We start from the raw sequence: 115,343 nt of genomic DNA, 5'->3' as shown, positions 1-115,343 counted from the left end.
AAAAGTACTCGCATATTCCACCGTTTCCCAATTGGGCTTGATGTTTCTGGCTTTGGGCTGTGGTGCTTATCAAGTAGCGGTTTTCCATGTCATCACGCACGCTTTCTTTAAAGCTTGTTTGTTCCTGGGTTCGGGCTCGGTGATCCACGCTTTGCACGGCGAGCAAGACATGCGCAGAATGGGCGGGCTCAAAAAAGTGATGCCGATTACTTATATCACAATGTTAATTTCAAGTTTAGCGATTTCAGGGATTTTCCCGCTGGCCGGTTTCTGGTCCAAAGATGAAATCCTGATGACGGCTTTCCACCACAATATTGCACTTTGGGTGATTGGTTCGATAGCTTCGATCATGACAGCTTTCTATATGTTCCGTTTGATGTTCCTTACTTTCTGGAAAGATTTCCGCGGCACGGAAGAGCAGAAACACCATTTGCACGAGAGCCCAAAACTCATTACCATTCCGTTGATTATTTTGGCGATTCTGGCTGCTATCGGTGGCGCAATCAATTTGCCTGGAAACGCTTGGCTCAACCATTATTTGGCGCCTTTATTTTCAGTGGCACACCAAGAACATGTGTTGGGCACGACTGAATACATGCTCATGGGAATTGCTTTAGCTGGTGGAATCATCGGTATTGCCATAGCTTATATGAAATACGCCAAACAAGGACAATTGCCTGAAGAAGACGCACAGATTACTGGCTTTTCAAAAGTGCTTTACGATAAATATTACGTCGATGAAGTTTACGAATTTCTATTTGTAAAGCCCATCAACGCCCTATCACGCTTTTTCCGTGATTATATCGAAACCGCGGTTTCAGGTTTTGTTTTCGGACTGGGCAAAGCCACTATGGTGCTCGGTGCACAAGGCCGCAAAGTGCAGAACGGAAACATCGGTTTGTATTTGTTCTTCTTTGTTTTGGGAGTTATCGCGATCATTTCCTATTTATTCTTAGCTCAATAATTTATACTGATGGATGTCATTTACTTATTAGTTCTTCTTTTAGTCGGCGCACTGGCCACTTACCTTTCGGGAGACAAACTCGCTTCTAAAGTAGCTTTGCTGTTTTCCCTTGGTGCTTTTGGCTACAGCCTCTATCTATTGAACCTACTGGAAGCCGGAGTGAACCTGGATTACACCGCCGCCTGGATTACCAAGCCTAATATCGCGTTCGCTTTAAAGACCGACGGTTTGGCGATGGCAATGTTGTTGCTGACCACGGCACTGACTCCGATGATCGTCTTTTCAGGTTTCGGAAATGATTACAAGAATGCGCGTTCGATTTATGCTTTGATTCTTTTCATGTCGTTTGCGATGGCTGGAACTTTCTTAGCGGCCGATGGATTGTTGTATTACATCTTCTGGGAATTGGCGCTGATTCCAATCTATTTCATTGCGCTGCTTTGGGGCAATGGCGATGCGGAAGAGCGCAAAAAGGCGGTACTGAAATTCTTTATCTACACCTTGGGCGGTTCGCTGTTTATGCTGACCGGTTTTGTGTATCTATACTTACAGGCCGGTAGTTTCTTACTGACCGATTTGTACCAATTGCGTTTGTCTTGCGCACAGCAGTTCTGGATTTTCATGGCATTCTTCTTAGCTTATGCAATCAAAATCCCGATTATTCCTTTCCATACTTGGCAGGCGAAAGTCTATCAAAAAGCACCAACCGTGGGCACGATGTTGCTTTCAGGAATCATGCTCAAAATGGGATTGTACAGCGTTTTGCGTTGGCAATTGCCGATTGCGCCACTCGCTGCTAAAGGGCATCAATATGTATTGATTGGATTAAGTGTCGCCGGGGTCATCTACGGATCAATTGTCGCTTTAAGACAAAAAGATTTAAAGAAATTATTGGCTTATTCTTCACTGGCTCACGTAGGGTTAATCGCTGCCGGAGCTTACACACTTACTTTAGATGGGTTGCGCGGTGCAGTTTTGCAAATGATTGCACACGGTTTTACAGTCGTTGGCTTGTTCTTCGTCGCGGAGATTATTTTCAGACGATATGAAACCCGTTTGATTGCTGAAATGGGCGGTATCCGTCAGCAAACTCCTAAATTCACCTCAATGTTTTTATTGTTGGTTTTGGCTTCTGTAGCCTTGCCTTCGACTTTTAATTTCGTGGGAGAATTTACGGTGCTCTACAGTTTGTTCCAAGTGAATTTGGGCTTTGCCATTTTGGGCGGATTGACTATTATCCTCGGCGCTTATTATATGCTTAAAATGTTCCAACACGCGATGCTCGGCGAGGTGAATGCGAAACCTTTTGCCGATGTTACTTTCAACGAAGGTCTATTGCTAGTGCTCATCGTAGCGGTTTTGTTCTTCTTTGGGTTGTACTCTAAACCGATTACCGATTTGATTTCGCCCAGTATCGAAAATATCTTAATTCACATCAACCGATAACTGTCAAATAAAAAAATGAATACATTAATAGCTTTAGTAGGATTAGGTGTTTTATGCCTTTTATTTGAGATTATCAATCTGCGCAAACTGCTCGTTCCGGCTACTATTCTTGGGCTTTTAGGCGTTTTGGCCTTAACGGTTTCCGAGTATAATATGCCCGGAAGTTACTACGGGAATATGATTGCCGTGAATGCGTTTTCGGTTTCGTTTTCAAGTTTGTTCATCGTCCTGACGATTTTCTTAATCGCGCTAAGCCACAACTTTTACGAAAGCCACCAAAGCAAACTATCGGATTTTATTGCTATCAAAATATTCTTGCTTTCAGGAGCCGTTGCGATGGTATCGTTCGGAAATTTAGCGATGTTCTTTTTAGGGATTGAAGTATTGTCTATTTCGCTCTACATCTTGGCTGCCAGCAGCCGTTTGAACTTGAAAAGCAACGAAGCTGGAATGAAATATTTCTTATTGGGTTCATTCGCATCGGGAATTATTTTGTTCGGGATTTGTATGATTTACGGCGCGATGGGCACTTTTGACACTACAGAAATTGCCGAACTCTCGCGCTCTGCCGAATTGCCTATTTGGTTCCCTATCGGAATAGCACTAGTGACCATAGGAATGTTCTTCAAAATTGCGGCAGTGCCGTTCCATTTTTGGGCGCCGGATGTTTATGAAGGTTCACCAGCGCTGACTACCGCTACGATGAGTACTTTGGCGAAAGTGACCGCGATGGCTACTTTATTTAAACTGCTCACTGCCATGAATGCCGAGATTTCTTATCAATATCAAATCGTTGTGGTTATCGTTTCAATGGCTTCGATGACTGTCGGAAATATCATGGCCCTCAAGCAAGCAAATGTCAAAAGAATGTTGGCTTTCTCGGGAATTTCTCACGCGGGTTACATGCTCATGACGTTGCTCAGTACAAATAATTCTGCCGGCAATTTGTTGTATTATGCTGCGGCCTATTCGCTCTCGGGAATTGCTGCTTTTGCCGTGATTCTGTATGTTTGTAAAAACCGCGACAACGAAGATATCGTGAACTTTCATGGCCTTGGAAAAACCAATCCTTTGTTGGCGGCCATCCTTACTGGTGCTTTACTGTCGATGGCGGGAATTCCAATTTTTGCTGGTTTCTTTGCCAAATTGACTCTGTTTAGCCAAACCATTCAGGCCGGTTATCTGGTGTTGGTGATTGTTGCCGTAGTCAATTCGATTATTAGCGTGGGCTATTATTTCAAACTGATTTTGGCCATGTACACCAAAGAAGCTGATAAAGCCAGAACCGGAACACCAGTATTGATATACGGAGTAGCCATCGTGTCAATTCTTTTGAACTTGGCCCTCGGATTATTCCCTTCTTTGGTAATGGATTTGCTAGGATAAACCTAACACAATCAAATATAAAAATGACCATCAGAATTCCTGATGGTTTTTTTATGCAAATAACTGCCGAGTCAAGATATAGCCCTAGCCCCGATTGCAGCAAAGTGCCGTGCACTGCGAAAAGCGGGAAACAGCTCCAAAACTTAACGATACCGCTGATATGATAAAAAATTATCAACAGCCAAAAAATTAACTTTCGGAAGCCGTAAATTTACCTCATGTATGCACTGGTAGACTGCAATAATTTTTACGCTTCCTGCGAGCGGCTGTTTCAACCCGGATTGGTCGGGAAGCCTATTGCCGTGCTCTCGAACAACGACGGTTGCATTATTTCTAGAAGCGATGAGGCCAAAGTGCTCGGTATTCCGATGGGCGCTCCAGAATTTCAGGTGCGTGAGCAGTTGCGTCAAAGTAAAGTGCATGTTTTTTCTTCGAATTATGCTTTGTATGGCGATTTGAGCCAACGTGTTTTTGATATCCTGCGGCAGTTTACCCCGAATGTGGAGGAATATAGTATCGATGAGGCTTTCTTGAATTTTGACGGATTGGATGAAAATCTTGATTACCACGATTATGGCCTGCAGATGAGAAATAGAATTCTGAAATGGCTGAGTATTCCGGTTTGTGTAGGCGTGGCTCCAACGAAGGCTTTATCGAAAGTAGCCAACAAAATTGCACGCAAATTTCCGAAGCAAACCTCAGGCGTACACGTTATAGACACCGATAAGAAGCGTATCAAGGCGCTCAAATGGACGAAAATTGAAGATGTTTGGGGCATTGGATTTCGGCTAAGTAAAAAAATGAAAGACCGAAACATTTATACCGCTTATGATTTTGTCGATCCGAGACATCGCGCTTGGATCAAACTGCAAATGGGTGTAGTGGGTTTGCGCTTGGTGAATGAGCTCGAAGGCCAATCGGTCTTAGAACTCGAAGCGCCGCTGACTGAAAAAAAGACCATTGCTGTGACCCGAAGTTTTCCGAAGGCACTGAATGATTTCGATGCGCTACGCGAACGCGTTTCGACTTTTGCTTCAGTATGTGCCGAGAAATTGCGCGCGCAAAAATCATGTTGCCAAACAGTCTATGTGTTTTTAAAAACGGTCGATTACCCCGACGGAAAAAGAAAAAGCCGCGGTTATCAGCAACTCATGACGCTGCCATTTGCGACTCAATCTACCTTGACGCTCGTGCAAACTGCTGTTCATTTATTGACTGAGATATATCGTAGAAATCCTGATTTAATTTTTGCTAAAGCCGGCGTGATTGTGAGCCAGTTGTGCCCTGAAAATGAAAAACAGTTCGATTTGTTTGCCGATGAAAACCCGAAACACCTCAAACTCATGCAGGCCATGGATCACTTGAACCAAAAAATCGGAGAACGCAAAGTAAAAATCGGCACCCAAGGCGAGAAAACCTGGAACATGAAGCAAGAGAAACTTTCCCCGAAATACACCACTCGTTTTGATGAAATCCTGACCATAACATGCCGGTAAAACTCACTTTTATACAACCTGATTTGCAGAGCGAAATAGAAATTCCGTATTTCGACTACGGCGTTTCAGCAGGATTTCCCTCTCCAGCTTTGGATTTCATGGAAAACAAAATCGACCTCAACAAGGCTTTGTCTGAAAATCCGCTGGCTACTTTCTATATTCGTGTGGAAGGCCATTCGATGAGCGGTGCCGGTATTGACGACAAAGATGTGCTCGTGGTAGACCGCAGTTTGGAACCCGCCGATAAGAAAATAGCAGTGTGTTTTATCGATGGCGAATTTACCGTCAAACGACTATCAAAGAAAAAAGAGGGCTTGTGGCTGCTGCCGGAAAATCCGAAATACGAGCCGATCAAAGTGAGCGACGAAAGCACACTCATTATTTGGGGTATCGTGACTTATGTAATTAAAAAGGTTTGAATTTTACCAAAAAACCGTGTAAAGCACCGCTAGAATCGATAAGATAACGAGCATGCCCACCACAAAAGAAGGCGACATCTTAAACATTTTCTGATCTACTTCAAGCCCATTCGGGGTGAGGCCTTGACGGTTTTCGTACTGACTGATGAAATACATCCCGACGACACAAATTCCGAACACAAAACCCATACGGTCAATAAATGGAATCTCATAAATACCGTCTGCATTAGGCACCGAAAACCCATACGGATTTAAAAAGGACAAGTCTGTAAATATTGGCATGAACTTGAAAACAATCGACAATACAAATCCGCCAATAGTAGCAAACAGAGCCGCATTGGAAGTGGTTTTTTTCCAGAAGAACCCTAAAAGAAACATGGCAAAAACACCCGGACTGACAAAACCAGTGTATTCCTGAATGTATTGAAAACCGCCTTTTTTGTCAATCCCTAAAAATGGGGCTACCAGCACCGCGATGAGCATGGCAAAAAGAATGGTAAGCTTTCCGATGCTGACCAACTTCTTTTCATCGGCCGTTACATTGATCTTGGTTTTATAGATATCTAAAGTAAAAATCGTAGCGATACTGTTGGCTTTTCCTGCCAATGAAGCCACAATAGCAGCAGTCAAAGCAGCAAACGAAAGTCCTTTGAGCCCTACCGGAAGCAAATTCAGCAAGATGGGATAAGCACGGTCAGGATTCACGCTACCTTCTTGTAAAAGTTCGGTCTGAAAATGACCGTTCTGGTACAATACATACGCCGCAATTCCGGGTAAAACAACAATGACCGGCATGAGCAATTTCAAAAAGGCTGCAAACAAAATTCCGCTTCGGGCAGTTTTTAAATCTGCTCCAAGAGCGCGTTGGGTAATATATTGGTTGCATCCCCAATAATTCAGATTGATGATTAGCATTCCGCCAATGAGTACCGAAAGCCCTGGCAAATCGATATAATTCGGATTCGACTGCTCAAAAATCATATGGAAATGGTCGCTGGCATGTTGGGTCATCAGGCTAAAACCACTAATGACACCCGACGATCCAAATTCTTCCGCAACCAAATTAAGGGCTAAATAAGTGGTCACCAATCCGCCTAAAATCAGGAAGAACACCTGAATCACATCGGTGTAACCAATCACTTTCATTCCGCCAAGGGTAATCATTACCGCGAAAAAAGCCAGAAAAACCATGCATAAGGAAATATCTAAACCTGAAATACTACTGATGGCGAGCGCACCCAAATACAGAATTGACGTTAGGTTCACCAAGACATACAGCAACAGCCAAAACACCGCCATGATCATAGCCACATTGCTATTGTAGCGTTTGTTCAAGTATTGCGGCATGGTGAAAATTTTGTTCTTCAGATAAACCGGCATGAAAAACACCGCAACGATGATCAGTGTAGCGGCCGCCATCCATTCATAAGTGGCAATGGCCAAACCCATTTTGAATCCGCTGCCACTCATTCCTATGAATTGCTCAGCACTAATGTTACTGGCAATCAACGAAGCGCCAATGGCCCACCATGTGAGCGAACCTTCGGCTAAAAAATAGTCATTGCTGGTGGTTTGTACTTGTTTTTTTCGGCGATAAATCCAGAGGGCATAAGCCACAATAATCACAAAATACAATAAGAAAACTATATAGTCCTGAAGCGCTAAAGTGTTCATGTCAAAGGTTTTTAGTTTTATAGTGAATGGTTGGAAGTTCCCTTAAAATTTGAGCACTTTGCTCTGGCGAGAGATCACGCTGCGCCTCGCCTAACATTTCATAGCCAACCATGAATTTCTTAATGCTCGCACTGCGCAATAATGGCGGATAAAAATGCATGTGGAAATGCCATTCAGGATGAGCAATTCTATCAGTCGGTGCTTGGTGAATACCTGAAGAATACGGAAATGACGTTTCAAAAAGATTGTCGTATTTGGTGGTCAGGCTCTTGATGATTTCGGCAAATGCAGTGGTCTCTTCAGCAGTCATCGCGATGATACTGCCAAAATGCCTCTTACTGATAATAAGTGTTTCATAAGGCCAAATGGCCCAGAATGGAACTAGCGCTACAAAATGTGTGTTCTCTATAACAATGCGTTGCTGTTGCTTGAGTTCTTCTTTGAGATAATCTGCAAGCAAACTGGTTTTGTGTTTTTGATAATAGATTGATAGGTTTTTCTGCGTTTTTTCTATTTGTGTCGGCAAAGAAGACTGCGCCCAAATTTGTCCGTGCGGATGTGGATTACTGCAGCCCATGATACTGCCTTTATTCTCGAAAATCTGAACATAATTGATATAATCAAGACTGCCGAGTTCGAGGTATTGCGCTTTCCAAACTTGCACCACTTTTTCAATTTCATCTACTGCCATTTCCGGCAGGGTAAGATGGTGCTTCGGTGAAAAACAAATTACTTTATTGATGCCGCGCTCGGGTTTGAGTTGAAACAATTCTGATGGTGCCTTATCAAAAGTTACTTCATCTTTGAGTAAAGCAGAAAAATCATTCTCGAAAACGAAACAATCTGTATAGTGTTCGTTTTGGATGCCATTGGCGCGAATATTTCCGGCACAGAGATAACAATTCGGGTCGTATTCCGGCTTGGTCTCTTCGAGTAGCGTTTCGTTTTGCCCTTGCCATGGCCGTTTGGCGCGGTGCGGAGAAACCAAAATCCATTCCCCGAGCAAAGGATTGTATCGGCGGTGCGGATGTTCATTGGCGTGGAAATGCTGCATAATTTATTTTTTATAGCGTGAGGTTCCTTTGGCAATCTTGACTTTGTATGGCTGTAAAGCAATCCCAAAATGTTGAAGGTATTCTTTAGATATGGTATCAATCACTTGGTCTTCATGCCCTTTAGTCACCAAATTGATGGAGCAGCCACCGAAACCACCGCCCATCATTCGTGCGCCAAGAACTGACGGATGCTTGAGTGCCTGATGCACTAAAAAATCAATTTCTGGACAACTCACTTCATATTCCTCAGCCAGCCCTTGGTGGGTTTCAGACATCCATTTTCCCAAAGCATTAAAATCTGAAACCGCTACAGCTTGCACTGCTTTTTTTACACGCTGAATTTCTTTCACCACAAAATGGCAACGATTGAAAATAGTTTCCCCGAGCGTTTCCTTGAGCGAGAATACCATTTGCGAGGTACAATCTCTGAAAGTGCTGACTTGCGGATAATGACTGCGAATGATTGCCAAACCTTTCTCTACTTCTTCTCTTCTGGTATTATAGCCCGAAGTCAGGTGGGCATGCTTGACACGGCTGTCTAATAAAAGTAAGGAGTGATTACTAAAATCCGCTTTGTGGTATTGGTGTTCTAAAGTATTGCAATCCAACTCGATGACCTGATTTTTCTTTCCAAAAACTGAAGCAAACTGATCCATGATTCCACAATTCACTCCTGCAAAAGTGTGCTCGGCTTTTTGGCCTATCAACGCAATGGATTCTTTGCTCAGCCCTAAAGTATATATTTCATTCAAAGCATACCCAACTCCACATTCTAATGCAGCAGAGGAAGAAAGTCCGGCTCCTATAGGAATCGTACTGCTGAAAACCATATCAAATCCATTTAGTGGCAAGCCTTTTTCCTTAAGTTGATGCAAAACACCGAGGATATAGTTTGCCCACATTTTTTCGATGGGCTCAAGTGTGTCATTCAAATCCAATTGATGGGATTGTTTTAAATCGAGGGCTTGTATGCGGCATTGCGTTCCTTGATTTTTCGCAAAGGCAAAACAAATGTACTTGTTGATGGCGGCAGGCAATACAAAACCATCATTGTAATCTATATGCTCTCCGATGATATTAATTCGCCCCGGAGAAAGAAAGATGGCCTGAGGCTGCTTGCCAAAACAAGTTTCAAAATGGCTGATGGTGCGCTGAATTAGTTTTTTCTTCATTATTGGACGGACAAAATAGCTGTTGGTAGATTGGCAACGCTCGCGGTAATGCGTATAGGCTTTTCAAACTTAGTGGTTTTGAGCAGGATTGTCGATATTCCGGCTTCGGCTGGCATTGGATTTTGACCAATGAATTCTGCATCCGCTCCTTCTAAAGCAAAGGTTACTAAATCAGTAGCATTAGGAATTAGGGTTCCGTTGGCATCAGTGATTTTGGCATATACAAAGATGACATCTGAACCTTCTTTGCTTATTGGTACGCCAGACAAATCATAAGACAATTCAATCTTGGCAGCAGCTTGCGGAGATTTTACAAGATGTTCGGCTACTTTTTTACCATCAATAAACCCTTCGGCGCGAAGGGTTCCGGCTTGGTATTTTGGTAAAGAAAACACAAAAGGTGGATGTTGTAATCGGTCGCTATCGGGATGGGTTTGCGGAGATTTCTTTTCCAGAAGCACCTCGTTTATATACAACGCTACCTGGTCGCAATTGCTAAACACCCGAACTTCTTGTGGTGAATTTTCCGTCCAGTAGTTGGCGATGTAAACCATCGGGCCGGAAACCAAATTGGGGCTTAACACCACGTCGGCATCGCGTTGGCTCTGATAAAAATAGTACGAGAACTTCGGTATTCGGAAAATATCGCTGATGCCCGAACTCTCAATATCTGGGCTATAGCCACGGTTATAATCGAACATGAGCCAATTGGCCTCACCAATAGTCTGGACGCCTTTGCGGTTCGAATTGGAAGCTTGTTGGAAATTATAAGCTTGTTGCAGCAATCGTTTCTCGCCAAAACCACGCAATTGTCTAGAAGTGCGTTCTTCTTCTTTAAGATTGGCAAAATCCTTCTGGTTGAAACCGGCATTTTGAGCATAATATTCCCAATCGCCATATTCGGCAATAAAAATTTTGCGGTTGTTGTTCTTATAATTGTTCCAGTAATCGGGTGCTTTGGCATGTTGCCGCGCTGGAATAAACAAATCGTAGTGCGCATTATCAATCCAACTGGCGCTGATTCGGTTCGCATACGGAAATTCTTCTCTGAGGATTTTGTCGGCTTTTTCCATAAAACGCTCAGGCATATCGGTTTCATTGAGCGAATTCTCCCAGAAAACAATACTCGGATGGTTGCGGTCGCGACGCACCATATCTCTCAAGTTTTGTAAAGCGTTTTCCTCAAATGCAGCATTGCCAAAAAACTGCCAGCCCGGCAAACTGTTCATCACCAAAATGCCCAATTCATCACAAGCTTTGAGAAATGCTTCGGCTTGCGGATAATGCGAAAGTCGCACAAAATCAAATCCGGCATTCTTGATTTTTACGGCATCGCGATACTGCGCCTGATCGGAAATGGCATAACCCAAATACGGATATTCCTGATGCCTGTTGGTGCCGTTAATGTATATTTTTTCACCGTTGAGAAAATAACCATTCTCACGGATTTCTGATTGGCGAATACCGATTTTCTCGCTGTAACTGTCGATGATTTTATCTTTAGCCACTACTTCGATATCGAGTTGGTACAAAGCCGGATCATTAACCGACCAAAGTTGTGGATTGACTATGCTTGTATGTTGAGTAACCTCAAAATCACCACCCGCTTTAACTGAGAATTTCTGTGATTGCAACTCGAACTTGCGCCCGGATTTTGAAGTCAATCTGTATTTTAGATATACTTTTTGTGGTTCTGAAAAATCATTTTTCAAGTGCACTTTGATGGTGCCTTCGGCTTTGGCACTGGAAACATTTTCAAAATTAATAAACACACCACCGCTGGCTTTTTTATTGGCGTGAACCGGATCTGTTATGTATAATTGGTTGGTAATAATTTGGTAAACATTGCGATAAATGCCTCCGTAATAATTGAAATCTAGGTCTTTCAAAGGTTTCCCGGGCGGAATATCTAAATTGTCTGTGTTGGTAACCTTTACCGTAATCAGATTTTCTGAGCCTAGATTCAGATACGGTGTGGCATCAACAGTAAATGGCAAGTAGCCGCCTTGGTGCACCAGTACTTTTTTGTTGTTGATGAAGACTTCACCTTGAGCCATTACTCCTTCAAAATAAAAAAACATTTTCTGCCTATCGGAAATTTCAGCTTTGAATTTTTTCTGATAATAACAAACGCCTTGAAATTGGTTCACAACCACTAGATTTTCGATGTGCGCCGTGTGCGGAATTGAAATAGGTTGCCAGAGCGTTTCGCCTTCCTTTTTGAATTCCCAACCTGTGCCAAAATTGAGTTTACTGCGCGATTGCGATTGGCCTTGGGTAAAATGCATCAAGGAAATCAATAACAGTAGTTTAATGAATATAGTCCGTTTCATTTGGATTAGTTTTTAAAAGCATCCAAAGCAGGTGAAGGTTTGCCATCGGCTTGCCAAGCACTCAAATTGTAGCGGCTCCAGCTTCTGGCTCCTTGTGGTTCCCAGTAAATTACACCTAAACCTTTTTGGTCAGGAACATTTCTGACTGCTTGAATTGTGGCTGTTAAAAGTTCGTAGGTATTCTGTACTTTGTCATCTTCACCGCCTACTTCAACGACCATGACTTCTTTTTTGTATCGCTGGGCCATATCAATCAGGTTGAATTGCAAATCAGCGATGGTTTCCGTGTAATCTTTTTTAATCCAGAACGGATAGTACGACAGTCCAATCACATCGTATTTGACTTTCTGTGCCGTAGCATTATCGAAAAACTCACGAAATTTAGCGTTGTTGTTTCCTTCATCTACATGAACGATTACTTTGATTTTGGGGTTGACTGCCTTAGTAGCCTCGTAACCTTTGTTGAGTAATTGCCCAAGTTGTTTCCAGTTGGCTGTACTGCCATCAGGCCAAAGCATACCGCCGGGAATTTCATTTCCGATTTGCACCCATTCAGGAGAAACTCCTGCTTTTTTCAAGGCATTCAAAACATCAAATGTATGCGCATACAAATCATTAAGCAATGCGGTAAAATTGTGATTGACCCAAGCTGCTGGCTTGAATTGCTTGGCGGGATCGGCCCAAGAATCGCTGTAATGGAAATCAATCATTAAACGCATTCCCATTCTTTGCGCACGTAAAGCCATGGCTACGGTTTCTTCTTTGCCGCAATGACCACTAGCTGGGTCGTCTGAAGGATTTACAAAAACCCTTAACCGAATGGTATTAATCCCTCGATCTTTGAGCAGTTGCAGGCAGTCTTTTTCTTGCCCGTCAGTATCATAAAACCGGTAACCGGTAGCTTCCATCTGTGGCAACCAACCCACATCGGCACCTTTAACAAAGGCTGGCTCTTGGGCCAATTGTAGTTTAGGGAAGAACATTATGATCCCGATCAATAGGCTGACTATTTTCATATCATTTTTAATTAAAAGCGTCCATGACTGGTAAAGCGTTGAGATTAAAATCCCAAAGGGCCTGATTTTCAAAGGTCGAACCATTGGTGGCTTGAGGCCCTCTGAAAGCTACCCATTCGCTACCCCAATAGGAAAAACCTATTCCGTTGGTAGAATTCAACAATAGGTTTCGAATTGCAATCATGAAATTTTTCTGCCCGGTTGGAGTGGCTGCATAAGCTGGAACAAGCTGATTACTGAGCCCCACGATATTATTGGTCCAGTCATTCCAGCCCAATGTAAACGGATAGGCGGTTTCTGCAATCAATATTTTCTTTTGGTAGGTTTGGCTCAAACTGTTGATGGTTGTAGCTAGTAAATTCATATCCTGTCCGTGCCATACCGGATAGTAAGACAGTCCGATATAGTCATAGTCGATATTCTGAACTTTATTAAAGTACCAGCTTGCGCCACTAACACCTGCATAGTGCAACATAATTTTGGTAGTAGAAGATTGTGCTCTGATGACAGTAACAGCAGATTGTACGAGTTGTAAATACTGTCCTTCATTGACTGAGAGTTTACCTTGGGGAAATAAAAATCCGTCATTGGTTTCGTTACCCACTTGATAGATCTCGGGGCGAATTTCGCTCATCACTGTGGTCGTGTAAGAAGCCACTGCCGCTTTTAACTGCTCGAAATTGAGGTTGGCCCATTCTTGGGGTTTGGTTTGACTTCCTGGATCGGCCCAAGTATCTGAATAATGCACAGAAAGCCATATTTTGAAGCCCATCGCCCGAGCGCGCAATGCCAGCGTTTTTACCTCCGCTAATCCCGAATGCCCATCAGATGGGTTTTTCCAAAGTCGGATACGAATGGTATTGCAGCCCGCTCTTTTCAATGTCAGCAAAGCATCTTGAGGTTGGTTATTGTTTTTGTATATCGTTCCTTCACTTTCAATCAATGGCAAGTAGGAAACATCCGCAGACTTGATGAGGCTTTTTACCAAAATCGGACGGGTCATCTTGGCACTTGCCGCTGGAGTTGAAACTTCATTTTCAGCACAAGAGCACAAAAGCATTGAAGCCAAAATGTTGAAACTAAAAAAAATCTTTTTCATCTGCTAAGTTTTCAAATTTATAGATGGTTTGTTGGGTATAACGTTCGCCTTTTTTTAGGGTAGCCGAAGGAAAATGCTCGTGATTAGGAGCGTCAGGAAAATGCTGTGCCTCGAAGCAAATACCGCTGAGCTCATGATAATTCGCGTCTTGCTTGCCTTTAATTTGGTTAAAACAATTGCCTCCTACATAAATATGTATTCCGGGTTGATCGGTAAAAACCTGCATTCTAAGTTGGTTCTTAGTGCTCGATAAAGCGGCCACTGGCTTAGAAGATTTGCGCACTAGAAAAGTGTTATCAATAGCACTGGGACATTTCTGTTCCGGATTGAAACTCATTCCATAAGCATTCAAATCTAGAAACTGGCCATTGGGAATATTTTCCAAATCTGTTTGTAATGCAAAACCGGCATCAACAAATAAATGCTGATTCAAAATATCTGCCTGATGACCCTCTAGATTAAAATAGCTATGGTGTGTGAGATTGACTATAGTGTCTGCATCTGAGACCGCGTTGTATTTGAGAATCATTTCATTGGATGCAGTCAACGTATAAGTGACTTGAACCTGAAGGTTTCCTGGGAAATGTTCTTCACTGTGCGCACTGGTATATTTGAAAGTTACCGAAACACCTTCAGTGCTTTGATGGGCTTCGGCCTCCCAAACGACTTGACTGAAGCCCTGAACTCCGCCGTGTAAAGCATGCCCATTATTGTTCTGATTCAGTTGGTATTCCGTTCCATTGAGTGTAAAACGACCTGCGCTAATTCTTCCGGCATACCTTCCGATGGTGGCTCCAAAATAAGGTGGCGAAGGCAAAGAGAATGACGCTATGTATGACTCCAGTGAATCAAAACCCAAAACCACATCAGCTAATTTTCCGTTCTTAAGCGGCACCTTTAAAGCCATCAATGTTGCACCGTAATTAGTGAGTTGCAATTCCATCCCATTTTTATTGCCCAACCGGTAGGTAAAAACCTCTTTCCCATCGGGCATGAATCCAAAGAATTCCTGAATTATTAAGGGCTGTATTTGCAGATTGTTTGAGATTTCCATGGGAATTTTACGAATGTTCAATTCAAATATAAAATTTAGTTTTAAAAAAACATACCAGTACCTACCGGTTTTGTATTTTCGCGAAAACGTTTTCTATGACATTTATTTCTATTCAGAAAAACCTTGGCATCCCGAAGTACAAACAAATTATTGCTTGTATTGAAAAAGCCATTGCCACAAAACAGCTCAAAAAAGACGATCGCTTACCTTCAATTAATAAAGTTTGTATGGCGTTTTCTCTCTCACGTGACACTGTTCTTTTGGCATATGATGAACTCAAAAAAAGAGGAATTATCTACGCTATTCTCGGTAAAGGATATTATGTAAAAAGTACCGAAATAGCCATGAAACATCGCGTGTTCTTACTGTTTGACGAACTCAATATTTTTAAGGAAGATCTTTATAATTCTATATTAAAGCATTTGGGCGACTCGGTTCAAGTTGATATTTTCTTTCATCATTTCAACCCCAATGTATTTCGAAAACTCATTGAAGACGGCCATGGAAATTATACGCGCTACATTATCATGCCCACAAACTTAGCTGAGGCACCAGCAATCATTAAAACCTTACCCGCGGACGAAGTTTTTATTCTAGACCAGACCAATTCCGAGCTACAAGCCTATCCAGCGGTCTATCAAAATTTTGTCAGAGATATGTTTGATGCTCTAGTAGCGGCCAAGGTAAAACTGAGCCAATATGAAAAATTAGTATTGATTTTCCCCGGATTTCGTGAACCACTCGGCATGAAAGAAGGTTTTATTCGTTTCTGCTTGGATTTTAATTTCAAGTATGAAATCATTGCCGAATTCAACGGGCGCGACATCCTCCATAAAGAAGTTTTTATCATTCCCAATGACCGCGATTTGGTGAGTGTGATTGAGAAAAGTAAAACCCAAAACTTGAAACTTGGGCTTGATTTCGGAGTCATTTCCTATAATGACACTCCGTTGAAAAAAGTAGTAGAAAACGGCATCACCACCATATCAACCAGGTTTGAAAAAATGGGCGAAATCATTGCAAAAATGTTGTTAGAAAATCGCAAAGAACAAATTGAAAACCCTAGCCAGTTAATTTGGAGGAACTCATTATAAAAAAAAACCTCCCTTGACGAAGGAGGCTCTTTTATTGAGTTAACCAATTATGTTAAAATAAAACTATGCAATGTTTGAAGCGTATTGTGACGCTTTTTTCAAAAACGTTTTGATAAGCAATCTGTTCGGTGCGATACCAGAAGTCATCATTTGCTTTTTTGAAGAAGTTTCTTTGGTGATGTTCTCGTTGGTAGTTTGTTTTGTACCCATGAACCAAGAAATCGTGTTGATTGAAGCATTTGACTCTACTGTAGTTGATGTAGCTGCTACTGGAGTTTCAATCGCTGTTTGGGCAAAGCTCACCGAAGACAACATCATCATTACCAAAACAACCATCATTTTGATTGTGTTTGAAGTAGTGTTTGCTGTTGTGTTCATATCGTGTGTGTTACTTTGTTTGTACATGACAAATCTAGGGCAACACCCACGCCTACTGAAATTGCTTCGGTAACTAACACCAAAACTCGTTGAACTTACACTTTTTTCAAATCTGAAGTATTTCGGCTAAAAAAAGTGCATTTCGTGGATAAAACACGAACTTTAGAAGTAGTTAACAGGTAACGCTTCTATAATAATATTAGTCAAACTGCTTAACCCACCAACTCGGGTTGCAATATTTGAGTCAGACCTACATCTCTGCAACTGTCACATTCTCGGATATGCTGCACTAATTCACAAGCGTTCGGTTGCTTTTCCTGGTTCTGTCGGTACAAGGTATCAAGTGGGCTATAAGGGCGATAGCGGTCGTATTGCGCCACGTGCAAATAAACCATAGTGGTTTCGATCCTAGCATGACCGAGAAGTTCTTTGATACTTACGATATCCAGTCCTTCTTCGAGCAAATGTGTGGCAAACGTATGGCGTAGTGTATGCGAAGTAGTCCGCTTGGTAATTTTAGCTTTCTGGGATACTTGTGCGACGACCCAATAAAAACCTCTGGGTGAATACACCTTTTTAGCAGGGTTTTGTCTGTTTTGTCCGCCGTAGAGCAAAAGGTCTTGAGGATGGTATACTTTAATGTACTCTTTGATCCAACCCAACAACACAATACTGATGGGAACATAGCGATCTTTATTGCCTTTGCCGTGGCGTACGTGAAGCATCCTGCGATCAAAGTCGATATCACACAATTCGACATGCCGCGCTTCGGTGGCGCGCAATCCACAGCCGTAAAGCAATCCGATAAGCACTTTGTGTTTGATGGATCGGGTAGCGTCGAGCAGTCGTTTGACTTCATTACGACTCAGTACCACTGGCAGTTTTTTGTTGCGTTTGATCGAGGGAAGTTGGTGGTAACGGTGCAGCAATCCTTCCATTTTATAAGCAAACCGAAGACCGTAAACGGCAAACTTAAAAAACGAATGGGAAGAATCGGGCGCGCTTTCGTATAGGTGAAATAAGTACTGCTCGACCTGCGCATGCTTGGCTTTAGTGGGAACACATTTCAGGTATATCGCCGCCTTGGCCAAATGATGCCCATAATTGTTTAAGGTGCTTTGGCTTTTGCCTTCAATGGCAGTCTTGATTTTTAATTGTTGGTAGAACGCGGTAAAACCTTTAACAGAATGTAAGGCGGTTTGCAGGGTGTTTTTTTTGCATGATATAATTTTTTAGGTGGCCGAAAGTACGAAATAGTTGGTGGTTATCAGTTGTTGGTTGATGGCTCGTTTTCGAAAAGTTAGACTTGCTAATCCCCGTAAACGAAAAACCCCTGATTTCTCAGAGGCTTCCAGTACCCGGAGCCAGGAAACTATAGATAGTTTGACTCCTAATCTATTTCTTATCAAGAAATTCCCATAAATGAAAAAAGCCCTTCCGAAGAAGAGCTTTCCAGTACCCGGAGCCGGAGTCGAACCGGCACGGTTTCCCACAGGTGTTTGAGACCAGCGCGTCTACCAATTCCGCCATCCGGGCGTAGCAGACAGACCTGAAGATTCAGATCCGGCGCAATAAAAAGCTAATGCTTTTCCTTTAACACGGTGCAAATGTAAAAAATAATATTACACATTCTAAAAAAATACTCTAAATTTTCCTTTCCCGCTTAGATTTAATTCCTAAATTTGCACCGCTGTTCGCGCAGCCACAACTAACTAACTACATCCTAGGGATTTACAAGCGCGGCCCTAATAGGCTCAGGCTTCTAGGCCCGAAGATAAAACAACTACAACTTACAATGCCGCACCAAGAACCAGAAGCAAAGATATTTGCATGTTCACAAAGTGTATATCTGGCGGAAAAAATCGCTACACATTATGGCGTTCCGCTGGGAAAAGTAACGTTCTCTAAATATAGTGATGGCGAATTCCAGCCTTCGTATGAAGAATCGATTCGCGGACTGAGGGTTTTCATCGTGTGTTCAACATTCCCGAGCGCCGACAACCTGATGGAGTTGCTGCTGATGATTGATGCTGCCAAACGCGCATCGGCTAGGCACGTGACCGCGGTGATTCCGTATTTCGGATGGGCCAGACAGGACAGAAAAGACAAACCACGGGTTCCGATCGGAGCCAAATTGGTGGCCAATCTGCTCGACGCTGCCGGAGCGACTAGAATCATGACGATGGATTTGCACGCCGATCAGATTCAAGGATTCTTTGAAAAACCGGTAGACCATCTTTTTGCATCGACGATTTTTTTGCCGTATGTAAGAAGCCTGAACTTGGAAAACCTCACAATCGCATCGCCGGACATGGGCGGATCGAAAAGGGCTTACGCCTATTCTAAATATTTAGAATCGGATGTCGTGATTTGTTACAAGCAAAGACGCGCCGCCAACGTGATTGACACAATGGAACTCATCGGGGAAGTGAAAGGCAGAAACGTGGTTTTGGTGGATGACATGATCGACACCGGAGGCACATTGGCCAAAGCAGCCGATTTGATGATTGAAAAAGGAGCACTGAGTGTGCGCGCTATCTGTACGCACGCTATACTATCGGGCGAGGCGTATGAAAAAATAGAAAATTCCAAATTGCTGGAATTGATAGTAACCGATTCAATCCCGTTAAAGAAAGAATCGAAAAAAATAAGGGTCGTGAGTTGCGCACCGCTGTTTGCCGATGTGATGAAGATGGTGCAACACAACAACTCGATCAGCGGGAAGTTTTTGATGTAGAGCTGTCAGCGGTTAGCTGTCAGCTATCAGAACGACCGGTTGGAAGCTAGGGTTGAAAATGGAGATGAAGCCCGCGTTAGCGATAGAAGCGGCAGCCCGGAGCTTTGCGAGGACTATAGCGGATAGCGCGGCCGAAGGCAACGCCCAAAAGCTAAAAGCTGTTAGCTGACCGCTGAAAGCCAAAAGAAAGAATTTTATTTATTAACTATATTTTTTTACAATGAAATCGATTACGATTAAAGGACAAGAAAGAGAAAGCGTAGGCAAGAAAGCGACGAAAGCCTTACGCGATGCTGGAATGGTCCCTTGCGTTATTTACGGAGGAGGTCAACCAATTCACTTTTCAGCAGAAGACAAAGCTTTTAAAAATTTGGTTTACACCCCGAACGCACACACGGTAATCGTGGACTTGAACGGAAAACAAACCAATGTGATTTTGCAAGACATCCAGACGCACCCGGTGTCTGACAAAATCTTGCACATCGACTTCTTCCAACTCAACGAGAACAAAGAGATCATGATGGAAGTGCCGGTGAAAGTAGTAGGAACTTCTCCAGGTGTTTTGCTTGGTGGTGACTTGCGTTTGAACTTGCGCCGTTTGAAAGTGAAAGCTTTGCCGAAAAACCTTCCTGATTATGTGGAGGCCAACATTTCTGAATTGCAAATGGGTAACAAATTATACGTTACGAAAATCGAGACCAACAACTTCAAATTGATGCACCCAGACAACACGGTGGTGGCTCAAGTGAAGATCTCACGTGCTGCGATGAAAGCCGCTCAGGAAGCTGCCAAAGCAGAGAAATCAGCAAAAGGAGGAAAGAAAAAGTAATTTTTCCGGAATTCAAAATACGAAAAGCATCAATCGAAAGGTTGGTGCTTTTTTTATTTTAGCGCACAGCGGTCAGCTATTAGCTTTTAGCTTTCGGGCGTTGCCTTCGGCCGGGCTTTCGCACTCGCTTTGTTACTCCGTTTCTCTGCGTAAAAAGAGCTCAAACAATTGCTCAATCCCTAACGCGGTTTTTTGTTCAACTTCAACATTTACTTTTTATCGAAGTTTTTATACCTGAAGCCCACTGGGCTTCCTCCTCTTAATATAAAATGCAGTATTGTACTTGCTGCAAACGCGCAGCATTCACCGAATACCTATGAAAATATTATCCTGTGAGGTATTTCCTAACGCGGAAATCATCTCCATTTTCAACTCTAGATTCTAACCAGGCTTTCTGATGGCTGACCGCTGACTGCTGAACGCTTCCCTACAAAATCTTAATTGGACAAAACGATACGACAACTTTCCGTAAACCAACCGACAACCAGCAACCATCAACTAAATTCCCTATTTTTACCGCATGAAATGGCTTACCAATTTATTCACCTCTAAAACAAACACAGGTAATATTGATTCTATGAAGAAGTTCTTAATTGTCGGCTTGGGCAACATCGGCGCGGAATATGTAAATACGCGGCACAACATCGGTTTTAAAGTACTAGACTTTTTGGCGAGAAAAGAATCGCTCGATTTCCAGACGGTGAAACTCGGAGCGCTCGCCGAATACAAATTCAAAGGCCGCACGTTCTTACTCTTGAAACCCAACACTTATATGAACCTCAGCGGAAAAGCCGTTCAGTACTGGATGGAAAAAGAAAAAATCCCTCTAGAAAATGTGCTGGTGATTACTGACGACTTGAACCTCGCGTTCGGAACCATCCGAATCCGCCCCAAAGGCAGCGATGGCGGACACAACGGTTTGAAGAACATCAACCTAGTTTTAAATACGCAGGATTACGCGCGCTTTCGTTTCGGCATCAGCGACGAGTTCAAAAAAGGGCAGCAGGTGAATTACGTTCTAGGCGAATGGAACGATGAAGAAAATGCGAAATTGCCCGAGCGGTTAGAATTGGCCGCAGAAATCATCCGATCGTTCGGCACGGCTGGTGTCGGAAATACGATGTCTAACTTTAATGGAAAATAATATGAAGAAATTAGTTTTAGTTCTGGTTGTTTTAAGCTTGGCTTCGTGTCAATGCAAAAAGGCCTCAGTACAAGCTACTGCTGCAACTTTGTCAAGTGAATGTCCGAAAGACGGCACTTGCAAAATAGAAATTATCCAAAACAAAAGGATGTTGGTTAAGCAGGATGAATTCGGAAGTTTATTTTACACTTTGGAAGAAAACAGTTCGAAAAATGTTGTGAAATATGTTTACAATAGAACTGTCAAAGGCGATATTCAAGATGCGAATTACCGAGAGGAAGTTGTTTTTGAACTAGACAATAACAACAAAACAACCAATGCCGTTGATGCTTCCTTGCAAAACCATCAATTGTTGTTCGGGCGTTTTTGTTTCTGCCGCGGGCAAACCGGTTATTACAAAATCAATCAGGGGAATCTTTCTGTAAACAACAATAAAATTGAGTTGAACTTCAAAACCGACCAAGTACCGCAAATCATTAAGAAAGTCGCCTTTGATTTGAAATAATTTTCGATTCCAGCACATAAAAAAAGAGCCCTCATTTCTGAAGGCTCTTTTGTTTTTATATAATCGTTTGGAGATTATTTCACCACGATACGTTTGGTCATTTTCTTATCACCATCTGTGATAGAAACCAAGTAGATTCCTGCTTGCGCATTGTCTAAACTAATCTGCTGGTCAAACATTCCGGTATTGTCGTAGCTCTTATCGAAAATCTTTCTTCCACTCAAATCGTGAACCACAATACCGACTTTACCCGTACTATTCGAGTTGAAACGGATGTTGAAGTTGCTATCATTCGGGTTTGGAGCTAATGAGAAGTTTTCAAATTCAAAAGCACTGTTGGCCAACAATACAAAACTGCTAGAACATACTTCTAAAGAGAACGAATCAATACTTCCTACATTTCCTGTTACTGCATCTCTGAAACCAAACTGCCAGTTCCCTTGTTGGCTCACACCATTGAAGTTATTCAAACTGAAAGTGGTTGGCGGTGCATAAGTTCCTGTTGTTGGGCTGCCACAAGTAAAGGCACTTCCTTGCTGATCAAAAGTAACATTCATATTGGCACTTCCCGCACATTGCTGGTTGTAGAAAACATTGATTGTTGAATTTCCTGGTCGGATTACTGCCATTACCAAATTCTGTATGTTAGGGTGTGTGGCATTTACTGTGATATTTACATCACTCACCGTACCAGCCGTTGGAACGTTGATGCTTCTTACAGTGTAGGAAGTAGCTCCATCATTCAGATTGAAAGCTGCTCCTGAGTAATTGTAGGTATTACAGTCAGTAACCATTTCATAACCAACATAAAATGGTTTTGAATTGATGGCGAAGAAAACGTTACCAACAGACTCTACCATTACGCGACAATTCGTTGCTACCAAGTCAGGGGCAGTAATCACTTCGCTACCATCATTAGCGGTATTGGTTGCTAAAGTGTATGGATAAGTCAAACCTCCGTCAGTAGAAAGCTTGATATTTACTTGAGAAACGTTGATTCCGTTACCATCGGTTCCTGCTACATCCCAAGTCACAGTCTGTGATGAATTCTGAGCCCAAGCTTCTGTTGCGGCTTGTGAAGTCACTTTAAACGGGCCAACACTTGCAAAAGTAATGTTCATTGTTCCTCTTTGGGTTTGCCCACCTAATGGGCTTCTGTTGTCTCTAACCACCAAAGAAAAAACCATAGTACGAGCTACAGTAGGCAATACTTCCCAAGTAGAAGTTCCTGTTGCGCTAGTTAAAGTTTCCAATGAGGGGAAATATCTTTTTGTCGACGCTGTAGGATTAAACGATCTAAAATTTGGCGCCGTGGTAATCGTTGGCGATGGATTGCCCGTTGTAGAACCTGCATTGTATTGCTCCCAGCAATATGTTAAGGAGTCATTATCTGCGTCTGTGGCTGCTCCGGTCAAAACAAACGGTGTTCCATTCGGGATGGTGTAATTTAAACCCGCATCAACTACTGGAGCTGAGTTCCCATTTGGTGTAATTACCCCACAATTTCCAGCACCATTAACAAAAGAAATCATCTGTATAAGGCTTCTTGCATGATAGTATGCATCTGAATGTTGTTGTACATCTTGTGGCGCACAAATACCGGCGTATGCCATGATTGTGGTTCCGCTACCAGGTTCAAATGCTGAAGCCTGTACTCTGTTTCCACCTCCGCAGTTCCCACCATCACCGTTGAAGGTGTGTGAACAACCATATTGGTGTCCCATTTCGTGAGCTACAAAGTCAATGTCATATTGATCTCCAACTGGTGAATCCAATCCGGTAACCCCTCTGGCTTTTGAACCAGAATTACAAGGTGATTGTGGTGTGGCAACGCCTCCGCCACCTGTAGTAGCTATATGCCCAATATCATAATTTGCATCACCGATTATTCCATCAATAAAAGTTTGGTTCTGACCAAGAAGTACATTATTGGTGTTGTTGTTATCTAAACTGTCTGATGTGATATTAATGATATCCTCGTTGTTAGGAATTAAAACCAAGGTAAAGGCCATATCTCTCTCAAAACAGAAATTTACACGAGTCATAGTTACTACCATTGCGGCTAAAACAGCAGCTTTTTTCTGGGCTAAAGTACCTCCTGATAAACCCGCAGCATTGACGTGAAATGCAGCATATTCAATTGTACAAGCCAAAGCCAAACGGTAGGTTTTGAATAATCCGTTACTTGCTCGAGACATGGATGCATCCATAGGTAAGTCTTGAGCTATGTCAATCTCTTCATCCGTCACTTTACAAACATGCGATTTGGTTGATTGCAAGCTCGATTTGTTGAAAACCATATAATACTTCAAATCCTTGCTGTAAGGATCAATGTACGAAGTTCCGTTGACTCCTGAAAAAGTCATGGTGTGCAAACCAAATAGTGTCGTACTAAAACGGATAGTTGCGGTTTTGTCATCTATCCCCAAACCAACATAAGATTGAATTTCTGAATGTCTTGCCGCCAATTCCGGATGCATGACCGAAGCTTCATAAATTCTAAAGTTTTGCATTTGTCCTTGTGGATTTGGAAAAGCCACAACCACACTAGATTCGACACCGCTAGTTCTAGATGGTGCGGTAGCTAATTTGGCTTTTAAAACATCGATGTTTAAAAAATACAATTGAAATTCTGAGGGATGAGAATCTCTTGCCAACACCGGCACATTTACTTCATCTTGGGAAACCTTTTTCCAAATGGACTGTGCAAAAGACTGTCCTACTGAAAAAAGAACCAAAACAAAAAATAGAGTTTTTTTCATAGGGTTGAGTATAATAAATTGATTAATAGGGCTCAAATATACACTTTTTAATAAAAAGTTAGCTTTGAAAAGAAGTGTTTTAATGTTAAATGTTTTTTCAACTAATAGCCTTTCCCATTGTATATCTTAACATCACAAATACAAATCCATGAGACAAGATATGTTTAGCGATTTTAATCAATTGGCAACGATTATTGATTGTTGGTTATTAAATTTCAAACGGAAAGTTTAAATTTGACGCACTAAATTTTATCTGTTGAGAATTTTTCATTCTATCGAAGCTTTTCAATCCCAACGAAAAACCATCGTGACAATCGGCACATTTGACGGAGTGCACGTTGGTCATCGGAAAATTATAGAAAAATTGATTGCCAATGCCTTGGCAAATGATTGCGAAAGCTTGATTCTTACTTTTTTCCCACATCCGAGAATGGTACTTCAAGAGCAGTCAGAAATTCAGTTACTGAATACAATTCAAGAGCGCACTGCATTGTTAGAAAAAACAGGTTTAGAGCACCTGATTATTCATCCATTTGACAAAGATTTCTCAAGACTTTCAGCAGAGGAATTCGTCAAAAAGGTTTTGGTAGACTGTTTTAAAATAGAAAAAATTATTATTGGTCACGACCATCGTTTTGGCAGAAATCGTACTGCAGACATTCATGATTTGATTGAGTTTGGTGAAAAGTATGGTTTTGATGTCGAACAAATTTCGGCTCAGGAAATTCAGGAAGTCTCGGTAAGCTCCACCAAAATTAGAAACGCACTCGAGGAAGGTCAGATTTTATTGGCCAATGAGTATCTCGGACAACCTTATTTTCTTACAGGAACAGTTCAGAAAGGCAAACAACTCGGTCGAACTATAGGTTTTCCGACGGCCAATTTGAACATCGAAGCAAACTATAAACTGATTCCTAAAAAAGGGGTTTATATCGTCTCGAGCACAATTGACCAGAAGCTTGTTTATGGTTTGATGAACATCGGAACCAACCCAACTGTGGGCGGCAACACTATTGCTATCGAGGTGTATTATTTAGATTTCAACCAAGACCTCTACAATCAAAAAATACAGGTAAACTTATTGGATTATATTCGCGAAGAGCAAAAATTTGCTTCAGTAGATTTGCTGAAATTTCAACTTGAAGCAGATAAGAAAACACTTATCGATTTCCTTGAAAATTATCAAGAACTATAATTGGACTATAGTGTTAATTATTTGATGATTATTTTTAGTGTTTCATGAAATTGGTTCTCTGAAAGCCGCATCAAATAAGCTCCTTTGGACAATCCTGTCAAATCCAAGGCCAAAGACTCTTGCCCATTCAGATTGTATTTATTGCTATAAACGCCTCTTCCAGCCAAATCTGTTATTTCAATCTGAACCGTGTTTAGAAAAGCTTTTTGGCTATCTAGATAAAAAAAGCCTTGCGATGGATTTGGATAAATCCGCGGCATCTGTTTTACCAAAAGGTTCTGACCCAGCAACTGATAAGTTCTGGTACAAATCTCAAGGGAAATTTTATTCAAAACTCCCGCATTTCCTGCAACGCCGTCTTTGAATCCGAATTGCCAATTTCCTTGCGCATTGGACTCATTGATAGTGTTGATATCAAAACCAGTGGGCGGCAGATAATTGCCTTGTGTGGTTTGATTACAATCAAACGGATTGCCTTGGGCGTCAAAAACGATATTCAAATCTGATGCTCCGACACATTGTGTATTGTATAAGTTGGCTAATATGCCGCTAGGGCGAATAAAAGCAATAGTCAAATCTGCCAAATTGGAATGGGTAAGATCTATACCGATATTAACATCGGTAATTGTGCCTTGATCGGGAACCTGAATCGTTCTAGCGGTGAAACTCGAGGTGCCGTCCGGAATCGCAAATGAAGTATCATATACATAAGTCTGACAATTTGAAATGGCTTCATATCCAAGATAAAAAGAGCGATTGTTAATAGCAAAATAGCGATGGCCTAATGGCTCAATTTTAATCCTGCAATTCACAGAAGCCGGAATGGTGGCAGGTACAATAATTTGTTCAAAACCATCATTTGGAGTATCCGCTGCTAATACATAATCAAAATGCTCTCCGCCATCAATTGACAAACTAATTTTCACCCGATCTGAACCTGGCAAACTGGTTGTATTGTTTACTGTCCAAGTAATGGTTTGTGAAGTTTCGTAATCCCAAATGAGATCCGCGGTGTTTTGCGAAGTAATAGCAAAAGGCCCAACTCCGTTAGGATTCAAATTGCTAAAAGGTTCTAGTGAGGTAATAGTTATCTGGTCGGTGGCCGTTTGAGGTCCGGCGGGATTGTTATCACGTACTGTTAGTGCAAATTCTAAATTTCGACCAACATTGGAAACCGATTCCCAGCTGCTGCTCAACGCTCCGGAGAGTACCTTCTGCATTTCTGGCATAACTCTAAAAGCTTCTGTCTTAGGCAAAAAAGAGCGGTAGTTTGGTCCTAAAGGCTTATTTAGTGAAGCATAGGAATTGGGGCCGCTGAGCTCTGGGCTTGAATTGTCGTTTTCTTCCCAACAATAAGTAAGCGAATCACCTTCTGCATCAAATGCATCGCCTAATAAAACATAGGCCGTCCCTGCTGGAACACTAAAGTCGGCTCCTGCATCAACCACTGGCGGCGTATTTAAAATTGTTGCATTCACCGGACAGGTTTTCGTTGCTAGATTATCTTGGATTTGCTTGATGCTTCTGTAGGTAAAGTAAGCATCTGAATGAAGCTGTACGTTATAACTAGTAATTCCGGCATAGGCCATAATCGTTGATCCGCTGCCGGGCTCTACGTTTACTCCGGTGCCTTCAAATAAATAGGAAAAAGTATGATTGCCTCCGAGTTGGTGACCTATTTCATGTGCTACATAATCAATATCGAAAAAATCGCCTTGAGGAATCGGCGAACTGTTTGATGGCGAAGTATATCCGCGGCCTTTCCCTGTATCGCAAACGCAACCCAAACAACCCGCATCTCCTCCGCCTCCTGAAGCGCCAAACAAATGTCCGATATCAAAAGATTCATCGCCCAAAATACTTGATAAAGTTTGCTGTACTTCGTTATTCCAGTTGGACCGCAAATTGGCAGGCGAATAAGGATCGGATGTGGGGTCGGTGTAAATTACTGTGTCGGTTTGAGCAATAAGATTCAAATGCAAAGCCAAATCAGTTTCGAAAACTCCATTCACCCGAGTCATGGTAGCATTCATTGCTGCTAAAGCACCTGAGATTGTTCCGCCAAAATATTGACCGTATTCTCCCGTACAAGAAAGCGCCAGTCGCATTGTTTTATACACCTGGTTGTCAGAACGTAAAACAGGATCCAACAAATTCGACTGCTCGTGAGAACCACTGCACTCGAAAGCCAATTCTGGCGAAATTCTAGTAGCCGAATCAAATAGTACATAAACCCGATGGTCTTTAGTATAAGGCTCGATGAATTCCGAACCCGTGTTGGGCCTTAAAGTCATAGTTTGTATGCCTTCGGAGGAAAAACTAAAATGAATTTTTGCCGCCGGATCATTGATGCTGCGCCCTACATAAGCTCGAATGTCAGGATATTTGGATTGCAATTCTGGAACGAAATTAGAATTTTCCCAGACCTCAAAATACTCTTCATGGCCTTCAAATGTTGGAAATGTTATGATTTTTCCACTTCTTCCAGAACTTTTTTCAGGTGCTTCTGCCAACAATTCACGCAACTTTTCATGGTTTAAAGTAAATTTCTTTTCTCGCAATGAATAGTCGCCATTTCTAATTTTAAGAGCTTCTGAAACCGTTTGATAAAAGGGTATCCAGAGGGAAATGTTTTGAGCGTTACTGAATTGGAAGATCAAAAAAACGAGACAAAAAGCAAATCCTTTTTTCATATCAATAGGTTTAGATTGGAATTAGTTTTAACCTGCAAACAGTCCATTTAGTATCCTATAAAAGAAGTTGTTACACTTTTAAAGAGTTTCCGATTAAAATTTTCTTCCTAATCTGAATACTCCTTCTGAAAAAATAATAAGTAAACCCTTTTAGAAAATGAGAAAGCGTCATTGGAAACCCATTACAGGTAGTAGCGTTTTGAAGGTTTGGCGTCTGTATTATTCTCACTTTAATATAGATTTTTGTTCGCCATATGAAATCTGTGTTTGTTTAAATAGTCTTTGTTTAAAACTTCGACCGCATTGTTATTTCAGAACTTATTCGCTACTTTTGAAGCATCTTAAAACCCGATGTATGCCAAGCACCAAACACAATTGGACCAAAGAAGAAATTATCGCCATTTATAACAAACCCATGATGGATTTGCTTTACGAAGCGGCCAGCATTCACCGAAAAAACCACGATCCTAATGTGGTACAGGTTTCTACTTTATTGTCGATTAAAACTGGCGGTTGCCCTGAAGACTGTGGATATTGCCCTCAAGCGGCACGTTATCACACCAACATTGAAGGCAACGATTTGATGTCAGTCCAACAAGTGAAAGCACAAGCTTTAAGGGCCAAGTCTAGTGGTTCCTCGCGAGTATGCATGGGCGCTGCATGGAGAAATGTGAAAGACGGTCCGGAATTCGACCAAGTCTTGGAAATGGTGCGCACTATTAACAAACTCGACATGGAAGTTTGTTGTACTTTGGGAATGCTTACAGAAAATCAGGCGCAACGTTTGGCCGAAGCGGGTTTATATGCCTACAACCACAATTTAGATACTTCCGAGGAATATTATAAAGAAGTGATTTCAACCCGCGGATTTGAAGACCGTCTGAAGACAATAGACAATGTCCGAAAAACTAACGTTACAGTGTGTAGCGGTGGAATTATCGGCATGGGCGAATCTGTGGAAGACCGAGCCGGAATGCTTGTGGCACTTTCTACGCTGAATCCGCAACCAGAATCGGTGCCCATCAATGCTTTGGTAGCCGTAGAAGGCACTCCGCTCGAAGAAGAAAAACCTGTAGAAATCTGGGAAATGATTCGAATGGTCGCTACCACCAGAATCGTGATGCCGGAAACTCAAGTAAGACTTTCGGCCGGAAGAACCAATATGAGCCGCGAAGGTCAGGCCTTGTGTTTCTTTGCTGGAGCGAATTCCATCTTTGCTGGAGACAAATTACTCACGACACCCAATCCGGATGTGAACGAAGACATGAAAATGTTTGAAATGCTTGGGCTGCAACCTCAAAAACCTTTTATTAAATTGATGCAACCGAAAACGGTAGAAGCTGAAGATTCACAATATAAGGGCTTAGGCGAAAAGCCCAAATGGAGTCGACCAAGCCATACAATTGAAAGAAATCTGGAAGCGTCGTTGAAAGGAAAAGCTAAAATTTAGATTGAATCTCTTTTGAGAATAAAAAAATCCCAACTTATTTCGTTGGGATTTTTTTTTAGAATATAATCTTCTTTGTGACTACCTGACCAGAATTGAGTTTTACCTTCACTATTAGTGTTTGTTGATTAGGCATTAGGCTTTGAATAAACAACTGCTTTACACTCAAGTTTGATTTCACGCAAAGCATTCTACCCAATAAATCGTATACTTCTACGGAAACCATTTCCATACTAGATTGAACCGTAACTTCGTTGCTGTTTGAAGTCACGATTACTTGTGGATTGGAGGTTTCAAAAGTGTCATTGCTTAGGGTCTGATTTTGATAAACCAATTCGAAGCGATCGTTAATTTGTCCGGTAATTTCACTGTTGAAGGTATAGGGAGATTGTCTCAAATCATGAATGGTATGCATTATTTTATCTTTTAGAAAAATCTGCTGCCCATTTTCAAAAATTCCGTCAACAGCTCCAATGGCTATGCGGTATTGATCCGCTGTAGGAAGCACTACCCCGAGTGGTACGCTATCATTGTTATCAAATGCTGAACGGCCTTGGATACACATGGTTTGGTCAGCGATAAGCGAATAGATATTTTGGCTCGGATCTAATTTGATGAATGCATCGTACAAAACATCTTTTGCATTAGTGGCTTCAGGAAGATAACCAACGACTGTTCTTGCAGAAACACCCGAAGCATTTACTAAATCAAGCCAAATTCTTGAACGACTAGTTGTTTCTTGTGTATGATTGGCACTAGTCTGTCTGAAAAATTGTACGTTATCATTAACTCCTCTTACCCGCATACTATTATTGAAGGTTAAAGTACTATCAAGTCGATTGCCTTCGTTCATTGAAACGATAAAACCTTGACCTGCTGCAATAAATCCGTTGAACCCTAACGGACCACTCAAGGTGGCTGTTCCGTTGTGAACTATAAAATCAAAGTTGCTATAGTTATACTGATAGCTGGCATAAAACGGATTGTTCGGCGATACCGGCGGAGTACCATGGGTCCAGATCTTTACAAAACCATCAATAATAGGGTAATCTACAGCATTGTATTTTAAAAATTCAAATACGCTAATCGCTGACGGATAGGGATTTCCGACCAAATTCCAGTTGTCATCAATTTCACTCAGAGCCACTCCGTTGGCACTAGTATAACTTCCCAGAGTAGTGGTGGTCATATCGCCTCTGCTGATGGTTGGTGTAATGATTCCGTTGTTGGGTTTTCCGAAATCAGCCGTGTTGTTGGCAAATTGCATCGAGAAAACCTGCGGCGCAATAAAATCGTTTGGCCCACGAACGATATAGCCTTTTCCAGGAATCATCGCATCGCCAACTGCTGAAACCCAATAGCCTTGACCTCCGTTTGGATTAGGCAATATCGGATTCCATTTGAAGATATAGCCCGCCATAGTGTTGGGCGAAATATTGCTTACATTGAAATTCTTGATGGGTGAAGACCAGTATACATAATCCATTTTGACAATAGGGCTTGATGTACTTCGATCCATGGTAATGTTTCCGGTATTAATCCCGCTATCGTCGATTTGGCATAATGCTCCAGTATCTTTAATATCAAAAGTCCCCAAAACTGTCAATCCGTTTTGAATATTGATGTAGGTGTTGGCTGCAACTGTAGCATTATAAGTCGCCGCTACCGTGACGCTACAAGCACTAAAGCTACCATGGATTCCGGTATTGTAATTCGCTGCAATAATTACTGGTTTGGTTAAAGATGGTGTTCCTGAAATGTTGTTAACATCGCGCCAATCGGTGCCGTTCCAGATTAAGGTACCGTTGTAAATTTGCACAGCTACTGTGGCTTTATAACAAGTACTCGTATTTTCTCTTACCTGACAATAGTATTGATATCCATCATAACTAGTGAGTGATGAAACATTCAAAGTAGCGGTGTTGGCTCCGGTGTGTCCTGCCAATGGCGATGCAAATAAATCAACCCAATTAGTAGTGTTCGGCGCCAAAGCAAACCAGTTATAAGTTAATGAATTACTGCCAACAAAACCCTCTGAAGCGGTGACTGACATTGCCGCAGTAGAGCTGGTACAATTCAAAGATAAAGTTGGTTGGACATTAATAATAGGTGCAATAGGAGGCGTAGAGTCAAAAATACCCAAGTTAGAACAACTCTCGGTGTCGTTAGAATTCCAATCGGCATCATTGAATGTAGCTGATGGACCTGTCAAAGAGATACGAATCATGGTAAAACCAACATTATTTCTCGTTCTAACTCTGTCAATCACAGTGTTACCTGCTCCTTTGGTCAAATCGATCCGGTCATCGGCATTGAAACCTGAGCCTAAAGTGCCGTAGGGTGTACCCACTTGAGCGGCACAAATGACTGTGGCATCGGCTCGAATCATAATAATTTGACCTGCTGCAATGACGCCTGTAAGGGATACTTCTATGGCAGGAGCTCCAGTATCGGTGAAATTGGCATAGCGTCGTAATTTATATTGGCCTGCGCCCATATCAATTGGAGCTGCTGTGCCGTTGTATAGCTCAATTACACCACCGGATCCGGCCTGTGCATCATAAATTTCCGAAATTATCAAATCGGTGTAAACCCCAGAGCTTCCTTCACATGAAGTAAGTGATTTGTCAATATAAGTGAAAGCTGTCGTTGCCGTACACGGTTGGGTATCGGTAATCAGAATGCCGCCAGAGGAAGCACCTGCGGGAACCACAAGAACGAGCTTGGTGGGGCTGCTAGACAAAACAGTAGCAGCTACTCCGCCTACTAGTGCTGAAGCGGATGTTAAGTTTCCCGAACTTGCGTTGACTGTGACTATGGTTCCTTGCGGTCCTGAAGTGGGATAAACAGATGAAATTACTGCAGAAGTACAGACCGTTCCTGTTCCTTGAATGGTAAAATCATACGGATTTTCGTTGGTGTCGTTATTGGCAATAGACACGGTGGCGGTTCTTAATCCGCTTGCTGAGGGGGTGAACGTGATTTCGAAAGTAGAAGATCCTGTAAGTGCGGCAACCGGAGTTGAAGGCATAATGGACACAGAAAAATCTGCAGCGTTTGCACCTGATATACTAACGTATGGACTTGCTGAGGTCAGAGTTAATGCACCTGTTCCCGTATTTTGTATAACGAAAGGTCTATTGGTCGAACTACCTACGGCAACCAAGCCAAAATCCGTATTATCGGTAGTGCTGGGTGTTGTGTCGCCATCGGTAATGTTTACGCCGTTACCCTGAATGTTGATTTCGGAATCGGCCCCTATCAATTTAAAATCATCCACTACCCATCGTTCATTGGCAGAATTATTCAAAAGCGTAAATCTAAATTTTAAATTTGTAGTGGACGGCAGCGAACTTATTGTAACAGTTGAGTAACCATCGGTTGTTCTACTTCCTCCAGCAGCAGGAGCGAAATCAACCGGACTCGCATCTCCATCATATGCTGTCGAGGCATTTCCGGTTCCTGAGGAGAAACTCCAATACGCATTGGCATTTCCTAAAACTCTTACCGTGCTATACCAATTCGTTCCTCCATTCGGGCTCACTTCCACAGTCACTATGTCGGCAACATCTGCTCCATTACCTGTCGAACCAATAGAAAATGAGGCTAGCCGGAAAGTGGCCGTCACTATAGAATAGCCTGTTGTGTTAATATTACTAGATAATAGCGAGGCCCCTCCATTGGATAATCCCCAGCCATGCGTTCCCTCAGCTGCAAAAGGTGAGGTTGCTGGCCTGTCACCAGCAGCTGAGTTTCCCGTATAGTACGCTCCGCCTGCAACAACAAATAAACTCGAGGAGTTGTTTAAACCGTCTGAGACAATTGTTACTTGACTTTCAACAAACTGGCTTATCAATAAGATTAAAAAAAATATCCTTATTTTCATTGGTAATGATTGATTATCCATCTGAATCCCCACAAACAATAAATTCAGCGCACAAAAAAAGCAGGCTGTCTGTTTTGCAGTAGATTGGGTGTTCAAAATTAAGGGTATTTTTAATAACTTATGTTATTTTGCATTACTAAATTATCAACGCTATTTTAATTTAACCCATGGCAAAAGCCCATACAAATCAGGAAGTTATCCAAAAAATGGAGCGTTACTGCAGCTACCAAGACAGGTGCCATCAGGAAGTAATTCAGAAAATGCGGGCAATGGCAGTAGATCAGGCTCAATCAGATGTAATTATCGTTCATTTAATCGAGTACGGATTTCTTAATGAAGAGCGCTTCGCATGTAGTTTCGCCCGAGGCAAACATCGAATAAAAAATTGGGGCAAAACGCGAATCATTAGCGAACTAAGAGCACGAAATATCTCACAAATAAATATTGCGACTGCGTTAAAAGAACTCACACCAGAAGAATACGACCAGAATTTTCATGACTTGTCAGAGCGTGTTTGGAATAAAATTAGGGAATCAAACATGCAAAAAAAGAAGAAAAAATTCTATGACTACCTGTTTCGCAAAGGATACGAAAACCAACTTATTTATGATAAAATAACTGAGTTAGAAAAAAAATAAAACCTAAAATTTTCTTGTCAGTAAAGGGTGTTCCATTGTAGCAATTTTTTATAGCTGTAATGTAAAAACGAGAAAACCATGTAATTGCTCATGCTTATATTTTGAGAATTACACCTGATTGTCATTGCCGCGGTATTGCTATTATGGTGATAAAAATAAAAGCGATACCTAGAGCAAAATTTCAAATTAGCTAAGGAAATTTGATTGGGTTGATGCGAGATTCATCAAGAGTTGCAATAGGCGTTTCTAGACTAAAGAAAGCAGCACACTTACGGCATTGCCGCCAAAACCAACCGCGTTAACCAGTACTTTTTCAATACGCTTGGGTTGAACTTTCTCGGAGGTAAAAGGCACGCCGATAAATTGCTGGTGTTGCATCATTAAAATGGCCAACTCGATACTGAGCATGCCCGAAGCGCCGAGCGTGTGGCCAATTTTCCATTTGTTGGTCGTGAGTAGTGGAAGTTCGGGGAATATTTTCTCGATGGCTTTGTATTCTGACCAATCTCCTTTGAGAGTGCCTGGGGCGTGCATCACAACAACATCTACTTCAGACGGATTAGTATTTTCAAGGGCCATCCTCATCGATTTTTGGAAACAATCGGCTTCTGTGGAAATTGAGGTATTGTGCTCCAGTAGTTCAGTCGCGTAACCAATACCTTCTATGTAAGCCAAGGCATTTTGTTTTTTTCCGGATTCTAAACAACAGACCGCAGCACCTTCTCCGAGCACCATCGTGTTTTGAGTTTTCTCCAGATTGAGCGCTTGACAAGGATAGGGCTGATTTTCTTTCGCGTAGATTTTCATCGCCTGCATTTGGGCTATTGTAAAATGCGTTAACGGAGCTTCACTGCCACCGACCAGGAATTTTTCTGCCATACCCGACTTGAGCCACGCCACACCGTTGAGCAGCGCGTGCAAGGCTGTCGAACAAGTAATAGAATGAGAAATTTCAGGGCCTTGGGTTTGTAAATCGTGCGCTATCCAGGAAGCAATATTGCCCAAAGTGGTGGTGGGCGACGCGAGTGTTTGCGCCCTACCCATTTTTAAAAATTCTTCGTGGTGTTTTTCGAATAAAGCAGTTGCACCGCGAGACGAACCGATATTGATACCGAAATCGAGAGTCGTTTTCCAACCTGATTGATCGATTGCTTTTCTGGCTACGGCAATGGCCATCAAAACCGAATCGTCGAGTGATTTGTATTTCGGGTCTGACTTTCTAATGTTATCGACTAGTGTCTTGGAGCTTTTATCAAGCGAAGCAACCCAAGCCGTTTTTTCGCCAAAAGTTTGTAATGCCAAGAAATGATTAGTGCTTTGGTAGTTCTCCCAAACTGTTGACGCCTCATTTCCCAACGGTGATATTGAAGCGATGGCGGTAATGGCAATAGGTTCAGGCAAAGCGTTTTAGATAAAAAGTTGTAGAAGAATCAGCAGCCCTAGCCCCGATAGCAGCCTTTTGTGCGAAGTTGCATTTGATTTCTTGGGTTTTTCGAGACGCACAAAAGATTTCCTCACAAGTTAAACATTTTTCAGCGGTGTTCGGACGATTCGCTTCGCTCGGGTTAGCGGATAGCGGGAAACAGCTTCCAAAATTAAACTATTTCGAGCGCATTCTCGACAACTTGGTAGACTTTTTCAAGCTGGGCATCGGTCATCACGTAAGGAGGCAAAATGTAAACGATGTTGCCCACCGGACGAAGAATTACGCCGTTTTCAATAAAGAACTGATAGAGCTTGTTGCGCAGACTGCCGTAATAACTTTCCTGATTTTCGGTTCGGATTTCCAGCGCGAAGATGACACCCAAAGTTCTGGTCGTTGCTACTTTCGGGTGCAATTGGATATGTTTTTGAAACACTTGATGTTTTTGTGAGATGCGGTGAATATTCGCTTGCATTTCTTCAGATTGCAGCAGTTTTAAACTCGCCAGTGCTGCTGCACAACCCGTCGGATTGGCTGTGAAAGTATGCCCGTGGAATAAAGCTTTGTTGGTATCGTCGTGGTAAAAACCATCGAAAATTTCTTGGGTGAAAGTCGTAATCGCCATCGGAATCGTGCCGCCGGTGAGTGCTTTAGACAAACACATCATATCGGGTTTTTGTTGCAGGTAATCACAAGCGAAAGTCTTGCCTGTTTTGCCGAATCCGGTCATGACCTCATCGGCTATGGTGAAGACTTGGTTTTCGCGACAGATGGAAATTAGTTCGTCGAGAATTTCGGGTTCGTACATCACCATTCCGGCAGCACCTTGCACCAGCGGTTCGAAAATAAACGCCGCGCAAGATTTGAAATTTATCGCCTGATGCAACGCTTTTTTTGATTCGTTTTCACGCCCTTTTGTCGGTACCGGAATCCGAACCACATCGATCAGTGAGCCTTGGAAAGCTTCGGTAAAAAAAGAAATTCCGCTGGAAGCCATTGCCCCGAAAGTATCGCCGTGGAAAGCATCTTCAAAAGCGATGACGGTGGTTCTTCTCTCGTTCTTATTGTAAAAAAATTGCAACGCGGCTTTGAGTGCGACTTCTACAGCAGTAGAACCATTATCTGAAAAGAAAATCTTCTTTTGGTTAAAAGGCAAAATCCGGAACAATTGCTCAGAAAGTGCAACTGCGGGTTGGTTGGTAAAGCCGCCAAAAAGCACATGTTCCAAAGTGGTGAGTTGCTTATAAATTGCGTCAGCCATCTCGCGGTTGGAATGCCCGAACGGATTCACCCACCAAGAGGCAATCGCGTCAAGGTATTCTTTTCCGTTCTCGTCCCAAAGCACTGCGCCTTCACCTTTGACAATTGCCGGAAGCAAGCCCGAAGTTTTATGCTGCGTGTACGGATGCCAATGGTACAATTGGTCTTTTTCGGATAGGTTCATCTTATAGATTTTCTAAATTTTCGCGGAAAAGTTCGGCGTATTCGGCAATCACATTCGCATCGAAATACGGTTCGTTGTTGATGCGTCCGATCATTTTAAGTCTGGTTTTGCTCAGGATGATGGATTCTGTGGCTGGGTTTTCATCGCCGTTGAAGATGATTCCGGCAATGTTGAGTTGGCGGTTTTGCAAGGCTTCGATGGTGAGCAAGGTGTGATTGATGCTGCCCAGATAGTGACGAGAAACGACAATGATTTTGTAATCGGGCTGGATCAAATCGAGGATGGTTTGGGAATCATTGAGCGGAACCAAAATTCCTCCGGCACCTTCAATGACCAAATGGTTCTCGGTTTTCGGCTCTTGGATTTGTTTCAAATCGATTCTAATGCCGTCAAGCGCAGCGGCATAATGAGGGCTGGCAGGCGTTTGCAATAAATAGCTGTTCGGATGAATCTCTGACTTTTCGTTAGAGAGAAAGCGCCCGATTTTATGGCAGTCCGAATCATCGACATCGCCGGCTTGAATGGGTTTCCAATAATCGGCTTCTATGGCTTGGGTGACGATGGCCGAAGCAATGGTTTTGCCCACATCGGTACCAATTCCGGTCATGAAAATTTTCATAGCTTGGGTTTTGCGCAAAGGTAAAAAACCCACCGGGAAAGATGGGCTTTAATTTATTCTTCTTTGAGCGAGTCGATAACTTTTCGCATTTCTTGGGCATACTTCCCGTAGAAATGTTTGACCCACCATTCTAGCGCAAAACCCATGTAGAGAATCGAAAAGACAACAATCGCAAAAGTGATGGCTAGAAACGGCGTGCTGTTGAAGCCTTTATTGAAAAAGTCCGGCCAATGCCAATAAAAAATGCCGAACAAAAATAAGATCAAAAATGGTACTAGCGCAAAGCCAAAAGTTTTGTAAAGCTCCATGTTGAGCCGGATTTCGTAATAAGTTTCGTAAAGACTGTCTTTGGTGCTCAGGGTAGTTTTGCCCAAACTAATATAAAAGCGGTAAAGCTTGATCAGGTAATAAGCACTGACCGCGACAAATAAAGCATAGAGTAAGAAAAAAACCTTTATCCCGTTGGAAGGAAAATTCAAAATCAGCGGAGAAAATCCAATAAAAATGATGGATTGAATCTGATATAAAAATTCTTTTTTAAGGTTGTGTTTGATTTTATCTAACGGCGTGTTTGCCGAGTTGATTTTGTCCAATTGGGTAGGAAGCGTGACATGGGTTTTATCGTTGTTCCAAGCAGATTGTAAGTCGTTAAAGTCCATAACCTTGTTTTTGAATGATTGTTTTTAATTTTTCCTTGGCGCGGTTGAGCCTCACGCGAGCATTTCCCTCAGAAATTCCGAGGTTGTCGCCGATTTCGCGGTGCGAATAACCTTCGAGTTGGTAGAAGATAATCGCCTTGTCAATTTTGTCGAGTTGCCGAAGCGCTTTATAGAAATGCTCTAGTTGTAATTCTTTTTCATCGACATCGCTTTCGTCGGCTTTGATATTTTCTGACGGAATTTCATACCGATCCGGCTTTCGTTTTTCTTTTTTCAGGAAGACAATCGCCGTATTGATGGCCACGCGATACATCCAAGTAGAGAATTGGCTCTCGCCTTTGAAACTCTCGTAAGCTTTCCAGAGCTGCAGCACGATTTCTTGAAACAAATCCTGTTGGTCATCAGCATCGTCCATGTAGAGTTTGGACACCTTGTATAAGATGCCTTTGTGGCGTTCAATCCGCTCCAAAAAAGCTTTCTCTTTGTTTTCCAAAGGTTAGTTCATTATAGGTTTGAGGGTATATCCCGCTTTCTTTAATAGATTGATAATACCTTGTTCACCAGCTAAATGCGCTGAGCCTACCGCAAAGAAAGTACTTTGTTTTTGCATCATCTCAGGGATAAGTTTGACCCAATTCGCATTTCGGTTGCTCAACAGTATTTGCTGTGCAGCACCCGAAAGCGATTCGTCTTTGACCATCATTTGGTAAATTCCGTCAAGATTTTCACTCGTGTAGGTATCCACCATTTCTTGGCACATCGCCGGGTCTATGGTTTTCAGATAAGCAATCATTTGGTCATCGGTAAACGATTGGTTTAGGAATTCCATTTGTTGGGCCACGGTTTCTAATCCAGTAACGGGTTTGTTGCGTTCTTTGGCCATGTTGACAAATTCGAGTTCGTAAAACTTGATGTCAGGGCAACCAAACGATTTCATGAACACAAAACTCATTAGGGTTTCTAGGGTAAAACTATCCATTTGTGCGAGCGTTCCGATACCTGCCTTTTGTAGTACCATATTGAGGTCGGTTTGCTGCGCGTTGGTGAGTGTTTGACTCAGTGGGTTTTTGGCCATCGCCAGTTGCTGTGCTTGTGCCATTTGAGCAGGATCGGCCATGTTGATTTCTAAAGTCAGTTGGGACGATTTTGCTAAAGCGGAAGTGGCTTTGGGCCACATTTTAAAATCCTTGGAGCAAATCATGTGAATCGTGCCGAATAAATAAGACGGTTGTTTTAGACCGTTGCCGGATACTTCCCACAAGACCGAGTTTTGTTGTGGTGCGGTTTGGGCCGTTGAAAAAAAACTGACGCAGCAAATAAGAACTACAAAGATAGTTTGGATTCGATTTTTCATAGTTGAATTTTGATTTGATGAATGAAACAAGAGTGGTGTTTAGCGTTTGATGATTCTGGCGGATCCGATTAGCGTGATTAAAATAATTGCCGAACCGATAAAAACCGGAAGCAAAACTGTTAAATCAGGCTGATGAGCGACAAAATAGCTGACCACGGAATAGCCAAATCCCATAGAAGCTAGGAAAGCCGTTGTAATAATAACGACACATTTGACGGCAAGGCTGGGTGAAGGAATAGTTTTCATAAGGTTTGATTTTTCAAATGACCACACGTAAGTAATCGAACCTTTCAAACGTTACAAAAATTTTTAAAGGAGTTTTTGCAAGGCGTTCAACAACGCACTGATTTGCTCGATAGTATTGTAACTATGGAGGCAAATGCGGAGTCTTTCTTGGCCTTCGGGCACTGTGGGCGAAAGAATCGGTTTGATTTCGGAACCTTGTTCTTGGAGTGAATTGGCGATAGATTTTACTTTCTCATTTCCGGGAATAATCGCACACTGAATGGCCGATTTACTGCGAACAAATAAAGGCTTCAAACCCAACAACTGCTTTTGCTGATTAAAAAAATTAATGTGCTCGCGCAGCCTTTCTCGTGCCGTTGCGTTGGCTTGCAATTCTTGATAACCGATATGAATTGTAGCGATGGCGTGCGGCGAAAGACCGGTAGTATAAATCAGGCTTCGGGCGAAATTCACCAGATAATTTTTGAGTTCCTCACTTCCGAGAATGGTAGCACCGTGAGAGCCCAAACCTTTTCCGAATGTCATGATTCGGGCGAAAACTTTGTCTTGAATACCTAGACTTTGCACCAATCCTTCGCCGTTATCGCCGAAAACACCAAGCGCGTGGGCTTCGTCTATGACTAAGTAAGCTCCGTGTTTTTCAGCTAGGTCAACGAGTGCTTCTAGATTCGGAGAATCGCCGTCCATGGAGAAGACAGATTCGGTGGCGACGTATATGGTTGTTGGTCGATTTTGGGCAAGAAGCCGTTCTAAATCTTCAAGGTCGTTGTGGGCGAATTTGTATGATTTAGCGTGTGATAAACGAATGCCGTCGCGGATAGAAGCATGGCAAAGTTCGTCATAAAGAATAATGTCGCCTTTTTGTGGCACGCTGCTGAAAAACCCAACGTTGGCATCATAGCCCGAATTAAAGATCAGCGCGCTTTCGGTTTGGTGGAATTGCGCAATTTGGTTCTCGGTGAGTTCGTATAACGGATGGTTTCCGGAAATTAAACGCGAACCCGTAGCGCCGTTTTGAGTAAAATTGTGGTCGATTAAGAATTGATGGGTTTGCTCAAAAATGGCTTTGGACTGAGAAAAACCCAAATAATCGTTCGAGGCAAAATCGATTCTAAAACCTGGCCGAGGCAACTCGCGCAGGGCATTGCTATGTTTGCGGTGGGCTAATTTGTCTGCGAGATTTTTGGGAAAATTCTTCATTCGCTTTTCTGTTCAATCCACTTGGAGTTTCCTTTTTCGGTAGCGTCGAGCATATCGAGTTTCAATCGCTCGGAAACCTGCGCCGCAAAATCCATAGCTGGTTTTTTTTCGTCGAAAGCGTACATTCTGTAATGCTTGTTTCCTTTGTACCATAGGTTGGTCTGGTAATAACCTTTGCCGTCGAGGAACACTAACACATAATCGAGTTCGGGTACTTGGGATAAAACGTCGCGCGAAAACGGACCGATGCAGAATCTTGAGATGAGTTTGTCTTTATCGGTGTCGATCAAGATGGTTTTGGTCATTGAAAACCCGATACCGGTTACTAGAAAGTAGGCGATCAATTCAAAAGAGGCGCCCGCTGCCTTAGGGGCAAGCGAAAAGCCATACCGATAAAACAACAATACGATATTGAACAGCAGATAAAGTACACCCGTGAAACAAATGGCTGCCATCAAACGTTGCCAAAATGGCCTTTTGCCTTGCGAAACGATGAGTTCAAATTCGTTTTCCATGGCTCAAAAATAAACAAATCATTCTGAAATCAGCGGGGAAAGTTCGAAGTTGCATCACGAGCCGCGTTAGGGATTGCAGCGGCAGCCCGCAGCGCAGCGAGGACTATAGCGGAAAGCCCGGGCCGAAGGTAACGCCCAAACCTTTTAGCTAAAAAAGAAAAAGCCCGACAATCGTCAGGCTTCTTGCATATATAGGCTGGTCTTAATCGACCAGGACAATGACTTTATTGTCTTTCATCTCGATGGTTCCGGACTCGATGGCCAAAGTGTAAGTCTGGTCATTGATTTTGTGGAACTTCTCGGCCACTTCTTTCTCGGGCTTGAAACTCGGCGCAGCGATTTTGACTTCGCCTTTTTTGAGTGTCGCTACAATCGGCGCGTGGTGGTTCAGGATTTGAAAACTACCGTCAACGCCTGGAAGCGATACCGAAGTAACTTCGCCTTGGAAGAGTTTGGATTCTGGTGATACTATTTCTAATGTCATATTTTTTTTGTTTACAGCTGTTAGCCGTCAGCCGTTAGCCGATAGCTGATAGCTGTTGGCCATTTTAAGCTTCAGCTAACATTTTCTGTCCGGCTTCGATCACGTCTTCGATGGTTCCTTTGAGGTTGAACGCCGCTTCTGGCAAGTGGTCTAGCTCTCCGTCGATAATCATGTTGAAACCTTTGATCGTGTCTTTGATGTCTACCAAAACTCCTGGAATACCCGTAAACTGCTCTGCTACGTGGAACGGTTGTGACAAGAAACGTTGTACACGACGCGCTCTGGATACGGCTAGTTTATCGTCTTCTGACAATTCTTCCATACCCAAGATCGCGATGATGTCTTGCAATTGCTTGTATTTCTGAAGGATTTCTTTCACTCTTTGTGCACAGTTGTAGTGGTCGTCGCCCAAGATTTGCGGTGTCAAGATTCTGGATGTAGAATCCAGTGGGTCTACCGCTGGGTAAATACCGAGCTCGGCAATCTTACGAGACAATACTGTCGTTGCATCTAAGTGCGCGAAAGTCGTCGCCGGCGCTGGGTCGGTCAAGTCATCCGCAGGTACGTAAACCGCTTGTACAGATGTGATCGATCCTTTATTGGTAGAGGTGATACGCTCTTGCATCGCACCCATTTCTGTTGCTAATGTTGGTTGGTAACCTACCGCAGATGGCATACGACCTAAAAGTGCCGATACCTCAGAACCTGCTTGCGTAAAACGGAAGATGTTGTCTACGAAGAAAAGTACGTCTTTTCCTTGGTCTGAACCTGCTCCGTCACGGAAATATTCTGCAATCGTCAATCCTGAAAGGGCCACACGAGCACGGGCTCCTGGTGGTTCGTTCATCTGTCCGAAAACGAAAGTCGCTTTTGATTCGCGCATTCCAGATTTGTCAACTTTTGACAAATCCCAGCCGCCTTCTTCCATCGAGTGCATGAAAGCGTCTCCGTATTTAATAATTCCTGATTCGAGCATCTCGCGAAGCAAATCGTTTCCTTCACGGGTTCTTTCACCTACTCCTGCGAATACTGAAAGTCCTCCGTGTCCTTTTGCAATGTTGTTGATGAGTTCTTGGATCAATACCGTTTTACCTACTCCTGCACCACCGAACAAACCGATTTTTCCTCCTTTTGCGTAAGGCTCAATAAGGTCGATTACTTTAATACCGGTAAATAAAACTTCTGAAGAAGTGGAAAGGTCTTCGAACTTAGGAGCAGCTCTGTGAATAGACAACCCATTGTCTCCTGTTTTTGGCAAATCACCCAAACCGTCGATGGCATCTCCGATTACGTTGAACAAACGTCCGTAAACATCTGGGCCAATAGGCATTTTAATTGGGTTTCCTGTACCTGTTACTTCATAACCTCTGCTCAAACCGTCAGTAGAATCCATAGAGATAGTACGAACTGTGTTCTCACCGATGTGCGACTGCACTTCAAGCACCAAGATAGTTCCATCTTTTTTAGTGATTTCTAACGAATCATAGATTTTTGGAAGTTCAACATCCTTCCCGTTGAATACTACGTCCACTACCGGACCGATGATTTGTGCAACTTTTCCTATTACTTTTGACATTGCTTATGTATTTATTAAATAGCTATTTAGGTTTGTGAAGCCACAGATGAAAGGCATCCGTTTTTTCGAGTGCAAAGATAATTTTTAAAAATAAAAAATCAATTTTATTTCGATAAAAATATAGCCTTTTTTTGAAGGATTCTCAGTTCTGGGATTTGATGCTCGCAAAAGCCACTTGATACAAAGCAAAAACCACCAACCGGAGCTGGTGGTTTTGAGCTATGATTTATCTCTTTTCTTAGTTAGGCAAGAATGAAGGATAACTGATTGGGAAATCCTGCACTTTATATTTCTTGAACGAGGCACCGTAAGTTTTTTCAATCGCCTCCAAGAACTTGTTGGCCACATAGGCGTTGGCTCTTGGAGTAAGGTGTACACCGTCTAGACCAAACGCACCGCCTTGAATAAACTGGTTGGTGAAATGGTAATTGCCGACCAAAATCCCACCATTAGCTACTTGATTCATAATGGCTGCCGCGTCTACGAAGGCCAACCCTTTGGCTTCAGCTTGCGCTTTAATGATTTCATTGTAGGCTGCCGTGGCGGTTCTTATTTCTTGGACTTCGTTCTTAGATAACACCCAGCCGTCTTGCAACGGAAATTGCGTGCCGTTTCCTGCCGCTAAATGAGTCTGAGGATTGCCTCCTTGATAACTCAGAATCACATAATCTTCAGGAGTAGAAAGCCTCATTTTAATCAGAGCTGGATTGACTGCTGTGATATCAGTCAGATATTCATCCAACATTACTACCGGTCTTTTCTTTCCGGCAGTAAAAACAATTGTTCTCTGAAGCCTTTCTTCTTCTGAAATTAAACCTAGGTTTTTTGCAGCAACCAAACCTCCGTTATAGGCTGCATAGCCAGCGTTAAGCTGATCAACCTGAGCTTGGGTCAGTTCTGGAATGGGATTGTATCCTACATAGGTAACAAACGGGATTGTGGTCACATCCGGAATATTGGCCACTACACCCTTGGCGCCGGCAGAAGTTAAAGTGCTAATCAGCGCAGCGTAAGTACCGTCGAAACCTGCCCCTGGAGCACCGCTTACTGGCGTAATAGGATCGGAACCGTCACCACCTGAAGTCGCATAACCTAAGACATCGTTATTTCCGATCCACAATGAGAAAAAGGTAGGAGATTGTGCCATGGCATCTGCTAGAACTGAGGTTGTCCCATTGGATGCAAACCTAACAAAATAAGGGTTTGCAGTAGCTGGAGAAGTTAACAACCCCGCAGGATTACCGTAACCTGGCGCCAATAAATGATAACTTTTTGCTCCGGGAACACCCATGTTGTTGAATCCTCCGGTTAAAAAGTTAGTGATTTCAGTGGTAGGTGCTGCACCAGGCAAAGAAACCGGTGCCGTACCATTAAAAACCAAACGCACGCCTTGAACAGGTAAGCCTGCTAAGAGAAGTCCGCCATAGTTGTCATTCATGAACGGTGTTTTAAACTCGCCGCCGCCAACGGTTGCAAATTGGTCTGCCATAAGTTTTGGATAAGCGAAGGCTTGACCGGCTTTAAACAAAGCTTTATCAGTATAACCAGCGGTAATGGAATTTCCCAGCGCCACATATCGAGAGAAATCTACGCTTCCGGCAGAAACTGCTACTTCGGGCTCAATGCCTGAAGTGTCTTCTTGGTCTTGTGAACAAGATACTATGGCTAATGAAGCAAAAAGTATCCATTTAATATTTTTTATCATGATGCTTGAATTTTAAAATTAAGGATTGATCGTCCATGAAATGAGATACAATTGACCGATGCGTCCGGCACCGATAACCTGAAGATAATCATCTGCTCCGATGTTGGATCCGCTGAGTTTGATGACCGACTTGATGGCCGGAATCGAGTAATTGATTTGCGCATCAAAAACGGTCACTTCCGGAATCGTACCGTCAGCAAAAGACGATTGCCACAAATACTCACTGCTCCATCTTGCATTGATATTGAAGCCAAAATTCTTGAACAACTTCTCGTTGCCTAAAGAAGCTTTCACCCGATGTTTAGGCGTGTTGAACCCGGCGATAAAAGAAGGATCTCTTTCTTGGTCGAATTCAAATTGAGCATGGTTGTAATTGATTCCCAGTTCGAAATCTTTATACACTTTTTTCGACACTCCGGCACCAAAACCTAAGGATTTGATTTCTGTGCTGGAATTCGAGTATACTTGGAAAGTTCTAACGTCGCGGTTGCGGATGGCTTGAACGGCCAAATCTGAAAGCGGAAGATTTTCTTGAGCCACACCATAATAAGGAATGACCAATCTGCTGGTGCTTAAGAAGTCATTGTAAATGTTGTAATATCCGTTGATGTCAAACGAAAGACCGTTCTCTAGTACTGTTTTGTATCCCAATTCGAAGGCTTTCACCTGCTCTGGTTTCACGTAACTTGGTTTGTCAGCCAATTTCAAATCTGCAGTGTTTTGTGTGACTGCGAAAAGTTTGATTGACGGATCGGTAAAAGCTGGTCTGGTGTAGGCATCAAGTCCTGAAAAAGTGACTTCCGCGGGCTGCCCTAAAGCAATACCTGCGGCACTGGTCGGGAGCGTTTCTGAATATCTTGAAGGATTGTCTTCTTGAGAACCAATCAGTGCAAATGGCCCTAAATCTAGACCGATAAATAAATCTTGGGTGGTCGGATTTCTAAAACCGGTCTGGAAAGAAGTTCTGAACACATGATTCTTGTTGGCTCCGGCAGCATAAACCAAAGAAACTCTCGGAGAAACAAAACCATTAAAGAACTCTGACTTGTCATAACGAACAGAACCGGTAAGCTTCAAGCGGTCGTTCAAGACTTTTTTCTGCATCTGAACGTAAGCTCCGATTTCAGTGTAGTTGATTGCTCCATCGTAATCGGTAAAGATTGAGCCTTCAGAGTCGAGCGAATATTGTCTGTAAGAACCTCCGAGTTGGAATTCAGCAAACTTAATTTGGTCTTTGAAATTATAATTCAAATCAGAATGATAAATTCTAGACTGATCAATAAACTTGGCTCCTTTGGTAAAGTCCGGATCTTGAACAATTCTAGCTAAAGCATTGTTGTATTCTGGCGTTCCGACTTGAAAACGAGGCAATCCGCTTGGCGCTAAATTTAGAGGATTATCGCCAAGGTTAGGCACTGCTGTCACGTTGTTGTCGGCAAAATTCCTAGCGTATTGGGCCGCTTGAGTCCCAGTAAATCCTAACCCGATTTGAGATTGTAAATAAGCCGTTACATAATCTCTGTACCAACCAGCGTCAGATTTCGCTGCACGGTTCACGTTCCAAGCGGCAAATCGCATATCGTAGGAATCTCCGGCATCTTCTGTGGTCATATAACCTCTGAGGAAGAAGTTCTTGTTTTTGAATTCAATTTTGCTTTGTTGCATGATGAAATTCTCCAAACGGTATCTGTTTGCTCCTTGATAAGTTGTATTTCCGATACCGACTTTGTGTTGCAAGATGACTTCAAAATCATTTTTCCAAGGCTTCACGTGCAGCGAGAAATCAGCTTTCACGTTTTCTACTTTGTTGTCGTTTAAGTCTTGTTCTCTGTAGCCTGTTCTACTTACTGGTCCAACATTAGGAATAAAGTTAGTCACCTCATCACCGTAAGTGTTCAAACCATCGTAATTCGGATTGTTTTCGTGGCCAATAGTACCGCCAGACATGCTTCGGGTATCGGCGGCAATCCATTCGGTAGCCTTCATGAAAGTAAAGTTGGCTTTACCGGCTACATAATCATTGAATTTATGTGCGGCACGAACTCCAAAATCGTAGTAATCATTAGTTCCAGCTACTTCTTGTGAGGTTTGTCCGTATTTGCCGTAAAAGCTAATGCCTTGGTAAACAAAAGGGCTTTTGCTGTTCATAAACAAAATTCCATTAAAAGCACCTGCTCCATAGAGTGCCGAAGAAGCTCCGGGTAGTAATTCTACGCTAGCCACATCCAAATCTGATAGCCCAACTAAATTACCTAAAACGAAATTCAGTGCCGGCGAGGAATTGTCCATACCGTCAACCAATTGCATAAATCGGTTGTTGGCTATGGTAGCAAAACCGCGGGTGTTAATGGATTTAAAGTTCAAACTTCCGGTATTGAAATGCACTTCTTTCATGTTTTCCAAGCCTTCATAAAAAGTGGCCGAACTAGTGGCTTTGATGTCTTTCAAGCCCATTCTTTCGATAGTCACAGGCGATTCAAGTATGCGTTCTGGCGTTCTGGAGGCCGAAACCACTATCTCATTGAGCTTGGTTTCTTCAGATTCCAGTGACACGGAAACTTTCTGCGCATTGGAACTAATAGATAAGCTTTGCTTTTGATAGCCCACCATGGTAACCTCAAGGGTAAAAGGCAACTTGGCCGCGGTATCTAATTTGAAATTTCCGTCGGCGTCTGATGTAGTGCCTGCCGAATCACCGGCTACTCTGACATTGGCTCCAGGAATAGGTTGCATGTTACTATCAGTAACCTTACCTGAGACTGAGTGCTGCGCTTGAATAAAGCTACAGCAAAACAGCGAGATGATCAATAAATACAATTTCATTGGGTTTAGATTTTGTTGGTTTATGTAGCCAAAATACAAATATTTTTATCATTTGCTAAAATTCATTGGTTAAATTTCATAATTCTCAAAACCTGCTTTTTATATTATTAAATCACTATTGAAACCGCTTTTTTAGGGTTTTATTAACGCATTGACAATCCGCTTAAAAAAAATACTATGCGCGCCTACAAATCGCTCAGGATATTGCATTAATCACAATAAAACTTTTTGTTGTGCCGCATAAAAAAAGCGGGCAAAAACCCGCTTGATGAATAGATATTTTGAATCTTTTTATTCTACTGTAACAGATTTGGCTAAGTTTCTAGGTTGGTCTACATTACAACCGCGCATTACTGCAATGTGGTATGAAAGCAATTGCAAAGGAATCGTAGTAAGCAACGGCGACAAAGCATCGGATGTTTCAGGAATTTCAATTACATAATCCGCTAAATCACGAACTTGCACATCACCTTTGGTAACTACAGCGATGATTTTTCCACTTCTGGATTTGATTTCTTGAATGTTACTCACCACTTTATCATAATGGCCTTGCTTAGGCGCAATCACAATTACTGGCATTTGCTCATCAATCAATGCGATTGGGCCATGCTTCATTTCTGCTGCCGGATAACCTTCCGCATGAATGTATGAAATCTCTTTTAACTTCAACGCGCCTTCTAATGCTACCGGGAAATTATATCCTCTACCCAAATACAAGCAGTTCGCTGCATCTTTAAACTTGGCTGCTATTTCTTTGGCTTTGTCGTTGGTTTGCAAAGTTTCAACCACTTTCTCAGGAATGATTTCGAGCTCTTGCAAATAGCGGTGGAAATCTGAATTCGACAAAGTTCCTTTTGCTTTGGCCAAACGCAAGGCAATCATTGTTAAAACGGTAATTTGTGTGGTAAAAGCTTTGGTAGAAGCCACTCCGATTTCTGGACCGGCGTGCGTATAAGCGCCAGCATGCGTTTCTCTGGAAATCGACGAACCTACTACATTACAAACTCCGAATACAAAAGCACCTCTTTCTTTAGCAAGCTTAATGGCGGCCAAACTGTCTGCCGTTTCTCCAGATTGTGAAATGGCAATCACAACATCGCCTTTGTTGATAATTGGATTTCTGTATCTGAATTCCGAAGCATACTCAACTTCAACAGGAATTCTCGCGAACTCTTCGATAATGTATTCGGCCACTAGACCAGCATGCCATGAAGTTCCACAAGCTACGATGAGTATTCTCTCAGCATTGAGGAATTTCTCTAAATTATCTTCTACGCCGGCCATCTGAATAATGCCTTGATTGGCAAGCAAACGACCTCTGTAAGTATCTTTGATAACGCTCGGTTGTTCGTATATTTCCTTGAGCATGAAGTGGTCGTAACCACCTTTTTCAATTTGCTCCAAGTTCATTTTGAGTTCCTGAACATAAGGATCTACTAATGTATCGTCTTTTATTTTTCTGATTTTGAGCGGCTTGTGCAAACGAACAATCGCCATTTCTTCGTCTTCGAGATAAATCGCATTAGAAGTATATTCGATAAAAGGTGACGCATCTGATGCGATGAAAAACTCGTCATTACCCACACCGATTGCTAAAGGGCTTCCCAATCTTGCTACGATAATCTCGTCGGGGTTGGTTTTGTCGAAAACGCAAATCGCATAAGCGCCCACTACTTGATTGAGCGCTACTTGCACGGCTTTACCCAATTTCAAATTGTCTTTCTTTTGTACTTCCTCGATAAGATTCACTAAAACTTCAGTGTCGGTGTCAGAATGGAAAGTATAACCTCTTTTAATTAGCTCCTTTTTAAGCGGCTCATAATTTTCGATGATTCCGTTATGGATAATGGACAAATTTCCAGAATTGGACAAATGCGGGTGCGAATTCACATCGTTCGGAACACCATGCGTAGCCCAACGTGTGTGGCCCATCCCGATATTTCCTTTTGAAGTATTTTCCTTAACACATTTCTCTTCTAGGTCTGACACTTTGCCTTTGGTTTTAGACACTTTCAAATCGCTGCCGTCAAAAAGCATGATTCCGGCGCTGTCATAACCCCTGTATTCTAATCTTTTTAATCCTTTGATGATAATAGGATACGCTTCTCTAAATCCGATGTAACCGACAATTCCACACATAAATCTTAGTTTTGTTTAGGTTTAGTAAAATATATTTTTAGTTGCATTCTTTTTTCCAAAGGTACATTTTGTCCGCTTCCGTGCAAGATGGTTCCCAGCGGGTTGATAATAGAGGCCAATGGTAACTCTTTGATGTTGTCTGCTATTGGCGTCAGTAATTTTCTATTGGTGACCTCACCAATATTCTCGGTGACTACCAATCCTAACCTTACATTGGTAGAGTCATTTTTAATCAAATTTCGGACGTGATTGGTCAATCTGATTTTGTAGTAGCTTCCTCTTGTGCCCGACTTTTTTATGATGCCACCAAATACCGATTTAGCATATTTCGGCTTTGACGAAGGTGTACTTTGATCTGAATAATAATCAACCAACGGCCTTTTATTGTTGAGATCATAGAGATAAATCCTGTTGGGTTCAAATGCAGCAGAACCCATTGCGCTGTTGTCGATATAAAAAGTAAGGCTGGCATCGTTAACCAACCAATTATTGTTGCGAAGCGTTTCAAGTTGATCAGCTACTCCGTTGCTATCAGTGTCTGGGCCGAAAAGATCAATCACCGCCATAGAACCTTCCCCTCCTTTTAGATAAATATTATCTGGGTTCGTAACTGCAGGTGTTGGCGCATTGAAAAGCCCAACTGACTTCCCTTTAAGATTTAGAACAAATGTTTTGGTCTCTCTATCTGCTGTTGGATCTCCATTCTCGTCGACCTCAAATTGATTGTACTTAATGGTGATCGTTCCGTTGCCGAAATTCATCATTGCCATATTAGCTTCAGTATCTGCTTGCTCTACTTGAAAATACAATCCTCTAAAATACTCTATAAAAGCATTGTTGCTGAATAATTTATCAGCAGGCGCATTGATGATTTTAGCTGTAAAAAAATCGGGATTCAATGTTAGCTTCATTGCTGGAGCAGAACGTATCGGATCTGGATCCGGATCTTCGTCAGTTACAACTCCTGGCTCTACAATCTCGGCTGAGTCGAAAAAGAATTGATTGTTTTCGTACAATAAATCTCCTTTTACGGCATCAAACAGTGGTTCTTGATTATTATAGTATTTCTGTGCCGTTTGTGTGGCTGGGTCAATATCCCGGATGTAATATTTTGATTCATAAACCCTAAGCTTAAATCTTGCATTAGAAGGTCCATAAATGGAATCTAAAGTATAGGCTGTATTGCCATCATCATCTGTATCTCCTTTAGTACTGAAGTATGGTATTTTCAAAGTGACACTTTCAATAATTGGATTGAGTGCCTGATTAAAAGTTGAATTCAAATTATTGTTGGCAATCAGTGCCTGAACTGCTACGCTTGCCTTAAGGCTTCCAAAAACTGGATTATTGTATATGCCCAAAGCATTAATTGGAAGATCAAGCGACTCCACAGCTCCGGTATTTTTATTCTCGGCATTGATAGCGTATAGTTCTGGTGTTCCTGTTTCGAAATTGTCTTCTCCGATAATGTCAGCACCTAATTCGTTGGAATCATTGTCGCAGGAAAAAATACCGACAATCAAAAAAACAAGTAATACTGATTTGAAAATGAAATTTTTACGCATTGGAATTTATTGGAGTTTAGGCTAAAGCACTGTGTTCTTGTAGAACTGGGTATAGGCTTCAGCAAATTGGTCTTTCGGGCAGAAAGGTAAAAAAGGTTTGCCCGAAGATTCAATAAACTTTGTTAAACTTGAAGATAGACTTTCCGAGGCGATAATTACCGCGTCAGAATGTAATACCGCGGTGCGCATCAGGTTTTCGTAATCTGGTTTTTCAAGGTCTTGGATAGCCTCTTGTGGTACGCCGTCGAACTTGACTTTGTTAATCATCTCTAAATCAAGACTTCCTTCGAAAGATTGACTATAAACCGAAGTAACTATTTTGGTGTCGGCAAACAATGCTTCGTCTTTGTAATAATGCTTCATGTAAATCGGCAGCATCGAAGCGAGCCAACCGTGAACGTGTATAATATCGGGCACCCAATTGAGCTTTTTCACGGTTTCCACAACACCTTTAGCAAAGAAAATGGCACGCTCGTCATTGTCTGGATACAACGCGCCTTCTTCGTCTGTAAAAGTGGCTTTGCGTTTGAAATATTCGTCATTATCGATAAAATACACTTGAATTCTTTCCTTTGGTATCGAAGCCACTTTGATAATCAGCGGCATGTCGAGGTCATTGATTACCAAATTCATTCCTGACAAGCGAATTACTTCATGCAATTGGTGTCTTCTCTCGTTTATATTCCCGTATCGCGGCATGAAAATCCTGATTTGCCCGCCTTGATCGTTAATCATTTTCGGCACATCATACGACATCAGAGACACTTCATTTTCCGCCAGATAAGGCACCACTTCAGATGATACATACAATATCCTCTTATCCTCCATACTGTAATTTACTTTTTACTATTCTCGATAAAAAACAGGCAAAACTACAAAAATTTACGCAGGTATTAACTAAAATCTTAAGTTTGCAAACTTATTGATGCGTACTCTGATGAAAATTTTCGAGAAACAGGCTGATTTGAACGCTTACTTACAATCGGTTCCTGCTGCCCATGCTTCACTCGGTTTTGTTCCCACTATGGGTGCGCTTCACCAAGGCCACTTGTCTTTGCTGGCTGAATCTATTAAAAAAAACAAGCACACGGTCATTAGTATTTTTGTGAATCCGACGCAATTCAACAATCCGGAAGATCTCGAAAAATACCCGAGAACACTTGAAGCGGATATTGCAAAAATCAAAACCGTTTCAAATGAAATTATTCTATATGCTCCCTCGGTTCAAGACATTTATCAAGGGCAAACCATCGCACAACATTTTGACTTCGACGGGCTCGAAAACCAGATGGAAGGTGCTTTTCGCCCGGGTCATTATGACGGAGTGGGCACGGTTGTAAAACGGCTTTTTGAGATTGTTAAACCTACGCGGGCTTATTTCGGAGAGAAGGATTTCCAGCAGTTGCAAATCGTAAAAAAACTAGTGCAAAAACTCAAACTACCGATTCAAATTATTGGCTGTCCGATTTTTCGCGAACCCAATGGCCTAGCGATGAGTTCCAGAAACGAACGTTTGACCGATACTGAAAAAGAGCGTGCGAGTCTCATTTTTAAAACCCTGAAAACCGCTAAAAGCAAATTCAAAACCCAAAGTGCCGCCAAAGTTAACGCTTGGGTGACTGAAGTATTCCAAAAATCGCCTGAAATCAGTTTGGAATATTTTCAAATTGCAGACGAAGCCAATTTGCAGCCTTGTCATAGAAAAAACAACCAAAAGAAATATCGCGCGTTTATTGCCGTTTTCATCAACAACGTTAGGCTTATTGACACCGTAAGTCTGAATTAATCCCCAGTCATGCAAATAGAAGTTGTAAAATCCAAGATCCATCGCGTCACGGTTACCGGCGCAGATTTAAATTATATAGGTAGTATTACCATCGACGAGATTTTAATGGATGCTGCCAACCTCATCGAAGGCGAAAAAGTATCGATTGTGAACATCAACAACGGCGAGCGTTTCGATACCTATGCCATCAAAGGCAACCGCAACAGTGGCGATATTATCCTTAATGGCCCAGCCGCTCGAAAAGTGCACAAAGGCGATATTATTATCATCATGTCCTATGCACTCATGGAGTTCGAAGCGGCCAAAGCATTCAAGCCTTGGTTGGTTTTTCCGAACGAAAAAGATAATTCGCTAACTTAAATTTTCTCCATGAGAGAGCCCGAGTTGTTTTCCACTACAGAGCCAACTGCCGAGGCAGCAACCGGGTTTTTGCACCATTTCAAAAAGTGGTTTTCCATATTATTGCCTGTTTTCGTTGGGCTTTTTCTGACGTTGTACACCTACAATAGTTTTACCGAGGCGCAAATTGAAGAAATTTACAGTTACTTCAAAAACGCCAATTACTATTACATCTACCTCGCGGCTTTTGTTGCGATTTTGGGTAATATCTCTCGTGCTTATCGCTGGAAATTCCCCTTGGAACAAATGGGCTACACCTGCTCTTTTGCAAACAATTTTATGGCCGTCAGCATTGGTTATCTCTGGAATTTGACCGTGCCAAAATCAGGAGAAATTTCTCGGGCGCTTATCCTCAAGAAATACAACGGCGTTCCTTTCGACAAGGGCTTTGGAAGCATCGTTGCTGAAAGAATTGTCGATGTTTTGATTTTGCTTTTTTTCATGATCTTAGCCGTTTTGTTGCAGTTCGACTTGGTGCAATCCTTCATTTTACAAAAAATTCCGTTAGCCAAACTATTGGCTTTGGGCGCTTTAACTATACTCCTTTTAGTAATTGCTGTCTTAATGTACCGTTATTCTAAAAACCGGTGGATCTTGTTAATCAAAGAAAAAATCGCCGGGCTACAAGAAGGTATGATGAGCATACTCTACATGAAAAAGAAAGGGGCTTATTTCTTTCATACGCTTTTCATTTGGTGCTCCTATATTCTTACTTTTTACCTGGCCATTTTCGTTTTTCCTGAAACCAGTTCGCTCGATGCTGATGCCGTTGTGACTGCGTTTGTGGTGGGCAGCATTGCCATTGCTTTTACCAACAGCGGCTTTGGCTCGTATCCGTTTTTGATTGCTAAAATTTTGGTTTTTTATTCGATTTCAGAAACCACAGGCAGTGCTTTTGGCTGGATTGTCTGGACCTCACAAATGTTGTTGGTGCTGCTTTTAGGCTTAGGTTCATTTATCTTATTGCCGCTACTGAACAGAAAAAAATAAATCCTTATCTTGGGCGCTGATTTACAAATTAACCCTCCCAAACCAAAAAAAGACATGAAAAAAATTGTGCTGCTTGTATGTATACTGTGCACTTTCAACGCGTTTTCGCAAAAGGTAATTGAAGAAATTTTCTCGCCCAAACTCAACGAAAAAAGAGAAATCACCATTGGTTTACCACAATCTTATCTTAGTAATCCGAATAAAAAATATCCCTTACTAGTGGTACTCGACGGTGACTACTTGTTCGATCCTTTTCAAGGCGCTTTGAACTACGGCGGTTACTGGGACGATTTGCCCGAAGTAATCATTGTAGGCATCAACCAGAACAAAAACAACGAGCGAGAAACCGATTGCACTGTTGATCCAAACACCGGCCTTCCGGATGAAAAAGGCAATCAATTTTTTGAATTCATCGGGATGGAACTCGTGGCATATATGGAAAAGAAATACCGCCTTGCTCCATTTAAAATCATAGCCGGACACGACATTACCGCCGGTTTTTTAAATTTTTACCTCTACAAAGAAAAGCCGCTTTTCGATGCTTATATCTCGATGAGCCCTGAATTACCGGCCGCCATGGAGAAAAACATTCCTGACCGTTTTAATGTTCTGGAACAACCCATTTACTACTATCAATCTACAGCAGATGGCGATGTAAAAAAAATGCAGGCGCGCATTAAAGAGCTCGATGCAGAACTAACCAAAATTAAAAAGCCCACAATCAACTACAGGTTTGATGAGTTCAAAGGTGCGTCTCATTATTCTTTGGTGTTGCATTCGATTCCCAACGCTTTATACCAGTTCTTTTCGGTTTACCAGCCAATATCGACATCTGAATTTCTTGAAAAAATTGTGGTTTTGCCTTCGGGATATGTCGATTATTTAGTGAACAAATACACTACTTTAGAGAAATCCCTGAACCTAAAAATGCCTATCCGCATCAACGATTTCAAAGCTATTGAAGCTGCTATTCTGAAAAACAAAGCCTACCCTGAATTTGAGAAACTGGCTGATTTGGCCAAGAAAAACTACCCAAAATCAATGCTTTACGATTACCAAATGGCGATGATGTACGAGAAAACCGGAGACTTTAAAAAAGCAATCAGATCCTATCAAAGCGCTTTTCAAAAAGAAGAAATTGGCGACCTCACCAAAGATATGATGCTCGACAAAGCAGACGAATTAAAGAACCAGTAAAAATGTCTAAAGTAAAAACGGCATTTTTCTGTCAGAGCTGCGGCACCCAATACGCCAAATGGCAAGGGCAATGCAACGCCTGCAAATCTTGGAATACTATTGTGGAAGAAATCATCCAAAAGGAAGAAAAAACCAGTTGGAAAGCCACTGCTTCAGCAACCAAAAAAGCAGCCAAACCCCTTAAAATAAAAGAAATCGACACTGCTCAAGAAGTGCGCATGAACACGCTTGACGGCGAACTTAACCGCGTGCTGGGCGGAGGCATTGTTCCGGGTTCATTGATTCTATTGGGCGGCGAACCCGGCATCGGCAAAAGTACTTTGTTGTTGCAGATTTCACTAAAATTACCCTACAAAACCTTATATGTTTCAGGTGAAGAAAGCCAAAAGCAAATCAAAATGCGGGCGGAACGAATCAATCCTAACAGCGACAATTGCTATATTCTGACCGAAACCAAAACCCAAAATATCTTCCGAGAGATTTCTGAAATCGAGCCTGAAATCCTAATTATCGATTCGATTCAAACCTTGCATACCGAATACATCGAAGCTTCGCCCGGCAGTATTTCGCAAATTCGGGAAACCACCGCAGAGCTTATCAAATTTGCCAAAGAAACCAATATTCCGGTGATTCTCATCGGGCACATCACCAAAGACGGAACGATTGCCGGGCCTAAAATCCTTGAACACATGGTTGATACTGTATTGCAATTCGAAGGCGACCGCAACCATGTTTACCGCATTTTACGTTCGCATAAAAACCGTTTCGGATCTACGGCAGAACTCGGTATTTATGAAATGCTCGGTAGTGGTTTGCGCGAAGTTTCCAATCCGTCGGAAATCTTGATTTCACATAAAGACATTGCGCTTTCCGGAACTGCTATCGCCTCAACTTTAGAAGGTATGCGTCCGCTGATGATTGAAATTCAAGCCTTGGTTTCCACTGCAGTTTATGGCACACCGCAACGCAGCACCACTGGTTATAATGCCAAGCGGCTCAACATGATTTTGGCTGTTTTAGAGAAACGTGCAGGCTTTAGGTTGGGCACCAAAGATGTGTTTTTGAACATTACCGGCGGGATTTCCATAGACGACCCGGCAATTGATTTGGCGGTAGTTGCAGCGATATTGTCCTCGAACGAAGATATTCCCATTGGCGATGGTTATTGTTTTGCAGGCGAAGTCGGGCTTTCAGGGGAAATTCGTCCGGTGAACCGCGTAGACCAACGCATACAGGAAGCAGAGAAATTGGGTTTCACCACTATTTTTGTTTCGAAGTACAATAAGATTTCGTTAAAAAATACGTTTATCAAAATCTGCTTGGTATCAAAAATTGAAGACGTGGCGGCGGAACTATTCGGATAAATCTAAAGGCAACCTAATGGCAAAAACTACGCGGCAAAAACTTTTCCTTACAGCTAAAATTCTGGGCGTTGTTCTGGTGTTGGCGATTGCTGCCATTTTTGTATTTCGCGACGCTTTGTTGCAAAAAGCCATCGGTCACATCGCTCACAAAATGGACCGCGATTACGACAGTCATTTCTCGGTTGGCAAAGCAGCTTTTGAAGGATTCAATTCTGTTGACATGAAAGACTTATTGCTGGTGCCCAAAGGCAAAGACACTTTATTGCAAATCAGCAATTTGAAAACCCAAGTAAGTTTCTGGCATTTGTTTACCGGCGAACTGCAGTTGGTAGACATGCAAGCTAATGACGGATTTGTGCAACTCGTTCGCAACCAAAACGGACGCAATTATGAGGCTTTCCTTCCGAAAAAAGACACGACCGACACCGGTGAAAAACCCAACTACGCCAAATTGGTTTACCGATTACTCAACCGCGGTTTGAACCTGATTCCAACCGACATGAACCTTCAAAACCTAACTTTACGCCTCAACGATATGGGCAAAAAAGCCACTTTGCGATTGAACACGTTGGTGCTTGAAGACCATCAAATGACCTCGGCCATTGAAGTGCACACGGGTTCGTTTTCGCAACGCTGGAGAATTGCGGGTTTTGCCGATCCGCGGCACAAGCAAACCGATTTGCGCTTTTTTAACCGCGATACCGGACAAATAAAAGTGCCTTATTTTGATGAGCGTTATGGTTTGCATTCGAGTTTCGATTCGATCCGGTGGAAAGTTTCTAACATCGATATGAGTGGTGGCGAACTGCATGTAGACGGCTTTGCCTCGGTTTCCAATTTGACCATCAACCATCCTAAGATTGCTAGTAAAGATGTTGTGATTAAAAAAGCTTTGTTTGATTACCATCTGCTATTTGGTGAAAATTTCGTAGCGGTAGACAGTTCTTCCACAGCGACTTTGAACCAACTTAAGTTCCATCCGTATTTGTCTTATGACAACGAAACCGACAAAATTTATACGCTCAAAGTTCAGATTCCGAAGATGAAAGCCCAAAACTTTATTTCTTCTTTGCCTGAAGGTTTGTTCACCCATTTTGAAGGTATGGAAGCCACCGGTGATTTTGATTTCCATTTGAATTTCGTTTACAATAAAAACAAGCCCAATGCGATCGTGCTCGAAAGCCAGCTCAACAAGCAAAACCTGGCCATTACCAAATACGGCGAGGCCAACTTAGCCAAACTCAATGGTCCGTTTATGTACCACGCGATTATCAATAATGTGCCACAGCGAGGCGTTTTTGTTGGAACTTCGAACCCAAATTATACACCAATTAGTGACATTTCTCCGTTCTTGCGCAAGTGTGTGCTGACCACCGAAGACCCGTCGTTCTTTTCGCACAAAGGTTTTATCAAAGAAGCCTTCAAACAATCGATAATCAAGAATATCAAGACCAAGAAATTCACTCGTGGCGGCAGCACCATTAGTATGCAGCTCATCAAGAATGTTTTTCTAACCAGAGAAAAAACTTTGTCTAGAAAATTAGAAGAAATTCTGTTGGTGTACATTTTAGAAAACAACCGCATCGTAAGCAAAGAGCGCATGTTGGAAGTGTATTTCAACATCATCGAATGGGGGCCGAATGTCTACGGAATTGGCGAAGCGGCGCAATTCTATTTTCAGAAATATCCGTCGGAACTGACCTTGAACGAATGTTTGTTTCTGGCGAACATCATCCCGAGCCCGCGCAATTTTATGTACCAATTCAACACTTATGGCAACTTAAAACCTTATGCTGTTTCGCGTGAGAAAATGCTCAAAAACCTGATGCTGCGCCGTGGAATAATTACCCAAACCGACACCATTAACCAACTTCCGATTATGGTCACCGGAGCGGCACGTTCGTACATCAGTATAAAAGAAGAAGAGCCGGTACTTGAAGGTGAAGAAGGCAACAACTCGATGGAAGAATTTGATTTTTAGGCTGAAATTTTCGTTTAATGAATCTATAATGACTTTATGAAAAATCTGATGGCTTTATTGCTTTTACTGACTTGCGGCCTAGTTCAAGCTCAGAAACCTATTTTTACTTCAGCCCGCGTTACAGCTGCAACCGTCTACTATAGTGCGGCCGAAATCACACAGACTGCCACAGTGACTTTACCCAAAGGCAGCAGTGAAATTGTGGTGAAGAACGTAGCGGATTACCTCAATGAAAGTACGGTACAGATTGGTGCGCCATCCAATGTTACGGTGCTTTCGGTGCAATTTACCAACAACTATATTTCTGAATACGAAATCGATGAAAAATCGCCCGCCATCAAACAGGTGCGCGACAGTATTAAACTCGTAGAACGTGAGCTCCAAAAAGTGAACAACGCCAAGGAAACCGAAAACAAAACCATCGAACTGCTCGACAAAAACCAGCAAGTTTCAGGTCAGAATTCTGGGCTCAATGTGGCCGAACTGATGAAAATGCTCGCTTACTACAAAGCCAAACGTTCTGAAAGCCGCAACACCATCGACCTACTGGAAGAGCGAAAAATCAAACTCAACCAACAACTGGCTGATTTAAAAAACAAGCTCGAGGTCAACACCCAAAAAGAAGAAAAAACCTCCAAAGGCAAACTCGTGCTTCAGGTGATGAACGAAGTCGCGGGCGTTGTAGATTTCAACATCAATTACATCAGCAATCAAGCTTCGTGGTCGCCGTTTTATGACTTGCGCGCCGAGAGCATTTCCGCGCCGATCAATATGATGTACAAAGCACAAGTAGTTCAGAATACTGGTATCGATTGGAAAAAAGTCAAACTCACTCTCTCTAGCGGCAACCCGAACCAAAACAACCAAGCTCCGGTATTGAACCCCTGGTGGCTGCGTTATAACGAACCATACTCGGCAGCTTACGAAAGTGACAAACTCGAAGAAGTAGTTGTAACGGCCTCAGCTGTTCGCAAAGATAAAAGAGTCCTTGGCTACGCAGCGGCACCTATCAACGCGAACGTCGTGGAAAACCAGCTCAACATTTCTTTTGATATTGATATCCCATATGATATCTTATCCAACGGAAAAGCGCATAGTGTTGCCTTGAAAGATTTGAAACTGCCTGCTCATTATAAATATTATGCCGCACCAAGAGTAGAAAAAGAAGCCTTTTTGTTAGCAGAAATCGGCGATTATTCACAATACAATCTCTTGCCCGGTGAGGCCAATATTATTTTTGAAGGATTGTATGTTGGTAAAACTTATATCAATGCAAACCAAACTTCTGACACCCTGAATTTGAGTATGGGCCGCGATAAGAAAATTTCGATTACCCGTGAGAAAGTGGCCGAGAAGTCTGGAACGAAATTCCTCTCAAGCAAAAAGGAACAAACATTCACTTACGATATCACGCTGCGCAATAACAAAAAAGAAGCAGTCGAACTTTTGCTCAAAGACCAATATCCACTAAGTGCCGACAAAGAAATCGAAATTTTGCTAACCGAAAGCTCTGGTGCAAAAACCAACTCAGAAACCGGAATCCTGACTTGGGAATTGAATCTGAAACCCAACGAAACCAAGAAAATCCGCATCGCTTACAAAGTGAAATATCCGAAAGATAAAGTAATTGACAATCTGTAAATCAACCCTTTATAGCATTTCAAGTTTTTTATATAGAATTGAAATTTAGTATTATAAGATTCGAAAAGGTTGGCTATATTTACGCCTGAATCCTTATCCTAATTTGTTATGAAAAACATTTTTACTTTTCTGTTTGGTTTACTCCTTACTCCGTTATTGTTGGCTCAGAGTATCGGTATAGCTTCTTTTGCTACAGGTTTCTCAGCTCCTGTAGAGATTACTCATCCACAAGGTGATGAGCGTTTATTTGTGGTTCAACAAGGCGGTGCTATCCGCATCTTGAATCCTAATGGAACCATTAACCCCACCAACTTTCTTACGTTGACCACTGCTACGATTTCAACTGGTGGTGAGCGTGGTTTGTTGGGACTAGCTTTTCACCCGAACTATGCGGTCAATGGCTATTTTTATGTGAATTATACCAACACAGCCGGAAATACAGTCATTGCAAGATATACTGTTTCTACCAATCCGAACGTGGCTGATGCTACCAGTGCTGTACAGATTTTGACTGTTAACCAACCTTTTTCGAATCACAATGGTGGTACTTTAAAGTTTGGCCCTGATGGTTATTTGTATATCGGAATGGGCGATGGCGGAAGTGCTGGCGATCCTGGAAACCGCGCGCAGAACATCAATGAAAATCTCGGTAAAATGTTGCGTATCGATGTAGATAGTGCTTCTCCTTATGGTATCCCGGCAGACAATCCTTTTGTTGGTGCGGTTCCTGGAAATGATGAGATTTGGGCCATCGGGATGCGCAACCCTTGGAAGTTTTCTTTTGACATGGCCAATGGCGATCTTTGGATTGGCGATGTAGGTCAAAACCAATACGAAGAAATCAATCACATTCCTAGCCCAGCAGCTACCGGTTTGAACTTTGGATGGAAATGTTACGAAGGCACGCACGTGTATTCCACTTGTACCGGAACCACCACTTTCACTTATCCTCTGGCAGAATATAGTCACGGCGCAAGCAATTGCTCGATTACAGGCGGTTATGTTTACCGCGGCTCGACCTATCCCAATTTAGTGGGTAAGTATGTATTTGCAGATCTTTGCAGCAATAAAATTGGTTATGTTCAACCTGGTTCAGGTACCATTACTTGGACAGCGACTTTGCCAGCTGGCTATTTAACAACCTTTGGACAGGACATCAACGGGGAAGTTTACGTAGGTTCAAGTAGCAACGGCACAATTTATAAATTGATTGACACTTCATTAGCTGCGAACAGTTTTGACCGCGAGACTTTTGATATTTACCCGAATCCGGCACAAAACGAATTGTTCTTAAAAACTTCCGGATTACAATTCCCGGCGGTGTTGACCGTAAGCGATACTTCCGGTAAAACCTTGCTTCAACAAAGTATCAATGCCGACACAAACAGCATTTCAATCGCATCTTTAGCTACCGGAATGTATATCGTTTCAGTGAATGACCAAGCCGGTTTGAACATTAGCTCGAAATTGTCTGTGAAGTAATAAATGACAATACCGCTAGGCTGCAAGAGTCAAGATTGCAGAGAGCCATAACAATAAAAAGCCGCAAGGAAATTTTCTTTGCGGCTTTTTTGCGAACTATAAATTGAGTCCAAACTTTCTTTTGTTGAGCATCTTGGCTCTTGTAGCACAGCGGTCTATTCTCTACTACAGCTGGTTGAGCATTTTTGAGATTTCGTCAAGCTTAGGCGTGAGGATGATTTCGATGCGGCGATTTTTGGCCTTACCCTCAGCAGTAGAATTAGTAGCTATTGGCGCATATTCGCTTCTTCCGGCTGCCGTGAGGTTTTGACGGTTAATGTCTCGGTTCTCACTCAAAATACCTACGATGGCAGTAGCTCTTTTTGTAGATAAATCCCAGTTGTCGGCAATCGGACCGGAACCTCCGTAGGCATCATCGTCGGTGTGGCCTTCAATGAGTACGGAAATGTCAGGATTTGCCGCGAGCACTTTGCCGACTTCTACAACCGCCTTTCGGCCTTCAGCGCCCACGGCCCAGCTTCCAGAACTGAAAAGCAATTTGTTTTCCATAGAAACATAGACTTTGCCGTTTTTTTGCTGAACAGTGAGCCCTTTGCCTTCGAAGCTGTTCAGCGCACTAGAAAGGGTTTCCTTGAGTTTGCGCATACTGGCATCTTTGGCGGCCATAAGATTTTCTAGTTCGGCCAGTCTTTGCGAAGACGCTTGCAAATCGGCTTTGGCTTTATCAAGCCTGCTTTGTTCTGCAGCCAAGGCTTTTTCTTTTTCGCCGAGTTGTTTGAGCAATTCACGGTTCTTGCCCATGTTGGTCTCCAGTGCATCGTTACTGTTTTTCTCGAGTGCGGCATAGGACGACTGCAAAGCCTTGAGATTGTTGCTGGCGGCCATATAGTCTGCGAGATTTTTGTCTGCTTCTTGATGGGTTTTAGCCAGTTCTTCTTTGATAGCATCGTAGGCCATTTGCAAATCTGCCTTAGATTTGATGCAATCGTCGGTTTCGTCTTGAATACGGCGGTTTTCTTTTTTCAAATCGGCGTATTTGTTCTCTAAATCCTGATATACTTTTTTGGTCACGCAGGAAGAGGTCAGCAGTAAGACAGCAATTAAAAGCGTTAAGGTGTATTTCATCATTTCGTTTGTTTTGTTTTTATTGGCACCGTCATGCCCTAGCCCTGATTGAAGCGGTTATCCTTTTGCGCCGTTATTCGGCGCGAAAGATAGTAGCGTAAAGCAGGTTCCCGGCTCCTAAATAATCTCAACCATTGTCGGGCAATGATCGGAATGCTTGGCTTCGGGCAAAATCACTGCACGTTTAATACGATCTTTCAGTGTTTCGCTGACCAAGCAATAATCGATACGCCAACCTTTGTTATTGCCGCGCGCACCGGCCCGGTAACTCCACCAAGTGTAATGGTGCGGTTCTTTATTGAGGTGACGGAAACTATCGATAAAACCGGTTTTCATAAATCCGTCGAGCCAAAGGCGTTCTTCGGGCAAAAAGCCAGAAACAGTTCTGTTGCGAATCGGATCGTGAATGTCTATGGCTTCGTGGCAAATATTGTAATCGCCGCAAATCACGAGATTGGGAATCGTTTGGCGCAGCGCGTTGATGTACTTTTGAAAATCGTCCATGTACATGAATTTGTGGTCGAGCCTTTCAATGTTGGTTCCTGAAGGCAAGTAGAGACTCATCACAGAAAAATCATCGAAATCCACCCGCAAGTTTCTGCCTTCAAAATCCATGTGGGCAATGCCGGTGCCGAACTCAACATGCTTGGGTTTGACCTTGCTCAAGATCGCTACGCCGCTGTATCCTTTTTTCTCGGCGGGAAACCAATAGTGATAAGGATAACCCGCGAGCTCAAAATCGAGCAGTGGAATTTGTTCGGGCGTGGCCTTAATCTCTTGAAGGCAAATCACATCGGGATTGGCAGCCTGTAACCACGAGATAAAACCTTTAGAAATTGCAGCGCGAATGCCGTTAACATTATAGGAAATAATATTCATGTGGGCGTTTGAAAGTGACGTTCAAAAGTAATAAAAAAGCCGAAAGTAAAATCAAGAAAAAACAAACAACTACAGAATTTTGCTATCTTTGTTCGGGCTCAAAAAACAAACAAATTCAATGGGTTTAGTTACTGCTAAAGAAGTTGCAAAAGCAATCAACGCTGACAAATACGGAGTATTGGGAACTTTTTCGGGCTGGCTGTTGATGAAGGTGCTGAAAATTTCGACCCTGAACAAAATCTACGACCGCAACAAACACCTTTCAGAATTGGAGTTTTTAAACGCCATTCTCGATGAGTTCCAGATCAATTTCGAAATCCCGGAAGAAGACTTAAAACGTTTGCCTAAAGAAGGCGCCTATATTACCGTTTCGAACCATCCACTGGGCGGTATTGACGGAATTCTGCTTTTGAAACTAATGCTAGAGCGCGAACCCAATTTCAAGATTATCGCCAATTTCCTTTTGCACCGCATCGACCCGATGAAACCGTATATCATGCCGGTAAACCCGTTCGAGAACCACAAAGACGCCAAATCGAGCGTGGTCGGGATTAAGGAAACCCTGCGCCATTTGAGCGACGGCAAACCGCTGGGCATGTTTCCGGCCGGTGAAGTCTCTACTTTCAAAGACGACAAGCTCATGGTTGACAGGCCGTGGGAAGAAGGCGCCATCAAAGTCATCCGAAAAGCGCAAGTTCCGGTGGTGCCGATTTATTTCCACGCCAAAAACAGCCGCTTGTTTTATTTGCTCTCGAAACTCAACCCAACCCTGCGAACTGCTAAATTGCCTTCGGAATTGCTGACCCAGAAAGACCGCATCATCAAGGTGCGTATCGGAAAACCGATTCCGGTGGCCGAGCAAAACGAGTATGAGACTATTGAGGAATATTCGGAATTCTTGAGGAAGAAAACCTACATGCTTGCGAATTCATTCGATAAAGACAACAACTTTTTATCGGATTTGAACCAACTGCAACTCAAACTACCTAAAAGCCCGAAACAGATTGCCACGCCAGCCAGCCGAGATGCAATGATCGCTGAGATAGAGAAACTTCGCCTCACCGATTCTCGCATGACCGTGAGCAAGAACTACGAGGTTTATTTTACCGAAGCCGAGAAAATACCAAACATTTTGCACGAAATCGGGCGGTTGCGTGAGGTGACTTTCCGCGAAATTGGCGAAGGCACGAACAATTCGCTGGATTTGGACAAATACGACCAATATTATCACCACATGTTTCTTTGGGACGACGAGGCCAAACAAATCGCGGGCGCTTACCGCATGGGCTTGGGCTCTGAGATTTTCCCGAAATATGGTATCGACGGTTTTTATTTGCAGGAACTTTTCCGGTTTGATTCCGAACTGTTCGACATGATGAGCAAATCCATTGAAATGGGCCGAGCGTTCATCTCGAAAGAATACCAACTCAAACCCATGCCGCTATTCTTGCTTTGGAAAGGCATTGTGCACACCACTTTGCGTTATCCGGAGCACAAGTTTTTGATTGGTGGCGTAAGCATTAGCAACCAGTTTACAGATTTTTCTAAATCGTTGATGATTGAGTTCATGAAGTCGCATTACTATGATCCTTATGTGGCGCAATACATTCATCCGAAGAAGGAATTCAGGGTAAAACTCAAAGATGCCGACAAAGATTTCATATTCGATGAAGCCGAAGCCGATTTGGTGAAGTTCGACAAAATTATCGACGAAATTGAACCCGGTACTTTACGACTTCCGGTGTTGATTAAAAAATACATCAAGCAAAATGCGCGCGTGGTGGCTTTCAATGTCGACCCTTTATTCAATAATGCCATTGACGGATTGATGTACATCCGCATCGCTGACTTGCCCGAAAGTACAGTGAAACCCGTGATGGAAGAATTTCAGGCAGAACTCGAACGAAAAATTGCTGAGAAAGGTGAATAGTTATCTCCAGATGGTTTGCACCAATATGGAATCCCAAGAATTTTGTTTGATGAAATAAACCAAGCGAATCAGATGATACGCTGCCAAGAAAATGGCCATTCGGTAAGCCAGTTTTTTATTGAATAAAACGGTGTTGAAGTATGTTTTCCCCGTTTTCAATTCAATCGACAAAACTACAATCGTCAGCACGCAAAACACCACCACGAAAGGTCCTAAAATATGATAGTAAAGACTTTTGTAAAGATTGCCTTCATAGAAATAAACCAGCGACTTAGTAATGCCACAGCCTGGGCATGGAAAACCGGTCAACATCTTAAAAGGGCAGAATGACTGTTCTGTTTCCAGATGTCCGTCATTGTGCAACATAATAAAAAACGGAATCATCAGTGTAATGAGAGCACCGACAATTCCGTAAATTTTACGTTTTGATTTTATTTTATTTGTACAATCTGTTGATGTCACTCTGAACAATCATTGCGGCTGCCATTGGAAAAAACAAACCCAATATGATTAATAAAGTTGATTGATCCTTCTGAAGTTCTCCAGTTCTTTGGTATACTTTCGGCAATGCTTCTTTTCCGGCGAGATAATAGAAATAAATATTGACTGGCATACAGCAACCGGCAAAAATAGCTATGGGTTGGGAAATGATTTCTCTTTCTGCCACGGCATTAAACACTTCAGCAATTTTTATATTCCAGTAAATCAGATACAATCCGCAGGTTAATAAGGAAAAAATAAGTACTAAAATCGGGTCGTTTTTAAAAACAGGAATTGGGGTTTGGGGTGTATTCCAAGTTTCAATCGGTGTGTTTTCCATGTTAGTTTGTTTTGTGGTTGATTTTATAAAAATAGAAAAATTATTGAAATGCCTTGTCGATAGGCTCCCAAAGTTCAATTTTATTGCCTTCCGGATCGAGAATCCAGCCAAACTTGCCGTATTGGTAGGTTTGGGTTTCGCCGATGATTTCCACACCTTCTGTTTTTAAATTCTCGAGGAGCGAATCTAAATCATCCACGCGGAAGTTCTGCATGAAGGGTTTCTGGCTCGGCTCAAAATAAGTCGTGTCTTCTTTGAACGGCGACCATTGGGTGGAACAATCGTTCCCATTGGTATCTTTCCACCAAAAGGTTGAACCATAAGCATCGGTTTTAAGCCCAAGATGTTTCCCGTACCAAGCTACCAATGCTTTTGGATCTTCGGCTTTGAAAAAAACACCGCCAATTCCGGTAACTTTCTTGATGGCTGCTTCAGATTTTGGCGATCCAAAATACAACGCTTTGATTTTATCGACAATCACTTGCGCCAGACGCTCATGACTTTCAAAAGTCCAGCCAGCAATGTGTGGCGTTAAGATGACCATATCGGATTGCAATAAATACTGATACGGTTCGGGCAAATAGGTGTCAGACAACGTTTCAAAAGATAGGTTTTCATATTCATTGACGTCTAAACCAGCGCCTAAAATTTTTCCCGACTCTAGCGCCGAAACCAAATCTGCGGTCACGACATTTTTACCGCGTGAAGTATTCAGCAGCCAAAATGGTTTTGAAAAGCCATTGACAAAATCACTGTTGACCATACCATTAGTCTGCGGTGTCCAAGGAATGTGAAGGCTGAGCACGTCTGCTTTTTGTTGTAATTCTGCTAGCGAAACTTGTCTGGCATTGGCATCGCCGAGGTTTTCCAGAATATCATAGCACAAGACCTCAACTTCGAATCCGCGCAGTTTCTTGGCAAACGATTTTCCCATATTGCCGTAACCAATGATACCAACTGTTTTGCCATCGAGTTCGTGCCCGCGATTGGCTTCGCGGTTCCAATGCCCGGATTTGATATCGCGGTCTGCCAGATTGATTTTATTGAACAGCGACAACAACAACGCTAAAGTATGTTCGCCGACCGCATTGCGATTGCCTTCAGGCGCAGCAATTAGCTTGATGTTTTTGCTCGCGGCATAGTCGCAATCGATACTTTCCAGGCCGGCACCGACTCGGGCAATGAATTTTAAATTCGAAGCAGCATCGAGAAAAGTACGATCGATTTTAAACCGGCTGCGGATGACAATGCCGTCGTATTGGTGGATTTTCTGTTCGATTGTTTCTTTGGATGAAGTGAAATCGGTGTCGTTGATAAAACCAGCTTGCGCCAATTGCGTTTCCAGCAACGGATGGTTGCGGTCCAGGTGGAGAATTTTGGCGTTGCTGGTTGGCAGTTGTTGGCTCGTAGTTGGCATAGCGAATGGAAGTTGAGTGCGTTTCAAAAGTACAAATTTGAATTGAAATCCGGGGTTGCATGAGGGATAGTAGCGGCATCCTTTTCTGGAATGCAATGGAAGAAAAGATACAGCGGATAGCCCGACCCGCAGGGGCATGCCCTAATTTTCTAAATTTCAGTAAGGATACAAAGTGCTTTTTGGCAAAATTTTGAACCGCAACCACGGCCAATTAAGGGAATTTTATAACTTAGCCCAGACGAGGTTTTCGAACCGATATATTCCAAGATGCTTTTTAATTCGATTGATTTTGCGGTATTTTTCCCGGCAGTTTTTGTATTGTATTGGTGGCTCAACGCAAAGAACCTGAAATTACAAAACGGCCTGTTGGTGCTCGCTGGCTTTGTTTTCTACGGCTGGTGGGATTGGCGTTTTTTGTTTTTGCTCATCTTTAGCGCCATGGTGGATTTTTGCGTGGGTTTGGCACTGAAAAAAGAAAATCACCCGATACGCAGAAAGGCTTTATTGGGCATTAGCATCGCGCTGAATTTAGGCTTGTTGGGATTTTTCAAGTACTACAATTTTTTTACCGATAACTTCATAGCAGCCTTTCGTTTTTTTGGGCAAGAGTTAGACGTTCAAACCCTCAAGGTAATTCTGCCGGTGGGCATTAGTTTTTACACTTTTCAAAGTTTAAGCTATGGCATTAGTGTGTATCGCCGTCAGTTAGAACCGACTAATGACGTGGTAGCTTTTCTTGCCTTTGTGAGTTTCTTTCCACAGTTGGTGGCTGGGCCTATTGAACGTGCCGCTCATTTTTTACCACAATTCTATAAAAAAAGACATTTTGATTATCAACAGGCTGTTAGCGGAATGCGGCTTATTTTGTGGGGATTTTTTAAGAAAATCGTGATTGCAGATAATTGTGCGCCGTATGTCAATGATATCTTTAGCCATTATCCAGACTATTCTTCAGGCACTTTGATTTTAGGCGCGGTATTGTTTTCGTTTCAGATTTATGGCGATTTCAGCGGTTATTCGGACATTGCCATCGGACTGGCCAGATTGCTAGGTTTTGACATGATGCGCAATTTTAATTATCCGTATTTTTCGAAAAATATGGCTGAGTTCTGGCAACGTTGGCACATTTCGCTCACCACTTGGTTCAGGGAATATCTTTATTGGCCTTTGGGCGGAAACCGAGGTTCGAAGTTGTTTAAAATCCGAAACGTCTTTATCGTGTTTTTGGTCAGCGGCTTTTGGCATGGAGCAAACTGGACTTTTGTTTTTTGGGGCGCCATCAACGCTTTGTTTTTGTTGCCTTTATTGATTGTCGAAGATTCGAAGAAGCCCGAGATGGCTGCGAATAATCGTGGAATATTGGCTAGTGTGACAGTCGTTTTCCAGATGCTATTCACCTTTTCGCTGGTTACCTTCGCCTGGATTTTCTTTCGGGCCAAAAGTTTGACGGAAGCTTTTCAATACATTGGAGCAATAGTGCACCACGGAGGTTTTTTCAAAATCCGTTCGGAACATACTTTTGAACATTGGATTGCGCCGTTGCTGTGTTATATTTTGTTTCTTTTCGTTGTGGAAGGCTGGCAAAACAACCAAAAACAAGTGGAAAAACCATTGCTGGCGTCTGAAAAATGGACGGCCAAAACCCTGCGTTACAGCTTCTATTTTATCACCTTGCTCTGTATTATTTTGAACATTAAAAATCAAGCGAGTAGTTTTATTTATTTTCAATTCTGATGGTTCGGTTTCTCAAAAAGATGGGTGTAATGTTGTTGGCGTGCTACGGTTTGCTGTGGGCATTGCAACTGTATGTCGATTATCGGCTAAGCAACTCAAATCACGCCGATTATTCGCAATGGAATACGCTCATGCAAGGCAAAGTAAACGCCCGAATGGTGTTTCTGGGCAACTCCCGAACCGAAGCGCATTTTGACCCGGTTTGCATCGAGAAAAACACCGGAATCAGCGGCCACAACTTAGGGCTGAGCGGCTTGTCGATGAGCGAGGAACAAATCATTTGGAAGAGTTATCTCGCCCACAACCAACCCGCTAAAATTGTAGTTCAAAACGTCGATTTGTATGCCTTGACGAAAAAGCCTCTAGCTCACAAAGCGCTTTATCTGCCGTATTATAACGACAAGGTGCTGCTTAAGGAGTTAAAAAAATCAGATGCGACCGTGGCCTACGAGCAGTGGATACCGATGAGCAAATACCGTGGCTTTGAAACAGACGTGCTGCGGGCATTGGGAATACTGGGGATTAAAAAAACCACAAAAATAAAAGGCCATCTCCAGCACAAAGAAAACTGGAACAACGATTTTTCTCTTTTTAAGGCTGCACTCCAAGGAAAAAAAATCAATTATTCCACCACAGAAATAGCTCACGAACTGGCCGCTTTAAAAGAAATCATTGCTGATTGCCACCAACTCCAATCACAACTCATTTTGGTTTGGGCACCACAATATGACGAGCTTACTGCATTGCAAGAACCTACTTTTTCTGAGGTTAAAAAGCAAATCAAGCAACTGGCTCAAGAAAATCCGAATGTGGTTTTTTGGGATTTTTCGACACAAAGCTTTACCAAGGAGAAAACTAACTTCTATAATTCATTTCACATGAATCATCTGGGTGTAGCAGTCTTCTATAAGCAGTTTTCAGATTCGCTGAATGTTCATTTGAAAAAGCCTATTCCTTGATTTTATTCAACGAGGTTTTAATGCCTTTTATCAACGAAGAACTAAAGCCTTGGTGCTCCATTTCGTTGAGCCCAACAATCGTACAACCTTGAGGCGTGGTGACGCGATCGATGAGTTGCTCGGGATGAATTTTCTCTTCAAGCAACATTTGCGCAGCACCTTTAGCCGTTTGGGCCGCAATGGCCAGCGCAGTTTGCGAATCAAACCCAATTTCGATTCCGGCTTGCATTGACGCTCTAATGTAACGCAAGGCATAGGCCGTTCCGCAAGCCCCGAGAACCGTAGCGGCATCCATAAGTTTTTCTTCAATAATTGGGGCAGTGCCTAGTTTCTGGAACAAATCAACCACCGGCTGAAGTACTGCTTTGTCTTTTTCAGCAAAGGAAATACAAGTGGCCGAAGCGCCGAACTGGATCGCGATATTGGGCATGATGCGAACCCAACTACAAGTGTTTTGAGTAACGGTTTGCAGTTGCTCTATCGTTACTCCACTAACCGCGGAAGCTAAGATTTTTCCTGAAATGAACGGTGTGATTTCACTCAGTACTGTTGCCACTTGATACGGTTTAATCGTCAGCACAATCAAGTCGGCCTGCTCAATGTTGTGCAAATTGTTGTTCGCAACCACAATGCCTTTTGCGGTTAAATATTCGATACTTTCGGTATTTCTGCGCGTAACGGTTACTTGATGACCCGCGGTATATTTAGCAATACCCAATGCAATGGCGACACCGAGGTTGCCGCCGCCGATGATGTGAATGTTCATAATCTGTGAATTTTAAATGTGGAGAATCAGCTTGGCAATCGAAAAGTACAACAAAATCCCGAAGACGTCATTGGTGGTCGTGATAAACGGCCCAGTTGCCAAAGCCGGATCAATCTTGAAACGATTGAGCATCATAGGAATCAACGTGCCCAAAGTACCGGCGAAAAGAATCACGACAATCAGCGAAATACCGATGGCCAATCCGGCCATATATTCTCCATAAATCAGCGAATGAAACGCAAAAACCACAATCGATATAATGGCTCCGGAGATCATCGCCACACGAAGTTCTTTGGCCAAATAGCTTTTGTTGAAAGAAGTAAAAGTGCCGTTGGCCAAACCTTGCACAACCAATGCCGAAGCCTGCGCGCCAATATTCCCCGCAGTAGCCGAAAGCAATGGCACAAAAATAATGAGCGTTTGATAAGTGTGAAATGCTTCTTCGTTTCCTTTGAGAATGAACGAGGCGAAAAATTCGATGAACATTCCCATCAGCAGCCAAGGCAACCGCGCTTTGGTGAGTTCCAGTACCGAGTCATCGGCCTCAACATCTTGGGTAATACCGGCCGCGAGTTGGTAATCTTTGTCGGCTTCTTCCTTGATCACATCTACGATATCATCGATAGTAATGCGCCCAACCAAACGGCCCAACTCATCGACCACCGGAATCGCTTCAAGGTCGTATTTCTGCATAATCCGCGCCACTTCAATGTCTTCGGTATCGACCTTTACGTAGTTGAGCTTGCTGATATACACATCGCGAATCGGCGTTTTAGTGGAAGTGGTGAGCAAATCTTTGAGTGACAATCTGCCTTTGAGCCGGTCTTCGTCATCGACCACATAAATCGAGTGGACCCTGGAAATATTCTCGGCCTGGGCACGCATTTCTTTTACACAAGTGAGCACATTCCAGTTTTCATTGACCTTAACGAGCTCTTTGTGCATGATTCCCCCAGCGGTATCTTCCTTGTAGCGCAAGAGATCGACGATGTCTTTGGCGTGCTCCACGTCTTGAAGCTCCGAGATAACTTCCTCTTTCTTGTCTTTGGAAAGTTCGGCGATGATATCGGCCGCGTCATTGGTTTCGAGTTCGTCGAGCTCTTCGGCGATTTCTTTTGGGGAAAGCCGCCCGAGGATGTTCTCGCGCAAATCGTCTTCAAGTTCCAGAAGGATTTCGGCGGTTTTCTCGCTGTCGAGTACTTTAAAGATGTAAGTGGCCTGATCAAAATCAAGCTTGTCTAGAATTTCTGCAATATCAGCATGGTGCAAGTCATTGAGCAAAAGTTCGAGTTGTTCGTCTTTCTTTCCCTGAATGAGTTGCTCTAATTCGTGAATTAGTTCTTTGCTGATTTTAAACTCCATCGGCCTGAATTTTTTGAGTAAGCCCGATGAACTGCTCTACTGAGAGTTGCTCCGGACGCAGGTCAAAGATAGTATCTTCTCGTAAATTATCGGATAAATTTAAAGTTTTTAAACTGTTGCGCAGGGTTTTTCGCCTTTGTTGAAAGGCCGTCTTTACTACTGTGAACAGCAGTTTCTCGTTACAGGGCAAAGTGAAATTTTCCTTACGGCGCAAACGCAATACTCCCGATTTTACTTTTGGTGGCGGATTAAAAACGTGTTCGCCTACGGTAAACAAATATTCGGCATCATAGAAAGCTTGGGCTAAAACCGAGAGAATGCCATAGGTTTTACTGCCCTTTTTCTCGCAAATGCGCTCGGCTACTTCCTTCTGAAACATGCCTGAGAATTCCGGAACTTGGTGCCGAAGCTCGAGCATCCGAAAGACAATTTGGGTGGAAATGTTGTAAGGGAAATTGCCAATAATGGCCAACGGTCGGCCTTGAAAAACTTGATTGATATCGTACTTCAGAAAATCTTGCGCAATGATTTTGCCATGCAGTTTCGGATAATGGTTTTCCAAATACACTACGGATTCTTTATCAATTTCGACCACGTAAGTATCAACGGGTTTCTCTAGTAGGTATTTGGTCAAAACGCCCATGCCCGGCCCGATTTCGAGTACGTCGCTATAGCCTTGAAGACTGAGGGTATCGGCGATTTTTTGGGCAATGCTTTCGTCTTTGAGAAAATGTTGTCCGAGGTGTTTTTTGGCAGTGACTTTTTCCATAATGTTGGGCTGCAAAGACGTGAAATTAAATAAACATTGGGCTGCGTGGGCCGGAAAATCTTAACTGGTAATCGGCCAGAACTCAGACAATACTTCAAGTTCGGTGCGAAATGCTAACATTTTGTCACCAAAAAGCCTTTGTCCTTCTTCACGCAATCGCGGTGCATCTTCGAGATAATAACGGTCGAGCGTTGCCTTGGAATCTGTGGTATATTGAATAGCATAGGTCGATCCGCCCATTTCCTCAACGACCAACACTTTGACCATACGCGCCGAGGAGAATTTGCCCGTAGCTAAAACTTCCGGAATGTGTTTTTCCTGCATCCAGTGCAGCCATCGGTCGTGAACGCTGTCGTCGATGTTGATGGTGACGTTGTATAGTAGCATAATTTTGAAATAGGTTTATAACGAAGTATCGCCGCGCAATTGACGGTATTTCTTTCGGGCTTCGGTGAAATAGATACTGTCTTGGTGGTGAAAAATCACTTGTTCGTAATAGGTTTTGGCTTTCTCGATATCGCCTTGTTTATTATAAATTTCTGCCGCGAAATAGTAAGCTTCATCGATGTAAATGCCTTCTTTGTGTTGGTTGATGATGGCTTGGTATTGATTCAAAGCTGCTAGATTATCTCCCAATTTCTCGTAGGTTTTACCCAAACGATATAGTGTAACTGCTTCTATTTCGTTGCCTTTGAAACTTTTTAAAATAGATTGAAACTTCGAAAGTGCCGCTTGGTTTTTATGCTGATAAAGCAAATAGTCGGCATGGGCAAATTCTTTGAGTGCGGTTTGAGTCGAATCGGCTACGGTGTTGTCGTTGATCAAAAGGAAATATTCCAGCGCGTCGTTGGCAATGAGTTGGGTCGAGGCCGATTTGAGTTCTTTGAACTGCTTTTGCGCCCACTGAAAATCGGTTTTGAAATAACTCGTTTTGGCCGCTTTCAAACTGGCTTCGTGACCAATTACGGCATTTTTCATATCGTTTTCAATCTGCGAATAGTAGATCAGCGCTTGGTTGAATTTCTCTTCATACAAAAGTATATCTGCAAGTTCCATTTTCACGTCGGCTTTTTGGTATTCACCCATCGGCAAGTTTAAGGCTGCTTTCAAGATGGTTTTCCCGCGTTCGGCATTTTTGAGATAAAACGTAGCAAAATGAGCTTGCAAAATCTGAAGCGACAACGAATACGGACTGATTCCGAATTCTTTCAACAGCAAATCGAGCTGGGAAGCTATTGCGGGATAATCTTTTTCGGTAGCGGCTTCTATGCGAAGTTGCATCAAATAGGTATGCGCCTGAATTTTGAGATCGAGATCTTGGGTATTTTCCAGCACAAACTGAAAGATTTCTTTAGCGGTTTCCTGATCACCTTCTTCAATAGCCAACTGCGCTAGGTTGACAATATTGGAAAACGTTTCCGGATTGCGCTTGTAAATCGCTTTTTGCTGCAGGAACGCTTTGCCATATTCTTTTTGCTGTACGTAAAACCAACTCAGGTAATCGTTCCAGAATACGTCGGTACTTTTTTGGGTTTTCAAAATCAGGGTTTTGCGCAGCGATTCGTTGAAATTGACATCGGCATCTTCAGTCATAAATCGCGTGAGCTGGTTCTGAATCATGATGTTGCTCTGCGGGTTGGTGTAGGCTTCTGTGAGGAATTTTTCGACCATCATATCGGTATTGCCTAGTTGCCCGTAAAGAAGTGCCATGGCGAAATTGAAATTGAACTTGGGCTCTATACTCAACGCCAGTTCATAAGCATTCAAAGCATATTGTAGCAGTGATTTTCGCTCAAAAGTTGGTGCAATGTTATATACTTCATTGGGGTTTTTCCGAATAGTCGCCAGTGCTTCTTCGTAGTATTTCGTGGCGCTGGGTTGGTCTTTTTTGAGTTGGTAATTGTACCCGAGTTCGATTAGCAGGCTGCTTTGGTGGACAAATTTCATCCGATCTTGAATCGCTTTTTCGGCCAAGTCTAACTGTTGTAATTGTTGCTGGCACTCAATGAATCGTTGAAAATAAAACCCATTATAAGGGCTTGTTTTGAGCAATTCCTCGAAACTGAGCTTGGCTTTCTCGAATTCGCCTTTGTCAAAATAGTTTTGCGCGAGCTGCTCGTTTTGCGAAGAAACGATTCCGAAACAAAACAGCAGTAAAAAGCAGGCTATTCTTCTCATGAAAATCCGTAAAAATAGAAGCACTAAAGTAACACATTTGTACTCAAATCAGCGCGCGGTAAGGAAAGATTAACTTTTTAATCGATGAGATCAAATCCGGTGTAAGGACGCAATACTTCTGGAATTACAATACCTTCTGGAGTTTGATAGTTTTCAATGATTCCGGCCAACACGCGTGGCAAGGCTAGAGCACTTCCGTTTAAGGTATGTGCCAAGTGGTTTTTGCCGTTAGCATCTTTGTAACGCAACTTCAAACGATTGGCTTGAAAAGTCTCAAAATTGGATACCGAACTGATCTCCAGCCAGCGATCTTGTGCGGTTGAAAACACTTCGAAATCATAGGTCAAGGCTGAAGTGAAACCCATATCGCCGCCACAGAGACGCAAAATTCTGTAGGGTAATTTCAGTTCTTGTAAAAAAGTTTTCACGTGTTCGACCATGCCTTCAAGTGCGGCATAAGAATTATCTGGATGTTCGATGCGGACGATTTCTACTTTGTCAAATTGGTGCAAACGGTTCAGTCCGCGCACATGCGAACCATAAGAACCGGCTTCCCGACGGAAACAAGGCGTATAACCAGTGCATAAAACCGGCAGTTCGTTTTCGTTGAGAATTACATCGCGAAAAAGGTTCGTCACCGGAACTTCAGCTGTGGGAATCAAATACAAATCATCGATGCCTACGTGGTACATCTGCCCTTCTTTGTCTGGCAATTGCCCGGTTCCGTAACCTGAGGCTTCATTCACCAAATGCGGCACTTGAAATTCTTTGTAACCGGCTGCAGTATTCTTGTCGAGGAAATAACTAATCAGTGCGCGTTGCAATCTGGCGCCTTTACCTTTATATACCGGAAAACCCGCTCCGGTGATTTTTACGCCGAGTTCAAAATCGACGATATCATATTTTTTGAGCAATTCCCAATGTGGCTGTGCGCCTTGGTGCAAAACAGGAATTTCTCCTTCTTGGAAAACCGTTTCATTATCATCAGCAGATTTTCCGTGTGGAACGATATCAGCAGGCAAGTTCGGCAGCGTGTATAATTTTTGTTGCAATTCGTGTGCGTAGGCTTCGGCTTTATCGCTGAGTTCCTTGCTAGCTTCCTTAAGCAGCACTGTTTTTTCTTTCAGAATGGCGGCTTTGGCTTTTTCACCAGCCTTCATCAACTCGCCAATCGAGGCGGACAGCTTATTGGATTCAGATAAGGTATTGTCAAGTTCCACTTGAGCGGCACGGCGTTTCTCGTCTAGGGCGACCACTTCTTCTACGATGGCTTTGGCGTCGAGGTTTCTTTTGGCCAAGGCTGTAATCACTTTTTCTTGATTTTCTCTGATGAATCCGATTTGTAACATGGTATTTTCACTTTTCAAATAAGCACGCAAATTTAATCAAATGTTTGAGATATGGCGATGAAAATGAAAAAGTTGCCCGCGGTGTTAACGAGTTCAAGTTCAACAAAATATAATTTAGTGAAAATTAAGCGGGTAGATAAGAATTATTGATTAAATTCGCCGAAAAATTGACAAAATGAAAAGAATATACCTACTATCGTTAACTATTTCTCTGTTAGCTTCATTCGCTCAGGCCCAGAACAAAGACATTGACCAAATTGCCGAGATGGAAATGAAATCAGCTTCCAAAAGAATGCAGGCTGCCATCAATCCAAACACAGATAATTATGACATTACTTATCATAAGTTGGAATTCAAAGTAGATCCAGCAGTTTTTTTCATCGATGGAAAAGTAACCACTACTTATACTGCGCTGGAAGCCATGAACTCTGTAATTTTTGATTTAGCTAGAATTACAGACACTAACGATGAAAATTTCGATTCTCAAATCCAGGTTAGCGCAGTAAGAATGAACAATGCCGATTTGGCCTTCACCCGAAACGATACGGAACTGATCATCACTTTACCTGCCACACAAGCCAGCGGCACTTCAGCCACCGTTGAAATTACTTATGCAGGTGCACCTTCTGGAAGCGGTTTTGGCTCATTTATTACAGGATTTCACAGCGCCACTCCGGTACTTTGGACACTTTCTGAACCTTTCGGGGCCAGAGATTGGTGGCCTTGTAAACAAGATTTGAACGATAAAATCAATACTATCGATGTTTACATCACCGCACCTTCTGAATATACTGCTGTTTCTAATGGAATGCAACAATCTAAAACCGATAATGGCAACGGAACCTCTACAACGCATTACCACCATGGTTATCCGATTCCGGCTTACTTGATTTGTATGGCCGTGACCGATTACCAGATTTACACCCAACAAGCTGGTTTGGGAACTGCTCAAAGCCCTTTTTTCCCGATTGTTGATTATATGTATCCTGAAGAAGCAACAGATGTTATTGCCAGCACGCAAGTAACTCCGGCCATTATGAATTTCTTCGAATCGGTATTTGTGCCTTATCCTTTTCGCAACGAAAAATACGGCCATTGCCAATTTGATTGGGGCGGCGGCATGGAACACACTACGGTTTCTTTTATGACTGCCGGCAACAATGGCGGATATACCCGAAGCCTGATTGCACATGAAATGGGTCATCAATGGTTTGGCGATAAAGTCACTTGTGGTTCCTGGAAAGACATTTGGCTCAATGAAGGTTTTGCGACTTATTTAGCCTCGATGGTCATCCAACACTTTGATGGAGAAGCGGCTTTTACAACCGATAAAAACAATATGATTAATAGCATCACTTCTAACCCGAGTGGCGCCATTTACATGACCGACGAAGAAGCACTTGACGTAGGCAGAATTTTCAGCAGTCGTTTGAGTTACAGAAAAGGAGCCATGGTGCTCAACATGTTGCGTTTTAAACTAGGCGATACTAATTTCTTTACGGGTTTACGCAATTATCTCAACGACCCTTTATTGGCCTATGGTTATGCAAAAACTCCAGACTTGCAAAGCCACCTAGAAGCAGCTTCAAGTACTGATTTGACTGAGTTTTTCAACGATTGGGTTTACAACCAAGGCTATCCGACATACAACATTACGGCAAACAATTTAGGTAACGGTCAGGCAAGAATTACCATCAATCAAAGCCAATCCAACGCTTCGGTAAGTTTCTTTGAAATGCCGGTTCCAGTAAGACTAACAGGTATTGGCGGGCAGTTTCAGGATTATGTCTTGAATCATACTAGTAACGGGCAGCAGTTTATCGTCGATGTTCCTTTTACGGTCACCGGCGTGGTGTTCGATATCAGAAAAGACATCATCGCCAGAAATAACTCGGCTACTTTAGAAACCTCAAGTTTTGAATTGCAAGACGTTGTGAGCATTTATCCCAATCCGGCTAGCGAGCAACTCAATATCCAGACTCCGAATTCGATTGCTTTGAAAAGCGCCACAATCTATAATGCATTGGGGCAAAAAGTCGGCGAATTTACCACGGATATAATTCCGCTTTCTGGGTTTGCCAACGGGCTTTATACACTGGAATTATTGACTTCAGAAGGCCGTCTTTACAAAAAATTCATAAAAAAATAAACCTCGCGCATCTCGGTGTAAAAGAGTAAGGTGAAAACCTTACTTTTGTGCGTTTAAAAAGCACCTGTATCTATTTATGGAAATTCTGATTAAGTTATCTCAATTCTTATTGAGCTTGTCGTTGCTGATTATATTGCACGAACTCGGGCATTTTATCCCGGCGAAAATGTTCAAAACCCGCGTAGAGAAATTCTACTTGTTCTTCGATATCAAATATTCTTTACTCAAAAAGAAAATTGGCGAAACCGAATATGGTATCGGATGGTTGCCACTTGGCGGTTATGTAAAGATTTCCGGAATGATTGATGAAAGCATGGACAAGGAACAAATGAAACTGCCGCCGCAACCTTGGGAATTTCGATCCAAACCGGCTTGGCAAAGGCTGATTATTATGCTTGGAGGTGTTACGGTTAACTTCATCTTGGCTTTCGTTATTTACATCGGAATGACCTTCTTTTATGGTGATTTGTATCTAAACAACAGTGAACTCAAAGACGGCGTTGTAGTGAGCGAAATTGGCGAAAAACTAGGTTTTAAAACTGGTGATAAAATTCTTTCTATTGACGGAGAAAAAGTTATTCGCTTCAATGATGTGCACGGCAAACTTTTTTTTGCCAAAAATGTCGTGGTTGATCGAGACGGGGCGATAAAAAACATTGCACTTCCCATTGATTTGATCAACACCGTTTTAGGCGGCAAACAAAGACCACTAGTTCATTGGAGAGAACCTTTTGTCGTGGGTCAAGTGCCCGATTCTTCGGCAAATCAGACTGCCCTAAAACCTAAAGACGTAATAAAATCGTTGAACGGCATTGAAACCAAATACGCAGACCAGGTCATTTCCTTTGCTCAGGAAAACAAGAACAAAACACTTCAGGCCGTGGTACTGAGGAACGAAAAGGAAATCCCTGTAAACATTGTCATTAATGAAGATGGAAAACTCGGCGTCTTTGTAGCTTCGCTAGACATCGAAAGCCTTGAAAAATTAGGGTTATACAAATTTAGCAAACTGGAATATGGTTTCTTTGAGTCCTTTTCAGTCGGCATTGAAAAAGGGAAAGAACAAATTGAAGGTTATGGAAAACAACTCAAAGCCATTTTTAATCCAAAAACTGGCGCTTATAAAGGTGTCGGAGGATTTGCCGCTATTTATAATATTTTCCCAAAAACTTGGAGTTGGGAAGCTTTCTGGAACATTACCGCCTTGCTTTCAATTATGCTTGGTGTGATGAATTTATTGCCAATTCCAGCGCTTGATGGCGGTCATGTGATGTTTTTGATTTACGAGATGGTTACGCGCAGAAAACCTAGCGATAAATTTATGGAAAATGCTCAAATGGTTGGTTTTGTGTTACTGATTGCGCTACTTTTATTCGCTAATGGTAATGATATTTATAAAGCCATTTTCCACAAATAATAATTTTTTGAAATTTTGCAGCAATTTGTTTGCTTAAAATAATTTTCGCATTATATTTGCACCGCTTTAAAAGGCAACACGCCTTCCTCCTTAGCTCAGTTGGTTAGAGCATCTGACTGTTAATCAGAGGGTCCTTGGTTCGAGCCCAAGAGGGGGAGCAGAAAGCAGAAAGCCTGACAGCGATGTCGGGCTTTTTTTATTGCATTTTTCTAGTAAATTCAGCACTTCACAAAGCTTCTCGACAAGAAATAATTTTCTCAGTTTTATAATTTCAATACAATTATTCGGGAGAAAAGGTACCCAATTCGGTACCCACTACAATTTTCGAGGTACCCATTTTTAAAATCGAATTGACATGCCAATTGTTTAACCCTAAACCAATTGGACATGCACCAAGACAAAATCACAATCTTATTTGTAGTCAGCGCAAACAAAACAAACAAAAAAGGGTTATGCCCTTTAAATTGCAGGATTACAATCAACAAAGAAAGGAAACAATTTACTACGGGATTATTTGTAAATCCACAGTATTGGGAAAGTAAGCTTCAAAAAGTCAACTTGAAAGATGCTAACCAAAAATTTCTAAATACCCAAATCCAACAAATTAAAAACAAGATAAATAATATCGCTTTGGTGTTTCAGCTTGAGGGCGGAGAATGCACAGTTGAAAACATCTACAACAAGTATGTTGGCAAAGAAATAAAAAAGAAGGAGCATCTTCACTCCTATTACCAACAGTATTTGGTCAGAATCAAAAAGCTGATAGGAACTGGTATTAAATTATCAACTTATACAAAATTCGTGTATGTTGGAAATCATATCGCTGCTTTCATAAAATGGAAATTTAAAAAGTCAGATTATCCATTAGAAGAATTGAGCCTGCAATTTCTTGATGATTTTGAGTACTATCTTAGAACTGAAAAGAAGCAAGAGCAAATCACTATCAACAAGACTATTCAACGCCTTAGAACGCCCATAAAACAAGCCATTTCAGAAGGTTATTTGAAAAGAGATCCATTTGTATTCTATAAATCAAAAACTGTCCGTAAAGAGGTTGTTTTCCTCACTACTGAAGAACTTCAAAAACTCGAACAAATAATATTTAAGCAGAGCAGATTGGGCGTGATCCAAGACTTATTTATTTTCTGCTGCTATACCGGATTGGCTTATAATGAAATGGTAAATTTAGAAAAGAAGAATATCCAAACAGGCTTTGATGGAATGAATTGGATTCAGATGACGCGAGAGAAAACGGAACGTCAGATATCTGTTCCTATTCTTCCCAAAGCTGAGGAAATCATTCAAAAATATTCATCTGACAACAACCGGATATTTCCAACTATAAGTAATCAAAAATTTAATTCTTATCTAAAAGAGATTGCTGATTTAGCTGGAATTGAAAAGAGACTAACCCATCATATTGCACGCAAAACATTTGCTTCTACAATTTTACTTTTTAACGATGTTCCTATGGAAATTGTATCAGAATTGTTAGGTCACTCTAATATGATCGTAACTCAGGAAAGTTATGGCAAAGTAGTCCAGAAAAAAGTGAGTGAAGTGATGGCGATGTTGAGCAAAAAACTTAATGAAAAAACTTAGACTTTAACATTAACTACAGAAAATCTGTATTTGAATTCTCCCAAAATGTTTCAGATTTGTACGTAATTATACGCAACAAATTCAGTGTAAATACTTAATTTGCGTTTTAAATTTTAACAATAAATTGCACACAAAATTTAAGTTCTTACTCAACGTATTTTATTAAAAGACAGAAATTTCATCTTATCACATGAATAAATTACTCACATCTAACAAAAGAACTAAACTATTGTTTCTAATGCTATTTTCTTTTTTCTTGAATTATGGTCAAGAAATTCTATGGGAAAAATCTTTGGGTGGACGACACGCCGACTATCTCATGGATGCCCAAGCCACGCCCGATTATGGTTTCATCCTTGCCGGAAGCTCTCTTTCTAAGAATTCAGGTAACAAAATAGATGACAATGAAGGTGATCTTGATTATTGGATATGGAAGATGGACGAAAATGGTGAACTAGAATGGCAAAAGAGTTTTGGAGGAAGTGGCACTGATCTTCTACAAAGTGTAGAGCTAACCATAGATGGTGGTTTTATATTGGCCGGCACATCAAACTCTAATAAAAGCGCATACAAAATAGAAGATGGCAAAGGGCTAGACGATTTCTGGGTAATTAAGCTAAACGCAGGAGGTGGACAGCAATGGCAACGTACGATTGGAGGTAGCGGCCAAGAAAAATTGCAAAGGATTTGTCAAACAAAAGATGGAGGGTATATTTTGGGTGGTTCATCTGATTCTGACAAATCAGGTGACAAGCAAAGAGATAGTTATGGTAGTTTAGATTATTGGGTGTTGAAATTAGACAATGAAGGAAAAATAGAATGGCAGCAAACTATTGGAGGTATTTATTTAGATGAACTCAGGAGTTTGGATCAGACTATTGACTCTGGGTATATTTTGGGTGGCTATTCAAACTCGCCAAAATCTGGCGTTAAATCAGAAGATAATATTGGTGTAGGAGATTATTGGATAGTTAAGCTTGATAAAAGAGGTAATGTTGAATGGCAAAGGACAATCGGCGGGAACCGAGACGATCAGCTACAAGTTATTCATCAATCACATGACAAGGGATTTTTACTTGCAGGTAGCTCTGATTCAGAGAGTACTTTTGAAAAAAGAGTCAGCAATGGCAAGGGCTCTGACTTTTGGGTAGTAAAACTGAAACAAGATGGAGAGATATTTTGGCAAGAAACATATGATATCGGAAAAACTGACATACTTACTTCTCTTTTTGAAAATGCTGATGGCTCAATCTTACTAGGTGGTTTTGCAAAAAGTGAAGAAGAGATCGGAGTAACCGACTATAAGGGTATCAATGATTACGTCGCCATAAAAATCAAAGAAAACGGTGAAGAGTGTTGGCGAAAATCGGTTGGAAGTTCCGGAGAAGACATTTTGAAGAAAGTTATAGAAACCCGTGATGGGGGATATTTACTTGCCGGAGCATCTAATGCTACAAAAAAAGGTGGTAGCACTTTTGGCAATTACAAACAATCGTATCCCACAGCTAAAACACTTAAAATTGGTAATGGAAAGAACATAAAAGCAATAGAAGAAGGATCTGCCTACATAAATGATCAGGTTAAACAGTTTAATGATGAAGTTAATACTTTCTATAAAGAAAAAATAGAAAAAGTTACTGACAAAATCAATGAGACTGCCAATAACATAAATAAAGATTCTCGCCTGAAAATGGGCATGAGTACATCAGCAGGTAATCTTTTGAACAACAATTCGCCCATAGGAAGCGGAAACGGCAATGACTTCCTTAGCGGGCTTGCAGGAATGAATGATGATAAATTGCCGAACTCGCAGCCTTCAGGGGATAAGATGAGGAATTATGGATTTAGCGACTTTTGGATTGTAAAACTTAAAGACAAATTGAAATCCAGTAAAATTAAAGCTAATATTGAAGCTTTCCCAAATCCTACAAAAGCTTTTACAAATGTCATTATTGGTTTCGAATTTGAAAAAGGATCTGCAACAGTTGTCGATCTCGGAGGACATGTTCTAGAGCAATTTGAAATTAAAAGCCGAACCGTACCAGTTAATATGAGTAACTATCCCGAAGGGATATACATTGTCAACATCAGAACTGATAAAGGAAAAGAAAGCGTAAAAATAATTAAGAACAATAAATAACCCTAAAATGAAAAGCAAAGCAGCAATTCTTTTTCTATTATTTAATGTCTCACTATATGGACAATTCAAAACAGATTTATCACCGATGGTGAATTACCATTCGCCTAATGCCGCAACGCTTGGTTCATTTGGAGACACGCCTGTAAGCTTATATAATGGAACTCCCGAGATAAAAGTCCCCATTTATAAATTTAATGAAAGAGGAATTGAATTAGATATAAATTTAGAATACAATCCAAGAGGTGTGAGGGTGGAAGATGTGCCGGGCTGGGTCGGACAAAACTGGGCCTTGAATGCGGGTGGTTTAATAACTAGATCGGTCAGAGGAACAGCGTTCGACGAACTAAACTTCTTCCATAATAAAGACATAAATCAACAGATTACGCCATACTTGGTAGAATGGCCTACTTCAATAGGAGGAGGTAATTGGTATCCTGGAATATTTCAGAGAGGATATTTTTATCATGCAAATAAGCTAAACACCTCCGAATGGAATACTCCTGCTTATTTGAATGATTTAGCTTTCAATTCGTACTTGAATTTTACATCTCAGAATTATATGCAGGTATGGCGGGAACAGAATTGGAGGATGGATTTAGAACCTGATTTATTTACCTTCAATTTTATGGGGCATTCAGGCCATTTTTTTCTCGGACAAGACGGCAAGTGGAAAGTTTTTTCAAATTCAAACTTCAAAGTGGAGTGCGATTTGAATAATGATATTTCTTATCCTGTCCCCTCAGTTCCAGCGTCAGGCCCTGATGGGCTTTCGACAAATCCGTTTATGATTAGGTATCCTAAAGTAATCCAAAAAATAACACTTGTAGACGATAACGGAACAAGATATCTTTTTAGTCAGGTTGAGCTAACTTTTAATAACATTACTGTTCAAAGGCCGCCTTATAACAAAGACAGTAGATGTATTTCAAGTGCATTTTATCTTACGGAAGTTGTAGATGTTTATAAAAACAAAATTTATGAATTCGAATACGAAAAAGGACCATGGCAAGGAAAATTTAGTGTTTCTTATAATGTGAACATGTATTATAATGACGACAGTCCATCAGTATCAAATACCGCAATATCAACTTTTAATCCAAGTATTATTGACTGGCATAAATTTGGTTTTAGTGCCCCAGGACAATTGATTTTGCCCTGCTATCTTAAGAAAATTAAGTGTATATCTGGTGCAGAAATAGAATTTAATTCAACTTTAGTTGAAAATGCGTTAAAATACACCAGAGGCGGAAATTCGCTAATCGATAATAGAACAGAAACCTATTATGGAACTTATACTTCAAATAATGTAGACCTATATTTTTTATTTAAGAATCCGGACTTAGTTACAGATAATAATATACCGACTTCTACTCCATTATGGGATTTAATAAAAAACAAAAAGCTCACAGATATTGTAATCAGTGACAATTCAGATAATGAAATTCAAGTAAACTTTGACTATATAGATACCTCTGGAATAAGGCTTTTTCTTAGTGGATTGAACTTTAATGGGACAAAGAAATACAAATTTGACTATAATGGCTACTTTCTGCCAAGCTTTCTTGAGATGCAAACAGATGCGTTGGGATACTATAATAATCTGCCTTTCAAATTTACAGTGAACTTCAATGATGTTAACTATTGGACAAATGAATTACCCCTGATGAGACAGACCAATTCTAACATACTGATAGGAACTTTATCAAAAATAACATATCCTACTGGCGGATATACACAATTTGAATTTGAACCTCATGTTTATTCTAAAAAACTAAACGAAAACAATCAACTTATAAATTCTTCCGGAACAATCGGTGGCTTGAGAATTAAAAAAATAGTAGACTCTTTCGATAATTCAACTGAAACAAAAGAGTACTTATATCAGAAAGCTATTGATGACAATTCCTCTAGCGGGAATTTGATTTACAACCCTATTTATTTTAAAAATCTAGAATCAATTAGCCACCCTTTACAGAATATATTAAATGGTTCAAATATGTATTGTAGATCGTTAAATTCGATGGTTTCTATGTCAAACTTTATGGGAGCTCAGGTAGAATATACAGATGTAATAGAAAAGATTAGTGGAAAGGGATTTTCTCACTATAAGTTTTCCGGGTATGAAGACTATCCAGATATTAATCCAGTGCTTTTGCATAGTACTGGAAACATATTCACTCCTAAAATAGACCAGAGTTATGCACGTGGTAAACTTACCGAAAAAAACGTTTATAACGAAGACGGCTCAATAATACAAAAGAAAGAGTATAGATACTTCGCTAATAACTCGCTTTTTGTAAATGCCGTTAATATAAATTTTAGCTATAATATTCCATGTGTTGGATGCGGAGGTATGGGAGATACTTTTTGGTTCCTTCCCTTCACATCAGCATATCAAAGATCATATACTGACAATTATCTGATTGAAGAAAAGGAGTCCCTGTATACAACAAATGGTTTAATTTCAACCATTAAGGCCAACGATTATGTTCAATATCCTACAATTGGCGGGACTATCCCAAATAACGGGAGTATCTACAAAAAAAAAGAATACAAATCAAATTCAGGGCAAACTGGGTTATTGAAAACTTTTAATTATCCTTTTGACCTAGGCACCCCTGATAGCGATTTAATGATTAACAAAAACTTACTTCCAATTTTACAAGAAACAAATCAAGAAATTGAAGGTAATATGCAAGAACCGGAAAACTCATTGATATTAGATGAGAAAAAACTAGTTTACGCCTATGACAATCCGACTGAATTGTTAGTGCCAAAGGAATCGTTTTTTAGAAAAGGAGACAACAACTTCGAAAGCGAATTTATTTATACAACTTTCGATAATAGAGGAAATGTTCTTGAGTACAAAAAAAACGATGGAATTCCTGTTTCTGTTATTTGGGGGTATAACCAGAATAAACCTATTGCAATAATCGAAAACGTTAACTATTCAGAAATCCCAATTAATATAGTTGAAAATTTAACTACCTTATCGGACGCAGATAAAGACCATGGAATAAACGGACAACATGAAAATGCCTTAAGGGTAGGGTTAAATTCGCTAAGAGATTTGTTTCCGCTAGCAATGATTAAAACAATAACATACGACCCTTTGACTGGCCCCACTTCATTTACTGGTTATGATCGTCTTACACAATATTATGAATATGATGATTTATTAAGGCTAAAAATCATCAGAAATAAGCAAGGAGAGATTCTAGAAGAATATCACTATAACTATAGACCAATTTATAATCCTGAAGACTAGAGCTCGTCATGAAAAATCACTTCTACTTCGTGTTGCTTATTAGCTTTAATTTGGTGGCTCAAAGTCCAAATCAAAACTGGATAAAAACTATAATATATCGAACTCCAACAACTAACACTATTATAAACCCTTCTGTTGAGGACGCAGCAATAAAGCTAACCTATTTTGATGGTATGGGAAGACCCATTCAAAAAATTGAAGGCAGACATGCTGATAATGGAAACGATATTATTACCCATATTGAATATGAAAATGGCAGACCAGCTTTAGAATATTTACCATATGCAAGCAACAGTAGTACGATGGAATATGATACTCAAGCTCTTCAAAATGTACTTAGTTATCAAGGATATCAGGGACAAAATCCTTACACAAAAAAATTCTACGAAAAGTCACAGCTAAACAGAATTTTAAAACAATCGGAGCCGGGTACTTCATGGATAGGAAATGATACTGACGACAACGACCATACAATTAAATTTGAATATCAAACCAACTTTAACGACAATGTAAGGTGGTTTAAAGCCATAACAGAATGGAACTCCTCAATGCAAATGTACAATATTACACTTGCTTTGGGGCCAGAAGAACAATACCCTGATCGCTCTTTATTTAAAACCATTACTAAAAATGAAAATTGGGAAAGTGGGCAAGACAACACCGTCGAAGAGTATAAAGATAAAAAAGGGAACCTATTGCTTAAACGTACATTTGACGGTGATAACGTCTTTGACACTTACTTCGTTTATGATATTTATGGGAACTTAACTTATGTCATACCACCCAAAGTAGCTGTCACAGAAATCACAAATGATGCTGTAGCGCTTGATGAATTGTGTTACCAATATAGATATGATTCCAGAAATAGGCAGGTTGAAAAAAAGTTACCTGGAAAACAATGGGAGTATATTGTATATGATAAGTTAAATCGTCAGGTAGCTACTGGTCCTGTTCTAAACCCTTATGGAGGTAGCGCGAAAGGTTGGCTAATAACTAAATATGATGTTTTTAACAGGGTTGTATATACTGGCTGGTATGAGAGAAATGTTTCCGATTCAGATAGAATAGCGCTTCAGGAAACTTGCAATAATGCTTCCGGACCTCTATCTGAGACAAAACAAAATGAAAATAATATAGGAAATGCCCCTTGTTTTTATACTAATAACGTGTTTGTTACGGAGTTAATATTGCTTACAGCAAATTACTATGATGATTATGTCTTTCCACAAGCACCAGATACAGCAGAATTAAACGATGTGATTTATGGACAGAGTCAATTAGGTAATTGTCATGGATTATTAACTGGTTCGTGGAATAGAGTATTAATGGATAACGGTTTCGACTCTAGCGGAGAGACCACTTACAATATATACGACACTAAAGCAAGAATAATTAGAACGCACAAAAAAAACTATTTGGGAGGATATCTAGTTAAAGACTCAAAACTTGATTTCATGAGTAAACCAATTGAAACTTTAACTCGGCATAAACAGCAATCCGATAGCCAAGAGATTCAAATCAAAGAAAACTTTAGTTATTCAGATCAAGAGCGACTTATTCAACATACCCATCAGATTAATAATCGTGAAGTAGAAGTTCTATGCCATAACCAGTATGATCAACTCGGTAGGCTTGTCAAAAAAGATGTTGGCAACGACAACACTGGATTGCCATTACAACAAGTAAATTATAATTATAATATTCGTGGATGGCTTACTGACATTAACAACATCGATAATTTAGTGGCTTTAAACAGCCCTGTTGATTTATTCGCGTTTAAGATTAACTACGACCAACCAACAACCAATATTGCAAATATTAGTCCTTTATTTAATGGGAACATTTCTGAAACATTTTGGCGGAGTTCTTCCGATAATATAAAACGACAATATGGTTATCAGTACGACAAACTCAATAGACTTAGCAACGCAGTTTATAAAAAATCAGACACCGGGGGAATTGGGAATTATAACGAGAGCATAACTTATGATCCGAATGGAAACATTACAAAACTCACTAGATATGGGGCATTAGATTCAGAGGTAGATACTTATATGATTGATAATTTGTCTTATTGGTACGACCTCGAGAACAAAACAAATCGTTTGACAAGAACAGTTGATACAACGAACAGTCCTCTTGGATTTGACGATGACAGTTCCGGTATAGATCATTCTGATGACTATCGCTACGATGATTTTGGCAATATGATTGAGGATACTAATAAAGGTATAAGTAAAATAACTTATAACCATTTAAACTTACCTACTCAAATAGAGTTTTCGGCGGGTGGTAAAATAAACTATCTTTATGATGCCATTGGTGAAAAACTAAAAAAAGAAGTATTAGAAAATTCTGTAGTTAGCAAAACAGACTATCTTTCAGGATTTCAATATTTAAATGATTTGTTACAGTTCTTTTCCACATCTGAAGGCTACGTAAATTTCGTTTTAAGCGACAATTCTACTGACGTTTCCGCGCGTGAAGGTTGGTATAATTATGTATATAATTACCTAGATCACCTGGGTAACATAAGAATGAGTTATGGTTTTGATCCAAAATCTTTAACTGTAAAAATCCTAGAGGAAAATCATTATTACCCTTTTGGTTTGAAACACAAAGCATATAACACTAAAATAAATACGTTCGAAAAAGAAAATCAAGAAATTGCGATAAAACCCGCCCCTCCTTACATGAAAACAACGTATAACTATAAGTATAATGGAAAAGAGTATCAAGACGAGCTCGAACTTAACTGGTACGATTACGGAGCGAGGAATTATGACCCAGCAATTGGTAGATGGATGAATATTGACCCGCTAGCAGAACAAATGAGAAGATGGTCGCCATATAATTACTGTTTTGACAACCCCTTACGTTTCATTGACCCAGATGGAATGGGACCAACAGATTGGTATAAAAATTTAGCAACTGGAAATATTAGATGGGTGAATGGTAGTGGTGTAATAAAAGGTTATCAAAACATTGGCAAATATACTAATGTTGTGGCTGGAACCGGACAAGCTTTACGCCTTAATTCTAATGGCACTGCAACTGCTATGAATGGAAAACAGTACGGTTTTAATACAAGAATAGTAGTCAATTCTGCAACGGGCACAACTGTCACGACCGCCAGTCAAGGACATGTCAATTCAGGGAGTGGTAATATTGGATTTGCAGATGGAGGAAATAGTCAAGACCCAAGTTCGTTAGAGAGTGGCGGTAGAGATACTAAAGTATTTGATTTTGGCGGGGCATGGGAGGCCTTTACGACATTTTTAGGTATTAAATTCGGTGAAAGCCCTGCAAAAGGCAAAGGAACAAATGGAGGGAAACCTACAACTGAAGATAAAGTTGGCGATGCTGTTGATGCTATTGACAACGGGGCTTCGGCAATGAAAGAAGCGGCTGGACAGCTTGGTTCAAAAAGTAATGAACCAAACCAACCCGATTCTATCGATATAAAAATATACGAAAAGAGCAAATTAATAAAAACAGAGCGTGTACCCCAGACAGATGAAAGAGTCAATACAAAATAAGAAATCCAAAATAATTTTGGGAGTATTTTCAATAGTGTTGTTACTACTGGCAGTATGTTATTTCATTCAGAGAAAAGATGAAACTATACATACTATCAAACGATATGATAGAAGTTCCAATGAGACTTATGTTATGCAATATATTATTAAAGATAATGATACAATTGTTCACGGAACATCAGTGAGTTATGATAAAAAAGGGAATAAAATCGTAGAAGGTCAATTTGTTAATAACAAACCTTTTGGAAAATGGGTTTATTATTTTAATAATGGAAATATAAAAGCAATTCATTACAGACTAAATAAAAAATCAAACGCAGAGAGTATTTGGAATTATTCTAATGGTAAAATTGAACGGTATGTTCTCTATGATGAGTTTGAAAAGCCCGTCTTTATAATACGATATGATGAGGCAGGAAATGTAAAAAGTTATGAAGGCTTGCCACTAATTGAGATTTATCAATTTAAGATTGCTCGTAAGGAAAAATTTAAAATTAATATTGACCAATATTTAAAAGTGGGAGACACACTAAAGTATCAGTATTTATTAGCAAATTTACCGAATTCTAAGAGGAATTTTAAGATTGAACGAATAGGCTGTAGCAATTTATATATCAAAAGAATCCTCACAAATAATCCTCCATCTATTATTACTGTGAAAGAAGTCGTAAATAAAAAGGGGATAAATACTATTAGAGCTGTTGTTCAGTATAAGTTTTCCGACATAGAAAAGACTGTAATTAATGATACTATATCTTTCGACATAGAGGTACACTAGAATAAGTTTAGTATAGCGCCGTAAAAACTTCTTTCATCTGTTCAAAATCTCAGCCGTCATTCCTCTCTTTGGATACATTTCTTCAATTCATATCAAACCCTGAAGTAATAATATTAAGCCTTCGAGTGTCTCAACCTTTTTATAACCTTAACCGCATTGTTCAACCTCATCATCGATTTTGGTTTTTTTTGGGAATTACCTAATTAGGGTAGATTTATTTTTGACATGGTTCGTCATCTATTGCTTTCAACTCTGCTGCGAATTCGCCTTTTGTGTAGGGTAGGGTTTCAGAATTGTCTGTTATTCTAACTCCACTAGTGGAAGAGTTTGTGGTATATCTTGGTCTAAAACCTCAACAGAGTTAAAGACAGCTTGAAACTGCGCCTCAAAGAACATTTCATTTACGTTCATTGTAGCAGATGAGCTACCATTTCTTCTGTTATAATTTTGCTTTGTAAATTTAGTTTTTGTTTCCTTCAGCAGGTAATAGACAATGTTGAAATAATTCATGTAAAACTCTATCCCCTTATGACCAAAAGGTAATACTAGTTCAATGTTTTAAATTTATTGGCATTTACGGACGACTTATATCGTTCGTTTTTTCTGCCGAAATACAAAAGAATCTTATGAATAATAAAATATCTGAAATAAAAGTATCATACAACGCCCGAACATCTCGAAAAGAAAAAATAAAATCTTCACTCGATGCTAGTGAATTATTAATGAATTCTTGGAATAAATCAACTATGGAATTATATGAAGAATTTAAAGTCCTTTATCTGAACAACTCAAACGAAGTTCTAGGAATTTACCCGCTCTCTAAAGGTGGAATCACCGGAACAGTTGTAGATGTAAGGCTGATATTTTCTGTAGCTTTAAAGTGCAATGCCGTAGGGATAATCTTAGCGCATAATCATCCATCAGGAAATTTAAAACCCAGTGAAAACGATAAAGCTATTACTAGGAAAATAAAAAATGCTTCTGATTTTTTAGATATCAAATTGTTGGATCATTTGATAATAACTAAGAGTGGGTATTATAGTTTTTCAGATGAGGGGATTATTTAACTTAGAATGAAAGCAGTTCATTAACGGGAACTTTCAAAGCTTCCGCAATTCTTAATAATGTGCTGACTTTCATTTCCTGAGTTCCCTTGATGTACTTTCTAAGATTCTCAACGTCCATTCCCGCATCATAAGCAACATTCCTTTGCTTTAAATTCTTCTCTTCAATTATTGTTCTGATGCTTTCCCCTAAACGAATTACAACTTCAGGCATCTCATTTTTTCTTCTTCTACTCTCCATTAGGGAAAATTACAAGCAATAGATTGTATCGTTGTGATTGTATTCAACCAGATTGTTTGTAACCGATTTTAATTATATTTGAAAATCCAATAAAATCCAAAACACATGAAACTTAAACACAAAATATCATTAGCTCTTATTACAGTTATCTTATCCATCTCAGCATATCTAATTTTTGCAAGTTTTTCAGTTGATGAAATTTCTGCCGAAAACTATATGACTAAGTTGACTCAAAAGAAAGATTCATCCATTTTTCAATTTAGCACTACACAGTATTTATATAATGACTTTTTTTTACGAGAAGCGAATAAAATTGTAAATTCAGAAAAGCCAAATCGAAAAATAGGAAATTATGATTTTAATTACTACAATTCCGATTTATGTACGTTGATCGAAGTAACAGATTCAGTAGAACAAGTTGGATACAGTTTAAATTATTCAAATGAAATTCCATATGCTTACAGTGTTTATCAATATCCCCTTGGACAACCGAACCATGGGAGTAAGACGCTAAAAGACTATTTAAATGCTATCTTGAAAAAAAATGACTTAAAAATTAGAACATCGGCTGAAAGATCATTCGATATTCTTGTTTTAGAAACAAAACAGTGTTTTATAATATACACTGTGCAGGGCCATCTATCAAATCCTTTTTCAATTTGGGTTCAGCAGTTTTATAAGAATAAGTATTTCCAGCATTGATCAAAAAATTTTGGTGAAAAATTTTTTTTAAAATTGTTTTCATTCCCGAATGTCTGGGATAAACCCACAACCCCACCCCGCACTTATTAAAAATTGGAGATACCCTTGGCATACATCCAGATTCATTTTTGTTTGGGGCTATGGGCTCGCCGATTGTCTAATCTAAAAATTTTAAAAACCATGGTTACAATTGTAGATTTTAAAACCTTCGAACGAGAGAACGGAGAAAATTTCTTTGGACTAGTTGTCCAAGGAGGAGTTGAAGTAGTAAAAAGTCAAGAGACAGGAAGAAATTACTTGACAGCTAGAACTGCCACAATTCCAACAACATTCAACCAAATTACCTGTGAAAGCCTTATAGGATCTACACTTGAGGGTAAAATCAAAAAGGTCGAATGTGAAACCTATGAATACACGCCAAAAGATTCTGATGACGTCATTCAACTGAGCCATCGGTACGAATTTGTTACCGAAGAAGCAGAGATTCTGGAGAATAATGTTGTAAACAAGGACTTCGTAGCCTAGAAAAATCAAACTCATAATTAAAGGATTCCTTCTGGAGTCCTTTTTTTATGGGCATCAATCACCTCTTAAACTTAAATTATGAAATTACAAAAAGCAGAACGGCATCAGGTAAAACTAAAACTTGGCCTCAGTGGTGCCAGCGGGTTTGGGAAAACCTATTCAGCATTATTGCTAGCATTTGGCATTACAAATGACTGGACAAAAATTGCTATCATCGATACAGAGAACAATAGTGCTAGCTTATATTCTCACCTCGGAGATTTTAATGTCTTGCCCTTGGGAGAACCATTTACTCCTGAGCGTTACAACCAAGCCATTGAAACTTGCGAAAAAGCAGATGTTGAAGTAATAATTATTGACAGTATAACTCACGAATGGAATGGTAAGGGCGGTTGTCTAGAGATTCACGAACAATTGGGCGGTAAATTTCAAGATTGGGCACGTGTTTCTCCAAGGCACCAATCGTTCATTGATAGAATATTAAATTCAAAATGTCACGTCATAACAACAGTCCGTAGAAAAATTGATTACTCTATGGACTCAGAGATGAATGGGAAGAGTAAAGTTGTAAAACATGGTACAAAAGAAATCACTCGTGAAGGATTTGAATACGAATTAACGGCAAACTTTGAACTGATAAATGACAAGCACCTTGCTAAAGCATCCAAAGACAGAACCGGCTTATTCATGGACAAACCCGAATTTGTTATTAATTCTGCCACAGGTAAGAAACTTATCAAATGGTGTAATCAAGGCATTTCAATCGAAAGCATCAAACAAGAAATAGTTGCTTGTGAAACCATTGAAGGACTACGCCATCTTTACAAAAAATACCCCTCTATGCAAGACCAAATTCATCCTTTACTACTAACTAGGAAAGGTGAACTGGAAGGAATTAGTGTGAATCTCATTTCTGACGAATCTGTTGTTGAATCCGAAAAACTATAGATAATGGAATTAGTAGTAAATAACAAAAACACAGGCATCGTAGATTCGAAAGATATAATCACGACACCTAAAAGCTGTTTTATAGAAGCGAATACCACACCTGTTACTTTGGAGCATCTTAGAAAAGAATGCACAATTCCTGTGTTTTCCAAAGACAATGAGACAACGATTTCGCATTTTCAATTTATTGAAAAAGCATTTTCAGTTGCAAAGGGCTTCTTCAGAGAACTCGCTATAAATGAACCCGAGATAAGGGTAAGTCATTCTATCAAAGGTAGAATTCCAGAGGCTATCGGTAAACCAGCAAAAGATTTGCAGGAGCATGAAAAAACCTTGTATTATGAGCGCTGCGCATTCATAATTGGAATACAAACGAAGGAAGTAGTAAACGGCAACACCTTAACGTTAACCGTAGGCGGCGTGAGAGCTTACAATTTGGAAAATCTCTACAGCAAGAAAACAGTAGAAAAATTTAAAATTTTCATCGGCTTTCAAAACAAAGTTTGTACGAATCTGTGTATATCTACTGATGGATTTTCGAACGAGGTGCGGATCACATCCGTCGAAGAACTCGAACACAAAATGATCGCGTTATTCAGTAACTATGACAAACTTCAGCATTTGGGTATGATGGAGAGAATGTCCAAATTCAGTTTGAATGAAGAAGAGTTTGCACATCTTATTGGTAAACTTAGAATGTATCAGTACTTGGACCGTGAAGAACAAAAGCGACATATTGCATTTTCCTTGAACGATGGGCAAATCAACTCCGTTGTGCGCGATTACTACAATTGTCCTAACTTCTCCAGAGACGCAGATAACACTATTAATCTCTGGAACTTCTACAATTTGTTAACAGAAGCGAACAAAAGTAGCTACATCGACAGTAATTTAGAACGTAATGTAAACGCATACGAGTTTGTAAATTACATATCAAATAGCTTGCAAAACAAAAATCAGAACTGGTTTCTCATTTAATTACATGGCTAACGCATAGCTTTTTAAAACCCATCAAATCATCAAAACTCATGAGTGACAAAGAGCTTGCAGAACAGCTTAAACACAGTTCTCCCCAAGAACTCTATGTAGTAACTTGGGATAATCAGTTGAAACTACTAAAATGCCCTTTTAGGGTTCTGGTGCTGGTAAACATCGGCATACTCAAAAAAGGGCTGACAGTAGTAGTTAACGAAGTAAAAGTCACAGCTGAGTTGAGAACTGTATTCATTATAAAAAATGATGCATATTACTATTACTATTTTGATTTCGTACTCTGATTTCATTATCTCTAAATCCTATTTTGTTAAATTTGCAGATGTTTAACCGCCAACTTTTTAACGATGGAAATAGAGGTGTCCTTCTCGGATTTTTCAAGTGAATCTAATTACTTAAATCTTCAAAATAAATTTATTCTACAGGACGCAAAAAACATGTTTTCTGAAAATTTAGTATCGATTTTAAATGAAGATTTTCCGATAGTTTTCAGAACCATAGACGACGATAATCGAGAAGATTACCAAACAATTTACTTTCAAAAGGATTTTTTAGTTGAAAGAATCAATATTTTAGCAGGTAACTATATCAAAATTTTCACCCATAAACTTGAGACGGATTTCCTTTATAAAACAGATGAAAAGGAAAAATATATCAGTGTCTGTTACAAGAAAATAAGTGATTTTGTGACGATCATTCCCCTACTACATTATTTGTCTGAAGAAATAAAAATCATGATTACAGAACAAGCTTCACTAGTTCTCGATTATATTCATCAGACGTATCTAAAACCGAATCATATTGAAAGTGATAAAATAAAGACAAATCTTTCTCAAACCGAATTGCTTCTGCTGATGCTTTTACTTTCAAAAAGAAAAATCATAAACCCTGATCACGATTCAAGATTTGGACACTTGCTTGAAAAGACGTTCTTAGTTACGAATTCACAAGGACAATATGTTCAAATAAACAACGCCGGGAAACATATCAACGATTACAAGAATTTCAACAAAACTACCGATACGGCTATGGCTAGACTTAAAGCCATTTTTCAGGAAGATGCCTTTTTCAATTTAGAAATCTGATCTGCCATCATGGGGATAAAATAGTTTCCCCAACTTTTGTTTTCATTTTTCCATAATCTTGCATCAAATCAAAATAAGGACAATGGCATTGGCGTAGATATGTATACGCAATCCATCTTTATGTAGATTGTAGCTACGCTATTCAGCTAAAATGTGAATAGCCAACTTAACAAATATGAAAACAACGGAAATCCCATTTTGGGAAAATGAAGATGGCAAAGTAAAAATAAGCCATACAGGATTGATCGCTTTCTTAGAGAAAGAAGGCTTTGGTAAATTAAAAATTTCGGATTCAAGTTCAATTCTGGTAAGAATGAACAACAATCGTATGCGTCAAACTTCTGTATCAGAAGCAATTGAATGTGTCTCAAATTATCTGAAGTCCAAAAAAGAACCTCTGGTCTCAGAGGCTTTTGCACGTGGTTTAGGTTCGTACATTTCTAACCCTAAGTTAGAATTGTTACAGACCATAACTCAAGTTGATGACAGGGATTTAGTGGACTCATCCATCTTCTATTTTAAGAATTGTTATTGCAGCATAGATGTAAACGGCATTCAAATAAACGATTATTCTGCGCTTAAAAAGGTGATTTGGGAAAACAGAGTTCTTCCCTACAATTTTGAAATGACTGACAAAAAAACAGGTCAGTTTGAAAAGTTCTGCATGAACATAACCAACGATCCTGAGAGATTTGCGACACTTAAATCAATTATTGGATATCTTCTCCACCGAAACAAGGAAAGAGGCGAATCAAAAGCAATCATTTTATATGATGAAAAAATGGGTGTTAATGGTGGAGCAAATGGCGGAACAGGAAAAACGCTGTTGGGCAAGGCGATTGCAATTTGCAGAGAAGCTGTTGAGTTTAACGGAAAGGAAATTAAGCGAGGAAGTTTCTTCAAAAACCAACGAGTTAATCTGACTACTGACATTTTAATCTACGACGATTTAAGCAAAGATATCAGTATCGAAGATTTTTTTACCTTGATTACATCGGGAATCGAAATTGAGAAAAAACGACAAGATGCATTTTACATAGAGGCAGATAAATGCCCTAAAATACTGATTTCATCGAATTATGTTGTTAGAGGTCCAGGAGGCCAGTCTGATCAACGAAGAAGATTCGAATTCGAGATTTGTAACCGATATGATGCAAACCATACTCCCGAAATGGAGTTTGGAAATCGCTTTTTTGACAGTTCTTGGAATTCTACAGAGTGGAATAAGTTCTTTGAATTTATGATGAGATGCGTTTCAACATATTTGAAATACGGCTTGATTCAGAGTGAACCAATAAATCTAGTCAGAAACAAATCCATACAAGCTACAAATTATGAGTTTGTCGAGTTCGCTGAAAAGAACTTAAAACAGGATTTTTGGTATGATAAAAGAGACGTTGAGGCGAAGTATAGAGAATTCTATCCTAGTAATTCAGATATCAGTCCTCATCTTTTCGCCAAATTCTTAAAGCAATATTCAGCAAGTATTGGGAAGGCGGTAGAATTCAAATCGACAGATTCAATGTACAAATTTATCCTTAAGGGAAATGAAAATGGGAATAATTTACAAAGCAAGTAATCCGGTAACCGGAGAAGTTTACATCGGCGCCACGGAAAAATCTCTCGACGAAAGAAGAAGAGACCATCTACAAAAAGCTAACAAAAAAGTTGGCGGATATTTTCAAGAAGCTATCGGGACTTATGGTCCCGAAGTTTTCTTATGGGAGCAAATCGATACAGCTTCAAGTTCTGATGAATTGGCGTCAAAGGAGATTAAATACATCTCTGAGTACAATTCAGTAGAAGATGGCTATAATTCAGACAAAGGTGGTGGATTCAAGAAAACAGTTTATCAATATAATCTTGATGGTTTATTGGTAAATTCGTTCGAGGATTTGACAAGTGCGGCAAATGCTATAAATTCTACCAAGAAAGCAATCAGTAGGGCTTGTTGGAATGTAAGTCACACTTTAGGCGGTTTCCTTTGGAGTTATGAATATGTCGAACTTTTTAGACCACAACAAGATTGCAGGAAAAAAGTAGTTAAACAGTACGGCCTGGATGGAAATTTACTAGCTCAATACATCTCTATTGCTGAAGCTTCAAGAAAAACTGGACTATCGAAGACATGTATTGCAAGGTGCTGTCGTGGAGAGCGAGAAAATAGTGGCGGATTTATATGGAGATATTTATAAAATTAAGACGGTCGAAAGGCCGTCTTTTTATATTACTGTGGGCGGAAACTGTACTTCATAAATCAATATGTTAGCAATACCTTCTGTAGTTTCTCGCGAATATTTGTTTGAAAATGGAAAAATTATACTCGCAGGTTTATCTAAACATTCGCATACATAAAATAATGCAATCCCTAAAGTCTGGGCTTTCGTAGATAGTGGACATAAGTAAATATTTGTAACAGGCTTTATCTTATTTTCTTTGGCAATAAACTTACTTATCATTTCTGCTGTTATAAAAGGATCATTGGCTGGCGCAAGAATAATGTTATCATCATCTACAGAAAAATTGCCTGAGGACACATCCTCTTGCGCTTCATAAACTTTTAAAACATTTTCTTGAAACATATCTGCTTTCAAAGATGGAAACCCTAATATTTGTACCTTTTTTGACTCTGGTTTGGCTTTAGCTATTTTAGCAATCATTTGATAATCATACCCCGAGCCAACAATCAATAAATCATTTGAAGTGTTCGGATTATGGCTATTTAAACATCCACTAATAGTTCTAATTTCCATAAAATCATCTGAAAAAAGAGTATCCTCTTTTTTCACATAATTGGTTGGTTCAGTATATATGAATTGAATGCTTTCAACCCCTGACTTCTGTAATAATCTAACTAAAAACACGAGATATGGTCGAATAAATCCAGTAATGTCAATACAAACCTTTCGCGCGCCTTCAAAAAAGGATTTTGATTTATTGTAATAATCTGTGATAATTTGACCTTCGTCTAGATTTGCGCTGTAAGAATAATTGTATACCGAACCCTTAAGATGTGATAGTTCTATATCTTTAAAAAGATATTCTGGAAATATAATCCAGTGTTTATTTACGCAATTAACATTATCAAATACAAAATTTACTCTCTCTGATTCGTTATATGCTGAAATAAATAATTCGTGATCAAAAGTTTCTGCTATTAACGTGGCATTTACATTTTCTAATTTCGATTTGAATAAATATGAATATTTCATACTTCGAATATATCAAAAAGTGTTGGAGAAGTGTTAGTATTAAAGGGCGCATTATATTTTATTTTTTCAGCATTCATCATTACACTGAATTCACTTGCATCTTCCGGAATGAAGATTGATTTCATAGTAGTAAAATTTAAATCAATTATACCTCTTCTGCTAAGTGACAATTCCCATTCAACGGCTAATAATCCGTTCAATTGATATGTATCATACCGACTGTGAGTATTTTTATCTCGTCTTTCAGCCACTTCAATAATATAACTGTATTGTTCTAAAAAATTAATTATGTTAGAAATTTCAGTGGGTACAAATTTCGATTTAATTGAAAAAGTAGAAATAGAACATTCTGGAGGAACATCGGCAAAGCGTAATTCTCTCAAATAATCACACAATCTTTCGATTGAATTTTTAGCCATTGAGCCTTGATCCCCAGGAATTCTAGCATCTTCTATAAACCATTTCGCCGTATCTTTGATTGCATTTAATTGTGATTGTGCTGAAATCTTAGATTTGATAGACTTAAACGTAGTTAACTCGTAGTATTCATTCCATTTAAAAATATGCTTCATTATTATAAGTGCATGTCTGGGAATACCGTTTGAAATTTTAATTATGTTGTCAAATCCGATTGCTGTATTTATTTTTTCACCATTTTCCCTTGCTAGCGCATCTAAAATATCATATTTGAATTTCTGAATTATTTTTGAATGCTCATTCTCAACTTTGTGTAGCGCATATTTTGAACAAGCGATGGCGATATTTTCAGAAGCCAAAACTAAATCGGAACCTTTTTTCCACTCTCGATAAAATAACATTATGTTGATTCTTTCTAGAAGTATATTTTCGTTGAATGTTAAATTAGAAATTATCCGATTCCTAATATTTTTAAATTTATATAGACTTAATTTTCTACTTAATTCCCGAAAATGACCTTTATCACCACTTTGCATTTTCTTTAAAAAAGCATCTTCGTCGAATACTTCGAAATATTGTCCAATTTGATCTTCAAGAATTTTAATTCCAAATAGTTCAAGTCTTTTTATACAAATGTCACTAATGAATTTCTTATACCCAGACTTATTTTCCCTGAAGTTACTATCAATATCGAGAAATTCAAACTCCGACCCTGCTTTTATCTCTTCTCCTGCGCTAAGAGTTTCATACGTTCTCATTCCATAACGCCTAGCGCCAATTTTAAAGCAAACAGGATTTCTTCTTTCACGTATTAGGGTATTAAAATATTTCTGTTGATCGACTGTGAAATTTTCATATTCATCAAGCAAATAAAGAAACCTAATTCCGTTAAACTCTTTAACTTCTCTCTCTAAAATTTCAGGAATTCCAAAAATCAAACTTCCCGGACTCGCGAGAATCTCAACCGTTTCAGAAACATTTCTGTTAGTAAATGTTTTATTGTTAATTGCATAATCTATTGACTTTTGCAGGTCATTAAAATATTTCACCAGATGGCTAAAACTTTTTACATTATGAGTTACCTCAGTTGTATCCAATAAGTTCATTATTTCTAATGTAACTGAGTGTTCATTTGGAATCGTCAAAAACCTATCTTCCAATATTTTTATGATGTTTTGGAGGAGCAACTGACTTAGCCATAGCTCTAGATAATATGAAAAAATCGTTTGCCAATCCTCTGTTGTTTCTTCTTTGTCCTTAAACTTATAGCCATTAAGTCCTGAACATCTTAAGTAGGTGCCCAAGTATCCATCCTCATTTAAGCCTGCAATAATTTTTTCCTTCCATCTCAAACTTTGTGACGAAAAAGAAAAATGTTTCATTATATGTGTTTTACCGCTTCCCTTACTTCCAAGAATAATCATAGGCATATCAGAATCTGGCTTAACAATTCCCTTAAATCCTGTACTCATAGGAAAATCAACCCAATACTTATTGAGTTCCTCATCGGTGTAATCTACTGCTTTAGTAATATTAAAAGGGTTACTCTTCTTTTTCATATTTAGTAAATCTTATGTGCTCGCTTAAAAATTGCATACCACGGCAAATCATCTTCATTATACCAAATCACTGGTAAAGTATTATCCGGAGTATTATGATTAAACGCTAGAAGAAATTGACCGTCTTTATAACCAAATTTATCTCTTTCACTAAGTGCGTCCCTTTTATGTGAAGGTAAAATAGAGTATGCTCGGTTATAAATTGAAGCAATTAGTTTTTTTCCCTCTCTACCTGTAAATGTATGGATTTTACCAACATCAATTTCATCTGGCTTACTTTTAAAAACTCTTGAATTAGAGTCGAAAATTCTAAATGAGTTATCTAATTCTAATACAGAATCCACAATATTAATGCTAGTATTACTTCTGATATATTCCTTTCCCTCCTTAGTTCCCAATAATAGAAAATAATATGTTTTTGCTGATGGAAAATTCGTATTGATTATAGGGATTACTTTTTTTGTGTATGAAACCATTTGATTTCCGCTGCCGCATATGTCATCTAGAAACACAAAATGCTCAATTTCTTTAGGAGAAGTTATAATTTCTGATTCAGAAATAAATAGATCCTTTTTTAATTTGTTTTGAGTACGGAAATCGTACATCAATCTTGCACTACTTTCGGAAGGGTTGCCTACAATTACGAATCTAGTTTTATTGAGTATTTTTTTTAGTTCGTTTTGAATGATTGTGTCATCAAGAGTGTTTGCGTTATTTCTGCGGATATTTTCAATGTGTGGATATTCAAAAAAATCTCTGTAAATTGAAATTAGCAGCTGCTTAATTTGAAAGTCATTAAAAAAGATACATTGAGATAATAAATAAAGAGCGTGAATTTTTTCATCATCTTCAAAATTACTCAACCATTGCATCACTTTTTTATAGGTAATTTTTCCATCCCAAAGTGTTTCGTTTAACAGCTTGATTTTTTTATGTAGTTTTTGCTCTAGATCCATTTACACTTTTTTAAGTATTAAGACCCATTCACAAGTAATCACACTAGCTGTTTTGTTTCTTTTTGTCATTAAGCCATAAGATTTAATATCGTCCACCAAACGACACACCGTTCTGAGGCCGTTTTCTTCGGCTATTTGCCTTAAATATTCTTGAGTCTTAAATTCTTGATTGCAAACTTTATTATTAGCTGCTATAAGCACGAAATATCTGTTCTTTTTTAACACTCTTGCAGATTCAATAATCGCTTGTTTCATTTCTATTAGATAATTTGCAGCAATATGTGCTCGTAGAGGGTTAATTTTATAAATTTCTTGAAGGAGTTTATCTGCATCAGTAATTCCAGTAACTTTTAGATTTAGATAATCCTTTTTAGAGTAGTGTTCTCTTCCAATATTCGCTTTGTCTAATTCTCGCAAGTTATCCTTACTGGAAAGTTGTGTCCACCCTAAATTTAAGCTACATGCCCTAATATATTTCTGAGCACCTGCATATGGTGGCGATGTAATAATTAAGTCAATGCATTCATTCTCTATATTTAACTTTCTCGCGTCTTCAGATGCAATTTTAGTCGTAAGCACGTTGGTGTTTAGAGCCTTTTTGTTTTCAAATCTTTTTATATTCTCAGCGATAATATCACCAAATTTTTCAAAGACATTTAAACTCTCTAAACTTTTCAATTTTGCTTTTGATTCATCAAAAAATGGATGTGTGCTATTAGTTTCTCGATTAAGTTTTGCTTTAACCGGAACAGATATTCTAGAATCTGCTAAACTTACCTTTTTAACGCAATTAGAAAAACACAACAAGAAAAAATCTTTATAATCTTCATCTGAAATCGTATTGATCGCTTTCAAAACAGAGTATAATTGTAATTTAATACTTGGAAGAAACCAGTAATCAATATTAACAACATCGGGAAACTTTTCGTTTTCATCAATGACAGTACTCTCTATTTCAATTTTTAAGATTTGTGATAAGTTTTTTAAAACGCCAACATCGTAGTTGGTTGTTTTAACTTTTGATATAAGTCGTGCTAACGGATTTGAATCACAGCCAACAGCATTTTTGTTTGCTAAATTGGCTTCAAGCAAGACAGTTCCAGAGCCACTAAAGGGATCTAAAACATATTCGTTCTTTTTAGCAAAAAAGTCGTTATTAAGAAAGAAATATGGAATATGAGGAAGGAGCTTTGCTGGATATATATGAATCGAATGTGTCGCCCGTTCTTGAAATTTAATATGGCTTACAAGTTCTTTGAAATTTACGGGTATAGGTTCTTGGTTCTTAGAATACGCTTCTAAAAAATCTGTAAAAATTATATTTAGATCATTTACCTTGGATTCCAAACAAATACTATATTTGCCGTAAATGTAACTTTCCTAAATAATATAAAAAAATTTAACGTAAGCTATTGCAAAGGCATACAATTCGACAACATAAAAACGGCTAGCTTGCAAAGCCCTGATTTTACTCACAACAACTCCCTTGGTTCGAGCCCAAGAGGGGGAGCATAAAAAGGGTAACATTTTCATGTTACCCTTTTTTTATGCGACTAACTCAGGGCGAGAACGAGAGCCCAAGAGGGATTTGATATTAAGAGGAGCGCTGCCAGTGACAGTGAGGTACCGCGAACTTTAGTTCGCCTAAAGCTCCGAACCCAAAGGGTTTGACCAATTTCCCTAAAATAAGCGTTGTGAATTCGAACCCTTTGATTGAGAATTCGCTTGCCTATTCAATTCTCATTCATAAAAAAACAAACAATTCTGTAATCAAAAACATTATTATCTTCGCGGCGAATAAATCATTGTATATGCAATTATTCCCGGCCGCGTAGTTCAACGGATAGAATAGAAGTTTCCTAAACTTTAGATCCGGGTTCGATTCCCGGCGAGGCTACCAGAACCGTCTACAAAGGCGGTTTTTTTATACTACGACTTCTGTTTTTTCTCGGTGAGGTATTTCCAGTAACGTTTCGGCACGTGCTGAATGTGCAATCGCATATTTTTTCGGGCCGGAATATTGGTGCTTTTGAAATAGTCGTTCCAGAGCAAACCATAAAGCTGTTCTTTACCGTCGAGTAAATCGGGCGCTAATGTTGCGCTACTTTTTACCTCTGGCAGTTGGTCTAAGACGATTTCTGTCACGGTTTCAAGATCGTAAAACAAGCCATATTTTCTTTTCAAATCATAAATAATCCAACGTTGGTCGGCGTACCGGTTTCTAAAGAAACTCCAAATCAAAGGCAACACATTGAAGTCTGGCTCGATAGAAGCATAAAAAATCCCGTCGGCGGTTTCCTGAAAACGGATGAAAGCTTTCATGCGATGTGCTTCCCGATTCACGCTGCGATCGGCCTGAGTTAGGGCAATCACTGCCGGATGACCAAAATTTTGCTCAGCGCCTTTTGTATTATCGAAAACATAACAAGCGAAATGAAAAAGTTGTTGGTGCGTAGCGGCATCTTCTGACAAAAAGGCTTTGTAAAACCGAAGTTGCCCATCTTTTCCGATTTTACTACCGAGACCTTTCCAAACTCTTTGGGCTTTAGTTTCGTCGCTAATGACTTCTATGGTTTCGTCTAGTAAGCTGGGCTCAAAATTTTGTTGTGACACCAATTGAATCGAGCCGGGCTTTCTTTCATAATATTCAAAAATCGCCGTGAGTAAACCTTCTAGCGTGCCATCAAAAACAAAAATAACCATCAGAAAAGGGCAAGTTGATTCTGTGGTACTTTCAAATATTTGCTTTGGCTCTGTCCGAGAATCATTGCCTTGAGATGCATTGCATCCGGAGCATTGAGCTGAAAGACGCTATCAGCACAACGAATAAAATGCTTGGCCTTGTTGTAAGCAATTCCCAATTTCCGTAATTGATCTGAACGCAACTTGCCAAACTTTCTGGCCTTAACGATTTTCTGGGCAGAACCTACACCTATACCCGGAACACGCAAAATCATCCGATAATCCGCCGTATTGATATCTACCGGAAACTGGTCTAAATTGCGCAAAGCCCATGAGAGTTTCGGGTCGATATCTACATCCAAATGCGGGTTTTGGGCATTGAGAATCTCGCGGACATCAAAACCATAAAAGCGCATCAACCAATCGGTTTGATATAGGCGATTCTCTCGCAAAAGTGGCGGCTGGCTTCCAATAATCGGCATACGATCATCGTAACTAATCGGGATATATCCTGAATAATAAACCCGTTTAAGTTCGTAATTTTTGTAGTACTCGTCAGCGCTGTACATGATTTCCATATCGGTTTCAGGTGTGGCTCCGATGACCATTTGCGTACTTTGTCCGGCTGGAACAAATTTAGGAACGCTTTTAATGATCTTTTGCTCGTCTTTCAAGGCGATGATGCTGTCTTTAATGAATCCGAGCGGCTTTTTTACCTCTTCGTGGGATTTCTCTGGAGCGAGCAATTTGAGTCCGGCTTCGGTGGGCATTTCTAGGTTGATGCTCATGCGATCGGCATACAAACCGGCTTCAGTGAGCAATTCCTGACTGGCTCCGGGAATAGTTTTCAGGTGAATGTATCCATTAAAACGATGCTCTAGACGCAACTTTTTGGCAATACGAACCAAACGTTCCATCGTAAAATCGGCATCTTTGAAAATTCCCGAACTTAGAAACAATCCTTCAATATAATTGCGGCGGTAAAAATTAATAGTGAGTTCGACCACTTCCTCCACGGTAAAAGCCGCGCGTTTGATGTCATTGCTTTTGCGCGAAACACAAAAAGCACAATCAAAAACACAATGGTTGGTTAGCAAGATTTTAAGCAGCGAAACACAACGACCATCTTCGGTGTAAGTATGACAAATTCCGGAATTACTTGCGTCTCCTAATCCTTTGTTTGCGTTTTTCCGATTGCTACCACTAGAAGAACAAGACACATCGTATTTGGCAGCATCGGCCAGAATTTGGAGTTTTTCACGGATTCTATCAGACATGATTTGAGGTTTTTGATGTCTTAAAGATAGAGAGAAATAGACACATATTGGTTTTAGACAAAAGTTAAAAAACAACATCAATAGTACCTTTGTGAGTATTTTCAAAGCTCAAGTCTTTTTAGAAATCTCAATTGCATACAATTTCAATATTGCCAATATTTTCTGATATTATCAAAGATTTATTGGTGTGAAAATTAAAATTGATTAAGAATTACCCATCTAATCTGTAAAATAATTTTATATTTGAAATCCCCGTTTCTACCACAAAAGTGCTCAAGTTTTCTGACGCACTGCTGATTCTCTATCATTATTGGATGCCCAAGAATCTGTCTAGTCCATGACCGAAGGCTGTAACTTGCTATTAACCCAATACAGATGCCCTTAAAAATACACTACATACTTTTGCTGCTTTTATGCTCTACTGCCGTATTCTCACAATCGGCAACTGCTTTGGAAAACACATCCGAAAAAACTACTGATGGTGTTGCAGAAACTCTAAAACCAGCAACAGTATTTCAGAAAAAAGACTTACCTTCTAATCAAAAAGTCAGCCCTGAAATTATATACATCATCAACGACAAACCTGTCAGTCGCGAAGAATATCAAAAACAGCTTAAGAAAAATTAAACTACAAAAGCATGAAATCAACTTTCTCTTTTTTGGTTGTTTTTCTGATGCTTTTACTTGGCGTTCAAAACAGTTATGCCCAACCACCGAATGATGCCTGTGCCTCTGCCGAACCACTTACTGTGGGCGTTGGCAGTTGCAACTCAATTCTTTACACCAATGTTGCAGCCACTTCTGTGGGCGATCCGAGTGTGCCAGCTTGTTGGCTTCCCAATAGTTTAAGTCACTCGGTTTGGTTTTCATTTGTAGCTACTGTACCCGATATTGAGATTTCAACAAATTTTGGTGGAACCCTATCCAATACGCAAATTGCCGTGTACAGCGGAACCTGTGGTGCGTTGACTTTTTTGGGGTGTCAGGAAGACGTAAATACGGCCGGAGGATTGTTGCACACCAACATGATTCTGCACGGTCTAACGGTAGGAAATACTTATTACATTTTGGTCGACGGAAACGGAAATACTACTGGAGATTTCGGAATCTGTACCCAAGAATCGCTCCCAGTTGGTCCTGCGTTGCCTACTCAAGATTGTAGTGGTGCGCAAACCTTGTGTAACTTAAACAGCATCAGTGTAGGAGATGGTGCTGGTGGCGTAGGAACTTCACAAGAATTTCCAAGTTGCTTTGGTGCTCCCGGTGAAAGATCATCTAATTGGTACACTTTTACTGCGGCAACCTCTGGAACGTTGTGTTTTACCATCAATCCGAATACAAATATTGATTATGATTTTGCGGTATACAACTCCACAGCCAGTTGCCCGGGTGTGGAACTCAGTTGCAACTGGAGCCCGACTTCGCCCATTACTGGATTAGGTTGCCCTGGCGGACAATGTGAAACTTGCCTGACCGTAACAGCAGGTCAAACTTATAGCATTTTAGTGGATCGATTTACTGCGGCTTCTAACTCGGGGTTCACACTCGACTTTGCTGGAACAACAGCTACTTTTGCCAGCCCGAACCCCACTTTTACCGCTACTACCGCTTGTATTGGAAGCCCAACACAATTCACCAATACCACCAACGGAAATTTTACCTATAGTTGGAATTTCGGTGACGGATTCACATCCAACCTTGAAAATCCTAGCCACACTTTTGCCACAACTGGCCCTCACTCAGTAACGCTTTTACTTACAGCTGTTCCTGGTGGATGTCAAAATTCGGTGACACAAACCGTTACGGTCAATCCGTTGCCGACCGTAAATGCCGGAACGGCTTCTTCAGTTTGTAGCGGCGGCTGTGTTAACTTAAGTGGATCAACCAATGCTGTAGGTGCTACAGGCCCTGTTTCATTCAGTAATAATAGTGTTTTCAACATTCCTGATAACGACCCTACAGGAGTTTCTTCTACCATTAACGTTTCTGGAATTAGCCCTGTCACCCTAAGCAATACTTCGATTGTATCGGTTTGTATCGATATCACACACGACTTCGACGGCGACTTAGATATTTATCTGGTTGCGCCTAATGGAACCCAAATCGAACTTTCGACCGATAATGGCGGAGGAAATTCCAATTATACTAATACTTGTTTCTCATCTACTGCCACTAGTGCTATTACCGCTGGTGCGGCTCCATTCACGGGAACTTTTACTCCTGAACAAGCGTTTTCATTGCTCAACGGCAGTGCCATCAATGGTACTTGGCAATTGTTTGTAGTGGATGATTCTAATATAGATGTGGGAACCATAAACAACTGGTCGATTGCCTTGAACAACAATCTTCCTGCATTCTCATGGACACCGACTACCGCCATGACCAATGTCAATACCTTGACACCAACGGTTTGCCCTACAGCTCCCACCACATACACTTTAACAGCTAATAATGGTCCGGGATGTACCGCCAGTAGCCAAGTAACTGTTGGAGTGACCGCTGGGCCTACTGCTGTCATTCAATATACCGCTGGAACTTATTGCACCACTGCTTCAGCTCAAACGGTAACCTTAACAGGTACTGGCGCATACACAGGTGGAACTTATGCTTCCTCGGCAGGTTTGTCCATCAACCCTTCAACCGGAACTATAACGCCAAGCACCAGTACTCCTGGGCCTTATATTGTTAGTTACACCATCCCTGCTTCTGGTAGCTGCTCCTCCATTACAGTAACTACTAATGTGACTATCACAGCTCCGCCCATAGCCGGAACACTCAGTGGCAATCAAAACATCTGTGTAGGACAGACTTCCTCCTTTACTTCAACTTCCGCTGGTGGCACTTGGACTTCTTCAGATGTAACAGTCGCTACTATTGGTAGTGTTTCCGGGCTGGTGACTGCCGTGGCGTCCGGAACTGCAACCATGACTTATACCGTTTTAGGAACTGGTGGTTGTGCGAATGTGTCTGCTACTCGGACCGTGACCGTAACTGCGCCGCCGGTAGCTGGAACTTTAAGCGGCAATCAAAACATCTGTGTAGGACAGACATCGGCTTTTAGTTCTACTTCTTCGGGTGGCACTTGGGTTTCTTCTGATGTGACAGTCGCTACCATCAATAGCGCTTCCGGATTAGTTACTGCTGTTGCGTCCGGAACTGCAACCATGACTTATACTGTTTTGGGAACTGGTGGATGTGCGAACGTGTCTGCGACTAGAACTGTAAATGTAACTGCGCCGCCTATAGTCGGAACACTCAGTGGCAATCAAAACATCTGCGTAGGACAAACATCGGTTTTTGCTTCAACTTCCGCTGGTGGTACTTGGGTTTCGTCAGATGTAACAGTCGCTACTATTGGTAGCGCTTCAGGACTCGTGACTGCGGTGGCGGCCGGAACTGCAACCATGACTTATACCGTTTTAGGAACTGGTGGATGCGCGAATGTGTCTGCGACTAGAACTGTAAATGTAACCGCGCCGCCTATAGCCGGAACACTCAGCGGTAATCAAAATATCTGTGTAGGACAAACTTCCTCCTTTACTTCAACTTCCGCTGGTGGTACTTGGGTTTCGTCAGATGTAACAGTCGCTACTATTGGTAGCGCTTCAGGACTCGTGACTGCGGTGGCGGCCGGAACTGCAACCATGACTTATACTGTTTTGGGAACTGGAGGTTGTGCGAACGTGTCTGCGACTAGAATTATTACTGTAACTGCGCCGCCTGTGGTTGGAACTTTGAGCGGCAACCAAAACATCTGTGTAGGACAGACATCTTCCTTTGCTTCAACTTCATCTGGCGGAACTTGGGTTTCTTCAGATGTTACTGTCGCTACTATTGGTAGCGCTTCAGGACTCGTGACTGCGGTGGCGTCCGGAACTGCAACCATGACTTACACTGTTTTAGGAACTGGTGGTTGTGCGAATGTGTCTGCAACTAGAATTGTGACAGTCAATCCTTATCTTTCCCCAACAATTAATTGTGGGGTATCTTCTACAACTTCGGTGACTTTTAACTGGGCAGCTCTGGTTGGGGCTACTGATTATTCAGTGTCTTATCAAATCAATGGTGGTGCTGTAGTCAATGTCGGTAGTATCGGCAATCTGCTGACGTATTCTGTAGGTGGGCTTTCACCCGGAGATTCCGTGGCTTTGGCCTTAAACCCGATTGGTTCTGTAGGAACCTGCTTTAACCCTAGCTCGGCTACTTGCACAGCCAATAATTGTACTCCACCAACGGCCAATATTATTTATCCTGCTACCAATGTCTGCACTACTGATGCTCTGCAAACAGTAAATTTGACCGGAACAGGAACTTTCTCCGGCGGGGTTTATTCTTCAACTGTTGGGCTTTCCCTGAATGCCGCTTCTGGTGATATCAATCCAAGTAGTAGCGCGCCTGGGCTTTATACGATAACTTACACTCTGCTTGGAACTGCAGGTTGCCCTAACGTGACAGCCGCGACAAACATTTTTATCACCGCGCCGCCTATAGCCGGAACACTCAGCGGTAATCAAAATATCTGTGTCGGACAGACTTCTGCTTTTACTTCAACTTCCGCTGGTGGTACTTGGACTTCTTCAGATGTAACTGTAGCTACTATTGGTAGTGCTTCAGGATTAGTTACTGCCGTGGCTGCCGGAACTGCAACCATGACTTATACCGTTTTAGGAACTGGAGGTTGTGCGAACGTGTCTGCGACTAGAACTGTAACTGTAACCGCGCCGCCCATAGCCGGAACACTCAGCGGTAATCAAAACATCTGTGTAGGACAAACTTCCTCCTTTACTTCAACTTCCGCTGGTGGCACTTGGACTTCTTCAGATGTAACAGTCGCTACTATTGGTAGTGCTTCAGGACTCGTGACTGCCGTGGCGTCCGGAACTGCAACCATGACTTATACGGTTTTGGGAACTGGAGGTTGTGCGAACGTGTCTGCGACTAGAACTGTAAATGTAACTGCGCCGCCGGTTGTCGGAACACTCAGCGGCAATCAAAACATCTGTGTAGGACAGACTTCCTCCTTTACTTCAACTTCCGCTGGTGGCACTTGGACTTCTTCGGATTCGACCGTCGCTACTATTGGTAGTGCTTCAGGACTCTTGACTGCCGTGGCTGCCGGAACTGCAACCATGACTTATACTGTTTTAGGAACTGGTGGTTGTGCGAATGTGTCTGCGACTAGAACTGTGACTGTGACTGCACCGCCTGTGGTTGGAACTTTGAGTGGCAATCAAAACATCTGCGTGGGACAAACTTCCTCCTTTACTTCAACTTCCGCTGGTGGCACTTGGACTTCTTCGGATGTTACTGTCGCTACTATTGGTAGTGCTTCAGGACTCGTGACTGCCGTGGCTGCCGGAACTGCAACCATGACTTATACTGTTTTAGGAACTGGTGGATGCGCGAACGTGTCTGCGACTAGAACTGTAACTGTAACCGCGCCGCCCATAGCCGGAACACTCAGTGGCAATCAAAATATTTGTGTAGGACAAACTTCCACTTTTACTTCAACTTCCGCTGGTGGCACTTGGGCTTCGTCGGATTCGACCGTCGCTACTATTGGTAGTGCTTCAGGACTCGTGACTGCGGTGGCTGCCGGAACTGCAACCATGACTTATACCGTTTTAGGAACTGGTGGATGCGTTAATGTTTCTGCGACTAGAAATGTGACCGTCAATCCCTATCTCTCCCCGACAATCAATTGCGGAGTTTCTTCCACTAATTCTGTGACCTTTAACTGGACCGCTGTTATCGGAGCGACTGATTACTCGGTGTCTTATCAAGTAAATGGCGGAGCGATAATCAATATCGGAGTAATAGGCAATCTACTCACTTATGTCGTTGGTGGGCTTTCACCCGGAGATTCAGTGGCTTTGACCTTAACGCCTATCGGAGCAGCGGGAACTTGTTTTAACCCTAGCTCGGCTACTTGCACAGCCAATAATTGTACTCCACCAACGGCTAATATAATTTATCCTGCTACCAATGTCTGTACTACTGATGCTCTGCAAACAGTAAACTTGACCGGAACAGGAACTTTCTCCGGAGGGATTTATTCTTCAACTGTTGGGCTTTCCCTGAATGCCACTTCTGGTGATATCAATCCAAGTAGTAGCGCGCCTGGGCTTTATACGATAACTTACACTCTGCTTGGAACTGCAGGTTGCCCGAACGTGACAGCCGCGACAAACATTTTTATCACCGCGCCGCCCATAGCCGGAACACTCAGTGGCAATCAAAATATTTGTGTAGGACAGACTTCCTCCTTTACTTCAACTTCCGCTGGTGGCACTTGGACTTCTTCGGATGTAACTGTAGCTACTATTGGTAGTGCTTCAGGACTCGTGACTGCCGTGGCGTCCGGAACTGCAACCATGACTTATACCGTTTTAGGAACTGGTGGATGCGCGAATGTGTCTGCGACTAGAACTGTAAATGTAACCGCGCCGCCTATAGCCGGAACACTCAGCGGTAATCAAAATATCTG

General features: G+C 40.9%; 88 protein-coding genes, 3 tRNA genes and 1 pseudogene (1 of these 92 running past the window's edge). 44 read left to right on the top strand and 48 right to left on the bottom strand.

Translation table 11 applies throughout. From position 1 onward, the window contains the following. The 5 genes from nuoL to G4D82_RS05260 form a co-directional block, all read left to right on the top strand. Positions 1-964, top strand: the 3' portion of a protein-coding gene (gene nuoL, locus G4D82_RS05280; protein ID WP_166335286.1) for an NADH-quinone oxidoreductase subunit L. 917 nt of this gene lie to the left of the window's left edge; only the last 964 of its 1,881 coding nucleotides appear in the window; the start codon falls outside the window, past its left edge; its stop codon occupies positions 962-964. 9 nt (positions 965-973) lie between these two features. Beyond that, positions 974-2,410: a complex I subunit 4 family protein gene (locus G4D82_RS05275; protein WP_166335284.1), complete on the top strand. Its 1,437-nt coding sequence runs from the start codon at positions 974-976 to the stop codon at positions 2,408-2,410. Positions 2,411-2,425: 15 nt separating this feature from the next. Beyond that, positions 2,426-3,796, top strand: a complete 1,371-nt coding sequence (locus G4D82_RS05270) for an NADH-quinone oxidoreductase subunit N (RefSeq protein WP_166335282.1) — start codon at positions 2,426-2,428, stop codon at positions 3,794-3,796. A 218-nt stretch (positions 3,797-4,014) separates the two neighbouring features. Further along, the gene (locus G4D82_RS05265) at positions 4,015-5,292 is read left to right on the top strand and encodes a Y-family DNA polymerase (RefSeq protein WP_166335280.1); all 1,278 of its coding nucleotides are present in this window, start codon (positions 4,015-4,017) and stop codon (positions 5,290-5,292) included. Then, on the top strand, positions 5,283-5,711 hold the full coding sequence (locus G4D82_RS05260) for a LexA family protein (RefSeq protein WP_166335278.1): 429 nt from the start codon (positions 5,283-5,285) through the stop codon (positions 5,709-5,711). The genes G4D82_RS05265 and G4D82_RS05260 overlap by 10 nt, the downstream gene beginning before the upstream one ends. A gap of 3 nt (positions 5,712-5,714) precedes the next feature. Here G4D82_RS05260 and G4D82_RS05255 read toward each other — a convergent pair whose 3' ends face one another. The 7 genes from G4D82_RS05255 to G4D82_RS05225 are packed head-to-tail and all read right to left on the bottom strand — an operon-like array spanning position 5,715 to position 15,114. Continuing rightward, a complete protein-coding gene (locus G4D82_RS05255; RefSeq protein WP_166335276.1) occupies positions 5,715-7,385 on the bottom strand; it encodes a sodium/sugar symporter in 1,671 nt (556 codons plus the stop codon). Position 7,386: 1 nt separating this feature from the next. Beyond that, on the bottom strand, positions 7,387-8,439 hold the full coding sequence (locus G4D82_RS05250) for a UDP-glucose--hexose-1-phosphate uridylyltransferase (protein WP_166335274.1): 1,053 nt from the start codon (positions 8,437-8,439) through the stop codon (positions 7,387-7,389). Between the two features lie 3 nt (positions 8,440-8,442). Further along, complete coding sequence (galK, locus tag G4D82_RS05245) at positions 8,443-9,612, bottom strand: galactokinase (protein WP_166335272.1); 1,170 nt, start codon at positions 9,610-9,612, stop codon at positions 8,443-8,445. Next, positions 9,612-11,945 (bottom strand): glycoside hydrolase family 2 TIM barrel-domain containing protein, encoded by a 2,334-nt coding sequence (locus G4D82_RS05240; protein WP_166335269.1) that lies wholly within the window; start codon positions 11,943-11,945, stop codon positions 9,612-9,614. Before G4D82_RS05240 ends, galK begins: the two co-directional genes overlap by 1 nt. Before the next feature lie 5 nt (positions 11,946-11,950). Further along, positions 11,951-12,961, bottom strand: a complete 1,011-nt coding sequence (locus G4D82_RS05235; protein WP_166335267.1) for a glycoside hydrolase family 53 protein — start codon at positions 12,959-12,961, stop codon at positions 11,951-11,953. Between the two features lie 7 nt (positions 12,962-12,968). Beyond that, positions 12,969-14,060, bottom strand: coding sequence for a glycoside hydrolase family 53 protein (locus G4D82_RS05230; protein ID WP_235924307.1), 1,092 nt, complete (start codon positions 14,058-14,060; stop codon positions 12,969-12,971). After that, positions 14,041-15,114, bottom strand: a complete 1,074-nt coding sequence (locus G4D82_RS05225; protein ID WP_166335265.1) for an aldose epimerase family protein — start codon at positions 15,112-15,114, stop codon at positions 14,041-14,043. The genes G4D82_RS05230 and G4D82_RS05225 overlap by 20 nt, the downstream gene beginning before the upstream one ends. 95 nt (positions 15,115-15,209) lie before the next feature. Here G4D82_RS05225 and G4D82_RS05220 point away from each other — a divergent pair, with 95 nt between their 5' ends. Continuing rightward, positions 15,210-16,208, top strand: coding sequence for a GntR family transcriptional regulator (locus tag G4D82_RS05220; RefSeq protein WP_166335263.1), 999 nt, complete (start codon positions 15,210-15,212; stop codon positions 16,206-16,208). A 63-nt stretch (positions 16,209-16,271) separates the two neighbouring features. Here G4D82_RS05220 and G4D82_RS05215 read toward each other — a convergent pair whose 3' ends face one another. The 3 genes from G4D82_RS05215 to G4D82_RS05205 all read right to left on the bottom strand — a co-directional run bounded on the left by G4D82_RS05215 (position 16,272) and on the right by G4D82_RS05205 (position 18,122). Then, a complete protein-coding gene (locus G4D82_RS05215) occupies positions 16,272-16,586 on the bottom strand; it encodes a hypothetical protein (RefSeq protein WP_166335260.1) in 315 nt (104 codons plus the stop codon). Between the two features lie 212 nt (positions 16,587-16,798). After that, on the bottom strand, positions 16,799-17,524 hold the full coding sequence (locus G4D82_RS05210) for a tyrosine-type recombinase/integrase (RefSeq protein ID WP_235924306.1): 726 nt from the start codon (positions 17,522-17,524) through the stop codon (positions 16,799-16,801). 518 nt (positions 17,525-18,042) lie between these two features. After that, a tRNA-Leu gene (locus G4D82_RS05205) sits at positions 18,043-18,122 on the bottom strand. A gap of 259 nt (positions 18,123-18,381) precedes the next feature. Here G4D82_RS05205 and G4D82_RS05200 point away from each other — a divergent pair. The 4 genes from G4D82_RS05200 to G4D82_RS05185 all read left to right on the top strand — a co-directional run bounded on the left by G4D82_RS05200 (position 18,382) and on the right by G4D82_RS05185 (position 21,801). Then, on the top strand, positions 18,382-19,323 hold the full coding sequence (locus tag G4D82_RS05200) for a ribose-phosphate pyrophosphokinase (protein WP_166335256.1): 942 nt from the start codon (positions 18,382-18,384) through the stop codon (positions 19,321-19,323). 220 nt (positions 19,324-19,543) lie between these two features. Beyond that, positions 19,544-20,152: a 50S ribosomal protein L25/general stress protein Ctc gene (locus G4D82_RS05195; RefSeq protein WP_166335254.1), complete on the top strand. Its 609-nt coding sequence runs from the start codon at positions 19,544-19,546 to the stop codon at positions 20,150-20,152. 577 nt (positions 20,153-20,729) lie between these two features. Next, the gene (pth, locus tag G4D82_RS05190) at positions 20,730-21,296 is read left to right on the top strand and encodes an aminoacyl-tRNA hydrolase (protein WP_235924305.1); all 567 of its coding nucleotides are present in this window, start codon (positions 20,730-20,732) and stop codon (positions 21,294-21,296) included. Between the two features lies 1 nt (position 21,297). After that, positions 21,298-21,801: a hypothetical protein gene (locus tag G4D82_RS05185; protein ID WP_166335249.1), complete on the top strand. Its 504-nt coding sequence runs from the start codon at positions 21,298-21,300 to the stop codon at positions 21,799-21,801. Between the two features lie 74 nt (positions 21,802-21,875). Here G4D82_RS05185 and G4D82_RS05180 read toward each other — a convergent pair whose 3' ends face one another. Beyond that, positions 21,876-24,563 carry a reprolysin-like metallopeptidase gene (locus G4D82_RS05180; protein WP_166335247.1) on the bottom strand — a complete coding sequence of 896 codons (2,688 nt, stop codon included), beginning with the start codon at positions 24,561-24,563 and terminating at the stop codon, positions 21,876-21,878. A gap of 256 nt (positions 24,564-24,819) precedes the next feature. On the opposite strand from G4D82_RS05180, the gene G4D82_RS05175 reads away from it, so the two are divergent. Then, the gene (locus tag G4D82_RS05175) at positions 24,820-25,758 is read left to right on the top strand and encodes a bifunctional riboflavin kinase/FAD synthetase (protein WP_166335244.1); all 939 of its coding nucleotides are present in this window, start codon (positions 24,820-24,822) and stop codon (positions 25,756-25,758) included. A gap of 17 nt (positions 25,759-25,775) precedes the next feature. On the opposite strand, the gene G4D82_RS05170 is transcribed toward G4D82_RS05175, so the two are convergent. Further along, entirely contained in the window at positions 25,776-28,451 is a 2,676-nt protein-coding gene (locus tag G4D82_RS05170) for a zinc-dependent metalloprotease (protein WP_166335242.1), read from the bottom strand. A gap of 355 nt (positions 28,452-28,806) precedes the next feature. On the opposite strand from G4D82_RS05170, the gene bioB reads away from it, so the two are divergent. After that, positions 28,807-29,901 carry a biotin synthase BioB gene (gene bioB, locus G4D82_RS05165; protein WP_166335240.1) on the top strand — a complete coding sequence of 365 codons (1,095 nt, stop codon included), beginning with the start codon at positions 28,807-28,809 and terminating at the stop codon, positions 29,899-29,901. Between the two features lie 55 nt (positions 29,902-29,956). Here the strand turns inward: bioB and G4D82_RS05160 are convergent, their stop codons facing one another. Next, positions 29,957-33,784 (bottom strand): choice-of-anchor D domain-containing protein, encoded by a 3,828-nt coding sequence (locus G4D82_RS05160; RefSeq protein WP_166335238.1) that lies wholly within the window; start codon positions 33,782-33,784, stop codon positions 29,957-29,959. 167 nt (positions 33,785-33,951) lie between these two features. Between G4D82_RS05160 and G4D82_RS05155 the strand changes: the two genes are divergently transcribed. Continuing rightward, positions 33,952-34,422, top strand: a complete 471-nt coding sequence (locus G4D82_RS05155) for a regulatory protein RecX (RefSeq protein ID WP_166335236.1) — start codon at positions 33,952-33,954, stop codon at positions 34,420-34,422. A gap of 246 nt (positions 34,423-34,668) precedes the next feature. Here the strand turns inward: G4D82_RS05155 and G4D82_RS05150 are convergent, their stop codons facing one another. The 16 genes from G4D82_RS05150 to G4D82_RS05075 all read right to left on the bottom strand — a co-directional run bounded on the left by G4D82_RS05150 (position 34,669) and on the right by G4D82_RS05075 (position 53,002). Further along, a complete protein-coding gene (locus tag G4D82_RS05150) occupies positions 34,669-35,823 on the bottom strand; it encodes a beta-ketoacyl synthase N-terminal-like domain-containing protein (protein ID WP_166335234.1) in 1,155 nt (384 codons plus the stop codon). A gap of 194 nt (positions 35,824-36,017) precedes the next feature. Then, positions 36,018-37,289, bottom strand: a complete 1,272-nt coding sequence (bioA, locus tag G4D82_RS05145) for an adenosylmethionine--8-amino-7-oxononanoate transaminase (RefSeq protein WP_166335231.1) — start codon at positions 37,287-37,289, stop codon at positions 36,018-36,020. A gap of 1 nt (position 37,290) precedes the next feature. Then, a complete protein-coding gene (gene bioD / locus G4D82_RS05140) occupies positions 37,291-37,908 on the bottom strand; it encodes a dethiobiotin synthase (RefSeq protein ID WP_166335229.1) in 618 nt (205 codons plus the stop codon). A 53-nt stretch (positions 37,909-37,961) separates the two neighbouring features. Continuing rightward, positions 37,962-38,567 (bottom strand): hypothetical protein, encoded by a 606-nt coding sequence (locus G4D82_RS05135; protein ID WP_166335227.1) that lies wholly within the window; start codon positions 38,565-38,567, stop codon positions 37,962-37,964. Beyond that, entirely contained in the window at positions 38,557-39,060 is a 504-nt protein-coding gene (locus G4D82_RS05130) for an RNA polymerase sigma factor (protein ID WP_166335225.1), read from the bottom strand. The genes G4D82_RS05135 and G4D82_RS05130 overlap by 11 nt, the downstream gene beginning before the upstream one ends. A 3-nt stretch (positions 39,061-39,063) precedes the next feature. Then, positions 39,064-39,921: a TraB/GumN family protein gene (locus tag G4D82_RS05125; protein ID WP_166335223.1), complete on the bottom strand. Its 858-nt coding sequence runs from the start codon at positions 39,919-39,921 to the stop codon at positions 39,064-39,066. Between the two features lie 39 nt (positions 39,922-39,960). After that, positions 39,961-40,167 (bottom strand): hypothetical protein, encoded by a 207-nt coding sequence (locus G4D82_RS05120; protein ID WP_166335221.1) that lies wholly within the window; start codon positions 40,165-40,167, stop codon positions 39,961-39,963. A gap of 63 nt (positions 40,168-40,230) precedes the next feature. Next, a complete protein-coding gene (locus G4D82_RS05115) occupies positions 40,231-41,367 on the bottom strand; it encodes an aminotransferase class I/II-fold pyridoxal phosphate-dependent enzyme (protein ID WP_166335219.1) in 1,137 nt (378 codons plus the stop codon). Next, the gene (locus G4D82_RS05110; protein ID WP_166335217.1) at positions 41,364-41,882 is read right to left on the bottom strand and encodes a hypothetical protein; all 519 of its coding nucleotides are present in this window, start codon (positions 41,880-41,882) and stop codon (positions 41,364-41,366) included. Before G4D82_RS05110 ends, G4D82_RS05115 begins: the two co-directional genes overlap by 4 nt. A 202-nt stretch (positions 41,883-42,084) precedes the next feature. Continuing rightward, positions 42,085-42,366, bottom strand: coding sequence for a FoF1 ATP synthase subunit delta/epsilon (locus G4D82_RS05105; RefSeq protein ID WP_166335215.1), 282 nt, complete (start codon positions 42,364-42,366; stop codon positions 42,085-42,087). 64 nt (positions 42,367-42,430) lie between these two features. After that, positions 42,431-43,942, bottom strand: coding sequence for a F0F1 ATP synthase subunit beta (gene atpD / locus G4D82_RS05100; protein WP_166335213.1), 1,512 nt, complete (start codon positions 43,940-43,942; stop codon positions 42,431-42,433). A 238-nt stretch (positions 43,943-44,180) separates the two neighbouring features. Continuing rightward, complete coding sequence (locus G4D82_RS05095) at positions 44,181-45,647, bottom strand: SGNH/GDSL hydrolase family protein (RefSeq protein ID WP_166335211.1); 1,467 nt, start codon at positions 45,645-45,647, stop codon at positions 44,181-44,183. 18 nt (positions 45,648-45,665) lie between these two features. Then, positions 45,666-48,470, bottom strand: a complete 2,805-nt coding sequence (locus G4D82_RS05090) for a TonB-dependent receptor (protein WP_166335209.1) — start codon at positions 48,468-48,470, stop codon at positions 45,666-45,668. Positions 48,471-48,761: 291 nt separating this feature from the next. Next, the gene (glmS, locus tag G4D82_RS05085) at positions 48,762-50,609 is read right to left on the bottom strand and encodes a glutamine--fructose-6-phosphate transaminase (isomerizing) (RefSeq protein WP_166335207.1); all 1,848 of its coding nucleotides are present in this window, start codon (positions 50,607-50,609) and stop codon (positions 48,762-48,764) included. 5 nt (positions 50,610-50,614) lie between these two features. Next, positions 50,615-52,174 carry a DUF4270 domain-containing protein gene (locus G4D82_RS05080; protein ID WP_166335205.1) on the bottom strand — a complete coding sequence of 520 codons (1,560 nt, stop codon included), beginning with the start codon at positions 52,172-52,174 and terminating at the stop codon, positions 50,615-50,617. Positions 52,175-52,195: 21 nt separating this feature from the next. Continuing rightward, a complete protein-coding gene (locus G4D82_RS05075; RefSeq protein ID WP_166335202.1) occupies positions 52,196-53,002 on the bottom strand; it encodes a glycogen/starch synthase in 807 nt (268 codons plus the stop codon). Positions 53,003-53,111: 109 nt separating this feature from the next. Here G4D82_RS05075 and panC point away from each other — a divergent pair, with 109 nt between their 5' ends. From panC to G4D82_RS05035, 8 genes are all read left to right on the top strand, one after another. Further along, the gene (panC, locus tag G4D82_RS05070; protein WP_166335603.1) at positions 53,112-53,960 is read left to right on the top strand and encodes a pantoate--beta-alanine ligase; all 849 of its coding nucleotides are present in this window, start codon (positions 53,112-53,114) and stop codon (positions 53,958-53,960) included. A 9-nt stretch (positions 53,961-53,969) separates the two neighbouring features. After that, the gene (gene panD, locus G4D82_RS05065; protein WP_166335200.1) at positions 53,970-54,320 is read left to right on the top strand and encodes an aspartate 1-decarboxylase; all 351 of its coding nucleotides are present in this window, start codon (positions 53,970-53,972) and stop codon (positions 54,318-54,320) included. Between the two features lie 9 nt (positions 54,321-54,329). After that, on the top strand, positions 54,330-55,349 hold the full coding sequence (locus tag G4D82_RS05060) for a lysylphosphatidylglycerol synthase transmembrane domain-containing protein (RefSeq protein ID WP_166335198.1): 1,020 nt from the start codon (positions 54,330-54,332) through the stop codon (positions 55,347-55,349). A 54-nt stretch (positions 55,350-55,403) separates the two neighbouring features. Then, positions 55,404-56,546 carry an alpha/beta hydrolase gene (locus G4D82_RS05055; protein ID WP_166335196.1) on the top strand — a complete coding sequence of 381 codons (1,143 nt, stop codon included), beginning with the start codon at positions 55,404-55,406 and terminating at the stop codon, positions 56,544-56,546. Positions 56,547-56,548: 2 nt separating this feature from the next. Beyond that, entirely contained in the window at positions 56,549-57,910 is a 1,362-nt protein-coding gene (radA, locus tag G4D82_RS05050; RefSeq protein WP_166335194.1) for a DNA repair protein RadA, read from the top strand. 16 nt (positions 57,911-57,926) lie between these two features. Then, positions 57,927-59,891, top strand: coding sequence for a transglycosylase domain-containing protein (locus tag G4D82_RS05045; RefSeq protein ID WP_166335192.1), 1,965 nt, complete (start codon positions 57,927-57,929; stop codon positions 59,889-59,891). Positions 59,892-59,927: 36 nt separating this feature from the next. After that, positions 59,928-61,532 (top strand): DUF4139 domain-containing protein, encoded by a 1,605-nt coding sequence (locus G4D82_RS05040; RefSeq protein ID WP_166335189.1) that lies wholly within the window; start codon positions 59,928-59,930, stop codon positions 61,530-61,532. Positions 61,533-61,640: 108 nt separating this feature from the next. Beyond that, positions 61,641-63,014, top strand: a complete 1,374-nt coding sequence (locus G4D82_RS05035) for a PQQ-dependent sugar dehydrogenase (RefSeq protein ID WP_166335187.1) — start codon at positions 61,641-61,643, stop codon at positions 63,012-63,014. Positions 63,015-63,179: 165 nt separating this feature from the next. Here G4D82_RS05035 and G4D82_RS05030 read toward each other — a convergent pair whose 3' ends face one another. Both G4D82_RS05030 and G4D82_RS05025 read right to left on the bottom strand, forming a co-directional pair. Beyond that, positions 63,180-64,142, bottom strand: coding sequence for an OmpA family protein (locus G4D82_RS05030; RefSeq protein WP_235924304.1), 963 nt, complete (start codon positions 64,140-64,142; stop codon positions 63,180-63,182). A 114-nt stretch (positions 64,143-64,256) separates the two neighbouring features. Further along, the gene (locus tag G4D82_RS05025; protein WP_166335184.1) at positions 64,257-65,018 is read right to left on the bottom strand and encodes an exodeoxyribonuclease III; all 762 of its coding nucleotides are present in this window, start codon (positions 65,016-65,018) and stop codon (positions 64,257-64,259) included. Between the two features lie 118 nt (positions 65,019-65,136). On the opposite strand from G4D82_RS05025, the gene G4D82_RS05020 reads away from it, so the two are divergent. Beyond that, positions 65,137-66,948: a GNAT family N-acyltransferase gene (locus G4D82_RS05020; RefSeq protein ID WP_166335182.1), complete on the top strand. Its 1,812-nt coding sequence runs from the start codon at positions 65,137-65,139 to the stop codon at positions 66,946-66,948. Here the strand turns inward: G4D82_RS05020 and G4D82_RS05015 are convergent, their stop codons facing one another. The 4 genes and pseudogenes from G4D82_RS05015 to G4D82_RS05000 all read right to left on the bottom strand — a co-directional run. Continuing rightward, on the bottom strand, positions 66,949-67,332 hold the full coding sequence (locus tag G4D82_RS05015; RefSeq protein ID WP_207788127.1) for a DUF2752 domain-containing protein: 384 nt from the start codon (positions 67,330-67,332) through the stop codon (positions 66,949-66,951). 52 nt (positions 67,333-67,384) lie between these two features. Beyond that, on the bottom strand, positions 67,385-67,768 hold the full coding sequence (locus tag G4D82_RS05010) for a DUF4234 domain-containing protein (protein WP_166335177.1): 384 nt from the start codon (positions 67,766-67,768) through the stop codon (positions 67,385-67,387). A 40-nt stretch (positions 67,769-67,808) separates the two neighbouring features. Next, positions 67,809-68,225 (bottom strand): VOC family protein, encoded by a 417-nt coding sequence (locus G4D82_RS14560; RefSeq protein ID WP_394352283.1) that lies wholly within the window; start codon positions 68,223-68,225, stop codon positions 67,809-67,811. After that, positions 68,220-69,185, bottom strand: a pseudogene (locus tag G4D82_RS05000) (2-hydroxyacid dehydrogenase); the annotation flags it as partial. The gene G4D82_RS14560 and the pseudogene G4D82_RS05000, both read right to left, overlap by 6 nt. A 267-nt stretch (positions 69,186-69,452) precedes the next feature. Here G4D82_RS05000 and G4D82_RS04995 point away from each other — a divergent pair. Both G4D82_RS04995 and G4D82_RS04990 read left to right on the top strand, forming a co-directional pair. Next, positions 69,453-70,919, top strand: coding sequence for an MBOAT family O-acyltransferase (locus tag G4D82_RS04995; protein WP_166335174.1), 1,467 nt, complete (start codon positions 69,453-69,455; stop codon positions 70,917-70,919). Next, entirely contained in the window at positions 70,919-71,878 is a 960-nt protein-coding gene (locus G4D82_RS04990; RefSeq protein WP_166335172.1) for a hypothetical protein, read from the top strand. Before G4D82_RS04995 ends, G4D82_RS04990 begins: the two co-directional genes overlap by 1 nt. On the opposite strand, the gene proC is transcribed toward G4D82_RS04990, so the two are convergent. The 6 genes from proC to serS form a co-directional block, all read right to left on the bottom strand. Continuing rightward, positions 71,868-72,644, bottom strand: coding sequence for a pyrroline-5-carboxylate reductase (proC, locus tag G4D82_RS04985; protein WP_166335170.1), 777 nt, complete (start codon positions 72,642-72,644; stop codon positions 71,868-71,870). The genes G4D82_RS04990 and proC overlap by 11 nt on opposite strands. Positions 72,645-72,656: 12 nt before the next feature. Continuing rightward, positions 72,657-74,006: a magnesium transporter gene (gene mgtE, locus G4D82_RS04980; RefSeq protein WP_166335167.1), complete on the bottom strand. Its 1,350-nt coding sequence runs from the start codon at positions 74,004-74,006 to the stop codon at positions 72,657-72,659. Then, positions 73,996-74,775, bottom strand: coding sequence for a 16S rRNA (adenine(1518)-N(6)/adenine(1519)-N(6))-dimethyltransferase RsmA (gene rsmA, locus G4D82_RS04975; RefSeq protein ID WP_166335165.1), 780 nt, complete (start codon positions 74,773-74,775; stop codon positions 73,996-73,998). The genes mgtE and rsmA overlap by 11 nt, the downstream gene beginning before the upstream one ends. Positions 74,776-74,835: 60 nt before the next feature. Beyond that, on the bottom strand, positions 74,836-75,162 hold the full coding sequence (locus tag G4D82_RS04970) for a DUF4286 family protein (RefSeq protein ID WP_166335163.1): 327 nt from the start codon (positions 75,160-75,162) through the stop codon (positions 74,836-74,838). Between the two features lie 15 nt (positions 75,163-75,177). After that, positions 75,178-76,953, bottom strand: a complete 1,776-nt coding sequence (locus G4D82_RS04965; protein ID WP_166335161.1) for a tetratricopeptide repeat protein — start codon at positions 76,951-76,953, stop codon at positions 75,178-75,180. Positions 76,954-77,030: 77 nt separating this feature from the next. Beyond that, positions 77,031-78,302 (bottom strand): serine--tRNA ligase, encoded by a 1,272-nt coding sequence (gene serS, locus G4D82_RS04960; RefSeq protein WP_166335159.1) that lies wholly within the window; start codon positions 78,300-78,302, stop codon positions 77,031-77,033. A gap of 175 nt (positions 78,303-78,477) precedes the next feature. On the opposite strand from serS, the gene G4D82_RS04955 reads away from it, so the two are divergent. The 9 genes from G4D82_RS04955 (at position 78,478) to G4D82_RS04915 (ending at position 94,262) form a co-directional block, all read left to right on the top strand. Beyond that, positions 78,478-80,451, top strand: a complete 1,974-nt coding sequence (locus G4D82_RS04955) for a M1 family aminopeptidase (RefSeq protein WP_166335156.1) — start codon at positions 78,478-78,480, stop codon at positions 80,449-80,451. A 76-nt stretch (positions 80,452-80,527) separates the two neighbouring features. Further along, the gene (gene rseP, locus G4D82_RS04950; RefSeq protein WP_166335154.1) at positions 80,528-81,868 is read left to right on the top strand and encodes an RIP metalloprotease RseP; all 1,341 of its coding nucleotides are present in this window, start codon (positions 80,528-80,530) and stop codon (positions 81,866-81,868) included. 84 nt (positions 81,869-81,952) lie between these two features. Next, a tRNA-Asn gene (locus G4D82_RS04945) sits at positions 81,953-82,026 on the top strand. Between the two features lie 229 nt (positions 82,027-82,255). Continuing rightward, positions 82,256-83,470, top strand: a complete 1,215-nt coding sequence (locus tag G4D82_RS04940) for a site-specific integrase (protein WP_166335152.1) — start codon at positions 82,256-82,258, stop codon at positions 83,468-83,470. A 190-nt stretch (positions 83,471-83,660) separates the two neighbouring features. Next, positions 83,661-85,610: a T9SS type A sorting domain-containing protein gene (locus G4D82_RS04935; protein WP_235924303.1), complete on the top strand. Its 1,950-nt coding sequence runs from the start codon at positions 83,661-83,663 to the stop codon at positions 85,608-85,610. Positions 85,611-85,617: 7 nt separating this feature from the next. Then, entirely contained in the window at positions 85,618-88,878 is a 3,261-nt protein-coding gene (locus tag G4D82_RS04930) for a hypothetical protein (RefSeq protein WP_166335149.1), read from the top strand. Between the two features lie 8 nt (positions 88,879-88,886). After that, positions 88,887-92,417, top strand: coding sequence for a DUF6443 domain-containing protein (locus G4D82_RS04925; RefSeq protein ID WP_166335147.1), 3,531 nt, complete (start codon positions 88,887-88,889; stop codon positions 92,415-92,417). Further along, complete coding sequence (locus tag G4D82_RS04920) at positions 92,395-93,195, top strand: toxin-antitoxin system YwqK family antitoxin (RefSeq protein WP_166335144.1); 801 nt, start codon at positions 92,395-92,397, stop codon at positions 93,193-93,195. Before G4D82_RS04925 ends, G4D82_RS04920 begins: the two co-directional genes overlap by 23 nt. Positions 93,196-93,821: 626 nt before the next feature. Further along, positions 93,822-94,262 (top strand): JAB domain-containing protein, encoded by a 441-nt coding sequence (locus tag G4D82_RS04915; protein WP_166335142.1) that lies wholly within the window; start codon positions 93,822-93,824, stop codon positions 94,260-94,262. Position 94,263: 1 nt separating this feature from the next. Here the strand turns inward: G4D82_RS04915 and G4D82_RS04910 are convergent, their stop codons facing one another. Beyond that, entirely contained in the window at positions 94,264-94,500 is a 237-nt protein-coding gene (locus G4D82_RS04910) for a helix-turn-helix domain-containing protein (RefSeq protein ID WP_166335140.1), read from the bottom strand. 105 nt (positions 94,501-94,605) lie between these two features. Between G4D82_RS04910 and G4D82_RS04905 the strand changes: the two genes are divergently transcribed. The 8 genes from G4D82_RS04905 to G4D82_RS04870 all read left to right on the top strand — a co-directional run bounded on the left by G4D82_RS04905 (position 94,606) and on the right by G4D82_RS04870 (position 100,948). Beyond that, on the top strand, positions 94,606-95,202 hold the full coding sequence (locus G4D82_RS04905; protein ID WP_166335137.1) for a hypothetical protein: 597 nt from the start codon (positions 94,606-94,608) through the stop codon (positions 95,200-95,202). A gap of 180 nt (positions 95,203-95,382) precedes the next feature. Next, the gene (locus G4D82_RS04900; protein WP_166335135.1) at positions 95,383-95,727 is read left to right on the top strand and encodes a hypothetical protein; all 345 of its coding nucleotides are present in this window, start codon (positions 95,383-95,385) and stop codon (positions 95,725-95,727) included. Positions 95,728-95,805: 78 nt separating this feature from the next. Continuing rightward, complete coding sequence (locus G4D82_RS04895) at positions 95,806-96,675, top strand: AAA family ATPase (RefSeq protein ID WP_166335133.1); 870 nt, start codon at positions 95,806-95,808, stop codon at positions 96,673-96,675. Between the two features lie 3 nt (positions 96,676-96,678). Beyond that, positions 96,679-97,653 (top strand): DUF3871 family protein, encoded by a 975-nt coding sequence (locus G4D82_RS04890; RefSeq protein ID WP_166335131.1) that lies wholly within the window; start codon positions 96,679-96,681, stop codon positions 97,651-97,653. A 50-nt stretch (positions 97,654-97,703) separates the two neighbouring features. Further along, on the top strand, positions 97,704-97,952 hold the full coding sequence (locus G4D82_RS04885; RefSeq protein ID WP_166335129.1) for a hypothetical protein: 249 nt from the start codon (positions 97,704-97,706) through the stop codon (positions 97,950-97,952). 63 nt (positions 97,953-98,015) lie between these two features. Continuing rightward, positions 98,016-98,753: a hypothetical protein gene (locus tag G4D82_RS04880; protein WP_166335127.1), complete on the top strand. Its 738-nt coding sequence runs from the start codon at positions 98,016-98,018 to the stop codon at positions 98,751-98,753. Between the two features lie 175 nt (positions 98,754-98,928). Then, complete coding sequence (locus tag G4D82_RS04875; RefSeq protein WP_166335124.1) at positions 98,929-100,332, top strand: primase-helicase family protein; 1,404 nt, start codon at positions 98,929-98,931, stop codon at positions 100,330-100,332. Continuing rightward, positions 100,301-100,948 carry an NUMOD1 domain-containing DNA-binding protein gene (locus tag G4D82_RS04870; protein ID WP_166335122.1) on the top strand — a complete coding sequence of 216 codons (648 nt, stop codon included), beginning with the start codon at positions 100,301-100,303 and terminating at the stop codon, positions 100,946-100,948. Before G4D82_RS04875 ends, G4D82_RS04870 begins: the two co-directional genes overlap by 32 nt. 27 nt (positions 100,949-100,975) lie before the next feature. On the opposite strand, the gene G4D82_RS04865 is transcribed toward G4D82_RS04870, so the two are convergent. The 4 genes from G4D82_RS04865 to G4D82_RS04850 are packed head-to-tail and all read right to left on the bottom strand — an operon-like array spanning position 100,976 to position 106,244. Continuing rightward, positions 100,976-101,965: a hypothetical protein gene (locus G4D82_RS04865; protein ID WP_166335120.1), complete on the bottom strand. Its 990-nt coding sequence runs from the start codon at positions 101,963-101,965 to the stop codon at positions 100,976-100,978. Next, a complete protein-coding gene (locus G4D82_RS04860) occupies positions 101,962-103,941 on the bottom strand; it encodes an ORC-CDC6 family AAA ATPase (protein ID WP_166335117.1) in 1,980 nt (659 codons plus the stop codon). The genes G4D82_RS04865 and G4D82_RS04860 overlap by 4 nt, the downstream gene beginning before the upstream one ends. Positions 103,942-103,943: 2 nt before the next feature. Beyond that, entirely contained in the window at positions 103,944-104,897 is a 954-nt protein-coding gene (locus tag G4D82_RS04855; RefSeq protein WP_166335115.1) for a phosphoribosyltransferase-like protein, read from the bottom strand. Continuing rightward, a complete protein-coding gene (locus tag G4D82_RS04850; RefSeq protein WP_166335113.1) occupies positions 104,898-106,244 on the bottom strand; it encodes a DNA methyltransferase in 1,347 nt (448 codons plus the stop codon). It lies immediately after the preceding gene. A 478-nt stretch (positions 106,245-106,722) separates the two neighbouring features. Between G4D82_RS04850 and G4D82_RS04845 the strand changes: the two genes are divergently transcribed. After that, a tRNA-Arg gene (locus G4D82_RS04845) sits at positions 106,723-106,797 on the top strand. A 29-nt stretch (positions 106,798-106,826) separates the two neighbouring features. Here the strand turns inward: G4D82_RS04845 and G4D82_RS04840 are convergent. Next, positions 106,827-107,600 (bottom strand): TIGR03915 family putative DNA repair protein, encoded by a 774-nt coding sequence (locus G4D82_RS04840; protein ID WP_166335111.1) that lies wholly within the window; start codon positions 107,598-107,600, stop codon positions 106,827-106,829. Further along, complete coding sequence (locus G4D82_RS04835) at positions 107,600-108,859, bottom strand: putative DNA modification/repair radical SAM protein (RefSeq protein ID WP_317167561.1); 1,260 nt, start codon at positions 108,857-108,859, stop codon at positions 107,600-107,602. Before G4D82_RS04835 ends, G4D82_RS04840 begins: the two co-directional genes overlap by 1 nt. A 372-nt stretch (positions 108,860-109,231) precedes the next feature. Here G4D82_RS04835 and G4D82_RS04830 point away from each other — a divergent pair, with 372 nt between their 5' ends. Further along, positions 109,232-109,483: a hypothetical protein gene (locus tag G4D82_RS04830; RefSeq protein WP_166335107.1), complete on the top strand. Its 252-nt coding sequence runs from the start codon at positions 109,232-109,234 to the stop codon at positions 109,481-109,483. Between the two features lie 11 nt (positions 109,484-109,494). Next, positions 109,495-115,343: beta strand repeat-containing protein (locus G4D82_RS04825; RefSeq protein ID WP_207788125.1), on the top strand; the 5,849-nt coding region annotated here is incomplete at its 3' end.

This window comes from Flavobacterium lotistagni (genome assembly GCF_011392125.1).
GTDB lineage: Bacteria > Bacteroidota > Bacteroidia > Flavobacteriales > Flavobacteriaceae > Flavobacterium > Flavobacterium lotistagni.
Note: the sequence above shows the minus strand (reverse complement) of the source record. Positions and strands in the feature narration are given on the sequence as shown.

Excerpts from the sequence above, each read along its gene's own strand:
- G4D82_RS05275 (WP_166335284.1), top strand. The coding sequence starts at position 974 with ATGGATGTCATTTACTTATTAGTTCTTCTTTTAGTCGGCGCACTGGCC.
- G4D82_RS05270 (WP_166335282.1), top strand. The coding sequence starts at position 2,426 with ATGAATACATTAATAGCTTTAGTAGGATTAGGTGTTTTATGCCTTTTA.
- G4D82_RS05265 (WP_166335280.1), top strand. The coding sequence starts at position 4,015 with ATGTATGCACTGGTAGACTGCAATAATTTTTACGCTTCCTGCGAGCGG.
- G4D82_RS05260 (WP_166335278.1), top strand. The coding sequence starts at position 5,283 with ATGCCGGTAAAACTCACTTTTATACAACCTGATTTGCAGAGCGAAATA.
- G4D82_RS05255 (WP_166335276.1), bottom strand. The coding sequence starts at position 7,385 with ATGAACACTTTAGCGCTTCAGGACTATATAGTTTTCTTATTGTATTTT.
- G4D82_RS05250 (WP_166335274.1), bottom strand. The coding sequence starts at position 8,439 with ATGCAGCATTTCCACGCCAATGAACATCCGCACCGCCGATACAATCCT.
- galK (WP_166335272.1), bottom strand. The coding sequence starts at position 9,612 with ATGAAGAAAAAACTAATTCAGCGCACCATCAGCCATTTTGAAACTTGT.
- G4D82_RS05240 (WP_166335269.1), bottom strand. The coding sequence starts at position 11,945 with ATGAAACGGACTATATTCATTAAACTACTGTTATTGATTTCCTTGATG.
- G4D82_RS05235 (WP_166335267.1), bottom strand. The coding sequence starts at position 12,961 with ATGAAAATAGTCAGCCTATTGATCGGGATCATAATGTTCTTCCCTAAA.
- G4D82_RS05230 (WP_235924307.1), bottom strand. The coding sequence starts at position 14,060 with ATGAAAAAGATTTTTTTTAGTTTCAACATTTTGGCTTCAATGCTTTTG.
- G4D82_RS05225 (WP_166335265.1), bottom strand. The coding sequence starts at position 15,114 with ATGGAAATCTCAAACAATCTGCAAATACAGCCCTTAATAATTCAGGAA.
- G4D82_RS05220 (WP_166335263.1), top strand. The coding sequence starts at position 15,210 with ATGACATTTATTTCTATTCAGAAAAACCTTGGCATCCCGAAGTACAAA.
- G4D82_RS05215 (WP_166335260.1), bottom strand. The coding sequence starts at position 16,586 with ATGAACACAACAGCAAACACTACTTCAAACACAATCAAAATGATGGTT.
- G4D82_RS05210 (WP_235924306.1), bottom strand. The coding sequence starts at position 17,524 with ATGGAAGGATTGCTGCACCGTTACCACCAACTTCCCTCGATCAAACGC.
- G4D82_RS05200 (WP_166335256.1), top strand. The coding sequence starts at position 18,382 with ATGCCGCACCAAGAACCAGAAGCAAAGATATTTGCATGTTCACAAAGT.
- G4D82_RS05195 (WP_166335254.1), top strand. The coding sequence starts at position 19,544 with ATGAAATCGATTACGATTAAAGGACAAGAAAGAGAAAGCGTAGGCAAG.
- pth (WP_235924305.1), top strand. The coding sequence starts at position 20,730 with ATGAAGAAGTTCTTAATTGTCGGCTTGGGCAACATCGGCGCGGAATAT.
- G4D82_RS05185 (WP_166335249.1), top strand. The coding sequence starts at position 21,298 with ATGAAGAAATTAGTTTTAGTTCTGGTTGTTTTAAGCTTGGCTTCGTGT.
- G4D82_RS05180 (WP_166335247.1), bottom strand. The coding sequence starts at position 24,563 with ATGAAAAAAACTCTATTTTTTGTTTTGGTTCTTTTTTCAGTAGGACAG.
- G4D82_RS05170 (WP_166335242.1), bottom strand. The coding sequence starts at position 28,451 with ATGAAAAAAGGATTTGCTTTTTGTCTCGTTTTTTTGATCTTCCAATTC.
- bioB (WP_166335240.1), top strand. The coding sequence starts at position 28,807 with ATGCCAAGCACCAAACACAATTGGACCAAAGAAGAAATTATCGCCATT.
- G4D82_RS05160 (WP_166335238.1), bottom strand. The coding sequence starts at position 33,784 with ATGAAAATAAGGATATTTTTTTTAATCTTATTGATAAGCCAGTTTGTT.
- G4D82_RS05155 (WP_166335236.1), top strand. The coding sequence starts at position 33,952 with ATGGCAAAAGCCCATACAAATCAGGAAGTTATCCAAAAAATGGAGCGT.
- bioA (WP_166335231.1), bottom strand. The coding sequence starts at position 37,289 with ATGAACCTATCCGAAAAAGACCAATTGTACCATTGGCATCCGTACACG.
- bioD (WP_166335229.1), bottom strand. The coding sequence starts at position 37,908 with ATGAAAATTTTCATGACCGGAATTGGTACCGATGTGGGCAAAACCATT.
- G4D82_RS05135 (WP_166335227.1), bottom strand. The coding sequence starts at position 38,567 with ATGGACTTTAACGACTTACAATCTGCTTGGAACAACGATAAAACCCAT.
- G4D82_RS05125 (WP_166335223.1), bottom strand. The coding sequence starts at position 39,921 with ATGAAAAATCGAATCCAAACTATCTTTGTAGTTCTTATTTGCTGCGTC.
- G4D82_RS05120 (WP_166335221.1), bottom strand. The coding sequence starts at position 40,167 with ATGAAAACTATTCCTTCACCCAGCCTTGCCGTCAAATGTGTCGTTATT.
- G4D82_RS05115 (WP_166335219.1), bottom strand. The coding sequence starts at position 41,367 with ATGAAGAATTTTCCCAAAAATCTCGCAGACAAATTAGCCCACCGCAAA.
- G4D82_RS05110 (WP_166335217.1), bottom strand. The coding sequence starts at position 41,882 with ATGGAAAACGAATTTGAACTCATCGTTTCGCAAGGCAAAAGGCCATTT.
- G4D82_RS05105 (WP_166335215.1), bottom strand. The coding sequence starts at position 42,366 with ATGACATTAGAAATAGTATCACCAGAATCCAAACTCTTCCAAGGCGAA.
- atpD (WP_166335213.1), bottom strand. The coding sequence starts at position 43,942 with ATGTCAAAAGTAATAGGAAAAGTTGCACAAATCATCGGTCCGGTAGTG.
- G4D82_RS05095 (WP_166335211.1), bottom strand. The coding sequence starts at position 45,647 with ATGATAAAAAATATTAAATGGATACTTTTTGCTTCATTAGCCATAGTA.
- G4D82_RS05090 (WP_166335209.1), bottom strand. The coding sequence starts at position 48,470 with ATGAAATTGTATTTATTGATCATCTCGCTGTTTTGCTGTAGCTTTATT.
- glmS (WP_166335207.1), bottom strand. The coding sequence starts at position 50,609 with ATGTGTGGAATTGTCGGTTACATCGGATTTAGAGAAGCGTATCCTATT.
- G4D82_RS05080 (WP_166335205.1), bottom strand. The coding sequence starts at position 52,174 with ATGCGTAAAAATTTCATTTTCAAATCAGTATTACTTGTTTTTTTGATT.
- G4D82_RS05075 (WP_166335202.1), bottom strand. The coding sequence starts at position 53,002 with ATGGAGGATAAGAGGATATTGTATGTATCATCTGAAGTGGTGCCTTAT.
- panC (WP_166335603.1), top strand. The coding sequence starts at position 53,112 with ATGAAAATTTTCGAGAAACAGGCTGATTTGAACGCTTACTTACAATCG.
- panD (WP_166335200.1), top strand. The coding sequence starts at position 53,970 with ATGCAAATAGAAGTTGTAAAATCCAAGATCCATCGCGTCACGGTTACC.
- G4D82_RS05060 (WP_166335198.1), top strand. The coding sequence starts at position 54,330 with ATGAGAGAGCCCGAGTTGTTTTCCACTACAGAGCCAACTGCCGAGGCA.
- G4D82_RS05055 (WP_166335196.1), top strand. The coding sequence starts at position 55,404 with ATGAAAAAAATTGTGCTGCTTGTATGTATACTGTGCACTTTCAACGCG.
- radA (WP_166335194.1), top strand. The coding sequence starts at position 56,549 with ATGTCTAAAGTAAAAACGGCATTTTTCTGTCAGAGCTGCGGCACCCAA.
- G4D82_RS05045 (WP_166335192.1), top strand. The coding sequence starts at position 57,927 with ATGGCAAAAACTACGCGGCAAAAACTTTTCCTTACAGCTAAAATTCTG.
- G4D82_RS05040 (WP_166335189.1), top strand. The coding sequence starts at position 59,928 with ATGAAAAATCTGATGGCTTTATTGCTTTTACTGACTTGCGGCCTAGTT.
- G4D82_RS05035 (WP_166335187.1), top strand. The coding sequence starts at position 61,641 with ATGAAAAACATTTTTACTTTTCTGTTTGGTTTACTCCTTACTCCGTTA.
- G4D82_RS05030 (WP_235924304.1), bottom strand. The coding sequence starts at position 64,142 with ATGATGAAATACACCTTAACGCTTTTAATTGCTGTCTTACTGCTGACC.
- G4D82_RS05025 (WP_166335184.1), bottom strand. The coding sequence starts at position 65,018 with ATGAATATTATTTCCTATAATGTTAACGGCATTCGCGCTGCAATTTCT.
- G4D82_RS05020 (WP_166335182.1), top strand. The coding sequence starts at position 65,137 with ATGGGTTTAGTTACTGCTAAAGAAGTTGCAAAAGCAATCAACGCTGAC.
- G4D82_RS05015 (WP_207788127.1), bottom strand. The coding sequence starts at position 67,332 with ATGATTCCGTTTTTTATTATGTTGCACAATGACGGACATCTGGAAACA.
- G4D82_RS05010 (WP_166335177.1), bottom strand. The coding sequence starts at position 67,768 with ATGGAAAACACACCGATTGAAACTTGGAATACACCCCAAACCCCAATT.
- G4D82_RS04995 (WP_166335174.1), top strand. The coding sequence starts at position 69,453 with ATGCTTTTTAATTCGATTGATTTTGCGGTATTTTTCCCGGCAGTTTTT.
- G4D82_RS04990 (WP_166335172.1), top strand. The coding sequence starts at position 70,919 with ATGGTTCGGTTTCTCAAAAAGATGGGTGTAATGTTGTTGGCGTGCTAC.
- proC (WP_166335170.1), bottom strand. The coding sequence starts at position 72,644 with ATGAACATTCACATCATCGGCGGCGGCAACCTCGGTGTCGCCATTGCA.
- mgtE (WP_166335167.1), bottom strand. The coding sequence starts at position 74,006 with ATGGAGTTTAAAATCAGCAAAGAACTAATTCACGAATTAGAGCAACTC.
- rsmA (WP_166335165.1), bottom strand. The coding sequence starts at position 74,775 with ATGGAAAAAGTCACTGCCAAAAAACACCTCGGACAACATTTTCTCAAA.
- G4D82_RS04970 (WP_166335163.1), bottom strand. The coding sequence starts at position 75,162 with ATGCTACTATACAACGTCACCATCAACATCGACGACAGCGTTCACGAC.
- G4D82_RS04965 (WP_166335161.1), bottom strand. The coding sequence starts at position 76,953 with ATGAGAAGAATAGCCTGCTTTTTACTGCTGTTTTGTTTCGGAATCGTT.
- serS (WP_166335159.1), bottom strand. The coding sequence starts at position 78,302 with ATGTTACAAATCGGATTCATCAGAGAAAATCAAGAAAAAGTGATTACA.
- G4D82_RS04955 (WP_166335156.1), top strand. The coding sequence starts at position 78,478 with ATGAAAAGAATATACCTACTATCGTTAACTATTTCTCTGTTAGCTTCA.
- rseP (WP_166335154.1), top strand. The coding sequence starts at position 80,528 with ATGGAAATTCTGATTAAGTTATCTCAATTCTTATTGAGCTTGTCGTTG.
- G4D82_RS04940 (WP_166335152.1), top strand. The coding sequence starts at position 82,256 with ATGCACCAAGACAAAATCACAATCTTATTTGTAGTCAGCGCAAACAAA.
- G4D82_RS04935 (WP_235924303.1), top strand. The coding sequence starts at position 83,661 with ATGAATAAATTACTCACATCTAACAAAAGAACTAAACTATTGTTTCTA.
- G4D82_RS04930 (WP_166335149.1), top strand. The coding sequence starts at position 85,618 with ATGAAAAGCAAAGCAGCAATTCTTTTTCTATTATTTAATGTCTCACTA.
- G4D82_RS04925 (WP_166335147.1), top strand. The coding sequence starts at position 88,887 with ATGAAAAATCACTTCTACTTCGTGTTGCTTATTAGCTTTAATTTGGTG.
- G4D82_RS04920 (WP_166335144.1), top strand. The coding sequence starts at position 92,395 with ATGAAAGAGTCAATACAAAATAAGAAATCCAAAATAATTTTGGGAGTA.
- G4D82_RS04915 (WP_166335142.1), top strand. The coding sequence starts at position 93,822 with ATGAATAATAAAATATCTGAAATAAAAGTATCATACAACGCCCGAACA.
- G4D82_RS04910 (WP_166335140.1), bottom strand. The coding sequence starts at position 94,500 with ATGGAGAGTAGAAGAAGAAAAAATGAGATGCCTGAAGTTGTAATTCGT.
- G4D82_RS04905 (WP_166335137.1), top strand. The coding sequence starts at position 94,606 with ATGAAACTTAAACACAAAATATCATTAGCTCTTATTACAGTTATCTTA.
- G4D82_RS04900 (WP_166335135.1), top strand. The coding sequence starts at position 95,383 with ATGGTTACAATTGTAGATTTTAAAACCTTCGAACGAGAGAACGGAGAA.
- G4D82_RS04895 (WP_166335133.1), top strand. The coding sequence starts at position 95,806 with ATGAAATTACAAAAAGCAGAACGGCATCAGGTAAAACTAAAACTTGGC.
- G4D82_RS04890 (WP_166335131.1), top strand. The coding sequence starts at position 96,679 with ATGGAATTAGTAGTAAATAACAAAAACACAGGCATCGTAGATTCGAAA.
- G4D82_RS04885 (WP_166335129.1), top strand. The coding sequence starts at position 97,704 with ATGAGTGACAAAGAGCTTGCAGAACAGCTTAAACACAGTTCTCCCCAA.
- G4D82_RS04880 (WP_166335127.1), top strand. The coding sequence starts at position 98,016 with ATGGAAATAGAGGTGTCCTTCTCGGATTTTTCAAGTGAATCTAATTAC.
- G4D82_RS04875 (WP_166335124.1), top strand. The coding sequence starts at position 98,929 with ATGAAAACAACGGAAATCCCATTTTGGGAAAATGAAGATGGCAAAGTA.
- G4D82_RS04870 (WP_166335122.1), top strand. The coding sequence starts at position 100,301 with ATGAAAATGGGAATAATTTACAAAGCAAGTAATCCGGTAACCGGAGAA.
- G4D82_RS04865 (WP_166335120.1), bottom strand. The coding sequence starts at position 101,965 with ATGAAATATTCATATTTATTCAAATCGAAATTAGAAAATGTAAATGCC.
- G4D82_RS04860 (WP_166335117.1), bottom strand. The coding sequence starts at position 103,941 with ATGAAAAAGAAGAGTAACCCTTTTAATATTACTAAAGCAGTAGATTAC.
- G4D82_RS04855 (WP_166335115.1), bottom strand. The coding sequence starts at position 104,897 with ATGGATCTAGAGCAAAAACTACATAAAAAAATCAAGCTGTTAAACGAA.
- G4D82_RS04840 (WP_166335111.1), bottom strand. The coding sequence starts at position 107,600 with ATGGTTATTTTTGTTTTTGATGGCACGCTAGAAGGTTTACTCACGGCG.
- G4D82_RS04830 (WP_166335107.1), top strand. The coding sequence starts at position 109,232 with ATGCCCTTAAAAATACACTACATACTTTTGCTGCTTTTATGCTCTACT.